Raw genomic sequence first — 95,830 nt, forward strand, 5'->3', positions numbered from 1 at the left:
GGCCCCGTTAGCTTACAAAATAGCGGAAAAAAAGCCGGTGAATCGGCCTCTCTGCATCAAATGCAACAGAATGGTGGAATTGGTATAGTGCGACGCCCAAACAGTGGCAGTCATGGCCAGTGGCTAGAAAACTGTCATCCTGAGCCGAGCGAAGGACCTTACTACGGTGGAGCAATCTGTTCCACCGTAGTAAGGTCCTTCGCTCGGCTCAGGATGACAGTTTTCTAGCGCTAAATGCCAACAGGCTACATACCACCGCCGGGCGCAGGGCTGAAGCCACCGGGCGGCGGACCCCCACCGGGTTGCCCGAAACCACCGGAGCCGCGCCGCTCGGGGCGGCCTTCCTCGGAGCCAGGCAGCGCGTCGCCGCGGCTGCCGCCCGCGAAGCTGCGGATGTTGTAGGTGAACATCAGCATGAAGTAACGCTGCAGAATATTCGTTTGCACGTCCTCGGTATAGGCGGCGGCAATGTTACGCTGGATGCTGTTGTTCTGGCCCAGCAAATCAAAGCCGTACAGCTTGATTTCGGCCTGCTGTTTCTGACCCAGTTTCTTGCCCACCGAGGCATTCCACAGCACAAAGTTCTGATTATAGCCCGCCGAAAGACCCGAATACAGCTGGTGGTTCACATCCGACTGCACGGTGAGGCCTTTTACGATAATCCAGCTGAAACGCAGGGCCGTGTTCTGGCGGAAATACTGGCTGTTGAGCTGCTGGCGCAGGGTATTGCGCACGTAGCTCTGGCTGGAGTTGCTGCTCAGGGTGAAATCCAGCTGGGGGCTGATGTTGCTGCTCAGGGCCACGCCCAAGCCGGCCGTGGGCGTGCGGCTGTAGTTCAGCTCGCTGAACACCAGGCCCGGCGTCTGGGAGTAAGTGCCGCTGGCATTCACGTTCAGATTCGATTTGATAAAGGCCAGCGGCAGACTGTAGTTCACGAAGGAGCGGAGCGTGTACTGCTGGTTCAGGTTGACGGGCCGCGTCAGCTGTCCGCCGGCCGGAATGACCACGCCATCCACCGTAACCGGGGCGGTGCCGGCGTAAATGGTGTTGTTGGTGATGTAGTTGTTCACGTAGGAACCACCCAGCAGCGCAAAAAACGAGGTGGATTTTTCGGGCACAGCTGAGGAGTAGCGCACAAATACATTGTGGCGGGTTTCTTGGCGCAGGTTGGGGTTGCCGGTGGTGAGCTGCAGCGGGTTGGCGTTGTTTACCACCTCCTGCAGCTGGCTGATGCTGGGCGGGTTGGTGTTGGCCCGGTAGTTCAGGCGCAGGTTCTGCTGGCGCGAAAAATTGTAGCGCAGCTGGGCATTGGGCAGCACATTCACAAACGTGCGGCGAGTGAGGCCGGGCCGCGGAAACTCCTGGTCGGAGCGGAGCTGGGCGCTTTGCAGCGCCGCCCCCACCGACCATTGCAGCGCCTTATCCTGGAAGCGGTAGGTTACTTCGCCGGAGTTAGTCAGGTAGCGGCTTTTGAACACGCTGCTGAGCGTGTCGTTGAGGATGTTGTACTGCTGCTCGCCGGGCGAGAAATTATAGGTGCGCTTATCGGAGCTGTTGGGCGTGTAGTTGAGGGAGTACGCCAGCTGCAGAATGCTTTTCTGGCCCAGCGGCTCGGTGTAATTGGCGTTGCCGCTCCAAGCCCAGCCCGTCTGCGTCAGCTCCGAAAACTGGTTTAGACCGGTGCTGATGGGCTGGCCGTTGCGGAAAAACGTGGTGTTCGACAGCAGATTATTGTCGCCGTTTTTGTCGTTGTAGGTGGTGTTCACGCCCAGCGAGAAGGTGCGGCCCCGGCGCTGGAACCGGTGCCGGTACAGCAACTGGTTGGCGGCCGTAATGCCCGTGAGGGCCGAGCGGAACGAGCTGTTGTTAGCGCCCTGGTCGGTGTTGGCCGCCTCGGGGCTTACCAGAAACGTGTTACCGTTGAGCAGGCTGTTGCCGGTATTGCGCTGCACCGACAGGCTGGGCCGCCACAGCAGCGAGTTCAGCGAGTCGAATTTGTGCTCCACCCGCAGGTTGAAGCGGTTGTTGATGTTGCGGCTGGTGTTCAGGGCCAGCTCGTTGTAGCGTAGGTCCTGGGTCTGACCGGCCGGGGCCACGTAGCGGCGCAGCAGGTTGGTGCGGCTGGTGTTGTCGCTCAGGTTGAAGAAATAGCTGCCCTGCACCTCGGTTTTGGTACCCCAGGTGTCGGAGTAGTTCAGGCCCAGGGCGTGGGTTTTGCTGATGCCGCCCTGCTGACTCACCAGAAAGTCGCCGGAGTTGTTGCCCCCGCCGCCCTGCGCGCCGCCGCCTACCCGGCCGCCGCCCTGGCCCCGCTGGCCCTGGCCGCCTCCGCCGCCCTGGCGCGAAGCCCCCACCACGCCCAGCAAATCCTCGGTGCCGAAGTTCTGCTCGTTCACGTTGTTGCTCTGGGCCACGATGGAAAACCGCTGCTTGCCTTTAAACACGTTCAGGTTGCCGCTGAGGCGGTACCGGTCGTCCTGCGGGCCGTAGCCAGCCAGCACCCGCCCGAACTTACCGTTGCGGAAGCTGGGCTTGGTGACGATGTTGATGGTTTTCTGCTGGTTGCCGTCGTCGAAACCCGTGAACTGGCTCTGGTCCGAGGACCGGTCGTACACCTGAATCTTGTCGATTACCTCGGCCGGAATGTTCTTGAGCACGGCGTCGGGGTCGTTGCCGAAAAACTCCTTGCCATCCACCAGCACTCGCTGCACCTGTTCGCCCTGAGCCTGCACCTTGCCGGTGCCGGGGTCCACCGTTACGCCGGGCATTTTGGTGATGAGGTCCTGGGCGTTGGCGTCGGGGTTGGTTTTGTAGGAGCCGGCGTTGAACTGGGCCGTGTCGCCTTTCTGCACGGCGGCGGCGGCTTTGCCCACCACTTCCACGCCCTTCAGGGCAATGCCGCCCCCGGTCTGCAGCGTGAGGCTGCCCAGGTTCAGCGGCTGGCCACTCACCTCCACTGTGCGCCGCAGATTCTGGTAACCCAGAAACGACACTGTAAGCACGTAACGCCCGGCTGGCACGCCCGGCACGGTAAAGGAGCCATCCGCGTCCACGGCCGCGCCGCGCTTGGTGGAGTCCGGTATCTGGGTGAGCAGCACGTTGGCCCCAATCAGCGGCGACTGGTCTTTGCCATCCAGCACCCGGCCGGATACGGTGGTCTGGGCCTGCGCCGCGCCCGATAGCGTGGTCAGCAGCACAAGTAACAGGAGGAAATTTCTCAGCATTCGTCGGAAGGAATAGACTACAGGGGCAATAGACGCAAAACCGGGCGCGGCGTTTAGCTTTTGCCACCCGCCGTGCCCGGAAAAACCGATGAACCGCCGTAAATCATCCGCTGAAGCGGCGGATTCTATCTTTTGCGCACCAGAAATAATCCGTCGCGCAGGGGCAGGAACACGTTTTCCACCCGCTCGTCGGCCTGTACTTTATCGTTGAACGCCCGCACCGCGTGGGTGTCTTTGTCAGAGGGCTTCACGGGGTACCCGTTCAGCACCTTGCCGCCCCACAGCACGTTGTCAATCAGCAGAAACCCGCCGGGGCGCACCTGAGGCAGCACCAGCTCGTAGTACGCGTCGTTGTTGATTTTGTCTGCGTCGATGAACACCAGGTCCCAGGTTTCGGCCAAAGTGGGCACAATATCCCGAGCGTTGCCGATGTGCAGCTGAATGCGGCTTTCCGCGCTGGCCTCCCGTACGTAGCGCCGGATGCGGCTTTCCAGCTCGGGGTTCTGCTCCACGGTATGCAGCACGCCATCCGCCGCCATGCCCTCGGCCAAGCACAACGCCGAGTAGCCCGTGAACGTGCCCAGCTCCAGCACCCGGCGCGGCCGGATCATGTGGCTCACCATACTCAGCAGCCGGCCCTGGGCGTGGCCGCTGAGCATGCGGGCGTGCAGCAGCTGCACGTGGGTTTCACGGTTGAGGCGGGCCAGCAGTGGGCTTTCGAGTGTGGTGTGGTGGTCGGCGTAAAGCTGGGCGTCGTCGGGGGAGTACATCAGGCAAAGGTAAAACGGTCATTCCGAGCGAAGCGAGAAATCGGGAATTGACGCTGTTCAGGAAATCGTAGGAATAAACAGGGCGTCATGCAGAGGCGCAGCCGAAGCATCTCGCGTGCTGACGTTACAAGAGTAATTCGGACGTCAGCACGCGAGATGCTTCGGCTGCGCCTCTGCATGACGTGCATTTACCTAAAAAGCCGGGTTTATGGTAAGCCTGAACTTTCCGGTAAAGGAATGAAGATTTTATAGTCGCCCAGCCACACAAAACAACACCACCGTGAGGGTTATGTACCCTACGATATGCCAGCCCGAAATGGAGGGGGCATTGGCATCATGCAGATAATATGAGCGGGCCCCACGACGGTAACGGAAGGCCAGGAAAAGAGCGTTAGTGAACGGTAATAGCTCGAAAAAGTACTGAAAAAGCGCCTTCGGGTATGCATAGACACGATGCAACAGGATTGCCAGCGTTAATTCATTTAGTAAGAGTAGTGCGGATACTATAAATACAATACTCAGCATATTTGGGCGACGCTGATAGAGTGCCACAAACAGTGCGTCCAGGTATTTCATGGAGCTAAGTTTACATAAGGCTCCAGCCGAAACTTCCACACCCGGAAGCCCGATTTGCCCGGCTCGTACACGGCATCCACCACGTGGTACAACCCCTCATAGCGGTAGCCACGGCCGGTTTCGTCGTCGATTTTACGAAAGACGCGCACCGGCCGGCCGGTTTCCAGGCTGCGGTGCAGCATTAGGTTGCGGCCGGTCATTTCCTGGTGAGTGGTCTGCCGGCCGGTGCGCGGGTTGCGGCCGCCGCTGCCGGAGTAGATGATAACGGCTTCCTGAAAATCGTCGTCCTCGTACTGATCGGCCAGGATGATGGACTCGGCCCCTTCCGCCTCCGACCCGCTCACGCCCGTGCGCGGCGGCCGGTGCAGCCCCGCCCGACTCAGCGCCAGCCGGTTCTCCAGCACGTCGCCGGGCCGGTAGTAGCTGATATGACCGAAAACGGGCAAGCGGTGAGGTGGTGAAATGGTGATTTAGTGAGTTAGTGAATTGGTGAGTGTCATTGCGAGGCATGTGGCGCATCAAGCCAGTGTCCGAAGCAATCCGTCCTACTCAGGGCGCAAAACCCGGAAGACCTGAAAAACCCCGGCGTCAGGAGCTTTTGGATAGGTCGGAGTTGGAAGCGTGGTGAAGGATGGATTGCTTCGCTCTGCTCGCAATGACGGGGGCTATTTTACCTTTTTGACCTTCTCTTCTGGTAAGTATTGCAGGATGCTCAGATTGTCGTCCGTCAGGATGTCGTTGGCCAGTTCCAGCAGTTGGGGGGCGGTGATGCGGCGCACCTGGTCGAAGATTTCGTTGATGCTTTCGACCCGGCCGATGTCGAGGGTGCTTTTGGCCAGCAGCTGCATCAGCCCACCGTTGCTTTCCTCGGCCATGGCCAGCTGGCCCATCAGTTGCTCCTTGGAGGTGTGCAGCTGCGAGGTGCCCAGGGCCCGCTCCCGCAGCTTCTTCAACTCCTTCTGCACCAAGGAAACCGTGCGGTTTACCTGCTTTTTCTCGGTGCCGAAGTAGATGCCGAACAGCCCCGTATCGGTGTACGGCGAGTAAGTAGCGTCGATGGTGTACACCAAGCCGTACTTCTCGCGCACGGCCAGGTTGAGACGGGAGTTCATGCCGGGGCCGCCCAGCAGGTTGCTCAGCAGGAAAAACGGAATCCGCCGCTCGTCGTGCAAAGCGTAGGCCGGGCCGCCGATGAGGCAGTGGGCCTGCGTAATGGGCTTGCGCTCCACACGCTCCAGGCGCTGGTAGCCGCTGAACGAGAGCCGGGGCCGCGCGCCTAGCCGGGCGGGCAGCGGGGCCAGAAACTTATCGGCCAGCCGCTTCACTTCCTTGAAAGGCAGGTTGCTCACCGAGCTGAACACCAGCCGGTCGGTGCGCACGTTTTCCTGCAGGAACTGGTAAAAATCGGCCTGCTGGAAGCCCGAGACACTCTCGCGGGTGCCCAGGATGTTGTGGCCCAGCGAGTGGCGGGCAAATACCACGTCGTCGAAGTCGTCGATGATGGCGTCCTCGGGGGCGTCGTGGTACATGGCCATTTCCTCCAGAATCACCCCGCGCTCCTTCTCAATCTCCTTCTCGGGGAACACCGAGTTGAAAGTCAGGTCGGTCAGCAGCTCGAAGGCCCGCTCGAAGTGGGTGCTGAGCAGAGAGGCGTAAAAGCAGATTTTCTCTTTGGTGGTGTAGGCGTTCAGCTCACCGCCCACGGTTTCGAGGCGGTTGAGAATGTGGAAGCTCTTGCGCTTCTCGGTGCCTTTGAAGGCCATGTGCTCCCAGAAGTGCGCCAGACCCAGCTGGTGCGGCTTCTCGTCGCGGGAGCCAATGTCGAGCAGGAAGCCGCAGTGGGCAATTTTGGTGTGCAGAACTTGCTTATGCAGAACCCGGATGCCGTTGGGCAACTCGTACAGGTCGTAATCAGACATTTGGTAGGGTCTTGGGGTCGTGGGGCTTTGGGAACCTGCTTGCAACGGCCAGTCCCGGCCCCGGCCCGATATAACCACGCAGGGTGGCATGTAGTTGCAAAGGTACGTCACTCATTCACCGCTTCCGCCAGTACGGCCAGCAGCTGCTGCGTGCGGATGCCGTGGGCGCAGCGGAAGTGGCCGAGGGGGCAGGCTTTATAGCCGTGCAAACCGCAGGGGCGACACTCCAGGTCTTCCTTAATTTCTACGATGCGCGAAAACGAGCTCAGCGGCCCGAACCCGAAAAACGGGACCGTGGAGCAATACACGGCGCATACCGGCGCGCCCACGGCCGAGCACAGGTGCATGGGGGCCGAGTCGTTTACGTAGTTCAGCACCGCCCCGCGCATGAGAGCCGCCGAGGCCAGCAACGACAACTTGCCCGACAGATTCACCACGCCCGGTCGCTGCGTGCGCTCCAGCAACTGCTGGCAGGCGGCCGTATCGGGCGGGCCGCCCAGCAGATATACGGTGTACTGAGGTGGTAGCGCTGCCAGCAGCTTTAGCCACTCTTCCTCCGGAAACTGCTTGGTGAACCACACTGAAGTAGGCGCGATGCAGAGATAGGGGCCCGCGGCGGCGTAATGGGCGGCAGCGGCTTCATCCTGCGGAGTAGGGTAGAGGCGGGGCGGTACTACCGGGCCTTCATAAGCGGGGTTGAGCAGGTGCAGGTTGCGAGACACCTCGTGCAGACCCGCCGCCACTGTGTGCGGTACGGCCCGCGTAAACCGGAACGAAAGCGGATTCTTATTAAACCCAATACGCTCTGGTGCTCCCGAAAAAGCCGTTAGGAAACCCGTGCTGGCAAAGCGCTGCAGCGTAACCACGCGGCCGTACTTCGTCTGCCGGATATTCTGCAGCAACTGCCAGAGGCCACCGTACTTATTTGTCTTTTTGTCCCAGATGAGTACCCGCCGCACGTGCGGGTGGCCCTTGATCAGTCCCTCATTCCCTTTGCGCACCAGAAAATCCACCGGCGTAGCAGGCTCTGTGCGGTGCAGATACTCCAGCAGCGCCGTGGCCAGAATCACGTCGCCGATGAAGGCAGTCTGAATCAACAGGATGGCGGGCGGAGTGGCAGATTCGGGCATAGTGCAATATCAGACTACAAAGATACCGGTTCAGCGCAGGCTTGCCACCTTTTCGTCTAATTAGCGGTGCCAATTCGGCTGGATGCGGCCAGGCGGGCACTCCTGGTACGCTGGTTGCCGGAAGCCGCGCGCTTCTGCCTAACTTGCCCCGGCCGCTTCGGCGGCTTCCACTGGTTTCCGTTTGTGCCACCCATTTTGCTTTCCGCCCATGCGCTACGGCTCTATTTCGCCCGATCTGTTTACTGAAAACCGCCGCCGCTTCCGCGAGCAGCTGCCGGCCGCCTCGCTGGCCATCTTCCACTCCAACGACATCATGCCGACCAATGCCGACGGCACGATGGCCTTTCGCCAGAATAACGACCTGTTCTACCTCTCGGGCGTGGATCAGGAAGAAAGCATCCTGGTCATCTTTCCCGATGCCGTGCTGCCCCAGCACCGTGAAATCCTGTTTCTGAAGGAAACCAGCGAGCATATTCTGGTCTGGGAAGGTTACAAGCTCACCAAGGACGAGGCGCGCCAGCAGTCGGGTATCCCCACTATCATGTGGCTGGACTCCTTTAAGAGCGTGCTGCCGGCCCTGATGAACGAAGCCGAAAACGTATACCTCAACTCCAACGAGCACATCCGGGCCGTGGTGGAGGTGGAAACCCGCGACGCCCGCTTCATCAAGTGGATCAAGGAGGCTTACCCCTTGCACCAGTACCGCCGGGTGGCCCGCATCATGCACCAGCTGCGCGCCATCAAGAGCCCCGAGGAAATCCGGCTGATGCAGCGCGCCGCCGACATCACCGAAAAGGCCTTCCGCCGCCTGCTGGGCTTTGTGAAGCCGGGCGTGATGGAGTACGAAATCGAGGCCGAAATCTTCCACGAGTTTCTGCGCAATGCCTCGCGGGGCCCGGCCTACGGCAGCATCATTGCCAGCGGGGCCAATGCCTGCATTCTGCATTACGTGAGCAACGACCGGGAGTGCAAGGACGGCGACGTGCTGCTGATGGACTTTGGAGCCGAGTACGCCAACTACGCCGCCGACCTTTCCCGCTCCATTCCGGTAAACGGCACCTTCACCAAGCGTCAGCGCGAGGTGTACGAGGCCGTGCTCAACGTAATGAAGTTTGCCACGGCCCGCTTGGTGCCCGGTGGCAACATTGAGGAGTACCATGCCGCCGTGGGCCGGCACATGGAGCAGCAGCTCATCAAGCTGGGCCTGTTGAATGAGCAGGACGTGCGCAACCAGAACCCCGCCGCCCCGCTTTATAAAAAGTATTTCATGCACGGCACCAGCCACTACCTGGGCCTCGATGTGCACGATGTGGGCTTTAAGTACCGCACCTTCGAGCCAGGCATGGTGTACACCGTGGAACCGGGTATTTACATCCGGGAAGAAGGCCTGGGCATCCGCCTCGAAAACGACATCCTCATCACCAAAACCGGCAACGAGGACCTGATGAAGAATATCCCGCTGGAAGCCGCCGATATCGAACGCCTGATGCAGCAGCGGTAACGGGCCGCCCAGTCACAAAATCATTTAAAAACCCCTCTGCTCCGGCTGGAACAGAGGGGTTTTTGCATTTTTTTTCGCCCCCGGCTTTGGGTTTGACTTCTGCCGCAGAGGAACCCGTCATGTGCCGGAAATTATAACGCTAATCAAGTATATAACGTATTGAATATGTAATAATTGCGGCAAAATGCTTCGGCTGGAAAACGGCCTGTTAGCGGGGCCCGGACAACTTTATTTTCGTAGGAAAGGTATAGGCGGGTAGTTCGGAGCCAGGCCGGTAAATGGCCTTTTGCTTCCACCCAAGCCATTTCTTCCACCTAATTTCGCCCTCATGAGACACCTTTTAGCAACCTCAACGGCCCTGGGTCTGACGCTTCTGGCGGCGGCCCCGCGGGCTCAGGCCCAGACGGCCGACCGGAAGACGGCCATCGGCCTGAACGTAAGCGCCATGCAGTACAAGGGCAACTTCGGCTCTGACTTCTGGAAGTGGGGCGAAAACAAGTACGCTCCCGGCATCACCTTCAGCCGCTACCTCTCGCAAGGCGTGGATCTGCAGCTGAGCGGCAACTACGTAGAGTTTAAGAAGACGGCTCCGGCCGGTGCTCCTCTGTTCGGCAGCAACTTCGCTACCAACGTGGTAAACGTGAACCTGGGCCTGAAATTCAAGGCGTTCAAGGATGAGTCGCGGATCCGGCCCTACCTGCTGGCTGCACCGGGCTGGACCTACACCAGCCGCGAAGGCACTATCAACCGCAACGGCCAGTCTATCCGTACCGACGAGGATAAGAGCTACTTCGACCTGTTCGGGGCCGCTGGTATCGACTTCCGCCTGGGTGAAGCGGTAACGCTGTTCGTGCAAACCGGCCAGCACATTCCGCTGAACGCCAACATTGACGGTGACCCTGCGCGCGACGGTAATAAGATTGACGACCGGTACCTGCAGCACACCGTGGGCCTAAACATTGCCCTTGGTAAAGCCAAAGACACAGACGGCGACGGTGTATCTGACCGCAAAGACAAGTGCCCCGATACGCCCAGCGGTGTAGCCGTTGACGAAAACGGTTGCCCCCTCGACGGCGACAAAGACGGTGTGCCAGACTACCAGGATCAGTGTCCCACCGAAGCCGGTACCGCTGCCATGCAAGGCTGCCCCGACCGTGACGGTGACGGTGTAGCTGACAAAGATGACCAGTGCCCCGACCAGGCTGGTGTTGCTGCTCTGCGCGGCTGCCCCGATGCCGACGGTGACGGTGTGGCCGACAGCGCCGATAAGTGCCCCGACACCCCCAAAGGCACCCAGGTAGATGCCAACGGCTGCCCGCTGGTAGTGGACGCCGACGGTGACGGTATTCCGGATTCGGCTGACAAATGCCCCGATACCCCCCGTGGTGCCAAGGTAGATGCCAACGGCTGCCCCATGGAAATTGATCCGGGTGTGCGCAAACTGGAGCAACCCATCCGCTTCGAAACCAACAGCACCGTTATCAAGCGCACTTCCTACGGCACGCTCGATAAAATGACCAAGGCGCTGAAAGACCACCCTGAGTACAGCCTGCGCGTAATCGGCCACGCCGACTCCCGTGGTACCGACGAGTACAACCAGGGCCTCTCGGAGCGCCGGGCCGGCTCGGTGAAACGCTACTTCACCGGCAAGCAGGTGGACCCCGCCCGCATCGTAACGGAAGGCCGTGGCGAATCGGAGCCCGCTGCTCCAAACACCTCCGCCGCCGGTATGTCGCAGAACCGTCGGGTAGAATTCAAATTTGAATTCTTCATCCCTAATGCTCCCCAGCCCTAAGCGAGTGGAGTAACCAACCGAAAAAAGCGGCGTACCAGTTGGTGCGCCGCTTTTTTTGTAAGCTTGTTTGTCTCATTTCTCTCCATTCTCTCTCCCCGCAAACCTCTATGAAACTTCGTTCCGCATCCTATCTGCTGGCTGTTGTGCTGTTGCTATTGGCCAGCTGCCGCGCCAGCGGCCCCGGTACACCCGCCCGCACCGTGGCTGAGTTTTTCAATAAGTATGAAAATCGCTCCGGCTTTAAAGCTACCGATTGGAATGCCGGTCTGGCCACCCGCTTTATCCTGGGCCGCGTGGCCAAAATCGGGGGTGACAACGATGTGAGCCAGGCCCTCACGTCCATTCGTACGGCTCGTATTCTCACGTTTACCCCCACCTCCGGCAGTGCCCGCGACCTGGTGGCGGAAGGTCTCAACAAGGAAGTGGATGGCCTGCTGGCAAATGAGCGGTACACGCCCCTGGCTACCGTCAACTCCGATATGCCCAACCAGTTGCGCTACTCCGTGCGGGAGCAGGGCGGCAAAATCACGGAGCTGGTAGCTGTGGGCAAGCAGGAAACTACCGATTCGTTTGTGCTGATGGCGGTGTCCGGCAGCTTCACCCGCGAGCAGGTAACGGCCCTGAGCAAAATTCTCCCCAACGTAATCAGCGGCGTAAACTAGCTTCGCGCTGCTGCTGAAACAGGCAAAAGGCCGGCTGCGCATAGGCAGCCGGCCTTTTGTGTGCCAGGGCAACTAAAGCAGCTAAAACTCCAGCACATTCAGGAAGAATACGTCCCGGCCGGGACCTTTTTCGGGGCGGACGTGCTGGTAGCCCACGGCCACAAACCGGCTGCCGTACCACTCCAGCAGGTGCTCCTGAGAAGTGTCGTTGGTTTTGTCGGTGGGGTTGGTCGTCTGGAGCGTTACCTGCCAGTCGTTGGGCGTAGTGGCGGCCCGGTCCACTATTTTGTAGTGAAACTCGTCGTCTTTCAGATAGGCTATGGCGATGCGCTGTTCATCGGGCAGCGGCCGGATACGCACGGTTTCCTGAAGCTGAGAGTGTTCGATTTCTTTCAGAATAAAGGAGTTGTCCCACAAAAGATTGCCCTGCCGGTCGAAGCCGCAGATGAGGGCGTGGGAGGTACGGAAGCCCTCGGAGCCGCGCCGCGCATTGTAGAAATTATTGTAGCGGGAAGGATAGCCGAAGCCATTGTAGCCGCCCAGCCCATAGTTGTAGGGCATGCCCCAGTTGCCATAGCCGTAGCCAGTGTTGTTGTAGCGCGGGTAGTACACTTCCGATACCAGTACGAAGCCCTCCGGAGTAGGCAGCATATCATGCATCAGCAGCTGATAATGGTGGCGGAACTGCCGGTCGGAGGCGCGCATCCGCTCACTGCGCTGCCGCATGCGGGCCACCTTGGCGGGCTTCATGAAATCGAAGAAGTGCTTCAGGTTCAGGAAATCGTAGTAGCGCAGGGAGCGGCGCTGGCCGGTAGGCGTTACGCCGGCCGTGAGGTCGGAGGCAAACAGCCCCTGGGAATAACGCGAGTCGCGCAGGGTGTAGGTGCCGGCCAGCAGGCGCGCGGCACTGTCGCCGGGGCTGAGTTGGGCATCCAGTAGCCCTCGTTCACTGCCGGCCTGCACAAACTCGGAGCGCAGCAGCCGTCCATCGTCGCCCAGCTGCTTGAGCTGCAGGCGCGACTTAAACCCGTTGGACTCGCTCAGAATCAGCTCGGCCCGCTTGGTCACGGAATCGGCCAGAAAAGTAAACCGGGTAGGAAGCGGCTCGAATACCGAGGGCAGAAACTGGAACTGGGCCGTGTGCAGGTTCAGCAGCAGAATGGTCAGGTGCTGATCCACCACCACTGTCACGAACAGGTTGCCGTCCAGGGCTTTTAGTTCGTGGATTTCGCGGGCCCGCTTGGTTTTGAACTCCCCGGTTCCCAACTCGCCGGTGCGCGAATCATAGGCCGCTACCCACAGGGTGCCGGGGTCGGTGCCGCTGAACACAGCGTATACATCAGTGCCTTCGGAGCAGAGCCGCTGAAAGTCATAGCCGCGCGGTACCGGAATATCCACTTTGGCGCGAGGCTGCAGGGAGTGGTCGAATTTCTGGAAGAAGTATTCCGGTTTGCCGGCGATACGCGGGTCACGCTCCACCAGCACCACTACACTGCTGTCCTCGGCCAGCGGCTGTACCTGTACGTCGCTGCTGTAGGTTTCCAGCTCCAACTCCGCACGGTATGCCTGGCGGGGCTCAATATCTGGTTTTATAGGCGGCTTTTTTTGCGCGTACGCCCCTGCGCCACCCACCAGAAAGCAGAATAAAAGGTACACATATTTCATAACTCAAACCAAAAGTGCCAAGGCAGTCAAGGCATTAGGAAGATACTGCGAAACTTGCGTATCACCTAATGCCTACGCTATAAAGCAGGATGCCGGAAAGCCGAAAAATGCACACGGCCCGCCCAAATTTTTGGGCGGGCCGTGGCACAGAGTAGTCGGTGAGTAAGCCGTTAGCTGCTCAGCTCCAGAATTGTGTCAAACTCCTCGGGGCGCAGCGCCATCACGGAAAGGCGCGACTGACGCAGCAGACCAATCTGACTCAGGCGCGCATCCTGCTTGATCTGGGCCAGCGCGACGGGACGGGCCAGGGGCTGCTGCGGAGTGAGATGCACCGCTACCCAGCCGCTCCCGGCTTCGGCGGTAGCATCGGGGGCGGCCAGGGCAGCTACCTCGGCAATGCCCACCACCTGCTTCTCAGTTACGCTATGGTAGTAGAGCACCAAGTCGCCGGGCTGCATCTGCTGCAGAAAGTTGCGGGCTTGGAAGTTGCGCACCCCGGTCCAGTCGGTGCCGCCGTCGCGCACGAAAGTCTCCCAGGAGTACGCCGCCGGTTCTGATTTAACGAGCCAGTAATTCAATGAAGGAATGAATGGAGAAGTTGAAAAATGCCGGAAAGGATGGTTACTGTTTGCGGGCCAGCAGGGTGGTGTCGTTCTGCACCTGAATGGTGAGCTGATACGGAGGCTCCTCGTTTTGCAGCGTGATGCGGTAGGAGCCGCCTTCTTCCGCCTGCCAGGTGCCGGGTACGTCCAGCACCTCATCGGCGGGGCCCTGCGTGTGCAGTACAAACTTGCCACCCTGGTCTAGTCGGAAGCCATCAATGCCCATGCCGGGCACTATGTCGGCCGTACCCTTGAGCCGGTAGGTCAGAAAGCCTTCTTTGGGTTCCGGCTGCTGGTGGGTGTAGTACCAGTCTTTGCCGAAAATAACGGAAGGCGCAGAAGTGCTTTTTTCGGTTTGGCAGCCGCCTACGCTCAGGGTGGCCAGCAGCCCCGCAAACAAAGAAATACGCATACAGTGGGAGTATAAAAGGGGAGAAGAACCGTTACGACCGAGTTTACAGCTCCACCCGACGCACTTTCAGCACGTCGTTTTCCAGCGACACAATTTCCAGCTTATAGTCAGGGTCCTTCTTATCGTCGAGGCTGATACGCAGGGTGTGGTCGTTTTCGGCCGTCCAGCGGCCTTTACGGCCTTCAATGCCGTCGGTGGGGGCAATATCGTACTGCGTGAACAGCCCGTTGTGGTCGAAGGCAAAGCCGGTGCGGCCCCGGGAGGGCGGAAATGCGTAGGTATTGGGCCGGTATACGCGCACGTCGCCCTGATCTTCTTCGTGGGCGTGCAGCCAGGTCCGTTCCAGGCTTTTCATCTGGGAGGTAGTTTTGGCATCGGGGTTACAGGTGGCGGCCAGTAGCAGCACGCTCAGGCAGGCCAGCAGGGTGAATAGGCGCATGGTTGTGAAGGTAGAGAGTAGAACGTAGAACGAGGGCAACTGCAAGGTAGTTGTTCGGCGGCAGTTGCCCCACGGTAACAACTGGCCGTAAACTGCACACAAGTAATTACCCACCCGTACCTTTACCCTCCTATGGACAACCGCGCCCTCATCCGAGCCTTTCGCCTTACTGCCCAGCTCATGGAGCTGCACGAGGAAAATCCGTTTAAAATCAGGACCTATGAGGGCACGGCCAATGCGTTGGAGCAGCTCAGCTCCCCGGTGGCTGATATGGACCGCACCGGTCTGCCCGACCGTGCCGGCTTGAGCAAAACGGCCGCCGCCAAAGTGGCCGAAATGCTGGATACCGGCTCATTCGAGGAATTGACCAAACTCCTGGCCGCCACTCCGCCCGGCGTGGTGGAGCTGCTGAGCGTGAAGGGAATCGGGCCGAAGAAAATCCGGAGCCTGTGGAAGGAGCTGGGTATCGAAAGCCCGGCGCAGTTGCGCGAGGCCGCCCAGCGCGACGAAGTCAGCAAGCTCAAAGGCTTCGGGCAGAAAACCCAGCAGGCCATTCTGGAAGCCCTGGAGTTCACCGACCAAAGCCGGGGCAAGCTGCTGTATCCGCAGGCGGAGGAGCTGGCCGAAGATCTGGCCAAGCACCTGCGGGCAGCGGCCGGCGTGGAGCAGGCGGCCGTAGCGGGAGAAGTACGCCGCCGCCTCGAAACCATCGAAACCATTACGCTGGTAGTAGGTACCAGCCAGCCCGCCGCCGCGCAGGCACTGCTCAACGGCCTGGATGGTCTCACCCCCGATCCGCGCCGGAGCGGACCATTTGCCTGGCGGGGTACGGCTACGGCCTCCGGCGTGAAAGTAGAAGTGCTGCTGACGTCCCCGGCGGAGTACATCAACCAGCTGCTGCTACATTCCGCCGCCGAGGCTCACCTGGCCGAAGCCCTTAGCGAAGAGCCCCGGGCTGGCCAGCCCGCCACGCTGCGTCACTGGCTGAAACGGGAGCAGTTTGCCTCCGAGCAGGCTTTGTACGAGCGGGCCGGCCTGCAATACGTGGAGCCCGAGCTGCGCGAAGGTCTGGGCGAGCTGGCGCTGGCCCGCGCCGGCAAGCTGCCCCAGTTGCTGACGGATGCCGACCTGCGCGGTTCCCTACATAACCACAGCACCTACTCCGACGGCAGCCACAGCCTGCGCGAAATGGCCACGTTCCTGCGCGACCAGGGCTATGAGTACCTCGGCATCTGTGACCATTCACAGGCGGCGCACTACGCCAACGGCCTCTCGCCGGAGCGCGTGCGCCAGCAGCAGCGCGAAATCGACGAGCTGAATCAGGAGCTGGCTCCGTTCCGCATTTTCAAAGGAATTGAGTCGGATATCCTTTCGGATGGCTCGCTGGACTACCCGCCGGCCGTGCTGGAAACCTTTGATTTCATTGTGGCCTCGGTGCACAGCAACCTCAAAATGGATGAGCGCAAAGCCACCACGCGGGTACTGCGGGCCATCGAAAACCCCTATACCACCATGCTGGGCCACCCTACTGGCCGCCTGCTGCTGCGCCGCGAGGGGTATCCGCTCAACCACAAAGCCGTCATCGACGCCTGCGCTCAGCACAACGTCATCATCGAAATCAATGCTAATCCCTGGCGCCTCGACCTGGACTGGCGTTGGGTGCACTATGCACTCGACAAAGGCGTGCAGCTCAGCATCAACCCCGATGCCCACCACACCAACGGCTACGCCGATATGCGCTACGGCGTGCTGATGGGCCGCAAAGGGGGCCTCACCGCCGCCATGACGTTCAACGCTAAGCCGGTAGGGGAGGTGGCGGAGTATTTCGCCCGCCGCAAAGCCACCATCAAGCCCCCGCTTGAGTTTAAGGATTCGCTGTTTGGGTAAAGGCGACGGGGAATGCGGAGTAAACCCCATGTCATACTGAGCGGAGCGAAGGACCTTTTCACGACTAAACCGATTGTCCGGATGTCAGAAGGTCCTTCGCTCCGCTCAGGATGACACGGCATCAAGAGGTTCCTCTTCTCCCTTCACCTCCACAACTTCCACCTCCTTTTTCATGAAAATTCTCGTTCTGCGCTTTTCCTCCATCGGGGATATTGTGCTGACTACGCCGGTGGTGCGTGGCCTGAAGCGCCAGGTGAAAAATGCGCAGGTGCACTTTGCCACCAAACCGGCTTTCCGAGGTATTCTGGAGGCCAACCCGTACGTAGATAAGGTGCACTGCCTGAGCGGCACGTTGCAGGAGCTGGTGGCGGAGTTGAAAGCCGAGCAGTTCGATTTTGTGGTGGATCTGCACAACAACCTGCGCACTGCTCTCATTAAGGCTCAGTTGGGGGTGAAGTCGCGCAGCTTCGATAAGCTGAACTGGCGTAAGTGGCTGTTGGTAAACCTGAAAGTAGATACGCTGCCCCGCGTACACATTGTGGAGCGGTACCTGGCCGCGGCGGCTCCGCTGGGAGTGCGTAATGATGGGCAGGGGCTCGATTATTTTATTCCGCCCGCCGATGAGGTGGATATCCGAGGGGCGCTGCCCCCGGCGTTTCAGCAAGGCTACGTAGCCTTTGCCATCGGGGCCCAGCACGCCACCAAGCGCCTGCCCGTGGAGCGCATCATTGAGCTGTGCGGCCTGCTTCGGCGGCCCATTGTGCTGCTGGGCGGCCCTACCGACGAAACTACCGGCCACGTGGTAGAGCTGGCCTTCGACCAGGGCGTGGCTACCTCGCCGCCCGCGCCCGGCCGTATTCCGGACAGCCCGTACTACTTCCCGGAGCCAACCACTCCACCAGCTACCATCATCTACAACGCCTGCGGCAAATTCAACCTGAATCAGTCGGCCTCTTTGGTACGCCAGGCCAGTCTGGTGGTCAGCCACGACACGGGCCTGATGCACATTGCGGCGGCCTTCCGGAAGGAAATCATCAGCGTGTGGGGCAATACGGTGCCGGAGTTTGGCATGTACCCGTACCGCACCGAGTTTCGGGCCCTGGAGGTGAAAGAGCTGGATTGCCGGCCTTGCTCCAAAATCGGCTACGAAAAATGTCCCAAGGGCCACTTCCGCTGCATGCGCGACATCCGTTTCGATGTGGAACTGCCCCCGGTTGGATAAGTAAAGCTCAACCACGCCACTAGGCATACGTAAGCAAATAAATCGGCGGCTTTTGCGCTCCGGTATCCGCTTTCCTGCAACCAACCCCATCCGCCATGGCCACTTCTGATTCTGCTCCCCAGCCCGTGGTGGTACGGGTTGGCCCCACCGACCTGACCGCCGATATTCACTCCGGCCGGCACACTTGGGTAGCCGATGAGCCGCTGACGGTGGGGGGCCAAGACCAGGGGCCTACGCCCTACAGTTTGTTGCTCTCCGCCTTAGGTGCCTGCACGGCCATTACCCTGCGCCTGTACGCCTCGCAGAAGCAGTGGCCGCTGGAAGGCGTGGAGGTGAGCCTGACCCACCAGCGCGTACATCGCACCGACTGTGACCAGTGCGAGCAACCCGGTACGATGCTAGATGAAATACGTAAAGAACTGCGGCTGCTGGGACCACTGTCGGTGGAGCAGCGGCAGCGGCTGCATAGCATCTCGGAGAAGTGCCCCGTGCAGAAAACACTGACCGGCGGTGCTCTGCGTATTGTAACGGTAATAGCCGAATAGGTATATTTTCTGCTTGTCAGCAACTTTTGGGTATGGCACTGTGTACTCACCTCCAGGCAATTGAAACTATCCTGCCTGCTCCCGCCGAGCACGTCTGCCCGGAATGCGTAGCCCTGGGCGACGAGTGGGTGCACCTGCGTGTGTGCCAGGCATGCGGCCACGTTGGCTGCTGCGATTCGTCCAAGAACCAGCACGCTACCCGCCACTTTCAGGCTGCCGGACACCCGGTAGTTACGTCGGCGGAGTCCGGCGAGCAATGGGCGTGGTGCTACGTGCACCAGCAATTGGCTGAATACTAGATTTCCCCCGTACGCGGTACCGCCCCACCGGCTATGGCGGGTGGCACTGCCCGTTCTGTATTACATTTGTTTAACTCACCCAGGTCGGTTGTCGGATAAGCGGCAACCGACAATTTCTGAATGAATTCCTCCTCTGGTCCCGTTGATATTCTTTCCCGTCTTCGTCAGGAAACCCGCCCGTACCACGATGTGCTGGAAGCCAACGAGTTCAACCAGGCCCTGGGTGCCGGCACCATCACGGAGGAGAAAACGGCCCGGTTTCTGGCTAAGCTTTATGGGTTTGTAGTACCGTTTGAGCAGGCTGTACGGGCACATGGCAGCCTGTTTGGTCCCGAGTGGGAGCTGGAGCGACGCTTCCGCAGCCCCCTGCTCCGCCAGGATTTGCCGGCCGCCGATACGCTGCCGCTGGCACCCAACCTGCCGCCGCTGCATACCTGGCCCCAGTTGCTGGGGGCGCTGTACGTGCTGGAAGGCTCCACGCTGGGCGGGCAGGTAATTGCCCGGCAACTGGCTAAAGCCGGCATCCCGGCCCGGGCCTATTTCAGTGGCCACGCCGAGCAAACCGGTCCGCTCTGGAAAGCCTTTGTACACCAGCTGGCCGCCGCTGCCACCCCCGAAAACGCTGATGCCATTGTTGCCTCGGCTTCCCTCACGTTTCAACGCTTACACCAGTGGATAGAACAGGCGTAACCCTTACCGATGAAAGTCTGGTTGGCCAGGAAATAACCCTTACCAACTGCGACCGGGAGCCCATTCATATTCCCGGCCTGATTCAGCCCTATGGCTTTTTGCTGTGCCTGGATGAGCATACGCGCCGTGTAGTGCAGGCCAGCGCCAATACGCAGGAGCTGCTGGGAATTCCGGCTGCAGAGCTGATTGGGCAGGGGTTGAACTGCCTGTTTGAGGCGGACCGTCTTATCGGAATCAATGCCCAGCTGGACCAACTGCGGGAGGGCCACCGTCTTATCGGTGTGCGGCTTGATTACCTGCCGGAGCAGCCCTTTTACAAGCTTATTCTGCACCGCTTCGATGCGTTGCTGTGGCTGGAATTTGAGCCCGTCGAAACTTCTCCCGATGGGCCGCTCGATATGCCGTCGTTGAACGATGCGTTGGGCCAGATGCTGGCCGCTACCTCGGTAGTGGAGTTCTGTGAGCATGCCGTGCAGCAGGTGCGCGCCATTACGGGCTTCGACCGGGTAATGGCCTACCGGTTTGCCGAGGACGAAAGTGGGGAAGTGGTAGCCGAGGCCCGGCGTTCCTCCCTGGACTCGTTCCTGGGGCTGCACTACCCGGCCACCGATATTCCGAAGCAGGCGCGGGCCATGTACCTCAAAAACTGGCTGCGCTTTATTCCGGATGTCGGCTATACTCCCGTACCGCTGGTACCCGTGCGCAACCCCGCCAGCCAGCGTCCTCCCGATATGACGTACTCCGTGCTGCGGAGCGTGTCGCCGATTCATGTGGAGTACCTCCAGAACATGGGCGTAGAAGCCACCATGACCATTTCCCTGATTCGGGATGGAAAGCTGTGGGGGTTGCTCGTGTGTCACCATTACTCGCCGCGCCTGGTCAGCTACGAGCTGCGCGACTTGTGCCAGTTCATCGGCAAAACCTTCTCGGCGCTGCTCAAAAGCAAGGAACAGGCCGATGCGTACGCCTACCAGCTCCGGCTACAGGAAAAACAGGCCCGGCTGTTTGGCCTGTTGGCGGAGTTTCCGGATTTCCGCAAAACGCTCTACGACCATCTGCCCGCCGTGAAGGACATCTTCGACTGTGGCGGCGTCATCGTGAGCTTCGAGGGGGACGTGGCCACGTACGGCGGTGCCCCCGCGCGTCCGCAAATTCAGGACCTGCTAACCTGGCTGAATACCACTATGCAGGGCGAGCTGTTTCACACCAACTCCTACGCCCGGCATAACCCCGCCGGTGTAGCTATACGCGCCACGGCCAGCGGCATTCTGGCCATCCGGCTGAGCCACACCCCCGGCGACTACCTCATCTGGCTACGGCCGGAAGTGCTGCAAACCGTTACCTGGGCCGGGCAGCAGCAAAAGGCCGAAGTATTGAAGGATGGGCAGCTGTACCTATCACCTCGTAACTCCTTCGCGGCCTGGAGTGAGTCGGTGGAGAATACGGCCTCGGAGTGGAAACCCCTCGAAGTGGACGCCGCCCAGGAAATCCGGCTGCGCATTGCCGATATCCGGCTGCGGCTGTTCAACGAAATTCAGGAGCGGGCCCACACCCTTACCCGTCTCAACGCCGAGTTGGAGCGCAGCAACGACGAGCTGGACTCCTTCGCCTACGTTGCCTCCCACGACCTCAAGGAGCCACTACGGGGCATCCACAACTACTCCATCTTTCTGCTGGAAGATTACGCCGATAAGCTGGATGCCGACGGCGTGCATAAGCTGGAAACCCTGGTGCGCCTGAGTCAGCGCATGGAGGCGCTTATTGAGTCTTTGCTGCAGCTTTCCCGGGTAGGCCGCCTGGAGCCCGAATTGCAGCCGGTAGATGTAAACCTGGTGCTGCGGGAGGTAACGGAGATACTGCGGCCCCGCCTGGAGCAAACGGGCGTCCAGCTGACAGTAGCCAGTCCGCTGCCCACCGTGCACGCCGATCCGGTACGCCTGCGGGAAGTATTCAATAACTTGCTTACCAATGCCATGCGCTACAACGATAGTGACGTGAAAACCGTAGAAGTCGGAGTGGCGTCAGGAAAGGTTGTTGGACCGCGTGGGCCCATTAATTCGGCTGAATATCACGTTCTTTACGTGCGTGACAATGGCATCGGAATAGACCCCCGGCACCACGAAAGCATTTTTAAAATATTTAAGCGCTTACATAGCCAGGAAAAGTATGGCGGTGGCACCGGTGCCGGATTAGCCATTGCAAAAAAGATGATTGAAAAGAATGGCGGGCAGCTTTGGGTTGAATCACAGCCGAAAGCAGGGTCCACCTTCTTTTTCTCGGTTCCGAAATAACACCATGAGTTCAGCTTCCCTCAAGCCCATTTTAGTTGTTGAAGACAGCGCAGAGGATTTCACGGCCCTGGGCCGGGCTTTCCGCAAACACGCGCTGCAAAACCCTGTGCTTCGCTGCGCCGATGGCGACCAGGCACTGGAATATCTGCAAGGGTATGGCCGTAGTACCAACTGGCCATCCGTGTTACCTGCCATTATTCTGCTGGATCTGAATATGCCCGGTACAGATGGACGGCAGGTACTGGAAATTGTGAAGCAGGATGATATTCTGAGCACTATTCCCGTTATCATCTTCAGCACGTCTTCCAACTCAAAGGATATTGACGACTGCTATCAGCTGGGAGCCAACAGCTACCTCACCAAGCCAATTGGCTACGCCGCTATGGAAGAGAAAGTGCGGCTGATTGTGCAGTACTGGCTGGAAGCAGTTGAGCTGCCCGTCGCTTAAGTCTGCATCCTCTGTGAAAAAAATCCTGCTGGCCGACGATAACGAGATAGACCGCATGCTCTACCGCCGCTTCCTGGGGAAGCAGTTGGGGTACGAGAGTCTGGAGTTCCACGAAGCCACGTCCGGTGAGGAAGCCATTGCGCTGTACAAAAGCCTGCGACCCGATTGTGTGCTGCTGGATTACAACCTGCAGGACACCGACGGACTGACGGTGCTGGAGCAATGCCGGCAGGTTGCCCCTTCTGAGGGCATGTGCGTGGTCATGATTACGGGTAGCGGCAATGAGAAGCTGGCAGTGCGCGCGCTGAACGGTGGCGCTTCCGACTACTTAGTAAAGGGGCAGTTCGACCGGGAGCTACTGATCAAAACGGTTACGCATGCCATGGAGAAAAGCGAGTGGCAGCACTACCAGGCCCGCTACCACGCGCAGCTCCAAACCATCAATCAGCAGCTCCGTGACTCCCTGGCAGAGCTTACCGATACCCGGCAGCAACTGCAGGCGCGCAATCAAGAGCTGGCTACCATCAACCGGGAACTGGCCCGCACCAATGCTGATCTGGATAACTTCGTATATGCCGCTTCCCACGATCTGCGTCAGCCTGTAAATAACCTGCAAGGGCTATTTGATGAGCTGCGCCGGGTAGCGGTTTTCCCCGATCCGGAAGAAGCCAAGGTACTACGGCTGGTAGATATGTCGCTGCAGGCCCTTACCACCACTATTACCGATCTGGCAACCGTAGTACAGGAGCAGCGCGCAACCGGCACCCAAGTAGTTGAGCAGGTCAGCATTCGGGAATTGATGGACGAAGTGCGCAACTCCCTGCGTACTCAGATTAACCGTACCAAGGCGCATATCCGGCTGGAAATGGAGCAGATGGAACAGGTAGAGTACGTGCGCGCCAATCTGCGCACCATTCTACTGAATCTTGTCTCCAACGCCCTGAAATACCATCATCCTGCGCGTACTCCCGAGGTAACTATCCGGACGCTGCTGCACAATGGCGCGCCCGTGCTGGAGGTGCAGGATAACGGAATGGGAATTGACCTTGACCGGCACGGGGCCGAGCTGTTTCAGCTGTTCCGGCGGTTTCATCCGGGGGTGGAAGGAACCGGAGTGGGCCTTTTCCTGGTAAACCGCTTGGTGCAGGCTGGTGGCGGCCACATAGCAGTGGAAAGCCGTGAAGGCGAAGGCACCACGTTCCGAGTGTACCTGAACGAAGCCGATTAAAAAAATCTAGTTTTCCGAACGCAAAAGCGCCGCTCTGTTGCAGAGCGGCGCTTTTGCGTTCGGAAAACTATGGGTCGGTTAACCGATCTGGCTGAAGCCGCAGTAAGAGTGCAGCACCTTGGGCAGCCGGATTCCCTCGGCAGTCTGGTTATTTTCCAGCAGAGCGGCCACAATGCGGGGCAGCGCCAGTGCCGAGCCGTTGAGGGTGTGGAGCAGCTGGGTTTTGCCGCCTTCGGTGCGGTAGCGCAGCTTCAGGCGGTTTGCCTGGTAGGTTTCGAAGTTGGAGGCGGAGCTTACTTCCAGCCACCGTTGCTGGGCCGCGCTCCATACTTCCAGGTCATAGGTCAGGGCCGAGGTGAAGCCCATGTCGCCGCCGCAGAGGCGCAGCACGCGGTAAGGCAGCTCCAGCTTCTGCAGCAGATTCTCGATGTGCGCTACCATGCCGTCCAGTGCCGCGTAGCTGTTCTCGGGCTGCGTGATTTGTACAATTTCTACTTTATCGAACTGGTGCAGGCGGTTGAGGCCGCGCACATGCGCGCCCCAGCTACCCGCCTCCCGCCGGAAGCAGGGCGTATAGCCGGTATTGAGAATGGGAAGCTGAGCCGGCGCAATGATTTCGTCGCGGTACAGGTTGGTGATGGGCACCTCCGCCGTCGGAATCAGGTACAGGTCGTCGGCGGTGGCGTGGTACATCTGGCCCTCCTTATCGGGTAGCTGGCCGGTGCCATAGCCGCTGGCCTCGTTCACCAGAATCGGGGGCTGAATTTCGGTGTAGCCGGCGTTGCGGGCCTCGTCCAGAAAGAAGTTAATGAGCGCGCGCTGCAGGCGGGCACCCTGGCCTTTGTACACCGGAAAACCCGCTCCGGTAATCTTGTTGCCCAGCGCGAAGTCAATAATATCGTACTGCTCAATCAGCTCCCAGTGCGGTTTAGCCCCGGCCGGCAGTTCCGGCTTACTGCCCACTTCCCGCACCACCTCGTTGTCATCGGCCGAGCGGCCGGCGGGTACGCTGCTGTGCGGTACGTTGGGCAGCTTGTAGAGGGTCTGCTGCAGTTCCTTCTCCACTTCGGCCAGCTCCTCGGCGTGGGCCTTGGTATGTTGCTTCAGCTCGGCCGTACGCGCCTTCAGGGTTTCGGCTTCGGCCTTGTTGCCGGCCTTCATCAGCCCGCCAATCTGCCGGGCCAGCTCGTTGGCCTCTGCCTGCGCCTGGTCGTGGGAGGTTTGCAGCTCCTTGCGCCGCTGATCCAGCTGCAGAATGGACTGCACGTCGGCTTCGGCGGTAGCATAGTTACGTTTGGCCAGGCCAGCCAGCACGGCGGCGGTATGTTCTTTCAGGACGGAAACTTGCAGCATAACAACAGAAATGCGAAAACGGAATAGGCAAAAATAGAAGTTTGCCGCGGCAGATGCCGTAGAAATTAACCGCACCCCGGAATTTAGCCGCCCATGCGCCTGCCCGCTGCAAACGGAACTGTTTGGTTACCGGTCGGGGTTCTTCGAGCAAGCAGCCTGCTAACAGGTTGGAACGCTGTATCCTTTGTCCCGAAATGCGCGTAAAGGAATCAGGCTGTGAAATCTGCCATACGATTTGGCAGTTCCCCGGTATTCCGCTAACATTGCACATACAAGCCAGCTCTGGTTGGCGGACCCCGTGGCAGTTTTTACCGAGCCCGGTCCGCGCTTTGCTTTTTGCACCAGCTGGTTCCACCCACGGTTTTTACTTCTCGCTTTTTTCTGCGTCGGGCGCCGCGTTGCGGTTACCTTCTGTGCCCGGAATGGCCTGTGCTGCCTTGTTGTAGGCTTTTTAGCCGCCCCCTTTTCGCTCCGCTGTTTATATGTACACTATTGACGAGTTAAAGGACCGTTTGCTGTCCGAATTGAAAGAAATTGCTGAAAATCTGAAAGTCGGCAACTTCAAGAAACTCAGCAAGCAGGACCTGATCTACAAGATTCTGGATCAGCAGGCTATTACGCCCGCCGACAAACTTCCCCAAAAAGTGAAATCCGGCGAGGCCGCTGCTCCGGCTCCGGAAGCAGAGGCTTCTGCGCCGGCAGCCAAGCCGGCTGCCGCGCCCAAAACAGCCGCTACCCGTGCCGCTCGGCCGGCGGCCACTCGGCCGGCGCGCGCCAAGGCTGCTCCGGTTTCAGCCGAAGCGCCCGCCGCTGGAAGTGCTGAGCCGGCTACCGTTGCGCCTGCCGCTGAGCAAGCAGCTGCCCCCACCGAAATTGCGCCGGTTCCAGCAGCTGCTGAAACTGCCCCTGCCATGGCTGAGCAGCCCGTGCAGCCGATAGCAGAAACTTCTCCAGTTGCAACAGAGGAAACTGCCCTGAATGAGGACGCTCCCAGCGCCGACCGCCCTGTGAAATTGTACCAGCGTCCGGAGCGCCGCACGCGCACCGACCGCGCCGGCCGGCCCATTGTAACGGCCCCGGTTGCCGCTTCGGACGTGGCCGTCAGCACCGAAGTGTTTGAGGCTGCACCAGTGGTAGCTGAGGTTGCCGTGGCACCGGCCCGCGACCTGCGCCCAGTGGACCCAACCGCCCCGGCGCCCATGCGGGAAGTGCGGACCGAACAGCCCCGCATTTTCCGGGAAGGCCGCGAATACCGCAACGATGCCCCACGTGAAAACCGGAACGAGCTTCGCACGGAAAGCAACGGCCGCGCTGAGCAGTCTCGTGACCAGCGGGCCGACCAGCCCCGCGCCGACTTCCGCCAGGAGGGCAGCGCGTTGCGTGAAGGCCGCAACGACCAGCCGCGCAACCTGCGCGACGGCAGCCGCCCCGATGCCCGTGAGCAGCGGGAGCAGCGCCGCGAGGAACGCTACGCTGCCCGCGAACTGCAGCGGCAGCAGCGCCAGGCAGAGCGCCTCAACAACCCTACTGAGCAGCCCCGCGCCGACCGGCAGGAGCAGCGCCCCGCCCGCCAGGAATTTGATATTACCATTCCGGGGGAAGGTACGCTGGAAATGATGCCCGACGGCGGCTACGGCTTCCTGCGCAGCCCTTTCTATAACTACCTCGCCTCGCCCGACGACATCTATGTGGCCCCGCAGCAGGTGAAGCAGTTCGGGCTGAAAGCCGGCGACACGGTAAAATGCACCATCCGGCCCCCGCGCGACGGGGAGAAATATTTTGCCTTAGTAAGCGTGGAAGGTATCAATGGCCGCTCGGTGGAAGATGCCCGGGACCGGATACCCTTCAACAACCTCACGCCGTTGTTTGCCGAAGAGCGCCTCAAGCTCACGACGAAGCCCAGCCAGTACAGCACCCGCATTCTGGATCTGTTTGCCCCCATTGGCAAAGGACAGCGCGGCCTGATTGTGGCCCAGCCCAAAACCGGTAAAACGGTGCTGCTCCAGGAAATTGCCAACGCCATTTCGGAAAACCACCCCGAGGTGTACCTGATGATTCTGCTCATCGATGAACGCCCGGAAGAAGTAACGGACATGGCCCGCTCGGTGAAAGCCGAAGTGCTCAGCTCTACTTTCGACGAGACGGCCGACCGCCACGTAAAAATTGCCACTATTGCCATGGAGAAGGCCAAGCGCCTCGTGGAATGTGGCCACGACGTGGTGATTCTGCTCGACTCCATTACCCGCCTGGCCCGCGCCTACAACACGGTGCAGCCGGCTTCGGGTAAAATCCTGTCGGGTGGTGTAGATGCCAATGCTCTGCACAAGCCCAAGCGTTTCTTCGGGGCGGCCCGCAACGTGGAGGATGGTGGCTCCCTGACTATTATTGCCACGGCCCTTATCGAAACCGGCTCCAAGATGGACGAGGTTATCTTCGAGGAATTCAAAGGCACCGGCAACATGGAATTGCAGCTGGACCGTAAACTGGCCAATAAGCGCATCTTCCCCGCCATTGACGTACCGGCCTCCGGCACCCGCCGCGAAGACCTGCTCATGAGCAAGGATGAGCTGAACCGCATCTGGGTACTGCGCAAGTTTATGTCCGATATGACGGCTTCTGAAGCCATGGAGTTCCTGAAGGACCGCATGAAAGGCACCCGCGACAACGAGGAGTTCCTGCTGGCTATGAACGGCTAAGTAGTTTCTCTCTACAAAAAGCCCCCGCTGCAATTGCAGCGGGGGCTTTTTTGTGTGGTCGTTTACTGTCGAACGAAGCGCTGCACACTGCGCTTGCCGCCCGCCGTTAACTCCAGAAAATAAATACCAGCCGGAATTTCCTGTACGGCTACGGTTGAACCACCAGTGCTTTTGCCACTGGCCAGCACTTTCCCCGTAACCGAGTAAATGTGGTATTCAACGGTGCCGCTAACTGCCGGCAGCGTGATGCTGGAATTACTGGGGTTAGGGAAGAAAGTGGCTTGCAGTTCATCGGTAGGTGCGACTACGACAATTGAAGAAGATGTAGCCGTGCCGTCAAAGTCTACTTGCCGTAGCCGATAATAGGTCAACGAAGTTAAAGGCTTAGTATCAGAATAGCTGTACACAACTCCCGTGTTGGTAGTACCGGTGCCCTGTACTTTGCCGATAGCTGTGAAAAGCCGCCCGTTGGAGCTACGTTCTAGCTCGAAATAAGCATTGTTGACTTCTGAAGCCGTGGACCATCTAATTAGCACGCCCGTATTCTTGGCTGTGACTGAGAAGCTGGTGAGAGTAACTGGAAGTACAGTAAAGCAGGTAGGATCGTTAGAGTTGGGCGGAGTTACTACCGAATTGCTGGATGCAGTACCGCATCCGCTGGGATAAGCGTTGCCTTGAACACAGGTAGTCAGGCCCGCCGTCGTGAATAGCTTGGCCCCGCCACCAGAGTTATTAACAATATTACCCGAAATACGAAGTCCTGCCACAGTACCGGTTGCAGGGCCATTAATGCCAGGGTTACCTGTTGAGACATCTACGTTGCCAAATACGTTAAGCAAAGCATTGTTGCCTAGATTGATAGTTGCCTGATTGCCAGTAAATAAGGTGCAGCCGATTGAAACTATTGAGTTGTTGCCAACCACAACGGTTGTTTTGGCAAGATTCAGTACGGCAACACTAAGCCTCGGAGTACTACGGGCTGTAGAAGTGGCGATAATTAAATTCTGATCAGTAGCCGTGTTGCCATCAACCACTAACGTCCGGTTTATGTTGTCTTGAACCAAAGAGCCGGTAGCGTTGATAGTAAGCGTGGTATTCCGTCCTATAGTGTAGTCAGTTGTTAATGTTACTGCGTGATTTATAATGATATTAATTGTGTTGTTACTTCCTGATCCAGGAAGAGTAGAACAGCCTGTCCCTACTATACTATAAATACTCGGATCATTAAAGTTGCCAGCCTTGATGGTTGTATAGGTGCACTGTGCAACGGCCACACCATAGGTGCTGAGCATCAACCCGATCAGAAGGGCTAGTATTTTGTACGACTTATTCATATGCAAACCAGAAGGGTGTGTTAAGCGAGTAAATGGTGCCGTTAAGCCAGGAAGATGAGCGAAATTCAGAATTATCCATACGAATGTATGTTTATAAATGAAACTTTACTAACAATTTTTATGAGTTCAATAGTAGGTGATTCCAAATTTGGAAATAATATATAAAGTATAAATATTTGATTGGTAGTACCATGGACAGTATTCTGCGAGTGAGTGTGTCATTTAGGGAAGAGAGGTTTATATTGGACTATAATGATGCTGTTGTCATATTTCGTATTGTCATAACAACCTTAATAGTGTTCAGCCGACGATAACCTGGGGGTAAGCGACGCCCGTATGGTGTAAAGAGCAGGATTGACCAAGTAGATCTGCCTTTCCACTACTAACGTGTAACGCCACATGTCCTTCACCAACGAGTTACTGAACACCGTTCTGCGCCATGCCGGCCAGGAAGTATCACGCAAGGAGTTTCTGAGTCTGGCGGGGCGGGGGCTGGCGGTGAGCGTGGCGGCCGGTACACTAGCCAGCTGCAATACCAGCCCCGACAATGCCGCCAGCTCTAAAGCCGCTGTGCCTACTACCGGCACGCCCGCCAGTGAGGTGGATGCCAGCACTGCCTACACCTCCCCGGAAGGCGCAAAAGTTGCTTCTTCGGAGGCTGTGTCGCCACCGGCGAAGGTGCCGGCGGCTACTGACAAGCCGATTGTGCTGGAGGAATGGAAATCGAAGGTTGATCCGCAGTCGGGCCCCACGCCCACGCCATTGCCGCCCGATGAGCGGGTAGGCTACGCGCTGGTGGGCCTGGGCCACCTGACGCTGGAGGAATTGCTGCCAGCCTTTGGGGAGTGCAAAAAATCGAAGCCGGTGGCCCTGGTCAGCGGCTCGCCGGAGAAGCTGAAGAAAGTGGCCGCGCAGTACGGTATCAAGCCTGAAAGCTGCTACAGCTACGAGAATTACGAGCAGCTTAAGAACAACCCCGAGGTAAAGGCCATTTACATTGTGCTGCCCAACTCCATGCACGCCGAGTACGTGATTCGGGGAGCCAAAACCGGTAAGCACATTCTCTGCGAGAAGCCCATGGCCAACTCGGTGCGGGAGTGTGAGCTGATGATTGAGGCCTGCAAAAAGGCCCAGGTGAAACTCATGATTGCCTACCGCATTCAGTACGAGCCCTACAACCGTCTGGTGCGCGACATGGTGCGGGAAAACAAGTTTGGTAAGCCCAAATACATACAGGCCCAGAACAGCCAAAGCTCGGCCAACCCCGACCACTGGCGGCACAAGAAAGCCCTGGCCGGTGGTGGTGCGCTGCCTGATATTGGTCTGTACTGCCTCAATACGGCCCGCTTCATTCTGGGTACTGAGCCTACGGAGGTGTTCGGCTACATGCACAGCACGCCCGGCAACCCGTTGTTTAAGGAAGTGGAGGAGATGATGAGCTGGCAAATGCGCTTCCCGGATGGCGTGGTGGTGGACAGTATTACGCACTACGACACCCACGACTCGCGCTTCTACCGCGTGAGTGCCGAGAAAGGCTGGATGCACCTCAACAACGGCTACGCCTACACGGGGCAGCAACTGCAAACCTCCCACGCCGAGGGGCCCGCCAAAATGCAGAATCAGATAGTTATTCCGGCCAAAAACCAATTTGCGGCCGAAATGGACCACTTCTCCGAATGCATTCTGGAAAACAAGCCACCCCATACACCCGGCGAGGAAGGCCTGCAGGACCAGCGCATCATAGAAGCCATTTACCAGTCGGCGCGGGAGGGCCGGCCCGTGAAGCTGCCCGCCGTTATGGGTACCGACGTTTTCCGGGGACCTGAGCCTGCGTCAGCTTAGGTTTCTGCTCGGAAAATCAGCATACAACTCCGGCCCTGCATGTAGCAGAATCCACACCTGCCTCAGAACAGCAGCGGACCGTTGAAGCGGCGCATTACCTTTGCCGGCATGGAACAACAACCTGACCTCCCCGAACTGCTCTTTATATCGGATCCGCTCTGCGCGTGGTGCTACGGCATGAGCCCCGTGCTGCAGCGTGTACAGCAGGAATTTGCGGGCCGTGTGGCGGTATCGGTGCTGTGCGGCGGTATGATTACCGGCGAGCAGGTGGAGCCCATCCGGGTGCAATGGCCCCAGCTGTCGGGGGCACTGGGACAGGTGCAAACGGTAACCGGCGCAGAATTCGGCCCCGCTTTCCGGGCTTTGGGGCAGGAGGGTAGCTTCGAGTTGAACTCGGAGCCGCCGAGTAGGGCCATTCACGCGTTTCGGCAGCTTCGGCAGGACGAAGCCGCGCAGTTCGCCCACGAGGTGCAGCAGGCTTATTTCCGCGACGGTGCCGACCTCAACAACCCCGCTACCTACGATGCGCTGGTTGCTTCCTACGGCCTCGATGCCTCTGATTTTCGGGAGCGAATTCAGAGTCGGGAGGTTATCCGGGGTACTATTCTGGAATTTGCGGCAGTGGGTAAAATCGGCGTGCAGGGCTTCCCAACGGTAATTCTGCGGGTTGGCTCCCAGGGCTTTGTGTTGGCCCGGGGCTATCAGCCTTACGCCACCTTCGCGGCCAATCTGGAAGAAGCCCTCCGGCAGGCTGAATAATTTCCCTGACGTTCAGAAAGCAAAACTGCCGGGAGGAGAGTGTGCATAGTAGCGCACTCTCCTCCCGGCAGTCTTGGTAATGTGCCTGAGTACGTGGTAACGGGTTGCTACGTGTAGCTACTACGGGATATGCACAACCTGCTTGCGCAGCGGCGACCAGGCAATGGTCCGACGGTCTTCCTTGCCCACCAGGTAGTGAAACGCAATGGCCTCGGGGCGGCGGTGCAGGTCGTCCCAGGCGGCGCGGTCGAGGCCGGCGGGCGCCTCGGCAGCGGCCGGGAACGTGGCCGATTTGGCTACGGCGGGCCGCTGGAAGTTCTTATCGGCAAAAAATTCCTTCACCCGCTTCCGCACGTACGCCTCCCGCTCGGCCTGGGTGGCGGTGGGGCCTTTCATCTCATACACCATTGCCGCTTCCAGATCCGGCGACGACAGCACCTCCCGGAAAATGACCTGCCCGCTGGCTGTGGTGATGGTAAGCGTAGCTTCCCCGCTCAGCACCGAAGAGCCGCGCAGTACCAGCGAGAATACATCCGGAGTGGAAGCGGCTGAGAAGACGTGCTTAGTGCGGCTGGTCAGCAGCGTATCGGCTTGTGCATCAACAGGCGCGGGTCGGGCCGTATCCAGCGGTTCCGGCCGGTCCGCCGCCGAGTCAGGCGCAGTGGCAGTGACGGTGGAGGCGGCGTTTTGCTCGGGCGAGGAACAGGCGGCGGCAACGAGCAGGAGCGGCAGGATTCGGGAAAGGCGCATGTGGTATAGGAAGTAGGGTGAGGCTGGTTGTACGCAGCCGGCAGCTTCACTGTTGGGGCCCGGCTACCACACCAGCATCAGGAAAAATGCCACGCTCATGCACACCGACGACACCTGGTTCATGCGCATGGTGTGGTCGAAATCGGCAGCGGCGGGGTGCTGCCACACGGCCCGGGCCCAGGAAACAAACAGCCCCACCACCGGGCCGGTAGCTACCAGAAACACCAGCACATGCCGCAGCTCCTGGCGCTGCACATACACGGCCGCCAGCAGCGCCGCGCCAGCCGCCAGCGCCAGCCCGGCCCACACAAACGTACCCCGGATACCCAGCCGCAGGCTCAACGTCCGGTCGCCGCGTCGGGCATCTTCCTGGTGCTGGTACACTTGCGTAAGGGGGTAGGAGCCACACAAAAACAGGCTGCTCACTAGGGCCAGCAGCAGATTGGTGGGTTCCAGTAGCTGCCCGGTCCCTGCCCCCTCGCCCACCTGGGTCATCAGGAAGGTGTAAGCCCCCTGAAATACCACCACCACCGCGGTACTGATGAGCGGGTACTTTTTCAGCCGGATGCCCTCATAGCTGTAGGCTTTCGATACCAGAAGGTAACCGGCCACCAGCCCGGCAAACGGCAGGCTCAGCAGAGCTGCGCCCAGCACCGCCAGCACATCAAACAGCCACACCAGATGCAGCAACTCCGGCGAGACTTTGGGCGGGTGGCGCAGGCCCCCGATGCTGTCCTCGTCCCGGTCGTAGTAGCTGTTGTAGCCGTTGGAGGCCGGATAAGCCAGTAGATGCAGCACCACGAACACGCCCGCCGCCCGCCATCCGCTGAATGGCTGCCGTAGGGCGCTCAGTCCAAACCAGAACACCGGCATCAGGTACACCGAAAACGGGATGCGCAGCAAGGGCAGCGCGCGGCGGTAAGCAGCAAAGGAGGGCATGAGGGGACAGAAGCTCGGAGAGGCGAAGTACATCGGCTGCCACATGAAAAGGCCGCCGCCTGCAAGCTACAGGTTATCCGGCAGTGCCAACGGGCGTGCCGATGAGGTATGTTACCTGCGGGCCCCAGCGGTGCTGTACTTTGCCGGCCTGCCACACAAACGCGCCGGCCGGATCGGCGCGGCGGGCCAGTTGCAGCAGCTGTTCCGGCGGGTACATGCGCAGAATACTCACGCACCCGTCCCAGATGGTGAACAGCGGGATAAGAGGAATGACGTACGTGAAAAACAGCCGACTGAGGCTGAAGGGCCGGATGAAGGGTGTAATCAGCAACTGAGCCACGGGCAGCACCGTAACGGCCAGCACCAGCTCCAGCCAATGCTTACCGGCCCCCTCAAACACGCCAATGCCCGTTTGCTGCCGCACGGCATCGGCCAGCAAGGCTTCTGCCGCTGCCGGTGGGAAATGATGGAAGGCCGAGAAGACTACCCGAAACCCAGCCAGAGCGGAGGGTACGGCCGTAGCATCCACGGGCTGCAGCTCGGCCTCCAGCCCCGGCGTAGCGGCTTGCAGCTGCTGCCAGGCCGCCGGCTGCGGATACAGATCGGTGAGGCGCACCCGGGCGTTGGGTATTCCGGCCGCGCGTAGCTGCCGCAGCACGCCCGCTGTGCCGCCCCCGGCCCCGGCGCATAGCTCCAGAAGTTGAGTTTGCCCCGTCCGTTGGAGGGCAGCCTGCAGCAGTGGTACGATGGGCTGATACGTGCGCAGCGCCGAAATCATAAACCGCAGGTAGTCCATCATGCCCGCCCGGATAACCCGGGGAAACCAGGGCAGGTCTTCAAACTCAAACAACTGGAGGCGAAGCTTCATCAAGGAAGTTCTTACGCGGAAAGCATACCGAAGATTAGCCGCCGCACGAAGGGCGCACATACCATCCCGATAGTGCGGCTGCCAGTACCCAAGGTAACAAGTAGATAAGTACCCTAGCAGTATCATCAGGTGCGGCTGCCGCCCAAGTCAACAGTGCCGCTGCCAATAAGCTAACGGAGCCTGCACTGATACTCAGCGCACATTGCCGTTGCCGGGACGAAAAGTCCGCAGTGCCTCGCAGTACCAAGCGAACCACGAACATGTAAGGTACCACTACGCAAAATGTGATAATAAAGCAGGTTGCAGTTGCCCCTGCCCAGGCTTGCAGTACCGAAATTAACAGCTGCCAACCAGGGGGATGTAGTAGCAGTTGAAACAGCCCGAAAAGAAAACACCCACCCAGTACCGTTCCAACCCATTGTTTGACTGCTATATAAAATGCCTGGGAGGTAAGCTGATTAGGTTGCATTGCGAAAAACCAAGTATCGTAAGCGTGCGGTGTTCGGGTATGATAGTCAAAGACCATCATACCCGAACACTGCTCCTAAGCAAAGCTACATTTATCAGGATAGTACCTCTCAGACCAGATAATGATTACGCCACCACTGCCACCCGCCGGGCCGGGCCATACAGCCACAGTACGGCCAGCACGGCCGCTCCCCAATATGGCAGCGACATCGGCAGCAATCCGCCCAGCGAATCAATGGGAATCAGCAGCAGGAGCAGTTGGTTAGCCAGTAGGAAAAACAGCGTTACACCCGCCAAGGCCATCGTGCGGCGCGACCAGTTGGCGCGGAAGCCGCTCATGAGCGTGAAAAAGGGAACCACCAGCGGTACTATGGCCAATGATACCAACGCGCTGAGCAGGCCCGCCATCAGGGCAATGGAATAATCCGCCAGTCGGTCGGATGCGAAGTCCAGCAGCAGCCACAAGGTGCCGCCCAGGTTGCTGAGCAGCCACAGAATTAGCGTCCGGATAGTGGTAGAGTGACTGGTGGTAGCGTAGTGATGAAGCATAACCGTAGCATGAGAGTAGTGAAATCAACGCGGCAGCGTCCCGGGCAACCTGCAAAGACCTACGAACCCTGAAAATGGCTGGGTTTGCATTAAACCATATTTTTGTTGGGACAATTAGTGTCAGAATGAGACGGATATAGTCGCCACGGTAGCAGCTACTGCCGATATCAGCCATGGTAAGCTCTGGCCAAAGAAAGCTATGCTTGAGCTTTGCCAGTGTTGTTCGGGCAGCATCCGAAAAGCCAGAGGGCTGGTGGCCAGGGTATATAGCTCCCACAGCAGCCAGCAGAACATAGCGGAGCCTTCCAACACCAGAGCGGTACGGAGCATCAGGGTTTTGTGGAGTGGGGCAGTAGTAAAGGCCGAGGCCTCAGCGGCCACCGTAGCAGGCCGCTCAGTAAGGCCGGTACTCACAGAAAGCCGATAGTGCCAAAAAGAGCCCAACAGCTGCCCATCAGCGTATCGAATCGGAAAAGCACACCGAAAAGCTTGAACAGATTTCCCTGGTTGAGCTGGATGGCAAGCACCACACAGCCCATCCACACTAGCCCCAGCCCCCACCACCACGACAGTTAGAAATACCTGCGCGTAAGTGGCTTAATAGAGTCGCGCAGAATAAACGAGCTGAGTTGTTGGAACTATGGGAGTATTGTGTTTGCTTTGTAACGCAAAGTTCTTTAGATGATATGGCCAAGCCCGCCCTTGATCCGTTAGCTCAACTCACCGAAATCCGCTCCATCATGGAACGGTCGTCGCGTTTTATCTCGCTCAGCGGCCTTTCCGGGGTAGGGGCGGGGGTAGTGGCACTGGCTGGCGCGGGCGTGGGGCACTGGTACCTGCAGCAGCGCTACGCGGCCGAGGGCTATTCCTACGGCGGTTTTATGCGGCTGCTGCAAAGTACACCCGAGGAGCGGATGCTGGTGCTGCCGTTTTTGCTGCTGCTGGCCGTAGGCATTGTGGGCGCGGCGCTGGCCGTGGCTACATACTTCACGGTGCGGCGGGCCCGCCGGGCCAGGCAGCCGGTCTGGAGCGCCCTGGGGCGGCGGCTGGCTGTCAGCCTGGCTATTCCGCTGGTGGCGGGCGGGCTGTTCTGCCTGGCCCTGTTCGTGCAGGGGGCGGTGGGGCTGGTGGTGCCCGGTATGTTGCTGTTCTACGGCCTGGCCCTGCTCAACGGCAGCAAGTACACCCTCGACGAAATCCGGTGGCTGGGCCTGACCGAAATTCTGCTGGGTTTAGTGGCTATGTTGTTCCCTGGCTTCGGGCTGGCGTTCTTTGCACTCGGTTTCGGCCTGGGCCACATCGGCTACGGCTTGCTGATGTATAATCGGTATGAGCGTAATGAGTCAGGAGCCAGAAGTTAGAGGCCAGGAGAGAAGTCATAGGTAATTCCTCCCAGCTTCTCTGTGGCTTCTGACTGCTAAGTTCCAACTACCAGCTCCTAATTTCCAGCTTCTTCTCTTGAAACACCTGATTCACACGCTTAATAAGGCTTTCGACAACCGGGTGCGGTTGGGCGTGATGGCCGTGCTGATGGCGAATGAGTCGGTGAGCTTTAATGAGCTGAAAGAGGCTCTGGACCTGACCGACGGCAACCTGGCCAGCCACGTGGCAGCCCTCGAAAAAGCTGGTTATGTGACCGTCAGTAAGCAGTTCATCGGCAAGAAGCCGAATACCACGTATGCGGCCTCCGTGGAGGGAAAATCGGCCTTTCAGGAGCATCTGTCGACCCTGGAAAAGCTGCTGCGGGGGTAGCAGCTCTCTTTTTTTGTCTCTAAACTTTGAAATACAAAGTTCTTTTAATTAACTCAAAAATCATGGCTACACTGTCTGCCGCTGTGCCTGCTACCGGCCCGGCTCCATCCATACACCGGGTACCGGTGGTGCTGACTGCCCTGCAAAAACTGCTGATTCCAGCCGGGGCCGTTCTGTTCGACGTGTTATTCTGGAACCAGGAAACCGGCCTGAATCTGGCGCTATACACGGTGTTTGTGCTGGTAGCTACGGGGCTGGGTCAGCCCCGGCAGGCGGCCGTATGGCGCTCCGGCTATTTCTGGCTGATGGTGGCGGGCACGGTAATCAGTGCCGGTTGCGTGGTGTGGTACGGCTCCGGGGCCGCCCGGCTGGCCTGCGTGGCTTCCTTGCTGATGGTGCTGGGCTACGTAAATCAGCCCCACCTGAAGCTGGTGGCCTACGCCCTGCTGACGGCATTGGTGTCGGCCGTACGGGTGTTGCCACATCTGGTGCCCTCCTTGAGCTTACCGCAGGGCAGTGCCAACCGCTGGCCGCGCGTCCGGTTCTACGGCCGCCTGTTGCTGCTGCCGCTAGGGGTGTTGGGCGTGTTTCACGTGCTGTTCGTGTTGGCCAACCCGCATTACGAGGCCCTGACCGATACTTTGTTTCAGAAGCTGGGCGAATGGCTACTGGCGTTGTGGCCAGCCTTCTCAGTACCGCATCTGCTGTTCTTTCTGCTGGGGCTGGCGGTTACGGCCGGCGCGCTGGTCATTATTCCCCTGCACTTCTTTCTCGACCAAGAGTCGCGCTTCGGAGAGTTTGTGCGGCGGCAGCGCGACCGGGTAGCCTCGTTCGGGGTGCGCCGCCCCGATTTCCGAGTGCGGACCACTGGCCCGCTGGATCTGCGCAAGGAATACCTAGCGGCCCTGGCCGTGTTTGGACTGATAAATACGCTGCTGCTGGTCGTCAACGTCATTGATGTGCGCTGGATCTGGCTGGGTTTCACCCCGGAGCCCGGTTTCGACCTGACGCAGTTTGTGCACGAGGGTACCTACGTGCTCATCCTGAGTATTCTGCTGGCCATGGGCATTGTACTGTGGTTTTTCCGCCGCAACCTGAACTTCTACCAGCGTGGGTTGCCGACGCTGCGCTGGGGTGCCACCGTGTGGGTGCTGCAAAACGTGGTGCTGACGATATCCGTGGGACTGCGTAACTACTATTACATCCTCTATACCGGCCTTGCCTACAAGCGCATTGGAGTGTACGGCTTTCTGTTGCTCACCTTGTTTGGGCTGCTTACCGTGCTGCTCAAAATCTGGCAGCGGCGTTCCGCTTACTCGCTGGTGCGGCTGAATGGGCTGGCCGCCTACGGACTGCTGCTAGTGCTGGCCTTGGGCAACTGGGAAATCTGGATTGCGCGCTACAACCTCAGCCCCCGCTTCCGCACCGTGGATCTGGGTTTCCTGCTGGAAATGCCCGAGCGGGTACTGCCCGAACTGGTGGCCCGGCAAAGCATGCTCGACGGGGCCACCCGCATCATCATCAGCCCACCCGGCTCTTATACTGAAACTACGGCCACGCCTGAGCAGGCTAAAGCCGCCATCCAGAACCGCGTGGCGGCCTGGCAGCGCAATTACCCGGAGTACCACAGCTGGCAAAGCTGGACCCACGCCGAATCGGCGGCTTATGAGGCACTGTCAGACCGTTAATTCTCCCTGTGAATTTCTCTACCGATGAATCTGCTGCAACTTGGATTTTCGCTGCTGGGCCTGCTCTGGTGCGCCGGCAGCGTGGCCGCCCTGGCCGCCTTACTCACCTGGCGGGAGCGGGCCGCCACCTTCGTCGCCCGCACTCAGCGCCTGCTGATGGTAGTGTTACCCTGCGCCGCCCTGCTGCTCGGCTCCGTGCTCTGGACACTGCTGCACGTGATGTTGCTGTGGGGGCAAAATGAGCCACAACCTATTGCTATTCGCTAACATGGAAGCTACTCCTGCATTCCTACAACCCCATTCCGCCGGCCGCAGCCTGGCGGTGCTGCTGGCCACCTGCGCTGTACTGTGGGTGTGGTGGCAAATTCCGAATTGGTACCGGCTGGGTGCGGCCGATGAAGCTACCCTGGCCCAACTGGTACATCTGTGGCAGCAAGCGTGGCTGTTGGCCCTGCTGGTAACGGCAGCCAACGCCGTGGTGCTGTACCGGGCCACCCTGCCGCTGGCGCTGCCCTCGTCGCCGGCCAGCCTGCTGGATACTCAGTCCTCTCTGGCGGGCGCGGTGTTCTGGCTATGCACATTCTTTCACCTGGCCAGTCTGCTGCTATTGTTGTTGGTGGGAGCCGGCCAATTGTCGCTGAACCCGTTATGGCCCTCCTGAGCTGGCTGGACGCGTTGCCCGGACGGCTGTGGCAGTTCTGGCTGGATACGGTGCTGCCCGCCGTACCCCGGGCAGCGTGGTGGATTGCCGGCAGCATGCTTTTCTGCATCCTGAACCTGGTGTTCGAAAAGGAAATCTGGCCGCACCACAAGCAAATTGGAAATGCGTTTTGCGTGGGCATATTGGGCGGTGTATTCAGTTTGCCATGGCTGGCCGCCCGCGCGGCTGCCCGGATATCGTGGGAGGTTACGGGGCTGTGGAAGCTGCTGTGGCAGTTCCTGACATGGGGACTGTATTTCCTGGCCGTACTCTCCGCAGTACTATTTATCGTTCTTGGATGTATTGCCATACGCAGCGCATAACAACGGCCTGGAGCTGTCATTTTATCACTACAAACCCATTCTTTCCTGCCGGAGGCATACCGGAGATTTGCCTTCGGCAGGAAGTATTCTGTCACCTGTAAGTAAGCAAGGTTTCTCCGCGTAGTACCATTCTGCCTTCTTCTGCGGCACTTCGATCAGCGGGTTGTGGGTTGTTCCGCAACGCCATAGCTTCCGGCCCGGCCGCAACTGGTATATTTGCGGCTCCCAAGTCGGCCCTGCTGGCCTGGTTCGCCTCACTGCGCTCTGCATGTCCGCTCCTCAACCGTCGAATACTCCTGCCGCCGCCGCTCCTGCCCGCCATTGGCCCAACCGTCTTTCCCGGGCGCTGTGGGGCTTTTTTGTGATTGGAGCCGGGCTGTTTCTGCTGTATCCCATTCTGGTGAGCATGAACTTCCTGTTCCTGTTCGGTAAGTCGCCGAGCCTGGAGGAGCTGGAAAACCCGCGGGTGGAGCAACCTTCGCAGGTGTTCACCGCCGACGGGGTGCTCATCGGGCGCTACTTCCGCGAAAACCGCTCCCCGGTGCCGCTCAGCAAAATGTCGCCTTGGCTGATTAAGGCGTTGGTTTCCACGGAAGACGTGCGCTACCAGAACCACTCCGGCATCGACCCTATTGCCATTGCCCGGGCCGTAGCGGGGGCCGCCACCGGCGGCAGCGGGGGCGGGGGCTCCACCATTACGCAGCAGCTGGCCAAAAACCTCTATAAAACCCGCCGCAAGGAAAATACCGGCCTGCTGGGCCACTTGCCGCTGGTGGGCACGCTCATCAGCAAAACCAAGGAGTGGCTCACGGCCGTGGAGCTGGAGCGCCGCTATACCAAGGACGAAATCCTGGCCCTGTACTTCAACACCGTAGAGTATGGCTCCCAGGCCTACGGCGTGAAGGTGGCGGCTAAAACCTTCTATAGCACTTCTCCTGATAGCCTCACCATTGAGCAGGCGGCCATGCTGGTGGGCATGCTCAACAACCCTACGGCGTTTAACCCCAAGTTTCACCCCCAGGCCGCCAAGCGCCGCCGCGACCTGGTGCTCACGCGCATGGGCCAGGCCGGCGTGCTCACGGCCGCCCAGGTGCAGCAGGAGCAGGCCACGCCCATTGCCCTGAAGTATCAGGTGGAAAAGCACGTGGATGGCCCCGAAACCTACTTCCGTGGGGCCGTAAGCCAGGCCGTGAACGAGTGGTGTAAGAAAAACGGCTACGATATGTACCGGGACGGCCTGCGCATCTACACCACCATCGACTCGCGCATGCAGGGCTACGCCGAAGAAGCGGTGCAGAAGAAGATGAAGACGCTCCAACGCTCCTTCGACAACTTCTGGCGCAACCGGGACTCCAACCCCTGGGTGGATGAGGACGGCAAGGAAATTCCCGACTTCATCGAAACCCAGATGAAGCGCACCGAGCAGTATAAGGAGCTGGCGGAGCGCTACAAAGGCCACCCCGACCTCCTGGACTCGGCCCTGCACCGTAAGCACCCCACCAAAGTATTCACCTGGAAGGGCGACGGCGACACCACGCTCATGCTGTCCCCCCTCGATTCGCTGGCGTACTACAAGCACTTCCTGCACGCCGGTATGATGACGATGGACCCCTTCACCGGGCAGGTGAAGGCCTGGGTGGGCGGCCTCAACTACCGCTTCTTCCAGTACGACCACGTGAAGCAGGGCAAGCGCCAGGCGGGCTCTACCTTCAAGCCCTTCGTGTACCTTACCGCCCTGGATAACGGCTACTCGCCCTGTGACCGGATCCGGGATGAGCGGGTCACTATCAAGTACGTAGAGAACGGCAAGCCCATGGAGTGGCAGCCCGACAACGTAACCCGCGAGTACACCGGCATGAACATGACGCTGCGCTACGCCATGGCCCGCTCCGTCAACTCCGTCACGGCCCAGCTCACCGAGAAAGTTGGCTGGGACAACGTGGCCAAATATGCCAACAAAGTAGGTATCCGGAGCAAGCTGCTGCCGGTGCCCAGCATCGGGCTGGGCTCGGGCGGGGATGTCAGCGTGTTTGAGATGGTGAATGCCTACAGCACCTTCGTCAACCAGGGTTTCCGGACGGAGCCCATGCTGGTCACGCGCATTGAGGACGTGAACGGCAACGTACTGGCCCAGTTCGACCCCCAGCAGAAGCGCGTAATTCCGGCCGAAACAGCCTGGCTGATGACATACATGCTGCGCGGCGGTATGGAGGAGCCCGGCGGCACCTCGCAGGCGCTCTGGGACTATGAGCTGTGGAAGAAAAACAACCAAATTGGCGGCAAAACCGGCACCACCAGCAACTACTCCGACGGCTGGTACATGGGCATTACCAAGGACCTGGTAACCGGCGTATGGGTGGGCGGCGAAGACCGAAGCATCCACTTCCTGAACTCCCAGCAGGGCGAAGGCGGCCGGATGGCGCTGCCCATCTTCGGCACCTACATGGAGAAAGTGTACCAGGACCCTGACCTCGATATCCGGATGGGCCCATTCCCGAAACCCACCGTCAACATCACCAAAAAGTACGTGTGCACCACCGAGGAGCCGCGTCGCCGCCGCCGCGAGGAGTCCGTGGATACCATTGTGGTCGATAACCTGCTGGAAAACCTCAACAACGGCTCCGTCCCACTACCCGACAGCCTGGGCGGACAGTAATCCTTACAGGCTTAAATGAAAAAAGCCCTGACCCTAGAGTTTGTCAAAGCTTTATCATGGGCGTTTGGTAAGCCGCCACAGGACTGTAATGCAGGCAATAATCAACGCCGATGCTACCTGAAATGCAGTACGCCATCCAGTAGCCGCAACCAGCTGCTTATGTGGCGCTAATGAATTGCTCCAGGCAATGAAGGCATCGGCAATAGGTAGCTGCCCCAGCAGGTAGGATTTGCCGGTACCGCTGTGCCAAGGCAAGCCAAAGGCCTCAATGCTGTTGCGCAGGCCTACTGCCGTAGTAGTATCACCATAGCGCTGCATGGTGCGGCGGCCCACGATGGAGGCGGCCCCGCCCACGCCCCAGATAACCGGTCCGGAGTCAATATCCTCGGTGGCAGCCACGCCCCGTGCCGATTCCAGCACGCCCGGTAACCCCAGGCGCGTTGTCAGGAACAACGCCCGGTAGCGTTGGAAGTGTTGTCGGGCGTAGGGAGAGTCAATTTCCACCAGAAAGTTGAGCAGCTGACTTTGCGACGACCCACGGGCGGGCGTCAGCACCATGCCACTGCCCGCCTTTACCTCGTGCGGAATAAGCCGGTTGGCATCCAGTCGGGAATCCACAGCCCGGAGCCACTGCTGAATTACACCCTGGTACCGAGGCGGCTGCAGCCGGTCGTGCCAGGCCAACGCAGCCACGCACATCACCCCATCGGCCGGCCAGGCTGCGCCTGCGTAAGACTCCAGCCACGGTGAAGGGCTACCCGCCAGTGCGGTGGCAATGCCAGTGCACTGGCGGTTGAAAAGGCGCAGACTGGCCGTATCCCGTTGGGAAGGCGGCAACGCATGTAGGTAACGCCCCAATGCGTACGCCGACCAGCCCTGATAAAACGCCCCAAAGGGCAGGGGAAGGTCGTGTTCGAAGATAGTCTGCGCCGCCGGGCTTTGGATTTCCTGCAGAGCCCACTTTACTTCGGTCAGCGCTTCCGTATGCAGCGCTGACGCTGGGGGCAACTGGGGGAGCAGCTCCGTCCAAGTAAGCGCATACAGCGTATTCAGGTACACAAATCCCTCAGGGTACAGTTCCTGCATCTGCGCCCCGGCTCCCTGGTGCATGCGCCCCCGCAGAAACTGCAGCTGCGCCACTACATCCTGGTTTACCGGGCGGTCCCGCACCAGCGCCAGTGGCGGGTTATAGTAAAGCTGATAGTTGAGGTATATTATCAGCAGCAGCAGCCCGGCCAGCGGCAGCCGAAGAAACGTGCGCATCGGTGTTGGCTACTCCTCACTATAGAACGACTCCAGCGCCCCACGCAACTGCGGGAACTCGAAGCGGAAGCCTTGTTGCAATGTTTTCTCGGCACTTACACGTTGCGAGGCCAGCACAATCTCGCTCATCTCGCCCATTACCAGCTTCAGCCCGAATTCTGGTACTTTAGGCAACACCAGTGGCCGGTGTAGCACTTCGGCTAGGGTTTCGGTGAACTCCTGATTGGTGACGGGATTCGGGGCCACGGCATTATAGGTGCCCTGCCACTGCGGCTGCTCTAGGGCCTGCATGAACAACCGGCATAAGTCGTCGAGGTGAATCCACGACATATACTGTTTGCCCGAGCCCAGCGGGGCCCCGGCCATCATTTTCACGGTGCGGGCCAGCGGTACCAGTGCGCCACCCTCGGGGCTCAGCACAATACCAATGCGGAAAATAGCTGTCCGAATGTGGTCGTGGGTAGCCACGCCCTGCGCGGCGGCCTCCCATTGCTGACACACTTCAGCCAGAAAGTCATCGGCGGCGGGTGGGGTTTCCTCCGTTACCACCTGGTCGTCCCGGTCGCCATAAATACCAATGGCTGAGGCCGAAATAAAGGCCTGCACGTGGTGATTTTGCTTAGCCAACTCCCGTGCCACGAGCTGCGTACCCGCCAGCCGGCTCGACAGGATTTCGCGCTTGCGCTCCTGCGTCCATTTACCATCCGAAACACTGCTGCCCGCCAGGTTGACGATAAAATCGGCGTAGGGCACGGCCGCCTCGTCGATGATACCAGCAGTGGGGTCCCAGCGGAAGCTGCGGAACCGGCCGCTGCCGGGCGTGCGGCTCAGCAAAGCCACTTCGTATCCGCCATCAATCAGCATTTCCGCCAGGCGGGTACCAATCATGCCGGTACCACCGGTAATTAAAACTTTACGGGACATGGATAGGGTACTGTCAACAGTGGTTTCTGCGTAGTTCGGAGTAAGCAAAAACGGGTGAAATCAAGCGCAAGCTAATAGCAATTAGCTAATTGCTGCTATTTTCCCAACATCCGCAGAAATTCCTGCCGCAGCGTTTCGTCGCGCCCGAAAGCGCCGCTATATTCAGCCGTAATAGTGCTGCTGTTCGTGTCGTTCACGCCCCGACTCATTACGCACAGGTGGTCAGCCTCAATCAGCACGGCAACATCCTCGGTACCCAGCGTCGTTTTCAGTTCTTCAGCAATTTGCCGGGTAAGGCGTTCCTGTACCTGCGGGCGGCGGGCAAAGTATTGCACTACGCGGTTCAGCTTGCTCAGGCCCACCACATGCTCCCCCGGCAGATAGGCCACGTGTGCCTTACCGATGATGGGCACAAAATGGTGCTCACAGCATGAAAAAACGGTGATGTCGCGCTCCACCAGAATATTCCGGTAGTGGTAACGGTTCTCAAACAGGCGTACATCCGGGCGGTGCTTGGGGTCGAGGCCCTTGAACCATTCCTGCACATACATTTTAGCTACCCGCCGGGGCGTGCCGCTCAGGCTGTCGTCGGTCAGGTCCAGGCCCAGCAGCAGCATAATCTCGTGAAAGTGCCCGGCAATGGCCGTTATCTTCTCGTCGTCGCTGAGGTGAAAAGCATCGGGGCGAAGGGGGGTGCGCAGGTCGGCCGGTAATTGGGTATCAACGGCGGAGCGGTGGGCACCGTCTGCGGCAGAGGCCACAGGCACGGGGTTATCCATGATATTCTACAAAATTGCGTTCAGTCTCATACAGCGTAACCGACAAGGCTAGGCTGTCCTTTAGATGAGGACGCAAACGGTTCCAGATGACCACGGCAATATTCTCGGCCGTGGGGTTGAGGTGGCGGAATTCTTCGGTGTCCAGATTCAGATTCCGATGGTCAAAGGTATCCAGAATCTCGCGTTTGATCAGGTCGCTGAGACGCTTCATATCATACACGTACCCGGTTTCCGGGTCGATACTGCCTGTCAGGCGCACAATCAACTCGTAGTTATGTCCGTGGTAATGAGGGTTATTGCACTTGCCGAAAGCGGCTTGGTTCTGTTCATCGTCCCAAGCCGGATTGTGCAGGCGATGCGCGGCATTAAAATGCTCTTTTCGACAGATTGTAATGGTCATAGTCGCCAATGAACAGGGTGGAGTTGCGTTTGTTTGTGATGCTCACAAAGATGGGCAACGCATCAAGGGAATTCATATCGGTATATCGGAATTGTTTTATGGTACCTAAGTAATGAGGAATAGTAATTTTCAAGCAAAACACAGCTTTCTTCAAAAAAATCAATCGGGGGCCTAGCATGATGCTGGGAGTCTGGTTAAATTTGATCAGTCGGATACAGTAAGCCGGCATTTACTTCCTGCACATAACTTCTTTCTCACTCTATTTCATTCCCCTATGAAACGAGGCCTACTCTTCTCCATGCTGCTGCTACTGGCAACAACGGTGACCAGCTTCGCGCAAAAGTCGCCCGTTGACGAAACGGATATGGCCATCAAAGGCATTCCGCGTAAGGGGCAACGTGTTTCCATGCAGTTGGACAGCAAGCGCGTGGAAGATTCCTGGAAAAAACAGCTGGACGAGCAGTTTGGCAGCAAAGTGAAAGCCGACAAAGGTGTATACACGATGGATGGTGTTGTTATCGAAGCCATTTCGAAAACTCCTATCCGCGTAATCAGCAAGGTGGATGCCGTGCCCACGGGTACTACCGTATGGTGGTCGATTGACCTTGGTAACGCTTACCTGAGCAAAGATGCGACTCCCGTACAGTGGAAGTCGGCAGAAGGCTACCTGAAGGATTTTGCCCGCAAGTTGTACCGTGAAGACCTGGCCCTGCAGGTTGCTACGGCCGAGAAGGCTCTGGTACAGTCGCAGGACAACCACATGGCCGTAATTGCCAAGGCTGACGCCATCAAGAAGGACATCGAGAAGAACAAGCAGCGTAAGATTGAAATCCAGCAGCAGCTGGCTCAGAACGCCGCTGAGCTGCAGCAGTACAACAACCAGGTGGATCTGAACCTGAAAGAGCAGGAAGCCGCCCGCGCCGACATTGTGAACATGCGCGTAGCGCTGGAAGCCGTGAAGGAGCGCATGAACAAGATTGAGTAGTCAGTAAACAGCTACCCACCAAAAGGCCCCGCTGAAATTTTCAGCGGGGCCTTTTTGCGTTTTGTCAGGTGGCTATTGCATCCGGCTGCGGACGTATTTCTCGGCTTCTTTCTCATTTTTCCAACCCACAATGCGGGTTTCGGCCGGGCGGTAGCGGTGCTGGAACCACAGGCTCAGAGAGGGCCGCACTCCGGGGTAGTGCTGGTTGAGCGTGGCCCAGTCGGTAGCATCCGGGAGGGTGCGCTGTGCGGGGCGGGCGGGCACGGCCAGCAGCACCGTTTGCAGGGCTCCTTTTACATCCAGCGTGAGCAGGGCAATGGGCGTCACTTCCAGTATGGTACCCTCTGGCTGGGTTTCGGCCAGCACCAGCGCGGTAAGCGGAGCCTCAGCCGAGCCAATTCCGGTAGCTACCCGGGTACCGGGTACAAAACCCATATTGCCGGGCACCGGCAGAAACTCAATCACTTCCTCAGTGCCGGCTTCGTGATGACGCTCAAAGGCGTGGGTAGCAGGGTTGTACTGCTGCTCATGATTGGTGCCGGCGGGCATTTCTACTACCACCTGCAGCAGCTTCCGTTCGGCCGAAAAAGTAGGCAGCTCGGCATAGTTGGTGTGGCAGCTGCTTAGTAGGTGGGTGAGTAGCAGGCCAGGGAGTAGCAGGGCAGATGCACGCATGAAGTTGACAGAGTAAGCCGGTGGACTGGTCATGAAGATAATAAGCCCGGACAGCATGTACTATGCCATCCGGGCTTACCGGTACAGCGCACTGCTGCGGCAGTTATTGGGCCAGCTGCTCGTCGAGGAGACGGAAGGGGCTCAACTGTTCCAGGTGCAATACGAAGCGGATGTTGTGCACAAAATCTTTCCCGCTGTCAGGTAGGCCATTGTTATACTGGGAACCAGCTACGGGCAGGTACAGGCGCAGAATGTTCTTGGCCAGTGGCAATACCAGTCCCGCGCCGTAGTAACCCCGGGCCCGGGCACTGAACGAAGGCCCGGCCACCGTTTTGCCCAGTCCGAAGTCACCATACACGGCCAGTGAAGTCACCGGCAGGTCAGCTTCCAGGTTAAGCGTAGTAAGCCAGTGCTGCGTGCTCACGGGCACGTAGCCTTTGAAGCCCCCGTCCCGGTCATCAGTCTGGTGGACCTGGGCGGTCAGGGCATCGGAAATCTGCTGCCGGTCCAAGTAGGTGTTCTGGTAGCGATAGTCGTAGCTGCCGCTCAGGCCCATCCGGAAGTCGGTGCTGGATTTGAGGAACGTGCCTCCGAATACACGGGCGCGCACCTGCTTCCGGGCGTTATAGTACCGGCCGTAGGTGGCCGTAGCCCGCAGCAGGCTGGCCTGCCGGGCGCTGTTGTCACTGGAGGCATCCGATGACAGGAAGTTCAATTCCACGTGTCCCGACCAGTTCTGTAGAGCATTCCCGTCACTGATGCGGTACTCAGCCGTCTGAATACTGCTGGTGCGGTTCAGGTTGTCGCTCTGCACGGAGGTAGTGGCAAAGCGTACCCAGTGCTGAGCACGGTTATAAGCCGAGTGCGGCAGCTGCAGCGTGATGCTGGGCTCGATTTTGGTGAATCGCGCAAACTGCGTCAGCTGTACCTTCGTGATGAGCTGCCGCACATTGTTGCGGGGCAGCACATTCAGGGATATACTGCCGATACCGTTCAGGGCTGCCCGGTTGAAGCTGAACATGGGCATTGCCAAGAAATTCAGGCGCTTCGGGGCCAGCAGGTTGGTATAGAAGGCCGCGCCCAGCATAAACTTATCGGTGGTATTGGCCCCCAGCACCGGCACCCAGTTGATAAAGTGCCGGTCCCAGCGTTCCACGCTGGCCAGGGGTTTGAGCTGCAGGGGCTCCCAGGTCGGGAAACTACCCTCTACCTGACGCATATCGTCGCGGCGGTTGAGCTGAGGGGTCAGGTAGCCTGGGTCAACCACCACGGAAGCCACGCCCTGGCGCTGGAAGTTGAGCTGCGTTTCATCCTGCTCCTCATCCTCAGTACCGCCAAACACAGGTGTCCATTTCAACTCCAGCACTTTCCCCTGCGCATCCAGGGAGGCCACGGGTACGGCCAGGGGGGCGGGAGAGTCGTTGCGCACCAATACCTTTACCGTGCCGTTCTGGACCAGCATATCCGACAGGGCCACCTCGTAGTGGTTCTGTGTGCCGAGCATATCCTTGAAAAACCAGTCCAGCTTCTGGCCGCTCACTTCCTCAAACACGGCCTGCATATCGGCCGGATATGGGTGCCGGAACTGCCACCGCTGATAGTAGGTATGCATGGCCTCGTCAAACTTCTCCTGCCCCAGATAGCCCGCCAGGTATTTCAGCAGTGAGGCCGTTTTGCCGTACACAATCAGGCCATAATTCAGCTTGCCATACTCCGCCGAAGTGGGCCCGTTCACCGGCTGGTCGAGGCCCCGGGAGGCCATTGCCTGGTACGGAATCTGGTTGAGCGCCGCCGCTGGCAGGCCATCTACACCCAGCTTGCCGGCAATTTTGGGCGACTTCGCCAGGAAATCAAACTGCCCGGCGGTGGGGTTGTCCCGCTCCGCCACGCGGTTTTCCACATAGGAATTCACTCCCTCATCCATCCACGGAAAGTCCCGCTCATTGGAGCCCAGAATACCGTAAAACCAGTTGTGGCCCACCTCATGCACAATGGCTGAGGGCTGGGTTACCGTCACCATCGGATATTCCATCCCCGAGCCGGCGCTCAGCGCTCCGTCTACGGCCGTGGCGGAAGCGTACGGATATTCGCCCACCCACTGCGAGTAGTAGGTCAGGGCATCATTGACGTCCTGCAGGCCTTTAATCCACTTCTGCGCGTCCTTATTGGTGAACAGCACCCATGAGGTCACCTGTCGGCCCGAAGGCAGCGTGACGCCGCTTTTCAGCACATTGAACCGCTTATCGGCAAACCAGGCAAAATCGTGTACCCGATCCTGCACGTAGCGTAGGGTCTTGGTTTCAGCCGCTGAAGCCGGAAACTTCAAATCGGAGCCGAAGTCCTGCGGGGTTTTCTTGGCTGCCGTGGCCGTAGCCAGCTGGTCGAGGCGCTGCTGCTCGTCGGGGTTCTGCAGCACGCCCGTAGCACCTACCGTATAGTTGGCCGGCAGCGTGATGCGCACATCAAAGGAGCCGTACTCCGAGTAGAATTCGCCCTGGTCGAGGTAGGGCATCTGGTGCCAGCCCTTCTGGTCAAATACGGCCGGCTTGGGGTACCACTGCGTAATCTGGTAGCTCTGGCCCACGTGCCCGAACCGGGAAAAGGAATCCGGAATCTTAACCCGGAAGGGCGTGGTAATGGTTGCGCGGGCTCCGGCGGCCAGCGGCTGCGGCAGAATCAGCTTCGCCATATCGGGGCTGGAGGCGTCGTACTCCAGCCGGGCCGGCTGCCCGTTCACCTGAAACTCCAGGCCATCAATGTAGCCGCGCTGGCTGCTGCTGGCAAACTGAAACTTCCGGCTGCCGTTGCGCAGCTGCTGCCGGGCAAAGGCGGTATTGTTGTCACGGTAGGCGTTCGGCCACAGGTGAAACCAGATGTAAGGCAGCGCCTGCGGCGAGTTGTTGGTGTATACCAGCTCCTCACGGCCGCTAAGCAGATGCTGCTTGTCGTCGAGGGTTACGTCGATGGAATAATCGGCCTGCTGTTGCCAGGTCGCGGTGGCTTGAGCCTGGGTAAAGGCTGGAGCCACCATCAGGCCGGCCAGGTAAAGTAGTCGTCGGATTCGCAACATAAAATGAAGGGGGAGAGAACAAAGCGGCAGCGAAAGTAGCCGTTCGGGGCGAGACCCCCGAAGAACCTTCTTGAAAAGCGCACGTTTGCCACATACACCCATCCACCACGCTACTTGGTAGCTCCATTCATTTCTCCTATGTCATACCACAAACAGCCCAAAGACGATACCCAGCACCAGAATCACCTCGACGGCGCCATCAACCTGCTCACGGGAAACCTGCAGGACGAAGCTGAGCGGTCCGGTCTCGATAATCACTTCCAGCGCTGGATTGAGGACCTGAAGGATGCCAACAACCCGGAGCTGCACCAGCTGGTCGTTGACTTGCAGGAGTTGAAAGCGCACTTCGGCGGGGGCTCCATCGATAAGAATGTGGTGAGCCGCCTGTTGCACCGATTGGGTACTGCCACAAGCAAGGCGGCTATCTTTTCGGAAAACCCGAATACGGCTGACCGCATCACCAAACTGGGCGAGGCCCTGACGGCCGCCGCCGGACAGGTACAGGGCGGCCAAGCTTCTCCCGAACAGGATTTGCAACAGGATTCCAGCCAAAGCCGCTAGCCGAGCTGAAAAAGTCCTATAACAGTAAAGCCGGTTTCCTACGTAGGAAACCGGCTTTACTGTTATAGGAAACGGAGAGCGGGTAGCTTAGGCTACGGTAGCCACTACGCGACGCTTCTCTTTGATACGAGCAGCTTTGCCCGACAGACCACGCAGATAGAACAGACGGGCACGACGTACCTGACCACGACGGATTACTTCAATCTTGTCGATGTTAGGCGACAGGAGCGGGAAAATACGCTCGGTGCCAATCTGGTTCGAAATCTTACGAACGGTGAAAGTCTCGCCGTTCGAGTTGGTGTTTTTGCGCTGGATAACTACACCCTGGAACTGCTGAATGCGCTCCTTGTTGCCCTCGCGGATTTTTACGTGGACATTGATGGTGTCACCGGCGGCAAACTTGGGGAAGCTGGCGCGGCGCTCCTGGGATTCCTGCTGGATAAAATCGAGTAGTACGCTCATGGCTGGAAAAACTGTGAAGGACGGCCGCGCCGCCCTGAAGGGTTTCAGGTAAAGAGGCGCAAATATAGCCCTCTGTTTTGATGATTACAAGTCAGTGACCAGATGAATACCGGATTGCCCGAACGGAAGCCCGTCGAAACGGTATATTTCACACTCTCCGGTTATTTATCAGTCACTCAATAAGTCCGGCCGCCGCTGTTGGGTGCGAGCCAGGGCTTGTTCGTGGCGCCAGACGTCAATTTTCGGGGTATTGCCCGAAAGCAGAATATCCGGTACCGCAATGCCCCGCCATTCGGCCGGGCGGGTGTACACGGGTGGGGCCAGCAGGTTGTCCTGAAACGAGTCGCTCAGGGCCGATTCTTCGTTGCCCAGTACGCCGGGCAACAGCCGCACCACCGCATCCACCAGAATGGCGGCTCCTAACTCGCCTCCGCTCAACACGTAGTCGCCTACGCTGATTTCGTGGGTGATGTAGGCCTGCCGGATCCGCTCGTCCACGCCTTTGTAGTGGCCGCACAGAATCAGCAGGTTTCCCGCCAACGACAACCGGTTCACGAGTGGCTGCCGCAGCGTTTCGCCATCGGGGGTCATGTAGATAACCGCATCGTACGGCCGCTGCGCCATCAACTCGTCGAAACAAGCAGCAATGGGCTCCACGCGCAGTACCATGCCGGCTCCACCGCCAAACACGTAGTCATCAATCTGACCGTGCTTGTTGATGGCGTAGCGCCGCAGGTCGTGCAGTTGAATTTCGGCCAGACCTTTATCCTGAGCCCGTTTCACAATGGAGTGGGCAAAGGGGCTGGCCAGCAGATCCGGCTGGCACGTTACAATGTCAATACGCATGGTTTCTGGACGGCCGGCTAAGGCTCTACAACTTCGTCGGGCTCGTCCCGCTCCCGCGAAGCAGGCGTCAGATACACGTCAAGCAAGCCTTCCGGCAGATTCACGTGCAGCTTCCGTGCTGCGGTATCGGCGTGCGAAATCAGCTCGTCGGCCACCGGAATCAGTACCTCCTGACCTTTGTAGCGCATGGACAGCACATCCTGCTGGGGCAGCTCGTAGAAGGTTTCCACGGTGCCCAGCTCTCCGAGCTGCTCATCCACTACTGTAAAGCCAATGACGTCGTGAAAGTAGAACTGGTCTTCGGCCAGATCAGGAAGCTCGGCCACAGGGCGCCACAGTTTGGCATTCCGCAACGGCTCGGCTTCTTCTATCCGGTCAATGCCTTTGAGCTTGAGCAGAGCCCGCTCACCGCTCTGGGGCTGCAGTTTCTCCACGGCATACTCCGTGAGCTTGCCCGGGGCCGTAGGTATTTCCAGTAGCACCGATTTCAGCTTCCGGTACGGCTCCAGGTCATCCACATCGAAGGTGGCTACCACGAAGCCTTTCAGGCCGTGTGGCTTCACAATGGAACCCAGTTCGTAGCAGTCGTCGAGTGTCATGAGCGGAGGAGTGGAAAGGGGGGAAACGTGCGAAGGTGATGGAGTGGAACCAGGCAGCGGCGGGCAGAGCCGTCGACATCCTCGTTACCCCATCACCTTCCTACGTGAGCCGGAAATTAAGCGCCGGCTTCCTCCGTGGTTTCGGCCGGAGCCTCAGCCTCAGTGGTTTCGCCTTCAGCAGCCGGAGCAGCAGCGGCCAGAGCGGCAGCCTGCTTAGCGCGCTGAGCTTCAGCACGGGCTTCTTTTACCTTGGTTTCGGCGGCCAGACGCTGCTGACGAGCTTCATCCTTGGCGTTGCCCAGCGAAGTGCGCTTGCCTTCAATTTTAGCGTCTTTCTGCTCTTTCCAGTCGGTGAAGCGCTGGTCGGCAGTATCCTGCGAGATGGCGCCTTTGATTACGCCCAGCTGCAGGTGCTTGCGGTACAGTACACCACGGTAAGAGAGCATAGCACGAACGGTATCGGTCGGCTGGGCACCTTTCATGATCCAGTCAAATGCCTTTTCGCCATCGAAGTTGATGGTGGCAGGGTTGGTCTGGGGGTTGTAGGTACCGATTTTTTCGATGAAACGGCCGTCGCGGGGCGAGCGGGAGTCAGCAACAACGATGTCGAACATTGCGGCCTTCTTGCGGCCACGACGGGCGAGGCGGATTTTAACTGCCATAAACCGGTTTGGTTAAGCGACGCATCCCGTGCGTCTGGTTGAAAAATGAGGTGCAAAGGTAAGCACAGATTTCGCGGATAAAAAGTATTTCCCGGATTCGGCACTTGTGTATCCTGTCACGAAGCCGGGGTAAGCAGCAAAAAGGCCCTTCCGTTTCCGAAAGGGCCTCTTCACTACTGAGAATATACTTTCAACTTAGGCTGCCATGGGCACATCCTGCTGCCATTTGCGCTTCACTTTCACCACGCCCACTTTATCCAGTACCCAGATGAAAGCGTAGGTGGGGTCCAGCTCCCACTTCTTCACGCCGAAGTTGACGCGCATGGGCAGCTTGTGGTGGTTGTTCTGAAACAGCTCGCCGAACGCCAAAAAGTCGAAGGGCAGGGTGTTCATGGATTTATCGTGGTTGTCGAAGTTCTGGTAGCCGTACTTGTGGCCGCCCCAGTTCACGATGGCGCCGTGGATGGGACCCATCAGGAAGTGGATGGGCAGCAGCAGGAACTGCCACCAGGCGGTAGCAAACTGCACGTAGAACAGCACGTACAGCGCGCCCCAGCCAATACGGGAAACGGCCGTACCGCCGAAGGCCTCCAGCGCCTTCCACTCCGGGGTATCACCTTCAAAACGCTTGGCTTCCTCGTAGCGGTTTTCCACTACCTCCCCGTAAATCACCTTGGTCTTCCACATCATGCTGAAGGCATTGGACGAGAAGTGGGGTGAGTGGGGGTCCAGCTCGGTATCGGAGTAGGCGTGGTGCATGCGGTGCAGCAGCGCGTAGGCCCGGGGTGAGAGGAACGAAGAACCCTGACAGATGTAGGTGAACAGGAAGAAGAACCGCTCCCAGAACTTGTTCATGGTGAACATTTTGTGGGCGGCGTAGCGGTGCAGGTAGAACGTCTGCGTGAAGAGCGACAAGTAATAGTGCGCTACAAAGAAAACGAGTATTGCCATTGGGGCAGAATGATTAGAGGTCGAAACCAGAAACGGCGGGCACGATTGAGGGCAAAAGCCCAAATCCTCAGCTAAAGTTCAAGCGCCGTGCCACAAAACTACTGCCCTGCCTGCCCCAAGTGCAATTCGCCTTATCAAAAGGACAAAATGTTATTAGAAAGTCAGCGGACAGGGTAAGCCGGTGCCTGAAGGCGGCAGACAGCACGCAGGAGCAGCGGGATGGAAAGACGCGTTACACGATTCCCATGCCACTGCTCCTGCGTGCTGTTTCCTGCCTGATATCTGCTAATAGTAAGCTTCGGCGGCTTCCCAGTGGGCTATATCCGGCAGGGGAGCTTTGAAGCACATGGCTTCCTTGGTAACGGGGTGCTGAAACTCCAGCTGCCGGGCGTGCAGGGCAATGCTCACATCGGGGAGGGGAGCCAGGAAGCCGTACTTCACGTCGCCGACGATGGGCGTACCGAGGCCGGAGCTAAGCTGCACCCGAATCTGGTGGGGACGGCCGGTAATGGGATTCACCTGCACCAGCCAGCGTGAGCCGGCTTGGCCCAGCACCTGGTAGTCCAGCTCCGATTTCAGACCCTGGCCGTGGCGCTCGGTATAGGCTTTGGTAGTGTTCCGGATGGGGTCTTTCACCAGCCAGTGCGTGAGGTGGCCCTGGGCAGGAGCGGGGCATTTGCCAGTGAGGGCCCAGTAGGTTTTATGCACCTTATTGTCGCGGAACATCTCGTTGAGGCGGCTCAGGGCTTTGCTGGTTTTGGCCAGTGCCACCACGCCGCTCACGGGCCGGTCAAGGCGGTGCGCTACACCCACGAAGGCGGCACCGGGCTTCTTGTACTTAAAGCGCAGGTATTCCTCGGCTTTGGCCGAGAGGGGCTCGTCGCCGGTAGCGTCACCCTGCACCAGTAAACCAGCGGGCTTGTTGATGATGAGCAGATGGTTGTCTTCGAACAGGATTTCCCGTCCTTCAGCCCACAGATTTGGTCGGTTCACTCTTTGAGAAAGAATTAAAAATTAAAAATTAAAAATTAAGAATGGGGTGAAGCAAGCGGACTGTGAAGTTCGTGTTGCAAGTCCAGTAGCGTAATTTTTAATTTTTAATTCTTCATTTTTAATTGGTTTAATACGCTTCTTCCGACGTGGGGAAGTCGCGGGCTTTTACGTCCTGAATATACCGTTGCACGGCATCGTGCATCAGGTCGCCCAGCTCGGCATAGCGGCGCAGGAAGCGGGGCTTGAACTCTTTGGTAATGCCCAGCATATCATGCACCACTAGCACCTGCCCGTCTACATCGGGGCCGGCCCCAATGCCAATAACCGGGATAGTCAGCTTCTCGGCTACCTGTTTGGCCAGAGACGACGGAATTTTTTCCAGCACCAGGGCAAAGCAGCCAATTTCCTGGAGTAGCAGCGCGTCCTCAATCAGCTTCTGCGCCTCGGCCTCTTCCTTGGCCCGCACCGTGTAAGTGCCAAATTTATAAATACTTTGGGGAGTAAGCCCCAAATGGCCCATTACGGGAATGCCGGCCGTCAGAATGCGCGTGATGCTGTCTTTGATTTCGGCACCGCCTTCCAGCTTGATACCGTGTCCGCCTGATTCCTTCATGATGCGAATGGCGGAGCGCAGTGCCTCGGAGGAGTTGCCCTGATAGGAGCCGAACGGCATATCCACCACCACAAACGCCCGCTTCACAGCGCGCACCACGCTCTGAGCATGGTAAATCATCTGGTCGAGGGTAATAGGTAGGGTGGTTTCGTGGCCGGCCATGACGTTGGAAGCCGAGTCGCCGACCAGCAGTACATCCACGCCCGCGCCGTCCAGAATCTGCGCCATCGAGAAGTCGTAGGCGGTGAGCATGGAAATTTTTTCACCGCGCTGTTTCATGGCCAGCAGCTGGTGCGTGGTCACGAGTTTGACTTCTTTGTGCTGAGACATAGAGGTAGGGAAAAGAAAGTAAAAGAAACCGGTGGCCATTGCCAGGGGCGGGGCAAAAGTGCCTAATTTCTTTTAATCGGCCGGGCCACCACGAGTATTTTGCCGGCTACGGGACCTGAGCAGCTACAGTGGCTAGTAGTTCAGGAAGGTGCGGTTGCGGCTCAGCTTCAGGCTCTGGAGCAGCGTCGATTTGGCGGCAATAGTAACGAAATAGCCCCGTGTGGTGCCAAAGGGGCGCCAGTTGCCGTTGATCTGCCAGCAGTGCAGATCTTTGGTGAAGTCGAGCGAGGTGAAGGCCGGCGTACGGTTGATGAAGTCGTAGTTGGTGCTGAAGCCGAAGCGGAAGGTTTCGGTGAGCTTCACTGAGCCGTTCAGGTTGAGCGTAGCCGCCGTGTACGGCGACCTGCGGGGACGTGAGGTCAGCTCCGGCAACGGGCCTTGGTTGGCGTAGGAGGCCGTAAAGCTGGTATTCAGCTCCCACGGAATCGAGAAATCCACGTAATCCTCGTAGGGGTTTATCATGCGGGGAGAACCCAGCTGCGGGTCATTCACCGGAGCCGCATCCCGCTTGATGGTCGATTTTTTGGCTCCCTGCGCCGGGTTGAACTGATACGACAGCGAGGCATTGGCCGTGGAAAGGCGGGCAATCCGGATGTTATCCTGCTGCCAGAGGTATCTGTTAATCAGCGTGCCGGTGGAGTCGCGCTGGTAGAACTCGAAGTTGGCGTTCAGGGTCACGTTGAGCTTGCGGGCAACCTGCGTCCGGAACGTGGACGACAGCGGCGCCAGGTTCAGCCGGTCGGCCGCAAAGTTGTAGCCGGTGCTGAAGTCCAGCCCGTCAATCAGGCTTACTTTGTTGAAGGGCGTATTGCCGGTGGTGTCGTTGGAGTTGCGCACCTTCATTTCCACGGCATTCTGCAGCGAGAAGCTCAGCTGGCTGACGCGCGTGGCCGTGGGGTAGCCGTAGATGAATCCATTGTACTGGGGCAGCAGAAAGCCATTGCCATTGGCAATATACGTCTCGCCCTCTTCGTATAGGCGGCCGGTGGCGGGGTCGCGCAGGCCGGGGGTAGCAATCCGCTCCAGCCCCGAATTTCTGGCCGAGCTGGTGGGTGTGTAGTTGTAGGTGAGGCTGGGCGTGATTTTGTGGCGCAGGGCCTGAATCTTGTGAGTGCCTTTGCGCACAAGGGTCCCATAGAGGTTGGTGCTCATGCTGGCCCCATAGGATACGGCGCTGAGACGGTTGAAGCTGACCGTGGTATCCACCCGAATGGCTTTGGCCGTTTCGTTATAAGAGTAGTCCAGCCGCTTGAAATACCAGATTTCGTTGTAGGTGACCGTGGGGCTGAAATTAAGGTGGGCAAAATTGAAGCTGCCCAGCGTAATGCCGAAATTATGGCGCATGCCCGTTTGAGAGTTACGCAGCAGCTTATCAATGTTCTTCAGCTTCACGGGCATAATCAGGGCCGTGCTGGAGCCACCCAGCAGCGGAATGGCGCCGCCGTTAATCTGGCGGGCGGCAATATTATTGGACAGTTTGTTCTGGAACGTCAGATCATAGGAGAAGGCCAGCTGCTCGTACGCCTTGCGGGGCTGAATTTTCAGAATATCATACACGTACTGCCGGGCCAGCTGCGCCGACACGTCGGGCAGCGTGAAGTCCATGGTGCCGGTCTGGTTATTCTGGCTCTGGCTCAGGTTTACGCTGTAGTTGATGGGCGCGTACCGCAGCTGCTTGGAGTAGGTGATGGTGGACTGGAACGCGGAGCTGAGGTAATTCCGCACGTTGTAGGAGTTCTGGCGGAAATAGTTGTTGCTGCTCACGTTTACATTGGCCGAGAACCGGCCCCCGTTGGGACGAGGTACCGGCGTGTGGTTCCACATCAGGGCAAACGTGCGGGCCGAGCGGGGGACGTTGTACGCGGGATTGGTATTGGCGTCGGTAGTACCCAGCAGGCGCTCCGTGGGCTGGGAGCTGTAATTAAACGTGAACAGGCCCTGGTAGCGGTACCGGGTGATATACTGCATTTCGGCGGTGCCGCGCCAGCCCCCGAACCGGTCGGCGTTGCCGGAGTAGATGTCGCCGGTGAGGCGCACGCCGATGTGTTCATTGGCGGCCCAGTAGTAGCCCCCGTTGCGCAGGAAAAAGCCCCGGTCGGCGGCCTGTCCGAACGTGGGAATAATCAGGCCGGAGGAGCGGCGCTTGTTTTTAGGCGAGGGGAAATACCCGAACAGAAAGCCCAGCGGCGTCGGAATATCCCCGATAACCAGATTGAAAGGTCCCGTAACCACGCTCTGGCCCGGTATCACCTTCATCTTGCTGGCGTTGATGTAGAAGTGTGGATGCTCCAGGTTACAGGTGGTGTAGCGCCCGTGCACCCCGAACATTTCGTTCAGCTCGTTCTTCTTGATGGTTTCGGCGTGGATGTACCCTTCGCCCTGCTGCGTAACCACATCGGTAATGCGGCCCCGCTTGCTCTTGATGTTGTAGTCGATGCGGCCGGCCTGGTACGTGGTGCCGCCCTGCACAAATACCGGCTTGTCCTGCACGCGGCCGGTAGAGTCGGCGGCGCCCTCGGCCGTAACCAGGTTCTTGCTGTAGTCCACGGTAATCAGCGCGGCTTTCAGGTTCATCTCGCCGTAGTCCACGTTGGCTTTGTCGTAGAGAATGGCGCGCTTGTTCTGCACCTCAAACCGGATGGAGTCCTGGGCCTTGTACTTCACCGTACTTTCCACCGCGCCTTTCCGGCCGGCGGCCACCCGCATGGTGTCGGGCGTGCCCGATACCTGCAGGCCCGTAGTATCGCGCACCGGGCCGGCGGGGGGCGGGTTCAGAATTTTGGGCGCCGTGGTCCGCACATCGGCGGGCACGTTGGTAGTGCTCGGGCGCTGCTGGGCAACGGCCGGCACAAGCAGGCCCAGGCTCAGCACCAGCGTGAGCAGGCCGGAGAGCCGCCGCAGCGGCCATAACACACGCAATACAGTAGGGAACACAGGCGCGAATGAGGCCACGTAGTTTTTATCGTTTATTTTGTGGCGGTTTGCAAAGGTAGCGGGTCGCTGCCCCAACTAACGAACTCCGTGCGGAATATTGTCGCTCTGGGCATGGCGGCCCTGTTTTCCCTCGCCGGTTTTGCTTTTCCTCAGCATTCGGAGCCTACTGCGGCGCCGTCGCCGGTGCGGTATCGGCTGCGTACGGTGGTGCTGGATGCGGGGCATGGGGGCAAGGATAGAGGCTGCGCCGGCGTAAAAGCCCGCGAAGCCGATGTGGCGCTAAAAATAATTCTGGCTCTGGGCCGGCAGATAGAAGAGAACATGCCGGACGTAAAGGTTGTATACACCCGCAAAACCGACGTGTTTGTGGAGCTGGCCGACCGGGCGGGTATTGCGAATAAGAACAACGCCGATCTGTTCATTTCAGTACACTGCAACGCCTCCGCCGCGGCTGCCAACGGTACCGAGGTCTGGACGATGGGCCCGCACAAGACCGATGCCAACCTGGCGGTGGCCAAGCGCGAAAACTCGGTAATTCTACAGGAAGACAACTATAAGGAGCGCTATAACGGCTTCGATCCGACTTCGCCCCAGAGCCATATTCTGTTTTCGCTCTACCAGAGCGCCCATATGGTAAACAGTATCCGGTTTGCCCAGAAGGTGGACCGGCAGTTCCGCACTACCGTGGGCCGGCCCTCCCGTGGAGTAAAGCAGGCGGGCTTTCTGGTGCTCTGGAAATCCACCATGCCGGCCGTACTCATCGAGTCGGGCTTTCTTACCAACCGGCAGGAAGAACTGTATCTGAACGATAAGGACAATCAGACGTATATGGCCTCGGGCATCTACCGGGCCTTCCGCGACTATAAAAACGAGCTGGAAGCCGCCTCGGGTGAGTAACCCTGCCGGGCCGTGCAACCCGGCCCCAGCCTCCTGACTCTCCCTCCAACCAACCGCTGACCACCGTGTCGAAAGAAATTAAAGTAGCCCTGCTGGGTATTGTGGCCATTGCCCTGCTCATCGTGGGCTTTCAATTCCTCAAAGGAAGCAACCTGCTGTCCTCGGACCGCACCTACTACGCCAAGTACGACAACGTGGACGGCCTGAACGTGGGCAACCCCGTAATTCTGAACGGTATCAAGGTAGGTCAGGTAAAGGAAATGACGCTGGTGCCGGAAGAGGGCAACCGCGTGAAAGTGGCCGTGGAGCTGCAGAAAGGCGTGACCGTGGGTGACTCCACGGTGGCCAGCCTGAGCGGCTCGCTGCTGGGCTCGAAAACCATTACCCTGTTTCTGGGTAAAGACAGCAAGGTGTACGACGGGGGCCAGGAGCTGAAGTCCTACACCGTAGCCAGCATTACCGATGCCTTCCAGGCTAAGGCCCTGCCCGTGCTGGGTACCGTCGATTCAACCCTGATTAAGGTAAACGGCTTCCTAAATAAAGACGCCCGCGTGAGCCTGCAGGCCACGCTGCTCAATGCCCAGGGCAGCACCGAGGCCCTGAAAAACCTGCTGCTGATGAACCAGCGGAACATCAACCAGATTACTACCAATATGGCCCGCCTGACCTCGGAGCTGAATAAAACCAGCGCCAAGTTCGACCGGATTGCCAGCAACTTCTCCACGCTCAGCGACTCGCTTAAGGGGGCCCCGGTCGGCCCGGCCATGCGCAAGCTCAACGCCACCATGGGCGAGGCTCAGCAAACCATGACCACGCTCAACCGGTCCCTTTCGGACCAGCAGGGCTCCCTGGGCAAGCTCCTGCGCGACTCCACGCTGTATAACAACCTCAACGCCACCGCCGCCAGCTCCAACGCGCTGCTGCAGGATCTGAAGGCTAACCCCAAAAACTACGTGCATTTCTCGGTGTTCGGGGGCGGAGGTAAAGCCAAAAAGGAAACCGAAACCACGACCGTGAAACCTAACGGCACCACCACCGAAACTGAAGTGAAAACCACCGTGAAGTAGGTGTCTGCCACAAACAGCAATCCTCTTACCTTTGAATCCGCCCTGCGAGGGGCGGATTTTTTTTGCTCTTCTACCCAAAGGTGGAATAGTGAAATTGCGAAATAGTGAGTTTGACGGGCTTATGGCTTGCTCGGAACGCCAAACTCGCCATTTCACCACTTCACTATCTCACCGCTCCCACCCATTCCCACCCCCAATGAACCTCGAATTCAACAAGAACGAAGACAGCATCAAGCAACTCAACTTCCAGCTGAAAAAGCGGCTGGAGAAAGTGGCCCTCGGTGGCGGCGAGAAGCGCATTGCGGCCCACAAAGCCAAGGGCAAGCTCACGGCCCGGGAGCGGATTGAGTACCTGCTCGACAAGGGCACCGAAACCGTGGAAATCGGGGCGTTTGCCGGGGAGGGGATGTACAAGGAGGAAGGCGGCTGCCCTGGCGGCGGCGTGGTGGTGGTGATTGGCTGGGTGCAGGGCCGGCAGTGCGTGGTAGTAGCCAACGACGCCACGGTGAAGGCTGGGGCCTGGTTCCCGATTACCGCCAAAAAGAACCTGCGGGCCCAGGAAATCAGCATCGAAAACAAGCTGCCCATCATTTACCTCGTCGATTCGGCGGGCGTGTACCTGCCGATGCAGGACGAAATCTTTCCGGATAAGGAGCATTTCGGCCGCATCTTCCGCAACAACGCCGTGATGAGCAGCATGGGTATTGTGCAGCTGGCTGCCATTATGGGCCCCTGCGTTGCCGGCGGGGCCTACCTGCCCATTATGTCCGACGAGGCCATGATTGTGGACGGCACCGGCTCGGTGTTCCTGGCGGGCTCCTACCTGGTGAAGTCGGCCATTGGCGAATCCATCGACAACGAAACGCTGGGCGGGGCTACCACCCACTCCGAAATTTCGGGCGTGACAGATTACAAATTTGCCAACGACGAAGAGTGCCTCGACCACATCCGCAACATCTTCGATAAGATGGGCGGGCAGGCCACGGCCGGCTTCTCACGTAAAGCACCCCAGGCCCCGGCCCAGGATGAGAAGGAAATCTACGGCCTGCTGCCCGCCGACCGCGCCAAGCCCTACGATATGATGGACATCATCAACCGCTTGGTCGATAACTCCGAGTTCGAGCCCTACAAGGACCTCTACGGCCAGAGCCTGATTTGCGGGCTGGCGCGCATTGATGGCTGGGCCGTGGGCATTGTGGCCAACCAGCGCAAAATCGTGAAGACCAAAAAGGGCGCCATGCAGATGGGCGGCGTTATCTACTCCGATTCGGCCGACAAGGCCGCGCGCTTCATCATGAACTGCAACCAGAAGAAGATTCCGCTGGTGTTCCTGCACGACGTGTCGGGCTTTATGGTTGGCTCGCAATCAGAGCACGGCGGCATCATCAAGGACGGGGCGAAGATGGTGAATGCCATGGCCAACTCCGTGGTGCCGAAGTTCTCCGTCATCGTGGGCAACAGCTACGGGGCCGGCAACTACGCCATGTGCGGCAAAGCCTACGACCCCCGCCTGATTGTGGCCTGGCCCACCGCCCAACTAGCCGTGATGAGCGGGGCCGCCGCCGCCAACACGCTCCTGCAGATTCAGGTAGCCGCCGCCGAGGGCAAGGGCGAAAAGCTGACGGACGAAGCCAAAAAGGAAATGTTCGACAACATCAAGGCCCGCTACGACGAGCAACTCTCGCCCTACTACGCGGCAGCACGCCTCTGGGTCGATGCTATCATTGACCCGCTGGAAACCCGCAAAGTCATCTCCCAGGGCATCAGCATGGCCAACCACGCGCCGATTGAAAAGGCCTATAACGTGGGCGTGATTCAGGTGTGATGACAATTCTGCTGGAGAATCCACCGCAGTTTAGGTGGCAGACCGATTTAGGTCGGCTACTACCTGCTCTTCGTCCGCAGGTTGAAGAACTAAGTTGGATTATTTCTAACCTGCAGTGCTTGCACCTTGGAGAGAATATACCAATGGTTGCCGGGTGGGAAGACCAGATGAAGCATTATTACTCATATGCAGTAGTACCTGGTAAAACGCTATATGAAGCTATGGTAGGTAAGGACATTCAGGTAGTATGGGGCGTCTTCTGCGGTGTATCAGGTGAGGTTCCTAATCTGTCGAATGAAGAGGTGCCTTACGCTGATGGAAACGGGGAACTGTGGACTAAGCCAGAGTCATTCCAATTGGCCGCCTCTGAAATAGAAGTAGTGTGCTTTGATAGTGACATCACTTTGATAAAGTTTAGAGATGAAAAGCTCGGTTATCGATTCTTGGAGGTGTTTCCTGACGGACAAATCTTGCGAAACCTGCTAGACGCATAGAACCAAATACCATCTTTGCGCTGTGCTCGTTAATCCTCGGCCCGCCGCTACCATCTGGTACGGCGGGCCGTTGCATTTGTGAGAAAGCACCAGTGCTTGAATACAGTAATTCATGACTTATCCGGCTAACGGGAGTCTGGCATGCCTCTTCCCGGAGCTTGTGTTTTAGGTAGTTTTGAGTAGAGTAGGCAGGTTTGAAAAAAGGTAACAGTCGGGTGATACACTGCCGTGCTCTTTGAAATAATGGGTTGTTAAAAGGTATTTAAAGTATTTTTTTTATAAATATTTATATAGATTGACTTGCCGATAACTGACCCACAGCCTATCGGGCGTGTCTCATTTTTTCATTTTCTATCCCATTAGCATGAAATCAACCCCAGTACTATTCGCCGCTTTACTGGCGAGCGGCGCTGTTTCAGCGCAGAATAACACCCAAACCTCCACCAGTTACGGCAACGACAATCGGGTGACGGTAACGCAAACGGGCCGGGACAACACGGCCATTGCCCGTCAGAATGATGCTGCCGTCAATGGTGGTAGCAGCAGCGGTAACAACAATCAGGTAACCCAAACGCAGGCCGGCAGCCAGCACTTCGCCCAGACTGACCAGATGGGTAACCGCCAGCAGGCTGTGCAGAACCAATCATCTGATGTAAGCCGAGGTGCCAACAGAGCGTACATTCGCCAAGGCTCAACCGCGGCTGGCAGCGACGGGAACTACGCCAGTCAGTTTCAGGGAGGCTTCAGTCACGCGGCCTCCATTGACCAGCGTAGCGGCGGCAACTACGCCACGCAAAACCAGGATGGCCGCAACGCCTACGCCGAAATTTATCAGGCAATAGGTAACAATAACCGCGCTACGCAGGCCCAGTCTACCAATGTGTACGGCGGCAGTGTTACGGCCCGGCAGCTGGGAGCCAACAACACGTCCGGTCAGCAGCAATATGCCTCGGGCTCATCCAGTACCCGCGCCAGTGTACTGCAGCAGGGCAATAACAATGCGGCCCGCCAGGAGCAGCAAAATCAAAGCTCAAATGCCTATATGACGGCCAGCATTGAGCAGCAGGGTAACAACAACACGGCCCGCCAGACGCAAAGCAGCCGGGGCAGTGCTTATTCCACGGCTTTGATTCAGCAGATTGGTAATGGCAATACCGCCACCCAAACCCAGAATCATGCTGGAGGGTATGGGGGCGTGGAAGCCGCGGCTTATCAGAATGGTAACAATAACGCCACTATCCAGAGCCAGACGGACGTGACATCGGTGCGGGCCACGGCCACCCAGACCGGCAACCGCAACGAGGCCACTCAAACCCAGGCCAACGCGGGTTTTTCCATTGCCAGCATCCAGCAGAAGGGCAACAATAACGCCGCCACGCAGCAGCATGGCACGGCGGGTTTCAGCGGATTTGTGCAGGCATCTACCATGCAGCAGGGAAATAACAATACCGCTGCGCAGAGCCAGCAGGGGCAGGGGCACCGGGCTGTGGTAGAGGAACTCGGAAACCGCAACACCGCCCTGCAGGATCAGCGGGATGGAGCATCCGGCGGCAACTACGGCTCCATCAGTCAGGCCAGCAACGACGCCTACGCCCGCCAGCTGCAGGTTGGCAGCAGCAACGAGGCTCGCACCTACCAGGGCGGCACCAGTAACCGTAGCGACGTGACGCAGACCGGAAACGGCAACATGACCATCGTGCGCCAGAATTAGGCTGTGTCTGAAAAGTCATTTGCAACTCGCTGAACGTCATGCTGCGCTTGCCGAAGCATCTCTACCGCTTCACCAGACGGTTCATCCGAAGCGGTAGAGATGCTTCGGCAAGCGCAGCATGACTGTTTTGGAGTTTTCAGACACAGCCTAAAAGCATTTTCTCAATTACGCTTATTGAAAAGCCCGCTTCCTTTGAGGAGGCGGGCTTTTTCTTTCTCAGCAGAAGCGTCTTCTCACCTGTGCAACTGCCTGGCCTGACCACAATCAGCAGCTCAGATCTACGGTCTTGCGCCGCCGTTCGAACCAGGTGGTACCATTCGGGAAACCGTTAAAAATGTATTGAGGCAACGTTTGGACAGGCGGTTGGCGTCTGCTGTACAGAAAGCCACTGGGTGCCGCGTATGCCCAATCTGGTTGGTGCAGCTACCGGTACCGAAGCAGGCCGCCTAAGCACGCTGGTGAATAAACCGAAAGCAGCTTGTAAATCGTGTTTTTAACGCAGTATTCAATCTTTATTCATGAAATCGATCTGTCTTGCCATCCTTTTTGGATTCATTACTCACACCTGCTTCGCTCAAAAACCGGCCGAGGTGATGATTGTCGGCTGCGACCACCTCAACCAGATCTACAAACCCGATAAGCCCGCCACCGATGTTCTGACGCCCCAGGGGCAACAAGAAATCGGCCGCTTCACCGCCGCCATTGCCCGGTTCCGTCCCGATATGCTGGTGGTGGAAATGCTGCCCGAGGAGCAGCCCCGCCTCGACAGCCTGTACGCTCTGTACCGGCAGGATAAGCTGGACCTAGCCACGCTGCCCGGCGGCCGTAGCGAGGTGTATCAGGTGGCTTTCCGGCTGGGCAAGCAGCTGCAGCTGCCCCGGATTTACTGCGCCAATGCCCCCGGCGGCACGTCGCAGGGCATTCTGCGCACCGGCCAGAACATTGCGCTATACCAGCAGGCCGGGGCGGAGCTGAGCAAAGTAGCCGGGGCCAAAAAGGCTGCGCTGGAAGACGGCAGCCTGGCTTTGTCCCGCTATCTGGCCGCCATCAACCAGCCGGAGGTATACAACCTGGTGTACCGGCTGCGCTACGTAACACCGGCCCGCGTTACCAATAGCCGCTTCACCAACCCCGATGCAGCCGTGGACACGGCCTTTGTAAACCCGCGCTACATTGGGGCGGAACTGATTTCGGTGTTCAAGAACCGAGATTATAAAATCTACTCCAACATCGTCACGCAGGCGCTGCAGATCCGGCCGCAGCGGGTGCTGGCCCTGTTTGGGGCGGCCCACATTGGCTCGTTGCAAAGCATCTTCGCCAGTGACCCGGAGTTCCGGGTGGTGGAGTCGCGGAAGTACTTGAAAAAGTAAGGAGCACGGTCGGGAAGTAGATTGTGGGAGGAAATACTGATGCATGAGGTTGATGGTCAGAAAAGCAAAAGTTGCCGTATAGCCTTCCGGACTTAACCCCTGGATTATGGCAAAGAAAACCGTAGCGGAAATACTGGTAGATACCCTGGTGGCGGCCGGCGTGCGGCGCGTGTACGGCGTGGTGGGCGATTCGCTCAACGGCCTCACCGATGAAATCCGGAAGCGCGACAACATTGATTGGGTGCACGTGCGCAACGAGGAAGCCGGCGCGTTTGCCGCCGGGGCCGAGGCCCACCTCACCGGCTCCTTGGCCGTGTGTGCCGGCAGCTGCGGCCCCGGCAACACCCACCTCATCAACGGCCTCTACGACTGCCACCGCAGCCGCGTGCCGGTGCTGGCCATTGCGGCTCAGATTCCGAGCATCGAAATAGGTACCGGCTACTTCCAGGAAACTCACCCCGAAAACACCTTCAAAGAGTGTAGCGCCTACTGCGAGCTGCTGGGCAACCCCGGCCAGGCCGTGCGCATGGTGGAATCGGCGGTGCAAACGGCCCTTACGCAGCGTGGCGTGGCAGTGCTGGTGATTCCCGGCGACATTCAGTACGAGGAAGCCGATGCCCCCGAACCCCGGGTGCCGGCTCTGCGCAGCAAGGCTACGCTAGTGCCGGCTATGGACGATTTGCGCGCCGCCGCCGATGTGCTTAACACCGCTAATAAGGTGACTATTCTGGCCGGGGCCGGCTGCGCCAAGGCCCACGCTGAACTGCTGCAGGTGGCCGAAGCTCTGGGCGCCCCCATCGTGCACGCCCTGCGCGGCAAGGAATCCGTGGAGGGCAACAACCCCTACGATGTGGGCATGAGCGGGCTGCTGGGCTTCACCTCCGGCTATGCAGCCATCATGGACGCCGATGCCCTGCTGATGTTGGGTACTGATTTTCCCTACACCCAGTTTCTGCCCCAGGAAACCCGCACGGTGCAGGTGGACCTGCGCGGGGAGCACATCGGCCGCCGCACCCGGGTGGAAGTGGGTTTGGTGGGTGATGTAGCGGCTACTCTGCAGGCCCTGCTACCCATTCTCAACCACAAGCAGGACCGCCACCACCTCCAGAAATCCCTGGATCATTACCAGGAAGCCCGCCAGAGTCTGGATGAGCTGGCTACCGGGGAGGCCGGCGACACCAGCATGCACCCGCAGTACGTGGCCCGCCTCCTGAACGAGCAGGCCGCCGAGGATGCCATCTTCACCTGCGACGTGGGTACGCCCACTATCTGGGCCGCCCGCTACCTGCGCATGAACGGCCGGCGGCGCCTGATTGGCTCTTTTAACCACGGCAGTATGGCCAACGCCATGCCCCAGGCTTTCGGGGCGCAAATGGCCAGTCCCGGCCGGCAGGTAATTGCCCTGGCCGGTGATGGGGGCTTTGCCATGCTGATGGGGGAGCTGCTGACGCTGAAGCAGCTGAAAACGCCCGTCAAAGTCGTCATCTTCAACAACGCCAGCCTGGCCTTTGTGGAGCTGGAAATGAAGGCGGCGGGTATTCTGGAGTACGGTACCGAGCTGGATAACCCCAATTTCGCGGCCCTGGCTGAGGCGGCCGGTGTGCGGGGGATCCGCGTATCGGACCCCGCTGATTTGCCCGGAGCCATTGCCGAAATGCTGGCGCACCCTGGTCCGGTGGTGCTGGATGCCGTGGTAAAGCGCACCGAGCTATCAATGCCGCCCACCATCCAGGCTGCGCAGGTAAAAGGCTTCAGCCTCTACGCCTTGAAAGCCATTATGAGCGGGCGAGGGGATGAAGTGCTGGAACTGGCCAAAACCAATCTGCTGCGGTAACGAGATGCAATAGAACGTCATTCCGAGCGCAGCCGAGGAATGACGTTCTATGTACTTCTTAAAAATCTCTGTGAGCGAACAAAAAGGTCTTTATCGGCTGTTATTTCCCGATACGCCTGCGGGCTGAAACGCGCGGGTTGTGTTTATTTGCTACTTCTGCCTTGCGCGGCTGCGGCCGTCACTTTGCCGTTCCATGACCAACAAAGAAATAAAAGCCCTCATCTCCCTGCTCGACGACCCCGAAGTTGCCCCGCAGATTCAGGAGAAAATCCAGACGCTGGGCGAAACTATTATTCCGTTTCTGGAGGAAAGCTGGGAGGAAACCCTGGATCCTCAGCAGCAGCAGCGCCTCGAAGATCTGATCCACCATTTGCAGTTTGAGGGCCTGCAGCAGCGCCTGCGCGTGTGGCGCGACTCCGGCGGCGAAAACCTGCTGGAAGGCATGTGGCTGCTGAACAGCTACCAGTACCCCGATGCTGATTTTCAGGTGCTGAACCGGGCCATTGAGCAGCTACGCTTTGAGGTGTGGACGCTACTGCAACCCGAAATGCACCCCGCCGACCAGGTACAGGCCCTTAACCACGTGCTGTTTCGGGCCCATAAGTTTGCTGCCAACACCCAGAATTTTCATTCCCCGGCCAACTCCATGCTGCACCGGGTATTGGAAACCCGTCGGGGTAACCCGCTTACACTCTGCGTAATTTACCTGCTGGTAGCCCAGCGCCTCAAACTGCCGGTGTTTGGCGTGAACCTACCCAACCTGTTTGTACTCACGTACCGGCAGGAGCCGCCGCTGGAGTCGTTCTATATCAACTGCTACAACCGAGGCCTGGTGCTTTCCCGCACTGATATTGAGCACTACATCGCGCAGCTCAATCTTACGCCTAACGAAATATTCTTCGAGCCCTGCTCACACCTGGATATTGTGCGCCGCGCCCTGCGTAACCTGCAGCTCAGCTTCGAGAAATTGCAGGAGCCCGCCAAAGCCGCGGAAGTAGGCCAGCTACTGGCCATCCTGACGGTGGAAATGGTAGCCGACAATTCAGACGCTTCGCCGGACGAGGAGTAGGTTCCGTTGCCCGTTGTGAGTTGCCAGTTGCCCGTATCGTTCTTGTATACGGGCAACCGGCAACTCACAACGGGCAACGGACTTTAAAACTTCTTAATCAGGCAGCCGGCAGCGCGCTTATCGGCTACGGCTGCCGGACGGCCGGCCAGCAGGTTGTTGAGCACCTGCTCCACGTATTTTTCCTTCACATAAGCCTCCACCTGCGGATTATCGTCAATAGCCCCTTTGTAGCGCACGGCAAATCCGTCGCCCACGGGCTGCAGCACTACGGCCTCCGGGGTTTTGCTGGCTCCCAGCAGGTTGCTCACTTTCTGGCCTTCATCGGTAAGAAGAGGCAAATCGGCACCGGTGGATTTCACCTTCAGCTTTTCCGCGTCGCCGGCGTCGGCACTGGCCTCCAGGTTGATGGGCGCATTCACGAACAGGAACTGCACCCCTTTGGCCCCATACTCCGCGCTGAGGGCGCTGAGTCGGCTCTGATACAGCTTGGAAAAAGCGCAGCTGGGGTTCAGAAATACCACTACTACGGCTTTGCTATCGGCGTAGCTTTTCAGTGCTACTTCGGCATTAGAGGCATTCTTCAGGCTGAAATCGGCCACGGAGCGGGTGCCCTGGGCGCGGGCTGCGCTTACGGCCACCGTGCAAAACAGCAGGGCCGCGGCAGCAACAATAGAAAGTCGGCGTAGAGACATGAGGAGCGGGAAACTGGTGAGGCGAGGGAAGGGTGCGTATAGCTACGCAAAAAAGGCAGAAAGAAAGGACCGTAGCCTGTCTGCGCTACTCATTCCTGATTTCACCAATGGTGTACGTAAGAATGTAGTCGGGTTGGGGGTGCAGATACTGAATCTGGTGTTGGCTGCGGGAGTTTTCGAGCAGCAGGTGCCCCGTCAGCACACCTGCCTCCCGCAGCTCAAACGGGCTGAGCAACAATTGCTCTTTAAACACCAGGCCCCGGCGGCTATGCAGCTTATACAGCGTCTCCTTGGCACTCCAATACAGACAATACTTCGTTGCGTCGCTGCCAGCGTCGGCTAACTCAGATTCCGCTAGAACCCGGGGAGCCAACTTTTTAGCTTTGGGACGGATCAGTTCAATATCTATGCCAACCGCCTCTTGGGTGGAAAGTACCGCCGCTACCCACTCGCCGGAGTGCGAGAGGGAAACGCCGTAAGTGGGCAGCTCCTGGAAGTAGGGTCGGCCGTTTTTGTCGTTGTGCAGGGTGGCGGGGGTGTCGTTCAGCTCCCGCAGCAGGTGGTGGGCCAGCACCCGGCCGGCCAGCCATTGCCGGGCCCGCAGCTCGTCGCGGCCCTGGGGGAAGCGGGCCAGGTAGTGCGGCTGGGCAGGCAGCAGGTCCCAAAGCATTTCAGCTGGTTCCGTCAGGTGCCACAGGCCCAGGGCGGCCGTTTGGGAAATAGGGGAGAGGGCGTGAAGCGGCAAGTGGTGAAAGAGGAAGGTATGCGAAGGTGAAGGTACGAGGGAAAATAAGGGCCTGATATCTGTGTAGCGGGCAGAGTAGCTGCCGGGCGGTATCTTCGCCCTGCGGTTTCGCAACTTCACCTTTCACAACCTCACCCTTGTCTTCCCGTCCGCAGGTTCACAAAGCAGCTTCTCTTACCGGCCACCGCGACTGTGTGTATGCCCTCTCGGGCGTAGCCGGTGAGCAAACCGTATTTTCATCGGGGGCGGATGGGCTGGTGGTAGCCTGGCAGGCCGATGCGCCCGAACAGGATGGCGACTTGCTGGCCCGCGTGGAAAACTCAGTGTATGCGCTGCTGCACCTGCCGGAGCGTAATCTGCTGGTGCTGGGGCATAATTTTCAGGGCGTACAGGTGCTGGAGTTAGGTGCCAAAACGCTGCTGCATGCTACGGCGCTTCCTCCGGTAGCCATTTTCGACCTGGCGTATTCCGCGGTGCACAACCGGCTGTACGTGGCCCTGGGCGACGGCACGTTGGCCGTACTGCGGGGCACTGATTTCGGGGTGGAAAAACTGCTGCGCCTCGCCGATAAAAGCCTGCGCTGCCTGGCCCTGCATGAGCAGCGCGGCGAGCTGGCCGTGGGCGGCTCCGACCACAAGGTGCGCATCTTGGACGCGGCGTCGCTGGAAGTGAAGCAGGTCGTGGAAGGAGCCACCAACTCGGTATTCACCTGCGCGTACTCCCCCGATGGGCGCTACCTGCTCACAGCCGGCCGCGACGCGCATTTGCGCATCTGGGACGTGGCCGCCGGCTACCGGGAACACCGCAGCATTGTGGCCCACATGTTCACCATCAACCACCTGGCCTTTTCGCCCGATGCCCGCCTGCTGGCCACCTGCAGTATGGACAAAAGCATCAAGCTCTGGGACGCCGAAACCTGGCAGCTGCTGCGCGTGGTGGACAAAGCCCGGCACGCCGGCCACGGCACCTCCGTAAACAAGTTATTTTGGCCGGGCAGCGGGAAACGGCTAGTTTCGTGTAGCGACGACCGGAGCCTGGCAGTGTGGGAAATCCAGAGTAGTGAGTAGTCAGGAGTTAGGAGCTGGTAAAGGGCAGCCCATACGGCCCCATGCTTTTTCTCAGCTGCTACACTCAATGTCTTTCTCTCGTACTTGGAGCCTCTTCGTGCCGCCGCCCCTCTCTTCTGGCTTCTAGCTCCCAAGTACCTATGAAAATTACCGCCCTCGATATTCGGCAGAAAACCTTTGAAAAAGCCTTCCGGGGGTTGGATAAGGATGAAGTACAGGCCTTTTTGCTTACTCTCTCGCAGCAGTGGGAGCGGATGGGCGACGAAAACCGGGAGCTGCGCCTCAAGCTCGACCACGCCACCCAGGAGGTAAGCAAGATGCGCGAGGTGGAAACCAGCCTCTACCGCACCCTCAAAACCGCCGAGGACACCGGCAACAGCATTACCGAGCAAGCCCAGCGCGACGCTCAGCTCCGCATCCGCGAAGCCCAGCTCCAGGCCGAGCAGCTTCTCAACGATGCCCGCCAGAAGGCCCGCTCAGTGGTGGATGAGGCCTACCAGCAGGCCGAGCGCACCGTGGCCGACATGCAGAAGGAAGTAAACGGCCTGGGCCAGGAGTGCCAGCGGCTGGAAAACCTGCTCGACGGCCTCACCCGCGACCTGCACAATCTGGCCTCTGAAGCGCTGGATAAGGTGGAAAAAGCCCGCAACCGGCCCAAAGCCAGCACGGCGGCCATCCTTTCGCGGGCGGCCAGCGTAAAAGTGAACCGGCCGCAGTCTGCGGACCCATCACCTAAACCTGACCCTGCCATGTACGTTTCCACTTCTGCTACTTCTTCGGCCGCAGCCGTTGCCGGCGGCACTGCTGCTTTCCACGGAGGCTCGTCGGCTGAGGCCTCAGAGCGCCGCCCCATTGGCTACAACCCCAAGCCCGGCCAGCAACCCGATCCTAATCATCCTGAGCGGCCCGAGCCCGAAATTGAGCGCCCCGGCGCGCCGATTCCCGGTGCCCCCAACCCCGATGTGCAACCCGGCCAGCCCAGCCAACCGGGGCAGCCTGACCGCCCGGAAATTCCGCAGCCCGTGCCCCCTTCACATCCCGGCCACTCGGACCAGCCCAGCATGCAGACGGCCAATTTGGGCGAGAAGTCGTTTTTTGACGAAATCTAGAACACGGATTTTGCGGATTGAGCAGATTTCACGGATTTTGTGAATGACTATTGTGCGAGGCCTGCCTGTTGGGGCGGGCTTCGTTTTTTTTGTGACCGCGCCACTGGCCCGTCAAGCTCACTATTTCACCAACTCACCATTTCACCATATGGGCCAGATTGCACTGGAAGGCATGGAGTTTTTCGCCTTCCACGGATACTACGACGAGGAGCAGAAAATCGGGAACAAGTACGGCGTTGATTTATACATCGACACGGACTTGCACGCCGCCGGGCAATCGGATCAGCTGCGCGAAACGGTGAACTACGAGGTGCTGTACCGGGTAGTGGCTGAAGAAATGCAGGCCCCGGCCCGCCTGCTGGAACATTTGGGCCACCGAGTGCTGGATCGGGTGCTGGAGGAGTTTCCCTACGTTAACGGGGTGCGGGTGAGCGTATCAAAGTTCAACCCACCGCTGGGCGGCATCTGTCACCGGGCCCGTGTTACGCTGGAGCGGCGGCGGTAGGAGAGTAGTTCATAGAACGTAAAAGCCTGTTAGGGGATAAGGATTCGGCACAATGTCGAATCCTTATCCCCTAACAGGCTTTTTGTTGTAATTTCATTAATATACAAGTGGTTGAAATATTATACGAAAAAAATCGTAGGTAAAACTTGCATCTACGATATGCTTCGTATATGTTTGATGTACGAACTGATTCGTAGTGTTTCGGTCACGCTCTGCCGGCGCGTAGGTAGGGGCGGGCAGGCAACGGTGGCGGGTGGTTCGGTAGTCATTCATTTAGTGCCTTAGGTTTTTCTCATGAGTAAATCACCCATTCCCAAACCCACCGAATCGGAGCTGGAAATTCTGCAGGTGCTCTGGCAGCACGGCCCTAGCACCGTCCGGTTCGTGAACGACGAGCTGAACCAGCGGCGGGAGGTAGGCTACACCACCTCCCTGAAGCTGCTGCAGTTGATGCTGGACAAAGGCCTGGTGCTGCGCGACGACGACAGCAAAACCCATGTGTACCGGGCTGCCGTGCGCGAGGAAGAAACCCAGGGTCTGCTGCTCGACCGGTTCGTGGATTCCACCTTCGGGGGCTCGGCCATGAAACTGGTGATGCAGGCGCTGGGTAACCGCCGCACCTCCCGCGAGGAGCTGGCCCAGATCCGCCGCCTGCTCAACGACATCGAAATTCAAAACGATACCACTCCACCTTCTACTCCCGACGCGCAATGAACTGGCTGGAATCCTTTTTGCCCCCTGCGCTGGTGCGCGCCCTGGGCTGGACGTTGGTGCACTCCCTATGGCAGGGGGCGGTGGTAGCGCTGGCCTTGGCCGGGCTGCTACTGCTGCTGCGTAAGCATCAGGCCGAAATCCGCTACCGGACGGCGGCGGCGGCCTTGCTGGTGCTGTTCACGCTGGCGAGCATCACCTTTGCCCGGTACTACACGGCTACCCCGCCCGCAGCGCAGTCGGCCACGGCTGGCTTTGTGGTGGGTGATGCTGCCATGCGGACTGACGGCGTAAAGCCCGCGGCTACCACGGTAGTTGCCTCGGCTGCAAATGAAGCCACAGTAACCGTAGAGCCAGCCGCACCAACCGGCTTGCAGGCCTGGATTACTTACTTCGATAACAACCTGCCGGTGCTGGTGGCCGCCTGGCTGCTGGGGTTGCTGGCCATGACGCTCCGCTTGCTGGGTGGGCTGGCCTATGTGCAGCGCCTGCGCCGCTACCGGGTCCAGCCCCTGGCCGAGGAATGGCAGCAGCGCCTGCAGGCCCTGGCCGCCAAAGCCCGGCTCACGCAGCCGGTACAGCTGCTGGAATCGGCGCTGGTGCGGGTGCCGGTGGTGGTAGGCCACCTGTCGCCCGTGATTCTGCTGCCGCTGGGTACGGTTTCGGGCCTCAGTGCAGCGTATCTGGAAGCTATTCTGGCCCACGAGCTGGCCCACGTGCAGCGCCGCGATTACCTGATGAACCTGCTGCAGTCGGTAGCTGAAACGCTGTTCTTCTACCACCCCGCCGTGTGGTTTATTACGGCCTGCCTGCGCACGGAGCGGGAAAACTGCTGCGACGACGCCGCCATAGCCTTGGTAGGTGGCAACCCACTCACCGTGGCCCGGGCCCTGGCGGCCCTGGCCGAGCTTACCGCCACTCCCGAACCTAGTGAAGCCCGCCTGGCCATGTCGGCCCTGGGCCCCGATGGCTCAGTGCTGGGCCGCATCCGCCGGCTGGTGCAGGGCCGCACGGCTCCCACCTTCACCGAAGGTTTTATGGCAGCCTGCGTGGTGCTGAGTGGCTTGGTGCTGCTGACTTCCGCCGTGGCACTGGCCGACCCCCGGCCGGCCCATGAATCGGGTCTGGAGAGCAGCCTGAAACAGCTACCCTTCCTAAGTTCAGAGCCCGATACGATGCAGAAGAAAGCCGCCAGCCTGGCCCCCGGCACTCCGGCCACGCTGCCGCCCATTGCCGGCGAGGATGACCTGGCCGCGCTAAGTGCGCCGGCCGCTTCTCCGAATCAGAGTTTTGCTGAGGCCAATACTTCGATGGCGGAGGATGATGGGGGAGAGGACGACGGCAAAAAACGCAAGCGTACCCGCCAGCAGGTGGTGGTAGTGCCCGGCCCCGGCCGCAGCCGCCCCGGCACGGTGGTAATTGAGAAAGATAAAAAAGGCCGTATCACCAGCCTGTCGGTTGACGGGCAGCCGGTAGAAACGGCCAGCACCGGCAAATCGAAAGGCCGGAAAGCGGCCAGCCAGGTTGAGGTGATTCAGCTGCCGGCCGGCCGGCAAGCCTGGGCCAGCGGCCGGGGCTTCAGCTCTACTTTCGACAATAGTTTCGCCCGGAGCTTCCAGTTCCCGGGGGCGGGCCTGAGTACCGCCGAAGTAACCCGCATCAAGGCCGATGCCCAGCGTGCCGCCGCCGATGCCCGCCGCCAGCTGCGCGAGAACTCACAGTGGCGCATGGATATGGAGCGCGGTACCGATGCGTGGGCCAACCAGGCAATGAAAGCCCGTGCGCAGGGCCTGAAAAGCCGGTTACAAGCTTTGCAGGGTGCTGAAAAATCACTCCGCAGTACACTTGCCGATGAGGACCTGAACGACGAGCAGCGGGAGCGGATTGAGGAGCAGCTGGAAAACATCCGGGAGCAGCAGCAGGATGCCCGCCAGGATTTCCAGGAAGACCTGCGCGACCAGCTGGAAGATGCCGAAGACGGCAGCCGTAACGGCGGCGACGATGAGGCCGCCCACCGCCGGGTAGAGGCTGAAATGCGCCGCCACGAAGCCGAGATGCGCCGGCTGGAAGCCGATATGCGCAAGCACGAAGGGGACATGCGCCGCACCGAATCCGAACTGCGTCGTCAAGAGGAGCAGATGCGCCGCACCGAGCATGACCGGACCGACGAAGCCGCCCTGCTGCGTGAATTACGCAAAGATGGGCTTATCACCAGCCCTAACAGCGTGCAGCTGAGCCTGAACGCCGCCAACCTCACTGTGAACGGCAAAAAGCAGCCCGCCGCCGTGCGCGACAAGTACCTGAAACTGGTGGAGCAGCAGACGGGCCGGCCCTTCAAAGGCTCCTACAACTTCAACCGCCAGACGTCCGGCACCACGGCTACCTTCCGCGGGCCTAGTGCGCCACCCGCACCCCCGGCACCGCCCGCACCCGGCGTACCGGCTCCGCCCACGCCGCCCCGTCCGCCCCGCGCCCCGCGCTTCAACTCCGACAATATTCGGGCGGAGCTGCGCAAAGACGGGGTGATTGGAGCCAGTGAGAAAAGCTTCCAGTTTCAGCTGAACGACGAAGGCCTGACCGTCAACGGCAAAAAGCAGTCAGATGCTTTGGCCAACAAGTATCGGAAACTGGTGGATGAGTCGGATGGTAACGGCCGCAATACCCACCGTAATGTGCAGATTTCGATAAGCGAGTAAGCAAGCTGCCCGTCACTATCGGCCGCCGCTGCAACGGCGGCCGATTTTTTTTAGTGTGAAGAATTTGTGAAGAGGCAACGGTTAGGCTACGGCCTGCATCTATTGCAGCATTCCGCCCGGCTGTGGCCTGGGCGGCGACCCTCCGAACCGGTACCACCCACCTCAATTATACCGCCCTGGCTACCGGGCAATTTCATCCCCTCTACCACCTTCTGCTTGTTGTACTTTTTCTCTCGTCGTCGCGCCGTGAACTGTTGTCGTGTGCTCCTGCTGCTGGTTGGTTGGCTTTGTGTAGCTGGCGTAGCGCAGGCCCAGACTGCCCCCGAAACGCCCGCCAATGCCGCCGTGCCCGCGGCCAAGCGCCAGCTCCAGGCCGTGCGGATTACTGAAGCCATTAAGCTGGATGGCGACCTGAACGAGGCCGTGTGGCAGCAGGCCCCGGTAGCCACCGATTTCATCCAGAACCGCCCCAATCCCGGCCCCCGCGAAAAGCACAAAACCGAGGTACGCATCCTCTATGATGACGCCAACCTGTACGTGGGTGCCCTCATGCACGACGTGAGCCAGGATTCCATCCTGCGGGAACTGTCGGGCCGCGACAACATGGGCAACACCGACTTCTTCGGGATTTTCCTGGATACCTACCACGATAAAATCAACGGCTACGGCTTCTTCGTGACCACCGGCGGCGTACAGGCCGATGCCCGCTACTCGCCGGCCGGGGGTGAGGATTTCAACTGGAACGCCGTGTGGGACTCGCGCACGGCCCTGCGCGGCACCGACTGGGTGTGCGAGATGCGCATTCCGTACTCGGCCATCCGCTTCAGCAAAGCCCCTGAGCAGCTGTGGGGCGTGAACTTCATGCGTCAGCGCAAAAAGGAAAACCAGGGCTTTTTCTGGAATGAGGTGAAGCCCGCCGTGGATGGCTTCGTGAACCAGTGGGGCGAGCTGCTGGGCATCAAGGACGTGCAGCCCCCGCTGCGCCTCTCGCTCACGCCCTACATTTCGGCCTACGCCAACCACTACCCCTACAACGTGCAGGGCACCCGCAATGCCAGCACCAGCTTCAACGGCGGGGCCGATGTGAAGTGGGGCATCAACGAGAGCTTCACGCTGGACGCCACACTGGTGCCCGACTTCGGGCAGGTGCAGAGCGACAACCAGGTGCTCAACCTCTCGCCGTTTGAGGTGCAGTACAACGAAAACCGCCAGTTCTTCACCGAAGGTACCGAGCTGTTCAACAAGGGCAACCTGTTCTACTCGCGGCGGGTGGGTGCGCAGCCCATTGGCTTCTACGACGTGAGCAGTCAGCTGCGGGCCGGCGAAATGGGCCCCGACGGTAAGCGGCGGCCGGGCGAGGCCGTGGTAAGCAACCCCGGCGTAACGCGCCTGCTCAACGCCACCAAAGTATCGGGCCGCACCAAGAACGGGCTGGGCGTGGGCGTGTTCAACGCCCTGAGCAACGACGTGTACGCCACCGTGCGCGACTCGGCCAGCGGCCGGGAGCGGGACATTCTCACCCAGCCCTTCAGCAACTACAACATTGTGGTGCTTGACCAGAGCCTGAAAAACAACTCGTACGTGTCGCTCATCAACACCAACGTCACGCGCTGGGGCAGCACCTACGATGCCAACGTAACGGGCGGCCTGTTCCGCTTCGCCGATAAGAAGAACGCCTACGCCATTGATGGCCGGGTGGTGTACTCGCGGCGGCGCGGTAATGTGTTCGGCTCCGACACGCTGCACATCGACGACCAGAACGGCTATAAGTACCAAATTGGCCTGAGCAAAATCAGCGGCAACCTTACCTGGAGCGTGGGGCAGGGCATTGAGTCGGACACCTACAACCCCAACGATTTGGGCATTCTGTTCGGTAACAACAACATCTCGCAGTACGCCAACATCAGCTACAACAAGTACCAGCCCTTCTGGAAGGTGAACAACTTCTACTCATGGATGGGGGTGAACCACTCGCTGCTCTACAAGCCCACGCGCTATCAGAACGCCAACCTGGCCGGCGGCTGGAACACCACCTTCACCAAGAGCTTCCTGACTACGGGCATGAACTTCGACGTGAACCCCGTAACCCACGACTACTTCGAGCCCCGGCAGTACCCGTTGGGCGACTACTACGTGCGGGTACCGGTGAATGCCAACGTGGGCGGCTTCATCTCCAGCGACTACCGCAAGAAGCTGGCCTGGGACCTGAACGCTGGCGTGCGGTGGTACGCCCAGGACGACCGGTTTCAGCGCCCTCGCCGCATGGGCTACGGTTTGGGCATTTCGCCGCGCTACCGCGTGAGCAATCAGCTCAACTTCCGTTATAGCTTTGATTGGAACCTGCGCCAGCACCAGGTGGGCTACGTGAACGGCGGCATTGATACCAGCCTGCCCGACGATGCCCGCTTCCGCGACGAACATCCCAACGACGTGCTGCTGGGCGTGCGGCGCGTGCTCACGGTGACCAACACGGTGTCGGGCGGCTACACGTTCAACAACCGCATGTCGCTGACGGTGCGGGTGCGCCACTACACCAGCACGGTGAACTACAGCGAATTTGCCCGCCTAAGCAAAAACGGCGAGGAAGCACCCGTGGATTACCGCCGCAACCGCGACAATACCTTCAACGCCTTCAACGTGGACGCGGTGTACTCGTGGTGGTTTGCGCCCGGCTCACAGGTGAGCATCGTGTGGAAAAACGCCAGCTCATCATTCTTGGAGGCCAACGAGGCCACGCCGCTATATTTTGATAACCTGAGCAACACCATCAACACGCCCCACAACAACAACGTGAGCGTGAAGGTGCTGTACTACCTGGATTACCTGATGCTGAAGCGCCGCTCGAAGGTGTAACAGTAAAAGCCTGGCTATTCAAACGGCCCGGTCGCCTGCACTGGCGGCCGGGCCGTTTGTATGAGAAGGTGTCGGGTTTATCGGGAATTGCCGGACTTCCATCGATTGAAATTGGCGACCAGCCGGAGGCAGAGCAACTTAGGGTAGAGAATCAGACAACAACCTAACCCGTACTGCCTTATGGAACGCAAGAATTTTCTGAAAAGCCTGTTTGTGGGCGCTGTTTCGGCTCCGGCAGTGCTAGCTGCCTGCAGCAAAGACGATGCGGATACTGCTACGCCCGCCACTACCGGGGGCACTACGGGCGGCACTACCGCCGGCAGCTGCACGGTGGCCCCCACCGAAACCGAAGGGCCCTTTCCCACCAAGGTGCCGTCGTCGTACGTGCGCTCCGACATCCGCGACGACCGCACGGGCTACAAGCTCACGGCTACTATCACCCTCATGAACAGCAACGCCAGCTGCGCCGCCCTGGCTGGTGCCCTGGTGGATATCTGGCACTGTGATAAGGACGGCAACTACTCGGAGTACGGCGGCTCGGGCATGCAGAGCACCAACTACCAGAGCGTACACTTCCTGCGGGGCCGCCAGACCACCAACGCCAGCGGACAGGTGCAGTTTACCACCATCTTCCCGGGCTGGTACTCGGGCCGGGCCACCCATATTCACGTGCACGTGTACTCGGCCACCGGTATCTCGCTCAAAGTCACCCAGATTGCCTTTCCGGAAGGTTCCGGTACGGCCGTGGCGGCGGTGGGTGGCTACAGCAAGGGCATGAGCGGCTACACCTACAACGCCCAAGACAACGTGTTCAGCGACGGGGTGGCGCAGGAACTGGCCACCGTCACCGGCAATACTACTGATGGTTTTCAGCTGAATATTTCTTTCGCCGTACCCGCCTAGCCTGGCCGGTATGAGTTCGTACAGGAGCTGTTTTACCTGGCCACTCGCCACGCCGCAAAACGCCTAAACATGCCTAACCATGGCCGAGCGCATTATCACTCTCTGTTACCGGAAAATCATCGACGCCACCTCCCCGCGGCCCTGGGATAAGCTGGTGTTTGAGGATACCTACGGGGAGTTGCGGCTGCAGGCTCAGGTATTCAACACCGATGGCCGATTCCGCACCTATGCCGAGCTGCTGCACCAGGTACCAGGGGCCGGGCAGCTGCCGTTTCTGGTCAGTGCTGTGGTGCGCGGCTATCTGCCCCAGCTAAATGGCCTAATACCGGATATAGTAGATAACCTGGGTCGGCATTTTCTGAAATTCAGCCGGTTTCAGTTCGAAATCATCAACTCCGACTTACGGGACCGGAGCCGTCATCAGGTAGCCATCAACTTCTACTCCGACGCTCTGTGCTGGCACGATACTATTGGCACGCTGCTGCTGGTGTCGGAGGCAGCGGCGGTGTCCGAAAGCGGGGAGTGGCTGACGCACCTGGTGCCGGTGCAGCCCTATTTGAGCGTGTATTCCATTCAACAACCTCCTGCCCCATGATGCTCCAAACGCCCGGTCGCATTTATCTGGCCGACCAGCATGGTACGCACTGCACACCGCATTCAAGCCGTTGCAGCGTGTTTTCCTTCGGGGCGTATCAGGATGCCCAGCGCCCCGCCCTGGGCCGCCTGCTGGCTTTCAACCAGGAAACGCTCGGCGGCGGGCAACAGCTTACCCTGGATGCCCCGCAGGATGTCGGCTGCCTGGTGCTGCCGCTCACCGGCGCAATACAGTGTGCGGTATCCGCCGAACCGGTGCAGGTGGAAGTAGAGCAGGTTTGGGTAAGCCGGCTAAGTGCTCAGCAGTCGGTAACCTTGCATAACCCGTTTCCTGAAGATGCCGTGCAGTTCCTGCACATCTGGCTGGAGCCCAACCAGACGGCGGCAACGCAGCTCGCACCGGTACTGGCGTACACTTTCGAGGAGCTGGAGCAGGGGCTGGCCAGGGTAATGGACTTTTCGGATGACTGGCCGTTTGCTCTGCTTCTGGGGCGGTTTCAGGGGCGACAGGAAACGGCACATCCGGTGCAGCAGCCCGGCAATCTGATTTTCGCTTACGCGCTGGCCGGCGCTTTTGAGATAGAGGGACGTCTGTTGCACCCAAACGATGGGCTGGCCCTGTGGCCCACGCAGGCCGCAGAAATAGAGGCCCTTAGTAACAACGCGCTGCTGCTGCTGCTGGAAGTGAAGGGTTAGGTAAGCCCGGCTGTACCGCCTATAGCCCCAGCAGCTCCTCGGCTGCCCCGAATGCCGACTTCGTGCCGTTCATCACCTGGCGGCGGAGTTCCGGCAGGCTGCCGGCTACCTCGGGGCGCGCGTAGAAGCGGGTTTCCAATGCTTCCCGAATGGTTTCGTGAAGCCAGTGCAGGTTTTGCTCCTGCCGCCGCTGCTGGAAATAGCCGTTGGCCTGGGCGTGCTGCACGTACTGCTCCACCACCTGCCACACTTCGGGCACGCCCGCTCCGGTCAGGGCCGAGGAGGTAGTGACCACCGGGCTCCATTGCGAAGCCGCCAGCGGAAACAGGTGCAGCGCATTCTGGTATTCGGCGCGGGCGCGGCGGGCAGCCTGCTCATTGCCCCCGTCGGCTTTGGTGATGGTCACGGCATCGGCCATTTCCATGATGCCTTTCTTGATGCCCTGCAGTTCGTCGCCGGCCCCAGCCAGCATCAGCAGTAGGAAGAAATCCACCATGCCGTGCACGGCCGTTTCGCTCTGACCCACGCCCACGGTTTCCACAAAAATGACGTCGTGGCCGGCCGCTTCGCACAGGGCCAGGGCTTCGCGGGTGCTGCGCGTAACGCCGCCCAGGCTGCGGCCGGCCGGGCTGGGCCGGATGAAGGCCTGCGGATGGGCGGCCAGCTCATTCATGCGGGTTTTGTCGCCGAGGATGCTGCCGCCGCTGCGCTGGCTGCTGGGGTCCACGGCCAATACCGCCAGCCGCTTGCCCTGTTCGCGCACCAGATGCCGGCCCAGGGCTTCAATAAACGTGCTTTTGCCCACGCCTGGCACCCCCGTAATGCCCAGCCGCACGGAGTGGCCGGCGTGCGGCAGCACCGCATCCAGCACCTGCCGGGCCAGGTCCTGGTCGGAGGGGAGGGTGCTTTCCACCAGCGTAATGGCCCGGCTGAGCATCACGCGGTTGCCGGCCAGCACGCCGTCGATGTACTCAGTAGGGGAAAAGCGTTTGGGCACGGGCAGAAATAAATGTGGCGTAAGCTTTAGCTTGCGCCGTACGCCACCGAAAACCTGTATTTTCAGCAGCTGGCAGCCGTCAATTACCAGCGCAAGCTAAAGCTTACGCCTCATTTTCGCTATGAACTTCCCCCGAATTGCCGCCGCGCTGGCCGCCTTCACGCTCAGCACCACGCCTCTGTACGCCCAGAATGAGCTGAGCAACTTCACGGCTACCGGCCGGGGCGGCGTGGCCACCACCTTCGCCTCCGATTATCAGGCCATTGGGATTAACCCGGCCAACCTGGGCCGGGTGGGCGGGGCCACCGTGGCATTTACCATTGGCGAAGTAGGGGCGGGGGCGGCCTCCCAGTCGCTCACGCGGCAGCAGCTGCGTCGGTTTATCATCGATGTAAATCAGCAGCTCACACCCGCCGAGAAGCAGGCGCTGGCTACCTCGTTCAACTCCAGCAACGCGCTTAACTTCAATGCCGATGCGACCAGCCTGGCTCTGGCTGTACAGTTGCCGGTTATCGGGGGTATTGCCATCAGCAACCGGGTGCGCACGGCCGGGCACGTGGGGCTGAATAAAAACGCCGCCGATATTCTGTTTCTGGGACGGGATGCGCCCATTTATACCGCCACGGCCGCCGGCAATGTGCCGCTGGTGACGGAGGCGCTGGCGGGTACCGAAATGCAGTTCTCGGTGCTGAATGAGTACAACATTGCCTGGGGCACGCGCCTGCTCGATTTGCCCTTGTTCCAGCTCTCGGCCGGGGCAGGCTACCGCTACATTCAGGGCATTGGCATTGTGGATGTGCGCGTGCAGCCCGGCGACCTGAAGGCGTACAGCTCCATGTCGCCGGTGTTTGACATCGACTACGGTAACCTCGTGGCTAACCCCAACTTCAACCTGCGCACCGGCAACGGCCTGAACCCGGTGGGCAAAGGCCACGGGTTCGATTTGGGGGTGGCGGCCGAGGTAGGCAAAACCCTGCGCCTGGGCCTGGCCGTTACCGACATCGGCCAGATGACCTGGACCGGCAACCTGCTCACGGCCAACGACCAAAAGCTGAAACGGCTGAAATCAAGCGGTGTAGGAAGCTATAACTTCATCAAGGAAGCCGCCGAAATATTCGCCTCCGGCTCCGACAGCCTGTTTCAGTACCAGACGGGCCAGGAGCGCCGCGCCGACCTGCCTACCAAGCTGCGGGCCGGGGCCGGCCTGCGCCTGAGCGAGTATTTTGAAGTGGGCCTGGATGTGACCATGCCGCTCAACGCAGTAGCCGGTAACATCCCCTCCACTTTCATAGGGGCTGGTATCGACTACAAGCCGGTGAAATGGCTGCGCCTGAGCAGCGGCCTCACGGGCGGGGCCGGCTACGGTTTCAGTGTGCCGCTGGGCTTCACACTGGTTACTTCCTTCTACGAAGCCGGCCTCAGCACCCGTGACGTGGCGGGACTGGTCACTTCCGAGCACCCGTACCTGTCGGCGGCCGGCGGGTTTCTGCGGTTCAAGCTCGGCGGGAAAAGCCAGTAGGCGGTGAAGTGGTGATTGAACGAGTTGTGAGTGGCGGAACCGTCATTGCGAGCAAAGCGAAGCAATCCGTCCTTTTCAGGGTGCTAAGCCCTAAACAAGCAGAAAGCCCCTGACGTCCGTGTTGGCGTCAGGGGCTTTTGAATAGGTCAGGGTTCAGCGCTGCGTCAAGGAAGGATTGCTTCGGCTCTGCCTCGCAATGACGGTTTTTCCTCACAATTTCACCCTTCACAATTTAACCTACTTCCCCGGCTCAGTGATGAAGTTGGGGAGGCCGAGCTTGCTGCGGCGGCCGCCTAGTTTCAGACCGTCGTCCACGTATTTGGCGGCGTCAGAGTTGGGGTTCTGGATGATGCCCAGGAACTGGTTGTCCTCACGGGCCACGTAGATATTGCCGTCGGGAGCGCGCTGCAGGGTGCCTACTTTGCGGTTAGCCGATTTGCCGATGACGGTGGCCTTGCCCGTTTTCAGATCGAACTGGTACACCTGGGCCTGGCCGCCGCCCTCGCCGTTGCTGGAGCCGTAGAGCTTCGAGCCATCCGGCGAAAATTCCACGCCGTAGGCTTCGGGGTAGGGGGCAAAGGCTTTTACATTCTTCACCTGGCCGGTGCTGCGGTCAAAGTCGAACACCTCATACTTGTTGGCCTCGCGCCACAAAGCCACGGCTAGCTTACGGCCATCGGGGGAGAATTTCATGGCGCCAATGGCGTTGCGGCCGGGGCCGGCGTGCATGCTGCCCACGTTGCTCATGATGGGCTTGCTCTGCACCCCGTCGGCGGTTACCAGGTAGCTCACGAAGGCGTTGGAGTTCCAGCGGTGGGCCACCACCCACACGTCGCGGCCGTTCTGGTGGCGCACGGCGGCCAGCTTCTCGGCCACGGGCGTAATGAGCAGCGCATTGGCCCGGGGTACGTCACCGAGGCCGTTTTCGCGGGTCATGTCTACCACTGAGTAGCGCAGGCCGTTGGAGCCACCCTGGGCCCCCACGGTAAACACGTAAAACACGTTGCCGGAGCCGGGGTCGGGCACGATGAGGGCGCTCTGGGTGCTGGAGTTGGAGCCCATCAGCTTGCGGCCGTTGGGCATTACCTGGTGCTGGCGGTTGAACACAAACTCGCCGTTGGTGTAGAACAGCAGCTGGCCCTGCTGGTTGGTGGCCACGGCCGAGCCCTCGTAGGTGGTCATTTTGCTGGTGAGCAGCGGAGTCGGCGCACTGCCATCGGCCGGAAACTGCAGCCCGGCCTGCTGCCCAAACAGCCAGATGGATTGCTCGCGCTGGGCCAGAACCGCGCCCGGCAGCAGCAACGCCAGCAGCAGCGGCAGGAAAGAAAGTCGTTTCATACAGAGCAGAAAGTGTGTGGAGGCGTAGATATGCAATTTCGTGCCAGAGTTTTACCAGCCGATAATCGGAATAAGATGGTACTGTAGCCGTCAACTACGATGACCAAGACGACCGGCTCTAGACGGCAAATTCGCCGGCCAGCAGCCGCGGAATCAGGGGTTGGATGATGCGGTAACTGGCCCCCCACAGCTGGTAGCCGCCCTCCAGCCGGTAGAAGGGTACCCGGCGCGGACCCGGCCAGCCGGCCAGTTCCCAGATTTCTTCCGTATGGTTGGCCGCGTCGGCCAGGTAGCGCAGCGGAATTTCCAGCACCTCATTAATTTCGGAAGTTTGCCACTGCCAGGTTTCCGGCCGGCGGATACGGCCCAGAAACGGACTGATACGGAATCCGGAAGGTACCGGTACCGTGGGCAGGGCCGCCAGAACCTCCACGCTGGCCGGGGGCAGGTACACCTCTTCGAATGCTTCACGCAGGGCCGTAGCCTGCAGATTTTCGTCCTGGGGCTCGTGCTTGCCCCCGGGAAATGCCAGTTGCCCGCCGTGTACGCCAAAGGCCGCCCGGCGCACCATTACTACCTGCAGCTCATCGGCCGCATCACGGAAAACGGGGACCAGTACGGCAGAGGCCCGCAGGTGTGCGGGAATCGGGAAATCATGAATGGAAAGCTCGGACATGGTGCAAAGTACGCAGTGCTTTGGCCGTGCGTTCCGGCAGCTCAGCGCACGGCGTATACTCCGTCGGCCGTAACGGTTATGCTGGGTAGCTCATGCGTGGCTTCAAAAGCCTCATACCCAACGGCCAGTTGCTGCCAAAACCCCAGATGAGGGCTGGCCATACGCCGAGCCAGGTTATCAGCCGTCAGCTCAAACGGGAAAATATGAACCGGAATACTGGCCTGGCCGGCACTGCGCGCCTCTACGGCCAGCACGTACAGCTCCCGGATTCCCTCATCCGTGATGGGCAGGCAGCCGATGGTTTCGTTGGAGCCATGGATGAAAATGTCGTTGCCGGGGTCCCGGAAACCGGCCCGAAACTGGTCGGCGGCGTTGGGATAGTCGAGGCCCAGGGAGAGGTGGTATTTGCTGTCGGGATTGAAGCGGTTGATGGTGTAAAACCCTTCCGGAATCTGTCCGTCGCCGGCCTGCCGCTTGGGGCCCAGCGTGCCCGAGGTGCCCGCCAGCCGGAACGTGCGCAACAGTACAAACTGCCCTTCGCCTGCATTCCGGCCCCAGGCCTCCACCCGGCGGCCTACTTTGAACGCCCGCAGAAACAGCTCCAGCCTGCCGGGGGCCAAACCATTGCGGCGCAGCAGCGTCGCGGTAGCCGTTTCGTAGGCAGAGTAGGCGGCCCGCACGCGCGGAAACTGCAGCTGGTTGGTCCGGAAGACCGGGTCGGGTTCGGGGGTGCGCACCGAGGAGCGCGCGGCCAACGCCGCCAGCAACGCCGCGGCCAGCAATAGAAGCAAACGCATATGTAGGGGGGAGATATAGTGGCCAGCGCAGCGGCCTGGCCTCAAAACGGCAGCAGGTACCGGTTTCGTATAGCGCTGAATAGATATTCAAGAAAGATAATTATCCTTCAGCACCGTTTTGCGTACCGCCCTTATGTCTGCCGCCGTCCCTCCCGTTTCTTACCAGCCCGACCCCCTGGGTCCTGATTTTGAACAGCTGAATCTGATGCAGCCGCCCGATTATGAGGGGCCAGTACGGGCGGTACTGGTACGTTGCCGCCGCGTTCTGCCCACTCCCGCAGCGGGCCGGGCCGTGCTGTACGTGCACGGCTTCAACGACTACTTTTTCCAGCGTGAAATGGCCCTGGAGTACACGGCGCACGGCTACCAGTTCTACGCCCTCGATTTGCGCAAGTACGGCCGGGCCCTGCTGCCCCATCAGCAGCCCAACACGGTGCGTAACCTGCAGGAATATTTTCCCGACCTGGATGCAGCCCTGGCCCAGATCCAGGCGGAAGGCTACACCGAGGTGCTGTTGAGCGGCCATTCTACCGGTGGCCTTATTACGGCGCTGTATGTAGCCCAGCGGCAGCCTTCGCAGGTGAAGGCGCTGGTGCTGAATAGTCCGTTTCTGGAGCTGCATCAGTCGTGGCTGCGGCGGCACGTGGCGGTACCGGTGGCCGTAGCCCTGGGTGCCTACTGGCCCACCATGTCCCTGCCCGCCGGCCTGCCCGATACCTACGGCCAGAGCCTGCACCGGGCCTACCGGGGCCAGTGGGAGTATGAGCTGGCCTGGAAGCCCAACCACGTATTCCCGGTAAATGCCGGCTGGCTGCGGGCCATCCGGCAGGGCCAGGCCCAGGTGCGGCGGGGCCTGCAGCTGCCCCTGCCGGTGCTGGTGCTGCACTCCGACCACACCGCCTCCGGCCGCCGCTGGCACGAGGACTTTCAGCGGGCCGATATTGTGCTGAATGTGGCGCACATCCGGCAGTTGGCTCCGCGCCTCGGCCCACATGTAACCGTGCAGGCCGTGCCAGGGGCAGTACATGATGTGTTCCTGTCGGCTCCGGCCGTGCGGGCGGAGGCCTACCGCCAGTTGTTTGAGTGGCTGGCGGTAGAACTGGCTGCAGCCCCAGCTGTTACCACCGCCCTATGAAAACCTGCCGATTGCTTCCGCTCCTGCTGATGGGGCTGAGCGCACTGGCGGCCCAGGCCCAGGTACCGGCTAATGCCTCTTTGGCGGCTACCGTCAGCGCTGCCAGGTGGCAGTGGCGCATCCTGTTGCTGTGCGCTCCGGAACCGGACAATGCCGCCTTGCTTCGGCAGCGCCGCCTGCTGGCCCCCGTGCAGCCCCAGCTCACTGCCCGCGACCTGCTGGTACGCGAGGTGGTGTACGACCAGCTGTCGGCCGCCGATTTGCGCTATCTGCGGGAGCGGCTGGGTGTGAAAACGAGTGGATTCGTTGTGCTGCTGCTGGGAAAGGATGGGGGCGTAAAGCGCCGGGAAACAACTCCGTTGCTTCCGGCGCAGCTCTTTTCAACCATTGATGCCATGCCCATGCGCCAGCAGGAAATGCGCCGCAGCAACTAAGTGGGCCCCGGCTGAGGTATAGGACGTATTTTCGGGCCGTGGTAACCGCTCCGGAGTATGATGTACTGATTGTAGGTGCCGGGCCGGCTGGCTCGGCCTGCGCGCTGGCGCTGGCGGGCAGCGGCCTGCGGGTGGGGCTGCTGGATAAGGCCTGCTTCCCCCGCGACAAAGTGTGCGGCGACGCCATTCCGGGCCCAACCCTGAAAGCCCTGGCCCGCCTCAATCCGCTTTATGCCGAGGAGCTGCGCCAGCTTACCCGGCCCCACCGCACCGATGTCTGCATCAGTCGCCTGGTGTCGCCGCAGGGGCAGCAGATGCGCGTAAGCTGGCAGGCACCAGCGTTCAACAGTCCCCGGCTGCACTTCGATGAGGCCCTGCTCACGCTGGTGCGCCGCCACACGGCCGCCGAAATCAGGGAAAACAGCCCGGTGAAAAAAGTGGTGGCAACCGCAACGGGTGTAGTCGTAACCCTTGCAGATGGCCGCGTTTTATCGGCCCGGCTGGTGATTGGGTGCGACGGGGCCAACTCCGTAGTCGGCCGCTGCCTGGTACCGCACCCGCTCAACCGGCAGCGGCACTGCGCGGCGGTGCGGGCGTATTACCAAGGCGTAACCGATGCCCCCGAAACCACCAGCGACTTTCTGTTTCTGCGGCGCTACCGGGCGGGGTACTGCTGGGTGTTTCCGGTGGGAAGTGGGCTCTATAACGTCGGGTTCGGGATGCTGTCGGAGGATATTGCCCGCGGGAAAGTGGATCTGAAACTGGTACTAAGCGAGCTGCTGAACACTCATCCTGACCTGGCCACGCGCTTCCGGCACGCCCGGCAGTTGGGGCCGGTGCAGGGCTTCGGGCTGCCGCTGGGCGGCTCCCGTCGGCCGCTTACCGGCCCGCGGGCCCTGCTCTGCGGGGATGCCGCCGCCCTCATCGACCCGTTGCAGGGCCACGGCATTGATAAGGCGGTTATCAGCGGTATTCTGGCGGCTGAGCACGCCCGGCGCTGCTGTCAGGCAGAGGATTTCAGCCCGGCTTCGTTGAGAAAGTATGCCGTAGCCGTGGACCAGCGCTTCGGGTCTGAGCTACGGTTTCGTTACGGGCTCATGCGGTGGCTGGCCCGCGCTCCGTGGGTGGTGGAGGCGGCTTTTCGGCTGAGTCGGTGGCCCTGGCTACAACGGCGGCTGGTGCGGGCGGTAGGGTAGGGGCTGCGCGGCAGCTTGGAGGTAGATTACTGCAGGTCCGCCGGTTTTTCCGTTGGTTGAGCCACCGCTATTTTATCTGTCGAGCTATCCATTTCGGGTGGGCTGCGTACTGCCCAGACCGGCCATTCGGCTGATTCCGTTTCTGTCACTCTTCTCTATTCATGGATTCTACTGCTTCCCGTCCCGAAGACCAGTTGTTCAATGCCGCCCGGCAGGGCGATGTAGCTATGCTGCAACAGCTGCTGCACGCCGGCCTCAACGTAAATGCCCAGGATGCCCGTGGCTTCACGCCGTTGGTGCTGGCCGCCTACGAAAACCACCTGGAGGCCGCCCGTCTGCTGCTGAAAGCCGGAGCCAACCCCAACCTGCGCGACGCCGCCGGCAACACGGCCCTGATGGGCGTGGCCTTCAAAGGCTACCCCGAAATGGCCCAGCTGCTCATCGACAACGGAGCCGACCTGAACGCCCGGAACGGCACCGGAGGCACGGCCCTCATGTTTGCCACGATGTTCAGCCGCCACCACCTCATCACGCTGTTCCTGAACGCCGGGGCCAACGCCGCCCTGCGCGACGCCGAGGGCCGCTCCGCCCGCGACGTGGCCGCGCAGCAAAACAACGAAGCCGCCCTGGCCCTGCTCCCGCAGGCCTAGTCGGCCACCTAGTAGACTGAGTAGGTACCGAAGTGGTTTGCTGCTACCCAGAACGTCATGCAGAGCGCAGCGAAGCATGACATTCTGGGTAGCACAATTACCTGCCGAACTAAATTACAACTCACCCAGCGTCAGCGTTTCGCCGGGTTGCAGCGGGTGCACTGTTACGGCCGCCTCGGCGGCTAAGTGCTGCCGCAGCTGCTCAGGCGTGCCCACTAACGACGGGAACGTGCCGTAGTGAAACGGCACCACGTGGCGCACGCCCAGCAGCCGGGCGGCGTGGGCGGCCTCCAACGGCCCCATTGTGTACCGGTCGCCGATGGGCAATAGGGCCACGGTGGGCTGGTACAGCTCAGCCAGCAGGCGCATATCCCCGAACAAAGCCGTGTCGCCGGCAGCGTAGAGCACGGTACCATCAGAGAAGCGCAGGATAAACCCTACGCCCTCGTGCTGGTGGCTGGTGGTACCGTCGGGGCGGTCTACGTGGGCGGCGTGGTGGGCTACGGTCATGGTCAGGCGCACATTCAGTAGGTCAATGCTGCCGCCCACGTTCATGGCCTCGCACTGGGCGGCCGGCACGCCCTGTTCCTGCAGGTAAAACCGCACGGGCGCGGGGGCCGCTACTTTGGCTCCGGTACGGGCCAGCAGGGCCGGCAGGTCGGCATCCATATGGTCGTCGTGGCCGTGGGTGAGCAGAATGAGGTCGGCGCGCTCGGGGTGGCACAACTCTGCCGGTACGTAAGGGTTGTTGCTGAGCCAGGGGTCTAGCAGGATGACGCGGCCCTCGGGCGTGGTAATGCGGAAGCTGGCGTGGCCGAGTAGCTGGAGCTGCGTGGAGGCAGAGGTCATAAGCGGATAAAACGGGAATAGAGGGCAGAAGCAGCAAAGTAACGCCGCAGGCCGGATTAGCGGCCGGGGGCGTGGGCGAAGAAATGCGGCGGTTGGTCGGTTTTTCTGCGGGCTTGCTGGATTCCGGCCCAACGCGGCCCATCTGCGGCACTGGGTTTGAATGAAGGCAGATCAGAACGCACGGTTCTGACACACACTTTCCTTCGACTTTCACCTTTAGTTCAAGTACCCATGAAAAAGCAATTGTTGAGCCTCGCCCTGCTTCTCGGTCTGATTGCCTCCGCTTCCGAAGCCTCCTTTGCCGCCCCCGCCGTTTTCGGGCAGGAGCAGCGCCAGGATGACCACCGTGACAAAGACGGCCGCCAGGGCCGCAAGGGTCCGCGCCAGGACGGCCAGCGCCGCCAGCAGCGCCTCGATGCCATGGCCAAGGAGCTGGACCTGAGCAGCAAGCAGAAATCCAAAGTGGAGAAAATCTTCCAGGAGCAGCAGCAGCAGATGCAGGCCCTGCGCGGCCAGTCGGGCCAGGACCGGAGCCAGCGCCATGCCCAGGCCCAGAGCATCCGGCAAAGCACCGATAAGAAGCTGAAAGACGTGCTGTCGAAGAAGCAGTACGCCCAGTTTGAAGCCAAACGCCAGGAGCGGATGCGCCAGATGCAAAGCCGCCAGGGCGACCAGCGGCGCGGCGGTTCCGGACGCCGCGACGTCAACGGCCGGAGCTAGGCTGCTTGCCCGTTCCTGACTAAGCAGACCGTCATTCCGAGCGTAGCCGAGGAATCTCGCGTGCTGATGTTGTAAATGTAATCCTGCCATCAGCACGCGAGATTCCTCGACTTCGCTCGGAATGACGGCTTTGTTTTACCATCCGTAAGCCATCTGCCTCCAATATTTCCCGTATCAATCCGACTACCTGAACACCCGCCTCGCAGGCGGGCATTTATAGCTTGAATTGATGCGCAGATTTCTGAAAGTAACCGGCCGCCTGGCCCTGGTGCTGCTGGCCGTATTGGTGGTAGCCGGCGTGGCCTTTGCCAACCTCAGCCCCGAGCTGGGCGGCAAGCCTACCAAAGCCCAGAAAGTCGCCTACGCCCGCACCGGCCGTTACGTTGATGGTGAATTCCGCAACCTGGAGCCCACGGAGGTGATGACGGGCGGCAGCACGTTTTCGGTGCTGTGGCGCTTCCTGTTCGCCAAAGTGCCTAACGCGGCCCCGGCGGCCCCGCTCCCCACCCAACCCCTCGATTCTGCTACCATTACCCACAAAACGCCGGAGTTGGTGCGCGTCACGTGGTTCGGGCATTCGGCTAGTCTGGTGGAAATTGGGGGTAAAAACGTGCTGCTCGACCCCATGCTGAGCGTGCAGATGGGCCCGCTGCCCTGGGTGACGCCCAAGCGGTATAACCCCAGCCTCGCCATTACAGCCGAGCAGCTCCCGGCCATCGACGCCGTGCTCATCTCCCACGACCACTACGACCACCTCGACTACCAGACCATCCGCCGGCTCAAAGACATGACGGTCCGTTTCCTAGTGCCGCTGGGCGTGGGGGCGCACCTGCTGGCCTGGGGCGTGGACCCCGCCAAAGTGCAGGAGCTGGATTGGCAGGATTCGGTGCAGCTGCCGGGCCTTACCATCATCAGCACGCCGGCCCGGCACTTTTCGGGCCGGGGCCTCACCAACCGCAACTCTACTTCCTGGAGTTCCTGGGTGCTGAAAACGCCCACCCACCGCGTGTTCTACAGCGGCGACGGAGGCTACGGCCAGCACTTCCGCGCTATCGGCCGGCAACACGGCCCCTTTGATGTGGCCCTGCTGGAATGCGGGCAGTACGACGCCAACTGGGCCCAGATTCACATGATGCCCGAGCAAAGCGTGCAGGCCGCCCTCGACGTGCGGGCCCGCGCCATGCTGCCGGTGCACTGGGGCGCTTTCACGGAAGCCCACCATACCTGGAACGAACCCGTGCGCCGCGCCACGGCCGCCGCGGCCCTGCACCAGCTACCCATCACCACCCCCGAGCTGGGCCAGCCTGTCACCCTCGGCCAGCCCCTGCCGCAGCGGCGGTGGTGGGAGTAGCGGGGCTGGAATTAAGCTAGAGCTAAAGCTAGTTCCCCTCCTTGGAAAGGAGGGGCTAGGGGTGGTTGACAATCGTTGAACGGTTTTTAGAAGTAGCTCTAGTTTTAAACGCCGTTCTAACGCAAGATCAACCACCCCTAGCCCCTCCTTTTCAAGGAGGGGAACTAGCTTTTAGTTCTAAAGAAAAACCGGCCCGCTGCTGCAGCGGGCCGGTTTTCGTTTCAGGCAATGCTGGCTATGTCCAGCGTTTCCAGCTCGGCGGCGGAGCCGGGCAGCTGGGTGCGGTGCAGCAGTTCCGCCAGCGGCGGCGGTAGCTCGGCCAGGGTGAGGGGCTGCAGGGGCCGGGCTACCGCGTAGTAGCGGGTATCGGCGCGCTCATGCAGGCGGGTTTTGGCAAAGGAGAACAGCCCGCGCCGGGCGTAGCGAGCGGCACCCGGGTAGGCACCATCCTGGGCCAAAGCCGGCGCGGCCGCCACCGCCGAATCGGTTTCCGGCCGCGTCAGGAAATACTGGTGCAGCTCCAGCAGCGCCACCTCATCCGCCGCCACCGATTCCGGCAGCACCCCGCCCCCGGATGCTACGTGCACAATGTGCCCGGCCGCATCGGTGGCGAAGTAATCAATGTCGGCGTCCTCCTGGTCGATGTCGTGAATGCGCATTGATCTTTCGTCTAAAAACTTGTCGTGTTATTGTGGATAATGGCTTCAGCAAATTTGCTGTAAATCAGGCCATACACTTTGCAGCATATCAAAGCATCTTCAAGCGCATTATGATTGGAAGATCTTGATATATTAAAATACTCAGCGCAATCAGATAATGATTTAATATTTTTATCAATTATTCCTAACGATTTAGATAACTTGGCTACTGACTGCACATCCAAATGTCGATAATGTATCTTATTAAAATTTTCTGACATTCCATTCTCGTGACACATTTTTTTGAAAAATGATACATCAAAATTAGCATTCCATGCACCAAAGCAATAATTATATCCAAATTCTTCGAAGAAAAAAGACAGAACCTGTTGCTGGGTAGGGCTGTCTTTTAGAGACTCATACTTAATTCCATGAATTTTAACTGCTTCTTTATTGAAACTATTTATATTTTCAAGCATAATGCGTGATTGTAATTTTTTTTCAATCACACCATGTTTGTCAACTAACACCGCCCCAAACTCAATTGGTTGGTCGGTTAATACATCAACTCCTGTGGTTTCAAAATCTATGAAGCAAACGGGAGTGTCGAGTTGAAGATCAATGCTAGAATTCATACTCTTCAAAGAAATTAGCATCACTCGTTACGCTTTCAAGCTCCATGATGCACTTATTGAATACTCCATCATCGTCACCAGTGCTTTTAAACAAAAATGCGAAAGGTTTTACTGCCTTAATGTGAAAAATTTTTGATGGGCACAATAAAATATGATCATCGAACCTGTAAAATGAATAGAATACAGGGTGTCTTTTTAATAAAATAAGTTTTACCTTAGCTTTTAATAATTTCTGCCGTCTCAATTCTTTGAACTGATTTATCAGCATATCTTTTGTATCTTTAATCTTCTGCCTTGTATTTCCTCTTGGACCTCCACTTGTCCAATGTTGTTCTAGCGCCTCGATGAAAATATTATCTTCATGATATATGTATATATTTATTTGATTTCCTTTTTGTTTTGCTAATTTGATTAATGTATCATTGTATGTGTTGAATAGAGTTTGTCCGTAGGTTAAATACATATCAATTTTATTTGATTTTGATAAATATTTTCTAAAATCAAAATCACTGAAACTGGAATAGTAACTTACTAATCCAGCGCTAACTACTTCTTTTGATATATTAAAATGGTGAAGCATATTATTATACACTTCCTGTCTTGTAAATATCTCAAAATACAAGCCAACCAAAACGCCGGTTAATATTGCAACTGAAATATTTGATATTATATTTATATATGGTATTAAACTGCTAATAGGGTTTTTAAATTTATAAAACTCTGAAGCAAGTATAATAAGCAACATTAATAATAATATTACAAATTGTTTGGATGTAAAAAATTTTGCCGACATATGATCTATGAATACTGGGTGAGAAATTTACTTATATAGAATTTGTCTTATAGCGGATTCATGAACGGTGTAGCTGCCGTCGCCTAGCGTACGTAAGCAGGTATATGCAAGCGTATTCGATGGATTTGCGCCAGCGCGTGGCGCAGGCGCTGACTGAGCCCGGAGCCCGGCAGGC

At 59.3% G+C, this 95,830-nt stretch carries 88 protein-coding genes; 47 read left to right on the forward strand and 41 right to left on the reverse strand.

Annotated features, from left to right (window positions below; genetic code table 11):
- Window positions 1-245: 245 nt before the first annotated feature.
- The 6 genes from EI291_RS03595 to EI291_RS03620 all read right to left on the reverse strand — a co-directional run bounded on the left by EI291_RS03595 (window position 246) and on the right by EI291_RS03620 (window position 7,619).
- Entirely contained in the window at window positions 246-3,224 is a 2,979-nt protein-coding gene (locus EI291_RS03595) for a TonB-dependent receptor (protein WP_125418033.1), read from the reverse strand.
- A gap of 125 nt (window positions 3,225-3,349) precedes the next feature.
- The gene (locus EI291_RS03600; RefSeq protein ID WP_205701558.1) at window positions 3,350-3,994 is read right to left on the reverse strand and encodes an O-methyltransferase; all 645 of its coding nucleotides are present in this window, start codon (window positions 3,992-3,994) and stop codon (window positions 3,350-3,352) included.
- Between the two features lie 246 nt (window positions 3,995-4,240).
- Window positions 4,241-4,570, reverse strand: coding sequence for a hypothetical protein (locus EI291_RS03605; protein ID WP_125418037.1), 330 nt, complete (start codon window positions 4,568-4,570; stop codon window positions 4,241-4,243).
- On the reverse strand, window positions 4,567-5,016 hold the full coding sequence (locus EI291_RS03610) for a YDG/SRA domain-containing protein (protein WP_240635351.1): 450 nt from the start codon (window positions 5,014-5,016) through the stop codon (window positions 4,567-4,569). Before EI291_RS03610 ends, EI291_RS03605 begins: the two co-directional genes overlap by 4 nt.
- 219 nt (window positions 5,017-5,235) lie before the next feature.
- Window positions 5,236-6,489: a M16 family metallopeptidase gene (locus tag EI291_RS03615; protein ID WP_125418041.1), complete on the reverse strand. Its 1,254-nt coding sequence runs from the start codon at window positions 6,487-6,489 to the stop codon at window positions 5,236-5,238.
- Window positions 6,490-6,596: 107 nt separating this feature from the next.
- Window positions 6,597-7,619, reverse strand: coding sequence for a glycosyltransferase family 9 protein (locus tag EI291_RS03620; protein ID WP_125418043.1), 1,023 nt, complete (start codon window positions 7,617-7,619; stop codon window positions 6,597-6,599).
- A gap of 208 nt (window positions 7,620-7,827) precedes the next feature.
- On the opposite strand from EI291_RS03620, the gene EI291_RS03625 reads away from it, so the two are divergent.
- From EI291_RS03625 to EI291_RS03635, 3 genes are all read left to right on the forward strand, one after another.
- Window positions 7,828-9,120: an aminopeptidase P N-terminal domain-containing protein gene (locus EI291_RS03625; RefSeq protein WP_125418045.1), complete on the forward strand. Its 1,293-nt coding sequence runs from the start codon at window positions 7,828-7,830 to the stop codon at window positions 9,118-9,120.
- A 328-nt stretch (window positions 9,121-9,448) separates the two neighbouring features.
- On the forward strand, window positions 9,449-10,915 hold the full coding sequence (locus tag EI291_RS23395; protein WP_125418047.1) for an OmpA family protein: 1,467 nt from the start codon (window positions 9,449-9,451) through the stop codon (window positions 10,913-10,915).
- 107 nt (window positions 10,916-11,022) lie between these two features.
- The gene (locus tag EI291_RS03635) at window positions 11,023-11,577 is read left to right on the forward strand and encodes a DUF4252 domain-containing protein (protein WP_125418049.1); all 555 of its coding nucleotides are present in this window, start codon (window positions 11,023-11,025) and stop codon (window positions 11,575-11,577) included.
- Window positions 11,578-11,658: 81 nt separating this feature from the next.
- Here EI291_RS03635 and EI291_RS03640 read toward each other — a convergent pair whose 3' ends face one another.
- The 4 genes from EI291_RS03640 to EI291_RS03655 all read right to left on the reverse strand — a co-directional run bounded on the left by EI291_RS03640 (window position 11,659) and on the right by EI291_RS03655 (window position 14,695).
- On the reverse strand, window positions 11,659-13,128 hold the full coding sequence (locus tag EI291_RS03640; protein ID WP_170172483.1) for a hypothetical protein: 1,470 nt from the start codon (window positions 13,126-13,128) through the stop codon (window positions 11,659-11,661).
- Window positions 13,129-13,412: 284 nt separating this feature from the next.
- Entirely contained in the window at window positions 13,413-13,820 is a 408-nt protein-coding gene (locus tag EI291_RS03645) for an EVE domain-containing protein (RefSeq protein WP_125418053.1), read from the reverse strand.
- Window positions 13,821-13,863: 43 nt separating this feature from the next.
- Window positions 13,864-14,256, reverse strand: coding sequence for a hypothetical protein (locus tag EI291_RS03650; protein WP_125418055.1), 393 nt, complete (start codon window positions 14,254-14,256; stop codon window positions 13,864-13,866).
- 43 nt (window positions 14,257-14,299) lie between these two features.
- A complete protein-coding gene (locus EI291_RS03655; protein ID WP_125418057.1) occupies window positions 14,300-14,695 on the reverse strand; it encodes a hypothetical protein in 396 nt (131 codons plus the stop codon).
- 132 nt (window positions 14,696-14,827) lie between these two features.
- Between EI291_RS03655 and EI291_RS03660 the strand changes: the two genes are divergently transcribed.
- The 8 genes from EI291_RS03660 (at window position 14,828) to EI291_RS03695 (ending at window position 23,305) form a co-directional block, all read left to right on the forward strand.
- Entirely contained in the window at window positions 14,828-16,582 is a 1,755-nt protein-coding gene (locus tag EI291_RS03660) for a DNA polymerase/3'-5' exonuclease PolX (RefSeq protein ID WP_125418059.1), read from the forward strand.
- 172 nt (window positions 16,583-16,754) lie between these two features.
- Window positions 16,755-17,804 (forward strand): glycosyltransferase family 9 protein, encoded by a 1,050-nt coding sequence (locus EI291_RS03665; protein ID WP_125418061.1) that lies wholly within the window; start codon window positions 16,755-16,757, stop codon window positions 17,802-17,804.
- 95 nt (window positions 17,805-17,899) lie between these two features.
- Window positions 17,900-18,349 (forward strand): OsmC family protein, encoded by a 450-nt coding sequence (locus EI291_RS03670; protein WP_125418063.1) that lies wholly within the window; start codon window positions 17,900-17,902, stop codon window positions 18,347-18,349.
- A 32-nt stretch (window positions 18,350-18,381) separates the two neighbouring features.
- Entirely contained in the window at window positions 18,382-18,648 is a 267-nt protein-coding gene (locus tag EI291_RS03675) for a UBP-type zinc finger domain-containing protein (RefSeq protein ID WP_125418065.1), read from the forward strand.
- 120 nt (window positions 18,649-18,768) lie between these two features.
- Entirely contained in the window at window positions 18,769-19,338 is a 570-nt protein-coding gene (locus tag EI291_RS03680; protein WP_125418067.1) for a biliverdin-producing heme oxygenase, read from the forward strand.
- Complete coding sequence (locus tag EI291_RS03685) at window positions 19,320-21,629, forward strand: ATP-binding protein (RefSeq protein WP_125418069.1); 2,310 nt, start codon at window positions 19,320-19,322, stop codon at window positions 21,627-21,629. Before EI291_RS03680 ends, EI291_RS03685 begins: the two co-directional genes overlap by 19 nt.
- A gap of 4 nt (window positions 21,630-21,633) precedes the next feature.
- Entirely contained in the window at window positions 21,634-22,077 is a 444-nt protein-coding gene (locus EI291_RS03690) for a response regulator (protein ID WP_125418071.1), read from the forward strand.
- A gap of 13 nt (window positions 22,078-22,090) precedes the next feature.
- A complete protein-coding gene (locus EI291_RS03695) occupies window positions 22,091-23,305 on the forward strand; it encodes a sensor histidine kinase (protein WP_125418073.1) in 1,215 nt (404 codons plus the stop codon).
- Between the two features lie 78 nt (window positions 23,306-23,383).
- On the opposite strand, the gene serS is transcribed toward EI291_RS03695, so the two are convergent.
- The gene (gene serS, locus EI291_RS03700) at window positions 23,384-24,658 is read right to left on the reverse strand and encodes a serine--tRNA ligase (RefSeq protein WP_125418075.1); all 1,275 of its coding nucleotides are present in this window, start codon (window positions 24,656-24,658) and stop codon (window positions 23,384-23,386) included.
- Window positions 24,659-25,140: 482 nt separating this feature from the next.
- Here serS and rho point away from each other — a divergent pair, with 482 nt between their 5' ends.
- Window positions 25,141-27,354: a transcription termination factor Rho gene (gene rho, locus EI291_RS03705; protein ID WP_125418077.1), complete on the forward strand. Its 2,214-nt coding sequence runs from the start codon at window positions 25,141-25,143 to the stop codon at window positions 27,352-27,354.
- Between the two features lie 62 nt (window positions 27,355-27,416).
- On the opposite strand, the gene EI291_RS03710 is transcribed toward rho, so the two are convergent.
- Window positions 27,417-28,688: a T9SS type A sorting domain-containing protein gene (locus EI291_RS03710; protein WP_125418079.1), complete on the reverse strand. Its 1,272-nt coding sequence runs from the start codon at window positions 28,686-28,688 to the stop codon at window positions 27,417-27,419.
- A 399-nt stretch (window positions 28,689-29,087) separates the two neighbouring features.
- Here EI291_RS03710 and EI291_RS03715 point away from each other — a divergent pair, with 399 nt between their 5' ends.
- Window positions 29,088-30,530 (forward strand): Gfo/Idh/MocA family protein, encoded by a 1,443-nt coding sequence (locus tag EI291_RS03715; protein ID WP_125418081.1) that lies wholly within the window; start codon window positions 29,088-29,090, stop codon window positions 30,528-30,530.
- Window positions 30,531-30,638: 108 nt separating this feature from the next.
- Window positions 30,639-31,289, forward strand: coding sequence for a DsbA family protein (locus EI291_RS03720; protein WP_125418083.1), 651 nt, complete (start codon window positions 30,639-30,641; stop codon window positions 31,287-31,289).
- A gap of 120 nt (window positions 31,290-31,409) precedes the next feature.
- On the opposite strand, the gene EI291_RS03725 is transcribed toward EI291_RS03720, so the two are convergent.
- The 5 genes from EI291_RS03725 to EI291_RS03745 form a co-directional block, all read right to left on the reverse strand.
- On the reverse strand, window positions 31,410-32,039 hold the full coding sequence (locus EI291_RS03725) for a hypothetical protein (RefSeq protein ID WP_125418085.1): 630 nt from the start codon (window positions 32,037-32,039) through the stop codon (window positions 31,410-31,412).
- Between the two features lie 63 nt (window positions 32,040-32,102).
- Window positions 32,103-32,978 carry a UbiA family prenyltransferase gene (locus tag EI291_RS03730; RefSeq protein ID WP_125418087.1) on the reverse strand — a complete coding sequence of 292 codons (876 nt, stop codon included), beginning with the start codon at window positions 32,976-32,978 and terminating at the stop codon, window positions 32,103-32,105.
- A gap of 73 nt (window positions 32,979-33,051) precedes the next feature.
- Window positions 33,052-33,846: a methyltransferase domain-containing protein gene (locus EI291_RS03735; protein WP_125418089.1), complete on the reverse strand. Its 795-nt coding sequence runs from the start codon at window positions 33,844-33,846 to the stop codon at window positions 33,052-33,054.
- Between the two features lie 594 nt (window positions 33,847-34,440).
- Window positions 34,441-34,863, reverse strand: coding sequence for a hypothetical protein (locus tag EI291_RS03740; protein ID WP_125418091.1), 423 nt, complete (start codon window positions 34,861-34,863; stop codon window positions 34,441-34,443).
- Between the two features lie 120 nt (window positions 34,864-34,983).
- On the reverse strand, window positions 34,984-35,277 hold the full coding sequence (locus tag EI291_RS03745; protein WP_125418093.1) for a hypothetical protein: 294 nt from the start codon (window positions 35,275-35,277) through the stop codon (window positions 34,984-34,986).
- Window positions 35,278-35,549: 272 nt separating this feature from the next.
- Here EI291_RS03745 and EI291_RS03750 point away from each other — a divergent pair, with 272 nt between their 5' ends.
- The 7 genes from EI291_RS03750 (at window position 35,550) to EI291_RS03780 (ending at window position 41,982) form a co-directional block, all read left to right on the forward strand.
- The gene (locus tag EI291_RS03750) at window positions 35,550-36,224 is read left to right on the forward strand and encodes a hypothetical protein (protein WP_125418095.1); all 675 of its coding nucleotides are present in this window, start codon (window positions 35,550-35,552) and stop codon (window positions 36,222-36,224) included.
- A gap of 97 nt (window positions 36,225-36,321) precedes the next feature.
- A complete protein-coding gene (locus tag EI291_RS03755; protein ID WP_125418097.1) occupies window positions 36,322-36,615 on the forward strand; it encodes a winged helix-turn-helix domain-containing protein in 294 nt (97 codons plus the stop codon).
- Between the two features lie 62 nt (window positions 36,616-36,677).
- Window positions 36,678-38,303 carry a DUF4153 domain-containing protein gene (locus EI291_RS03760; protein WP_125418099.1) on the forward strand — a complete coding sequence of 542 codons (1,626 nt, stop codon included), beginning with the start codon at window positions 36,678-36,680 and terminating at the stop codon, window positions 38,301-38,303.
- A gap of 24 nt (window positions 38,304-38,327) precedes the next feature.
- Window positions 38,328-38,570: a hypothetical protein gene (locus tag EI291_RS03765; RefSeq protein WP_125418101.1), complete on the forward strand. Its 243-nt coding sequence runs from the start codon at window positions 38,328-38,330 to the stop codon at window positions 38,568-38,570.
- Between the two features lies 1 nt (window position 38,571).
- Window positions 38,572-38,964, forward strand: coding sequence for a hypothetical protein (locus EI291_RS03770; protein WP_125418103.1), 393 nt, complete (start codon window positions 38,572-38,574; stop codon window positions 38,962-38,964).
- Entirely contained in the window at window positions 38,952-39,326 is a 375-nt protein-coding gene (locus EI291_RS03775) for a hypothetical protein (RefSeq protein WP_125418105.1), read from the forward strand. The genes EI291_RS03770 and EI291_RS03775 overlap by 13 nt, the downstream gene beginning before the upstream one ends.
- Window positions 39,327-39,594: 268 nt before the next feature.
- A complete protein-coding gene (locus EI291_RS03780; protein ID WP_240635352.1) occupies window positions 39,595-41,982 on the forward strand; it encodes a transglycosylase domain-containing protein in 2,388 nt (795 codons plus the stop codon).
- A gap of 54 nt (window positions 41,983-42,036) precedes the next feature.
- Here EI291_RS03780 and EI291_RS03785 read toward each other — a convergent pair whose 3' ends face one another.
- The 4 genes from EI291_RS03785 to EI291_RS03800 form a co-directional block, all read right to left on the reverse strand.
- A complete protein-coding gene (locus EI291_RS03785; RefSeq protein WP_125418107.1) occupies window positions 42,037-43,245 on the reverse strand; it encodes a hypothetical protein in 1,209 nt (402 codons plus the stop codon).
- A gap of 9 nt (window positions 43,246-43,254) precedes the next feature.
- Window positions 43,255-44,169 (reverse strand): TIGR01777 family oxidoreductase, encoded by a 915-nt coding sequence (locus tag EI291_RS03790; RefSeq protein WP_125418109.1) that lies wholly within the window; start codon window positions 44,167-44,169, stop codon window positions 43,255-43,257.
- Window positions 44,170-44,264: 95 nt separating this feature from the next.
- Window positions 44,265-44,948: a GTP cyclohydrolase I FolE gene (gene folE, locus EI291_RS03795; RefSeq protein ID WP_125418111.1), complete on the reverse strand. Its 684-nt coding sequence runs from the start codon at window positions 44,946-44,948 to the stop codon at window positions 44,265-44,267.
- Entirely contained in the window at window positions 44,941-45,348 is a 408-nt protein-coding gene (locus EI291_RS03800) for a 6-pyruvoyl trahydropterin synthase family protein (protein ID WP_125418113.1), read from the reverse strand. The genes folE and EI291_RS03800 overlap by 8 nt, the downstream gene beginning before the upstream one ends.
- A gap of 274 nt (window positions 45,349-45,622) precedes the next feature.
- Here EI291_RS03800 and EI291_RS03805 point away from each other — a divergent pair, with 274 nt between their 5' ends.
- Complete coding sequence (locus tag EI291_RS03805) at window positions 45,623-46,333, forward strand: DNA repair ATPase (protein ID WP_125418115.1); 711 nt, start codon at window positions 45,623-45,625, stop codon at window positions 46,331-46,333.
- A 72-nt stretch (window positions 46,334-46,405) separates the two neighbouring features.
- Here EI291_RS03805 and EI291_RS03810 read toward each other — a convergent pair whose 3' ends face one another.
- Window positions 46,406-47,008, reverse strand: coding sequence for an inorganic diphosphatase (locus EI291_RS03810; protein WP_170172484.1), 603 nt, complete (start codon window positions 47,006-47,008; stop codon window positions 46,406-46,408).
- Window positions 47,009-47,111: 103 nt separating this feature from the next.
- A complete protein-coding gene (locus EI291_RS03815; RefSeq protein WP_125418119.1) occupies window positions 47,112-50,078 on the reverse strand; it encodes a M1 family metallopeptidase in 2,967 nt (988 codons plus the stop codon).
- Between the two features lie 138 nt (window positions 50,079-50,216).
- On the opposite strand from EI291_RS03815, the gene EI291_RS03820 reads away from it, so the two are divergent.
- Entirely contained in the window at window positions 50,217-50,639 is a 423-nt protein-coding gene (locus EI291_RS03820) for a hypothetical protein (RefSeq protein WP_125418121.1), read from the forward strand.
- 87 nt (window positions 50,640-50,726) lie between these two features.
- On the opposite strand, the gene rplS is transcribed toward EI291_RS03820, so the two are convergent.
- The 8 genes from rplS to EI291_RS03860 form a co-directional block, all read right to left on the reverse strand.
- Window positions 50,727-51,101 carry a 50S ribosomal protein L19 gene (gene rplS, locus EI291_RS03825; protein WP_125418123.1) on the reverse strand — a complete coding sequence of 125 codons (375 nt, stop codon included), beginning with the start codon at window positions 51,099-51,101 and terminating at the stop codon, window positions 50,727-50,729.
- 168 nt (window positions 51,102-51,269) lie between these two features.
- Window positions 51,270-51,947 carry a tRNA (guanosine(37)-N1)-methyltransferase TrmD gene (gene trmD, locus EI291_RS03830; protein ID WP_125418125.1) on the reverse strand — a complete coding sequence of 226 codons (678 nt, stop codon included), beginning with the start codon at window positions 51,945-51,947 and terminating at the stop codon, window positions 51,270-51,272.
- Between the two features lie 17 nt (window positions 51,948-51,964).
- Window positions 51,965-52,546, reverse strand: coding sequence for a ribosome maturation factor RimM (gene rimM / locus EI291_RS03835; RefSeq protein ID WP_125418127.1), 582 nt, complete (start codon window positions 52,544-52,546; stop codon window positions 51,965-51,967).
- 116 nt (window positions 52,547-52,662) lie between these two features.
- A complete protein-coding gene (locus EI291_RS03840; RefSeq protein WP_125418129.1) occupies window positions 52,663-53,208 on the reverse strand; it encodes a 30S ribosomal protein S16 in 546 nt (181 codons plus the stop codon).
- Between the two features lie 195 nt (window positions 53,209-53,403).
- Complete coding sequence (locus EI291_RS03845) at window positions 53,404-54,159, reverse strand: acyl-CoA desaturase (RefSeq protein ID WP_125418131.1); 756 nt, start codon at window positions 54,157-54,159, stop codon at window positions 53,404-53,406.
- A gap of 285 nt (window positions 54,160-54,444) precedes the next feature.
- Entirely contained in the window at window positions 54,445-55,152 is a 708-nt protein-coding gene (locus EI291_RS03850) for an RluA family pseudouridine synthase (protein WP_125418133.1), read from the reverse strand.
- Window positions 55,153-55,279: 127 nt separating this feature from the next.
- The gene (gene panB, locus EI291_RS03855) at window positions 55,280-56,095 is read right to left on the reverse strand and encodes a 3-methyl-2-oxobutanoate hydroxymethyltransferase (RefSeq protein ID WP_125418135.1); all 816 of its coding nucleotides are present in this window, start codon (window positions 56,093-56,095) and stop codon (window positions 55,280-55,282) included.
- Between the two features lie 132 nt (window positions 56,096-56,227).
- Complete coding sequence (locus EI291_RS03860; RefSeq protein WP_125418137.1) at window positions 56,228-59,068, reverse strand: putative LPS assembly protein LptD; 2,841 nt, start codon at window positions 59,066-59,068, stop codon at window positions 56,228-56,230.
- A gap of 204 nt (window positions 59,069-59,272) precedes the next feature.
- On the opposite strand from EI291_RS03860, the gene EI291_RS03865 reads away from it, so the two are divergent.
- From EI291_RS03865 to EI291_RS03900, 8 genes are all read left to right on the forward strand, one after another.
- Window positions 59,273-59,986, forward strand: a complete 714-nt coding sequence (locus EI291_RS03865) for an N-acetylmuramoyl-L-alanine amidase family protein (protein ID WP_240635360.1) — start codon at window positions 59,273-59,275, stop codon at window positions 59,984-59,986.
- A 65-nt stretch (window positions 59,987-60,051) separates the two neighbouring features.
- Entirely contained in the window at window positions 60,052-61,053 is a 1,002-nt protein-coding gene (locus EI291_RS03870; RefSeq protein WP_170172485.1) for an MlaD family protein, read from the forward strand.
- 196 nt (window positions 61,054-61,249) lie between these two features.
- On the forward strand, window positions 61,250-62,878 hold the full coding sequence (locus EI291_RS03875) for an acyl-CoA carboxylase subunit beta (RefSeq protein WP_125418141.1): 1,629 nt from the start codon (window positions 61,250-61,252) through the stop codon (window positions 62,876-62,878).
- Window positions 62,878-63,372, forward strand: coding sequence for a hypothetical protein (locus EI291_RS03880; RefSeq protein WP_125418143.1), 495 nt, complete (start codon window positions 62,878-62,880; stop codon window positions 63,370-63,372). The genes EI291_RS03875 and EI291_RS03880 overlap by 1 nt, the downstream gene beginning before the upstream one ends.
- A 364-nt stretch (window positions 63,373-63,736) precedes the next feature.
- Window positions 63,737-65,083: a hypothetical protein gene (locus EI291_RS03885; RefSeq protein ID WP_125418145.1), complete on the forward strand. Its 1,347-nt coding sequence runs from the start codon at window positions 63,737-63,739 to the stop codon at window positions 65,081-65,083.
- A gap of 518 nt (window positions 65,084-65,601) precedes the next feature.
- On the forward strand, window positions 65,602-66,453 hold the full coding sequence (locus EI291_RS03890; RefSeq protein ID WP_125418147.1) for a DUF5694 domain-containing protein: 852 nt from the start codon (window positions 65,602-65,604) through the stop codon (window positions 66,451-66,453).
- Window positions 66,454-66,559: 106 nt separating this feature from the next.
- A complete protein-coding gene (gene poxB / locus EI291_RS03895; protein ID WP_125418149.1) occupies window positions 66,560-68,287 on the forward strand; it encodes a ubiquinone-dependent pyruvate dehydrogenase in 1,728 nt (575 codons plus the stop codon).
- A gap of 193 nt (window positions 68,288-68,480) precedes the next feature.
- Window positions 68,481-69,356 (forward strand): transglutaminase-like domain-containing protein, encoded by an 876-nt coding sequence (locus EI291_RS03900; RefSeq protein ID WP_125418151.1) that lies wholly within the window; start codon window positions 68,481-68,483, stop codon window positions 69,354-69,356.
- An 83-nt stretch (window positions 69,357-69,439) separates the two neighbouring features.
- Here EI291_RS03900 and EI291_RS03905 read toward each other — a convergent pair whose 3' ends face one another.
- Together EI291_RS03905 and EI291_RS03910 are read right to left on the reverse strand one after the other, a co-directional pair.
- On the reverse strand, window positions 69,440-70,048 hold the full coding sequence (locus EI291_RS03905) for a redoxin domain-containing protein (RefSeq protein WP_125418153.1): 609 nt from the start codon (window positions 70,046-70,048) through the stop codon (window positions 69,440-69,442).
- A gap of 85 nt (window positions 70,049-70,133) precedes the next feature.
- Window positions 70,134-70,793, reverse strand: a complete 660-nt coding sequence (locus EI291_RS03910) for a 4'-phosphopantetheinyl transferase family protein (protein ID WP_125418155.1) — start codon at window positions 70,791-70,793, stop codon at window positions 70,134-70,136.
- Window positions 70,794-70,930: 137 nt separating this feature from the next.
- Here EI291_RS03910 and EI291_RS03915 point away from each other — a divergent pair, with 137 nt between their 5' ends.
- The 9 genes from EI291_RS03915 (at window position 70,931) to EI291_RS03955 (ending at window position 81,927) form a co-directional block, all read left to right on the forward strand.
- Window positions 70,931-71,860, forward strand: a complete 930-nt coding sequence (locus EI291_RS03915; RefSeq protein WP_125418157.1) for a WD40 repeat domain-containing protein — start codon at window positions 70,931-70,933, stop codon at window positions 71,858-71,860.
- 140 nt (window positions 71,861-72,000) lie between these two features.
- A complete protein-coding gene (locus EI291_RS03920) occupies window positions 72,001-72,969 on the forward strand; it encodes a DivIVA domain-containing protein (RefSeq protein WP_170172486.1) in 969 nt (322 codons plus the stop codon).
- Window positions 72,970-73,117: 148 nt separating this feature from the next.
- Window positions 73,118-73,474, forward strand: a complete 357-nt coding sequence (gene folB, locus EI291_RS03925) for a dihydroneopterin aldolase (protein ID WP_125418161.1) — start codon at window positions 73,118-73,120, stop codon at window positions 73,472-73,474.
- A 294-nt stretch (window positions 73,475-73,768) separates the two neighbouring features.
- Window positions 73,769-74,188: a BlaI/MecI/CopY family transcriptional regulator gene (locus EI291_RS03930; RefSeq protein ID WP_125418163.1), complete on the forward strand. Its 420-nt coding sequence runs from the start codon at window positions 73,769-73,771 to the stop codon at window positions 74,186-74,188.
- Window positions 74,185-76,881 carry a M56 family metallopeptidase gene (locus EI291_RS03935; protein WP_125418165.1) on the forward strand — a complete coding sequence of 899 codons (2,697 nt, stop codon included), beginning with the start codon at window positions 74,185-74,187 and terminating at the stop codon, window positions 76,879-76,881. The genes EI291_RS03930 and EI291_RS03935 overlap by 4 nt, the downstream gene beginning before the upstream one ends.
- 246 nt (window positions 76,882-77,127) lie before the next feature.
- Window positions 77,128-79,734 (forward strand): DUF5916 domain-containing protein, encoded by a 2,607-nt coding sequence (locus tag EI291_RS03940; protein ID WP_170172487.1) that lies wholly within the window; start codon window positions 77,128-77,130, stop codon window positions 79,732-79,734.
- A gap of 180 nt (window positions 79,735-79,914) precedes the next feature.
- A complete protein-coding gene (locus EI291_RS03945) occupies window positions 79,915-80,637 on the forward strand; it encodes a dioxygenase family protein (RefSeq protein ID WP_125418169.1) in 723 nt (240 codons plus the stop codon).
- Between the two features lie 79 nt (window positions 80,638-80,716).
- Window positions 80,717-81,232 carry a hypothetical protein gene (locus EI291_RS03950; protein ID WP_125418171.1) on the forward strand — a complete coding sequence of 172 codons (516 nt, stop codon included), beginning with the start codon at window positions 80,717-80,719 and terminating at the stop codon, window positions 81,230-81,232.
- Entirely contained in the window at window positions 81,229-81,927 is a 699-nt protein-coding gene (locus tag EI291_RS03955; RefSeq protein ID WP_125418173.1) for a pirin family protein, read from the forward strand. The genes EI291_RS03950 and EI291_RS03955 overlap by 4 nt, the downstream gene beginning before the upstream one ends.
- A gap of 19 nt (window positions 81,928-81,946) precedes the next feature.
- Here EI291_RS03955 and meaB read toward each other — a convergent pair whose 3' ends face one another.
- The gene (gene meaB / locus EI291_RS03960) at window positions 81,947-82,924 is read right to left on the reverse strand and encodes a methylmalonyl Co-A mutase-associated GTPase MeaB (protein WP_125418175.1); all 978 of its coding nucleotides are present in this window, start codon (window positions 82,922-82,924) and stop codon (window positions 81,947-81,949) included.
- A gap of 121 nt (window positions 82,925-83,045) precedes the next feature.
- On the opposite strand from meaB, the gene EI291_RS03965 reads away from it, so the two are divergent.
- The gene (locus tag EI291_RS03965; protein WP_125418177.1) at window positions 83,046-84,443 is read left to right on the forward strand and encodes a DUF5723 family protein; all 1,398 of its coding nucleotides are present in this window, start codon (window positions 83,046-83,048) and stop codon (window positions 84,441-84,443) included.
- Window positions 84,444-84,680: 237 nt separating this feature from the next.
- On the opposite strand, the gene EI291_RS03970 is transcribed toward EI291_RS03965, so the two are convergent.
- The 3 genes from EI291_RS03970 to EI291_RS03980 all read right to left on the reverse strand — a co-directional run bounded on the left by EI291_RS03970 (window position 84,681) and on the right by EI291_RS03980 (window position 87,254).
- On the reverse strand, window positions 84,681-85,781 hold the full coding sequence (locus EI291_RS03970; RefSeq protein ID WP_125418179.1) for a TolB family protein: 1,101 nt from the start codon (window positions 85,779-85,781) through the stop codon (window positions 84,681-84,683).
- 118 nt (window positions 85,782-85,899) lie between these two features.
- Window positions 85,900-86,457, reverse strand: coding sequence for an NUDIX hydrolase (locus EI291_RS03975; RefSeq protein WP_125418181.1), 558 nt, complete (start codon window positions 86,455-86,457; stop codon window positions 85,900-85,902).
- A gap of 41 nt (window positions 86,458-86,498) precedes the next feature.
- Window positions 86,499-87,254, reverse strand: coding sequence for a L,D-transpeptidase family protein (locus EI291_RS03980; RefSeq protein ID WP_125418183.1), 756 nt, complete (start codon window positions 87,252-87,254; stop codon window positions 86,499-86,501).
- 133 nt (window positions 87,255-87,387) lie between these two features.
- Here EI291_RS03980 and EI291_RS03985 point away from each other — a divergent pair, with 133 nt between their 5' ends.
- The 4 genes from EI291_RS03985 to EI291_RS04000 all read left to right on the forward strand — a co-directional run bounded on the left by EI291_RS03985 (window position 87,388) and on the right by EI291_RS04000 (window position 90,669).
- Window positions 87,388-88,389 carry an alpha/beta hydrolase gene (locus tag EI291_RS03985; RefSeq protein WP_125418185.1) on the forward strand — a complete coding sequence of 334 codons (1,002 nt, stop codon included), beginning with the start codon at window positions 87,388-87,390 and terminating at the stop codon, window positions 88,387-88,389.
- The gene (locus EI291_RS03990) at window positions 88,386-88,823 is read left to right on the forward strand and encodes a DUF4174 domain-containing protein (RefSeq protein ID WP_125418187.1); all 438 of its coding nucleotides are present in this window, start codon (window positions 88,386-88,388) and stop codon (window positions 88,821-88,823) included. The genes EI291_RS03985 and EI291_RS03990 overlap by 4 nt, the downstream gene beginning before the upstream one ends.
- A gap of 38 nt (window positions 88,824-88,861) precedes the next feature.
- Window positions 88,862-90,019 (forward strand): NAD(P)/FAD-dependent oxidoreductase, encoded by a 1,158-nt coding sequence (locus EI291_RS03995; RefSeq protein WP_170172488.1) that lies wholly within the window; start codon window positions 88,862-88,864, stop codon window positions 90,017-90,019.
- 161 nt (window positions 90,020-90,180) lie between these two features.
- Window positions 90,181-90,669 (forward strand): ankyrin repeat domain-containing protein, encoded by a 489-nt coding sequence (locus tag EI291_RS04000; protein ID WP_125418191.1) that lies wholly within the window; start codon window positions 90,181-90,183, stop codon window positions 90,667-90,669.
- Window positions 90,670-90,783: 114 nt separating this feature from the next.
- Here EI291_RS04000 and EI291_RS04005 read toward each other — a convergent pair whose 3' ends face one another.
- A complete protein-coding gene (locus EI291_RS04005; RefSeq protein ID WP_125418193.1) occupies window positions 90,784-91,518 on the reverse strand; it encodes a metal-dependent hydrolase in 735 nt (244 codons plus the stop codon).
- 231 nt (window positions 91,519-91,749) lie between these two features.
- Here EI291_RS04005 and EI291_RS04010 point away from each other — a divergent pair, with 231 nt between their 5' ends.
- Both EI291_RS04010 and EI291_RS04015 read left to right on the forward strand, forming a co-directional pair.
- Window positions 91,750-92,238 (forward strand): hypothetical protein, encoded by a 489-nt coding sequence (locus tag EI291_RS04010; RefSeq protein WP_125418195.1) that lies wholly within the window; start codon window positions 91,750-91,752, stop codon window positions 92,236-92,238.
- Between the two features lie 229 nt (window positions 92,239-92,467).
- Window positions 92,468-93,589 (forward strand): MBL fold metallo-hydrolase, encoded by a 1,122-nt coding sequence (locus EI291_RS04015; RefSeq protein ID WP_125418197.1) that lies wholly within the window; start codon window positions 92,468-92,470, stop codon window positions 93,587-93,589.
- A 221-nt stretch (window positions 93,590-93,810) separates the two neighbouring features.
- Here the strand turns inward: EI291_RS04015 and EI291_RS04020 are convergent, their stop codons facing one another.
- From EI291_RS04020 to EI291_RS04030, 3 genes are read right to left on the reverse strand one after another with little or no spacing between them, the layout of a single operon-like run.
- Window positions 93,811-94,248 carry a hypothetical protein gene (locus EI291_RS04020; RefSeq protein WP_125418199.1) on the reverse strand — a complete coding sequence of 146 codons (438 nt, stop codon included), beginning with the start codon at window positions 94,246-94,248 and terminating at the stop codon, window positions 93,811-93,813.
- A gap of 11 nt (window positions 94,249-94,259) precedes the next feature.
- Window positions 94,260-94,862: a 3'-5' exonuclease gene (locus EI291_RS04025; RefSeq protein WP_170172489.1), complete on the reverse strand. Its 603-nt coding sequence runs from the start codon at window positions 94,860-94,862 to the stop codon at window positions 94,260-94,262.
- A complete protein-coding gene (locus tag EI291_RS04030) occupies window positions 94,852-95,655 on the reverse strand; it encodes a hypothetical protein (RefSeq protein WP_125418203.1) in 804 nt (267 codons plus the stop codon). Before EI291_RS04030 ends, EI291_RS04025 begins: the two co-directional genes overlap by 11 nt.
- Window positions 95,656-95,830 lie beyond the last annotated feature (175 nt).

This window comes from Hymenobacter rigui (assembly GCF_003944715.1).
Lineage (GTDB): Bacteria > Bacteroidota > Bacteroidia > Cytophagales > Hymenobacteraceae > Hymenobacter > Hymenobacter rigui.

What these genes read in the sequence shown, in the direction of transcription:
- EI291_RS03595 (WP_125418033.1), bottom strand. Translation starts at nt 3,224, where the DNA reads ATGCTGAGAAATTTCCTCCTGTTACTTGTGCTGCTGACCACGCTATCG.
- EI291_RS03600 (WP_205701558.1), bottom strand. Translation starts at nt 3,994, where the DNA reads ATGTACTCCCCCGACGACGCCCAGCTTTACGCCGACCACCACACCACA.
- EI291_RS03605 (WP_125418037.1), bottom strand. Translation starts at nt 4,570, where the DNA reads ATGAAATACCTGGACGCACTGTTTGTGGCACTCTATCAGCGTCGCCCA.
- EI291_RS03615 (WP_125418041.1), bottom strand. Translation starts at nt 6,489, where the DNA reads ATGTCTGATTACGACCTGTACGAGTTGCCCAACGGCATCCGGGTTCTG.
- EI291_RS03620 (WP_125418043.1), bottom strand. Translation starts at nt 7,619, where the DNA reads ATGCCCGAATCTGCCACTCCGCCCGCCATCCTGTTGATTCAGACTGCC.
- EI291_RS03625 (WP_125418045.1), top strand. Translation starts at nt 7,828, where the DNA reads ATGCGCTACGGCTCTATTTCGCCCGATCTGTTTACTGAAAACCGCCGC.
- EI291_RS23395 (WP_125418047.1), top strand. Translation starts at nt 9,449, where the DNA reads ATGAGACACCTTTTAGCAACCTCAACGGCCCTGGGTCTGACGCTTCTG.
- EI291_RS03635 (WP_125418049.1), top strand. Translation starts at nt 11,023, where the DNA reads ATGAAACTTCGTTCCGCATCCTATCTGCTGGCTGTTGTGCTGTTGCTA.
- EI291_RS03650 (WP_125418055.1), bottom strand. Translation starts at nt 14,256, where the DNA reads ATGCGTATTTCTTTGTTTGCGGGGCTGCTGGCCACCCTGAGCGTAGGC.
- EI291_RS03655 (WP_125418057.1), bottom strand. Translation starts at nt 14,695, where the DNA reads ATGCGCCTATTCACCCTGCTGGCCTGCCTGAGCGTGCTGCTACTGGCC.
- EI291_RS03660 (WP_125418059.1), top strand. Translation starts at nt 14,828, where the DNA reads ATGGACAACCGCGCCCTCATCCGAGCCTTTCGCCTTACTGCCCAGCTC.
- EI291_RS03665 (WP_125418061.1), top strand. Translation starts at nt 16,755, where the DNA reads ATGAAAATTCTCGTTCTGCGCTTTTCCTCCATCGGGGATATTGTGCTG.
- EI291_RS03670 (WP_125418063.1), top strand. Translation starts at nt 17,900, where the DNA reads ATGGCCACTTCTGATTCTGCTCCCCAGCCCGTGGTGGTACGGGTTGGC.
- EI291_RS03675 (WP_125418065.1), top strand. Translation starts at nt 18,382, where the DNA reads ATGGCACTGTGTACTCACCTCCAGGCAATTGAAACTATCCTGCCTGCT.
- EI291_RS03680 (WP_125418067.1), top strand. Translation starts at nt 18,769, where the DNA reads ATGAATTCCTCCTCTGGTCCCGTTGATATTCTTTCCCGTCTTCGTCAG.
- EI291_RS03690 (WP_125418071.1), top strand. Translation starts at nt 21,634, where the DNA reads ATGAGTTCAGCTTCCCTCAAGCCCATTTTAGTTGTTGAAGACAGCGCA.
- serS (WP_125418075.1), bottom strand. Translation starts at nt 24,658, where the DNA reads ATGCTGCAAGTTTCCGTCCTGAAAGAACATACCGCCGCCGTGCTGGCT.
- rho (WP_125418077.1), top strand. Translation starts at nt 25,141, where the DNA reads ATGTACACTATTGACGAGTTAAAGGACCGTTTGCTGTCCGAATTGAAA.
- EI291_RS03710 (WP_125418079.1), bottom strand. Translation starts at nt 28,688, where the DNA reads ATGAATAAGTCGTACAAAATACTAGCCCTTCTGATCGGGTTGATGCTC.
- EI291_RS03715 (WP_125418081.1), top strand. Translation starts at nt 29,088, where the DNA reads ATGTCCTTCACCAACGAGTTACTGAACACCGTTCTGCGCCATGCCGGC.
- EI291_RS03720 (WP_125418083.1), top strand. Translation starts at nt 30,639, where the DNA reads ATGGAACAACAACCTGACCTCCCCGAACTGCTCTTTATATCGGATCCG.
- EI291_RS03725 (WP_125418085.1), bottom strand. Translation starts at nt 32,039, where the DNA reads ATGCGCCTTTCCCGAATCCTGCCGCTCCTGCTCGTTGCCGCCGCCTGT.
- EI291_RS03730 (WP_125418087.1), bottom strand. Translation starts at nt 32,978, where the DNA reads ATGCCCTCCTTTGCTGCTTACCGCCGCGCGCTGCCCTTGCTGCGCATC.
- EI291_RS03735 (WP_125418089.1), bottom strand. Translation starts at nt 33,846, where the DNA reads ATGAAGCTTCGCCTCCAGTTGTTTGAGTTTGAAGACCTGCCCTGGTTT.
- EI291_RS03740 (WP_125418091.1), bottom strand. Translation starts at nt 34,863, where the DNA reads ATGCTTCATCACTACGCTACCACCAGTCACTCTACCACTATCCGGACG.
- EI291_RS03750 (WP_125418095.1), top strand. Translation starts at nt 35,550, where the DNA reads ATGGCCAAGCCCGCCCTTGATCCGTTAGCTCAACTCACCGAAATCCGC.
- EI291_RS03760 (WP_125418099.1), top strand. Translation starts at nt 36,678, where the DNA reads ATGGCTACACTGTCTGCCGCTGTGCCTGCTACCGGCCCGGCTCCATCC.
- EI291_RS03765 (WP_125418101.1), top strand. Translation starts at nt 38,328, where the DNA reads ATGAATCTGCTGCAACTTGGATTTTCGCTGCTGGGCCTGCTCTGGTGC.
- EI291_RS03770 (WP_125418103.1), top strand. Translation starts at nt 38,572, where the DNA reads ATGGAAGCTACTCCTGCATTCCTACAACCCCATTCCGCCGGCCGCAGC.
- EI291_RS03775 (WP_125418105.1), top strand. Translation starts at nt 38,952, where the DNA reads ATGGCCCTCCTGAGCTGGCTGGACGCGTTGCCCGGACGGCTGTGGCAG.
- EI291_RS03780 (WP_240635352.1), top strand. Translation starts at nt 39,595, where the DNA reads ATGTCCGCTCCTCAACCGTCGAATACTCCTGCCGCCGCCGCTCCTGCC.
- EI291_RS03785 (WP_125418107.1), bottom strand. Translation starts at nt 43,245, where the DNA reads ATGCGCACGTTTCTTCGGCTGCCGCTGGCCGGGCTGCTGCTGCTGATA.
- EI291_RS03790 (WP_125418109.1), bottom strand. Translation starts at nt 44,169, where the DNA reads ATGTCCCGTAAAGTTTTAATTACCGGTGGTACCGGCATGATTGGTACC.
- folE (WP_125418111.1), bottom strand. Translation starts at nt 44,948, where the DNA reads ATGGATAACCCCGTGCCTGTGGCCTCTGCCGCAGACGGTGCCCACCGC.
- EI291_RS03800 (WP_125418113.1), bottom strand. Translation starts at nt 45,348, where the DNA reads ATGACCATTACAATCTGTCGAAAAGAGCATTTTAATGCCGCGCATCGC.
- EI291_RS03805 (WP_125418115.1), top strand. Translation starts at nt 45,623, where the DNA reads ATGAAACGAGGCCTACTCTTCTCCATGCTGCTGCTACTGGCAACAACG.
- EI291_RS03810 (WP_170172484.1), bottom strand. Translation starts at nt 47,008, where the DNA reads ATGCGTGCATCTGCCCTGCTACTCCCTGGCCTGCTACTCACCCACCTA.
- EI291_RS03815 (WP_125418119.1), bottom strand. Translation starts at nt 50,078, where the DNA reads ATGTTGCGAATCCGACGACTACTTTACCTGGCCGGCCTGATGGTGGCT.
- EI291_RS03820 (WP_125418121.1), top strand. Translation starts at nt 50,217, where the DNA reads ATGTCATACCACAAACAGCCCAAAGACGATACCCAGCACCAGAATCAC.
- rplS (WP_125418123.1), bottom strand. Translation starts at nt 51,101, where the DNA reads ATGAGCGTACTACTCGATTTTATCCAGCAGGAATCCCAGGAGCGCCGC.
- trmD (WP_125418125.1), bottom strand. Translation starts at nt 51,947, where the DNA reads ATGCGTATTGACATTGTAACGTGCCAGCCGGATCTGCTGGCCAGCCCC.
- rimM (WP_125418127.1), bottom strand. Translation starts at nt 52,546, where the DNA reads ATGACACTCGACGACTGCTACGAACTGGGTTCCATTGTGAAGCCACAC.
- EI291_RS03840 (WP_125418129.1), bottom strand. Translation starts at nt 53,208, where the DNA reads ATGGCAGTTAAAATCCGCCTCGCCCGTCGTGGCCGCAAGAAGGCCGCA.
- EI291_RS03845 (WP_125418131.1), bottom strand. Translation starts at nt 54,159, where the DNA reads ATGGCAATACTCGTTTTCTTTGTAGCGCACTATTACTTGTCGCTCTTC.
- panB (WP_125418135.1), bottom strand. Translation starts at nt 56,095, where the DNA reads ATGTCTCAGCACAAAGAAGTCAAACTCGTGACCACGCACCAGCTGCTG.
- EI291_RS03875 (WP_125418141.1), top strand. Translation starts at nt 61,250, where the DNA reads ATGAACCTCGAATTCAACAAGAACGAAGACAGCATCAAGCAACTCAAC.
- EI291_RS03880 (WP_125418143.1), top strand. Translation starts at nt 62,878, where the DNA reads ATGACAATTCTGCTGGAGAATCCACCGCAGTTTAGGTGGCAGACCGAT.
- EI291_RS03885 (WP_125418145.1), top strand. Translation starts at nt 63,737, where the DNA reads ATGAAATCAACCCCAGTACTATTCGCCGCTTTACTGGCGAGCGGCGCT.
- EI291_RS03890 (WP_125418147.1), top strand. Translation starts at nt 65,602, where the DNA reads ATGAAATCGATCTGTCTTGCCATCCTTTTTGGATTCATTACTCACACC.
- poxB (WP_125418149.1), top strand. Translation starts at nt 66,560, where the DNA reads ATGGCAAAGAAAACCGTAGCGGAAATACTGGTAGATACCCTGGTGGCG.
- EI291_RS03900 (WP_125418151.1), top strand. Translation starts at nt 68,481, where the DNA reads ATGACCAACAAAGAAATAAAAGCCCTCATCTCCCTGCTCGACGACCCC.
- EI291_RS03905 (WP_125418153.1), bottom strand. Translation starts at nt 70,048, where the DNA reads ATGTCTCTACGCCGACTTTCTATTGTTGCTGCCGCGGCCCTGCTGTTT.
- EI291_RS03920 (WP_170172486.1), top strand. Translation starts at nt 72,001, where the DNA reads ATGAAAATTACCGCCCTCGATATTCGGCAGAAAACCTTTGAAAAAGCC.
- folB (WP_125418161.1), top strand. Translation starts at nt 73,118, where the DNA reads ATGGGCCAGATTGCACTGGAAGGCATGGAGTTTTTCGCCTTCCACGGA.
- EI291_RS03930 (WP_125418163.1), top strand. Translation starts at nt 73,769, where the DNA reads ATGAGTAAATCACCCATTCCCAAACCCACCGAATCGGAGCTGGAAATT.
- EI291_RS03935 (WP_125418165.1), top strand. Translation starts at nt 74,185, where the DNA reads ATGAACTGGCTGGAATCCTTTTTGCCCCCTGCGCTGGTGCGCGCCCTG.
- EI291_RS03945 (WP_125418169.1), top strand. Translation starts at nt 79,915, where the DNA reads ATGGAACGCAAGAATTTTCTGAAAAGCCTGTTTGTGGGCGCTGTTTCG.
- EI291_RS03950 (WP_125418171.1), top strand. Translation starts at nt 80,717, where the DNA reads ATGGCCGAGCGCATTATCACTCTCTGTTACCGGAAAATCATCGACGCC.
- EI291_RS03955 (WP_125418173.1), top strand. Translation starts at nt 81,229, where the DNA reads ATGATGCTCCAAACGCCCGGTCGCATTTATCTGGCCGACCAGCATGGT.
- EI291_RS03965 (WP_125418177.1), top strand. Translation starts at nt 83,046, where the DNA reads ATGAACTTCCCCCGAATTGCCGCCGCGCTGGCCGCCTTCACGCTCAGC.
- EI291_RS03970 (WP_125418179.1), bottom strand. Translation starts at nt 85,781, where the DNA reads ATGAAACGACTTTCTTTCCTGCCGCTGCTGCTGGCGTTGCTGCTGCCG.
- EI291_RS03975 (WP_125418181.1), bottom strand. Translation starts at nt 86,457, where the DNA reads ATGTCCGAGCTTTCCATTCATGATTTCCCGATTCCCGCACACCTGCGG.
- EI291_RS03980 (WP_125418183.1), bottom strand. Translation starts at nt 87,254, where the DNA reads ATGCGTTTGCTTCTATTGCTGGCCGCGGCGTTGCTGGCGGCGTTGGCC.
- EI291_RS03985 (WP_125418185.1), top strand. Translation starts at nt 87,388, where the DNA reads ATGTCTGCCGCCGTCCCTCCCGTTTCTTACCAGCCCGACCCCCTGGGT.
- EI291_RS03990 (WP_125418187.1), top strand. Translation starts at nt 88,386, where the DNA reads ATGAAAACCTGCCGATTGCTTCCGCTCCTGCTGATGGGGCTGAGCGCA.
- EI291_RS04000 (WP_125418191.1), top strand. Translation starts at nt 90,181, where the DNA reads ATGGATTCTACTGCTTCCCGTCCCGAAGACCAGTTGTTCAATGCCGCC.
- EI291_RS04005 (WP_125418193.1), bottom strand. Translation starts at nt 91,518, where the DNA reads ATGACCTCTGCCTCCACGCAGCTCCAGCTACTCGGCCACGCCAGCTTC.
- EI291_RS04010 (WP_125418195.1), top strand. Translation starts at nt 91,750, where the DNA reads ATGAAAAAGCAATTGTTGAGCCTCGCCCTGCTTCTCGGTCTGATTGCC.
- EI291_RS04015 (WP_125418197.1), top strand. Translation starts at nt 92,468, where the DNA reads ATGCGCAGATTTCTGAAAGTAACCGGCCGCCTGGCCCTGGTGCTGCTG.
- EI291_RS04020 (WP_125418199.1), bottom strand. Translation starts at nt 94,248, where the DNA reads ATGCGCATTCACGACATCGACCAGGAGGACGCCGACATTGATTACTTC.
- EI291_RS04025 (WP_170172489.1), bottom strand. Translation starts at nt 94,862, where the DNA reads ATGAATTCTAGCATTGATCTTCAACTCGACACTCCCGTTTGCTTCATA.
- EI291_RS04030 (WP_125418203.1), bottom strand. Translation starts at nt 95,655, where the DNA reads ATGTCGGCAAAATTTTTTACATCCAAACAATTTGTAATATTATTATTA.